The sequence below is a fragment of the Streptomyces sp. NPDC028289 genome (genome assembly GCF_055565975.1).
Map to the genome: position 1 here is coordinate 416,307 of NZ_JBVHTI010000010.1, position 108,792 is coordinate 525,098.

The 108,792-nt window shown below is 72.2% G+C and carries 95 protein-coding genes and 1 riboswitch; of the genes, 61 read left to right on the plus strand and 34 right to left on the minus strand.

The genetic code is table 11. The annotated features are described in order from the left end of the window. Positions 1–252: 252 nt before the first annotated feature. The 4 genes from fmt to ACZ4UV_RS44375 all read left to right on the plus strand — a co-directional run bounded on the left by fmt (position 253) and on the right by ACZ4UV_RS44375 (position 4,724). A complete protein-coding gene (gene fmt, locus ACZ4UV_RS44360; protein WP_467846260.1) occupies positions 253–1,185 on the plus strand; it encodes a methionyl-tRNA formyltransferase in 933 nt (310 codons plus the stop codon). An 83-nt stretch (positions 1,186–1,268) separates the two neighbouring features. Then, the gene (locus tag ACZ4UV_RS44365) at positions 1,269–2,687 is read left to right on the plus strand and encodes an RsmB/NOP family class I SAM-dependent RNA methyltransferase (protein WP_390047977.1); all 1,419 of its coding nucleotides are present in this window, start codon (positions 1,269–1,271) and stop codon (positions 2,685–2,687) included. A gap of 228 nt (positions 2,688–2,915) precedes the next feature. Continuing rightward, positions 2,916–3,602 (plus strand): ribulose-phosphate 3-epimerase, encoded by a 687-nt coding sequence (gene rpe, locus ACZ4UV_RS44370; protein WP_352364554.1) that lies wholly within the window; start codon positions 2,916–2,918, stop codon positions 3,600–3,602. A 78-nt stretch (positions 3,603–3,680) separates the two neighbouring features. Beyond that, complete coding sequence (locus ACZ4UV_RS44375) at positions 3,681–4,724, plus strand: sugar-binding transcriptional regulator (RefSeq protein WP_351487819.1); 1,044 nt, start codon at positions 3,681–3,683, stop codon at positions 4,722–4,724. Between the two features lie 69 nt (positions 4,725–4,793). Here ACZ4UV_RS44375 and ACZ4UV_RS44380 read toward each other — a convergent pair whose 3' ends face one another. From ACZ4UV_RS44380 to ACZ4UV_RS44390, 3 genes are all read right to left on the minus strand, one after another. Continuing rightward, the gene (locus ACZ4UV_RS44380) at positions 4,794–5,381 is read right to left on the minus strand and encodes a TetR/AcrR family transcriptional regulator (protein ID WP_467846275.1); all 588 of its coding nucleotides are present in this window, start codon (positions 5,379–5,381) and stop codon (positions 4,794–4,796) included. 70 nt (positions 5,382–5,451) lie between these two features. Further along, positions 5,452–6,753 (minus strand): MFS transporter, encoded by a 1,302-nt coding sequence (locus tag ACZ4UV_RS44385; protein WP_451022459.1) that lies wholly within the window; start codon positions 6,751–6,753, stop codon positions 5,452–5,454. A gap of 173 nt (positions 6,754–6,926) precedes the next feature. Continuing rightward, the gene (locus ACZ4UV_RS44390; protein WP_451022460.1) at positions 6,927–7,151 is read right to left on the minus strand and encodes a helix-turn-helix domain-containing protein; all 225 of its coding nucleotides are present in this window, start codon (positions 7,149–7,151) and stop codon (positions 6,927–6,929) included. 306 nt (positions 7,152–7,457) lie between these two features. Between ACZ4UV_RS44390 and ACZ4UV_RS44395 the strand changes: the two genes are divergently transcribed. The 5 genes from ACZ4UV_RS44395 to ACZ4UV_RS44415 all read left to right on the plus strand — a co-directional run bounded on the left by ACZ4UV_RS44395 (position 7,458) and on the right by ACZ4UV_RS44415 (position 11,869). Further along, on the plus strand, positions 7,458–8,258 hold the full coding sequence (locus tag ACZ4UV_RS44395; RefSeq protein ID WP_467846283.1) for an alpha/beta fold hydrolase: 801 nt from the start codon (positions 7,458–7,460) through the stop codon (positions 8,256–8,258). 124 nt (positions 8,259–8,382) lie between these two features. Further along, positions 8,383–9,348 carry a Dyp-type peroxidase gene (locus ACZ4UV_RS44400; protein WP_451022462.1) on the plus strand — a complete coding sequence of 322 codons (966 nt, stop codon included), beginning with the start codon at positions 8,383–8,385 and terminating at the stop codon, positions 9,346–9,348. A gap of 61 nt (positions 9,349–9,409) precedes the next feature. Beyond that, positions 9,410–9,721, plus strand: a complete 312-nt coding sequence (locus tag ACZ4UV_RS44405) for a barstar family protein (RefSeq protein ID WP_451022463.1) — start codon at positions 9,410–9,412, stop codon at positions 9,719–9,721. A gap of 161 nt (positions 9,722–9,882) precedes the next feature. After that, positions 9,883–11,325 carry a GuaB1 family IMP dehydrogenase-related protein gene (locus ACZ4UV_RS44410; protein ID WP_451022464.1) on the plus strand — a complete coding sequence of 481 codons (1,443 nt, stop codon included), beginning with the start codon at positions 9,883–9,885 and terminating at the stop codon, positions 11,323–11,325. Positions 11,326–11,416: 91 nt separating this feature from the next. Further along, positions 11,417–11,869: an Lrp/AsnC family transcriptional regulator gene (locus ACZ4UV_RS44415; protein WP_046726552.1), complete on the plus strand. Its 453-nt coding sequence runs from the start codon at positions 11,417–11,419 to the stop codon at positions 11,867–11,869. A 168-nt stretch (positions 11,870–12,037) separates the two neighbouring features. Here the strand turns inward: ACZ4UV_RS44415 and ACZ4UV_RS44420 are convergent, their stop codons facing one another. Further along, on the minus strand, positions 12,038–12,778 hold the full coding sequence (locus ACZ4UV_RS44420) for a GntR family transcriptional regulator (RefSeq protein WP_390047963.1): 741 nt from the start codon (positions 12,776–12,778) through the stop codon (positions 12,038–12,040). Between the two features lie 239 nt (positions 12,779–13,017). Here ACZ4UV_RS44420 and ACZ4UV_RS44425 point away from each other — a divergent pair, with 239 nt between their 5' ends. From ACZ4UV_RS44425 to ACZ4UV_RS44470, 10 genes are all read left to right on the plus strand, one after another. Further along, positions 13,018–14,178 carry an ABC transporter substrate-binding protein gene (locus ACZ4UV_RS44425; protein WP_451019629.1) on the plus strand — a complete coding sequence of 387 codons (1,161 nt, stop codon included), beginning with the start codon at positions 13,018–13,020 and terminating at the stop codon, positions 14,176–14,178. After that, on the plus strand, positions 14,175–15,074 hold the full coding sequence (locus tag ACZ4UV_RS44430) for an ABC transporter permease (protein ID WP_451019630.1): 900 nt from the start codon (positions 14,175–14,177) through the stop codon (positions 15,072–15,074). The genes ACZ4UV_RS44425 and ACZ4UV_RS44430 overlap by 4 nt, the downstream gene beginning before the upstream one ends. Further along, positions 15,059–15,877 (plus strand): ABC transporter permease, encoded by an 819-nt coding sequence (locus ACZ4UV_RS44435; protein WP_451019631.1) that lies wholly within the window; start codon positions 15,059–15,061, stop codon positions 15,875–15,877. Before ACZ4UV_RS44430 ends, ACZ4UV_RS44435 begins: the two co-directional genes overlap by 16 nt. A gap of 6 nt (positions 15,878–15,883) precedes the next feature. Beyond that, complete coding sequence (locus ACZ4UV_RS44440) at positions 15,884–16,948, plus strand: ABC transporter ATP-binding protein (protein WP_467846298.1); 1,065 nt, start codon at positions 15,884–15,886, stop codon at positions 16,946–16,948. Between the two features lie 44 nt (positions 16,949–16,992). Then, a complete protein-coding gene (locus ACZ4UV_RS44445; protein ID WP_467846303.1) occupies positions 16,993–18,444 on the plus strand; it encodes an HAD-IA family hydrolase in 1,452 nt (483 codons plus the stop codon). Positions 18,445–18,541: 97 nt separating this feature from the next. Continuing rightward, a complete protein-coding gene (locus tag ACZ4UV_RS44450; protein ID WP_451019634.1) occupies positions 18,542–20,839 on the plus strand; it encodes a sensor histidine kinase in 2,298 nt (765 codons plus the stop codon). Beyond that, the gene (locus ACZ4UV_RS44455) at positions 20,829–21,320 is read left to right on the plus strand and encodes a roadblock/LC7 domain-containing protein (RefSeq protein WP_451019635.1); all 492 of its coding nucleotides are present in this window, start codon (positions 20,829–20,831) and stop codon (positions 21,318–21,320) included. Before ACZ4UV_RS44450 ends, ACZ4UV_RS44455 begins: the two co-directional genes overlap by 11 nt. A 7-nt stretch (positions 21,321–21,327) precedes the next feature. After that, positions 21,328–21,714: a DUF742 domain-containing protein gene (locus ACZ4UV_RS44460; RefSeq protein WP_451019636.1), complete on the plus strand. Its 387-nt coding sequence runs from the start codon at positions 21,328–21,330 to the stop codon at positions 21,712–21,714. A 147-nt stretch (positions 21,715–21,861) separates the two neighbouring features. Beyond that, the gene (locus ACZ4UV_RS44465; protein ID WP_451019637.1) at positions 21,862–22,650 is read left to right on the plus strand and encodes a carbon-nitrogen hydrolase family protein; all 789 of its coding nucleotides are present in this window, start codon (positions 21,862–21,864) and stop codon (positions 22,648–22,650) included. A gap of 51 nt (positions 22,651–22,701) precedes the next feature. Beyond that, positions 22,702–24,414, plus strand: a complete 1,713-nt coding sequence (locus ACZ4UV_RS44470; RefSeq protein WP_467846315.1) for a flavin monoamine oxidase family protein — start codon at positions 22,702–22,704, stop codon at positions 24,412–24,414. Positions 24,415–24,450: 36 nt separating this feature from the next. Here ACZ4UV_RS44470 and ACZ4UV_RS44475 read toward each other — a convergent pair whose 3' ends face one another. The 3 genes from ACZ4UV_RS44475 to ACZ4UV_RS44485 form a co-directional block, all read right to left on the minus strand. After that, complete coding sequence (locus ACZ4UV_RS44475) at positions 24,451–25,380, minus strand: LLM class F420-dependent oxidoreductase (protein ID WP_467846320.1); 930 nt, start codon at positions 25,378–25,380, stop codon at positions 24,451–24,453. Between the two features lie 96 nt (positions 25,381–25,476). Further along, positions 25,477–26,163, minus strand: a complete 687-nt coding sequence (locus ACZ4UV_RS44480) for a DUF5995 family protein (protein WP_451019640.1) — start codon at positions 26,161–26,163, stop codon at positions 25,477–25,479. A gap of 103 nt (positions 26,164–26,266) precedes the next feature. Beyond that, positions 26,267–27,646, minus strand: a complete 1,380-nt coding sequence (locus ACZ4UV_RS44485) for a uracil-xanthine permease family protein (RefSeq protein WP_451019641.1) — start codon at positions 27,644–27,646, stop codon at positions 26,267–26,269. Positions 27,647–27,775: 129 nt separating this feature from the next. Between ACZ4UV_RS44485 and ACZ4UV_RS44490 the strand changes: the two genes are divergently transcribed. Together ACZ4UV_RS44490 and ACZ4UV_RS44495 are read left to right on the plus strand one after the other, a co-directional pair. Next, entirely contained in the window at positions 27,776–29,035 is a 1,260-nt protein-coding gene (locus ACZ4UV_RS44490) for an alginate lyase family protein (RefSeq protein WP_451019642.1), read from the plus strand. 86 nt (positions 29,036–29,121) lie between these two features. Beyond that, positions 29,122–29,580, plus strand: coding sequence for an acyl-CoA thioesterase (locus tag ACZ4UV_RS44495; RefSeq protein ID WP_451019643.1), 459 nt, complete (start codon positions 29,122–29,124; stop codon positions 29,578–29,580). Here the strand turns inward: ACZ4UV_RS44495 and ACZ4UV_RS44500 are convergent. After that, positions 29,540–30,754 (minus strand): MFS transporter, encoded by a 1,215-nt coding sequence (locus ACZ4UV_RS44500; RefSeq protein ID WP_451019644.1) that lies wholly within the window; start codon positions 30,752–30,754, stop codon positions 29,540–29,542. The two genes, ACZ4UV_RS44495 and ACZ4UV_RS44500, sit on opposite strands and share 41 nt — an antisense overlap. Positions 30,755–30,876: 122 nt before the next feature. Between ACZ4UV_RS44500 and ACZ4UV_RS44505 the strand changes: the two genes are divergently transcribed. The 10 genes from ACZ4UV_RS44505 to ACZ4UV_RS44550 all read left to right on the plus strand — a co-directional run bounded on the left by ACZ4UV_RS44505 (position 30,877) and on the right by ACZ4UV_RS44550 (position 40,128). After that, the gene (locus ACZ4UV_RS44505) at positions 30,877–32,172 is read left to right on the plus strand and encodes an ROK family transcriptional regulator (RefSeq protein WP_451019645.1); all 1,296 of its coding nucleotides are present in this window, start codon (positions 30,877–30,879) and stop codon (positions 32,170–32,172) included. A 274-nt stretch (positions 32,173–32,446) separates the two neighbouring features. Next, positions 32,447–32,577, plus strand: a riboswitch (FMN riboswitch). A 156-nt stretch (positions 32,578–32,733) separates the two neighbouring features. After that, positions 32,734–33,339, plus strand: a complete 606-nt coding sequence (locus ACZ4UV_RS44510) for a riboflavin synthase (protein ID WP_451023039.1) — start codon at positions 32,734–32,736, stop codon at positions 33,337–33,339. Further along, entirely contained in the window at positions 33,336–33,986 is a 651-nt protein-coding gene (gene pnuC / locus ACZ4UV_RS44515) for a nicotinamide riboside transporter PnuC (RefSeq protein WP_390047925.1), read from the plus strand. The genes ACZ4UV_RS44510 and pnuC overlap by 4 nt, the downstream gene beginning before the upstream one ends. Then, a complete protein-coding gene (locus ACZ4UV_RS44520) occupies positions 33,983–35,275 on the plus strand; it encodes a bifunctional 3,4-dihydroxy-2-butanone-4-phosphate synthase/GTP cyclohydrolase II (protein WP_467846338.1) in 1,293 nt (430 codons plus the stop codon). Before pnuC ends, ACZ4UV_RS44520 begins: the two co-directional genes overlap by 4 nt. A 22-nt stretch (positions 35,276–35,297) precedes the next feature. Further along, positions 35,298–35,783: a 6,7-dimethyl-8-ribityllumazine synthase gene (gene ribH, locus ACZ4UV_RS44525; RefSeq protein ID WP_451023042.1), complete on the plus strand. Its 486-nt coding sequence runs from the start codon at positions 35,298–35,300 to the stop codon at positions 35,781–35,783. Positions 35,784–35,817: 34 nt separating this feature from the next. Continuing rightward, the gene (locus ACZ4UV_RS44530; RefSeq protein WP_030946750.1) at positions 35,818–36,090 is read left to right on the plus strand and encodes a phosphoribosyl-ATP diphosphatase; all 273 of its coding nucleotides are present in this window, start codon (positions 35,818–35,820) and stop codon (positions 36,088–36,090) included. Positions 36,091–36,137: 47 nt separating this feature from the next. Then, positions 36,138–36,986 (plus strand): ATP phosphoribosyltransferase, encoded by an 849-nt coding sequence (gene hisG / locus ACZ4UV_RS44535; protein WP_467846341.1) that lies wholly within the window; start codon positions 36,138–36,140, stop codon positions 36,984–36,986. Positions 36,987–37,003: 17 nt separating this feature from the next. Then, positions 37,004–37,459 carry a PH domain-containing protein gene (locus ACZ4UV_RS44540; protein ID WP_351500942.1) on the plus strand — a complete coding sequence of 152 codons (456 nt, stop codon included), beginning with the start codon at positions 37,004–37,006 and terminating at the stop codon, positions 37,457–37,459. Positions 37,460–37,714: 255 nt separating this feature from the next. Continuing rightward, entirely contained in the window at positions 37,715–39,043 is a 1,329-nt protein-coding gene (locus ACZ4UV_RS44545; protein WP_351500944.1) for a hemolysin family protein, read from the plus strand. Next, the gene (locus tag ACZ4UV_RS44550; RefSeq protein WP_451018451.1) at positions 39,040–40,128 is read left to right on the plus strand and encodes a hemolysin family protein; all 1,089 of its coding nucleotides are present in this window, start codon (positions 39,040–39,042) and stop codon (positions 40,126–40,128) included. Before ACZ4UV_RS44545 ends, ACZ4UV_RS44550 begins: the two co-directional genes overlap by 4 nt. Positions 40,129–40,351: 223 nt before the next feature. On the opposite strand, the gene ACZ4UV_RS44555 is transcribed toward ACZ4UV_RS44550, so the two are convergent. After that, complete coding sequence (locus ACZ4UV_RS44555; protein WP_451018452.1) at positions 40,352–42,214, minus strand: AAA family ATPase; 1,863 nt, start codon at positions 42,212–42,214, stop codon at positions 40,352–40,354. 430 nt (positions 42,215–42,644) lie between these two features. Beyond that, positions 42,645–43,313 carry a uridine kinase family protein gene (locus ACZ4UV_RS44560; protein WP_451018453.1) on the minus strand — a complete coding sequence of 223 codons (669 nt, stop codon included), beginning with the start codon at positions 43,311–43,313 and terminating at the stop codon, positions 42,645–42,647. Positions 43,314–43,508: 195 nt separating this feature from the next. Here ACZ4UV_RS44560 and ACZ4UV_RS44565 point away from each other — a divergent pair, with 195 nt between their 5' ends. The 5 genes from ACZ4UV_RS44565 (at position 43,509) to ACZ4UV_RS44585 (ending at position 48,559) form a co-directional block, all read left to right on the plus strand. Next, complete coding sequence (locus ACZ4UV_RS44565) at positions 43,509–44,459, plus strand: hypothetical protein (protein ID WP_451018454.1); 951 nt, start codon at positions 43,509–43,511, stop codon at positions 44,457–44,459. A 79-nt stretch (positions 44,460–44,538) separates the two neighbouring features. Further along, positions 44,539–45,993, plus strand: a complete 1,455-nt coding sequence (locus tag ACZ4UV_RS44570) for an amino acid permease (protein ID WP_451018468.1) — start codon at positions 44,539–44,541, stop codon at positions 45,991–45,993. A gap of 194 nt (positions 45,994–46,187) precedes the next feature. Further along, positions 46,188–47,609, plus strand: a complete 1,422-nt coding sequence (locus tag ACZ4UV_RS44575; protein WP_451018455.1) for a C39 family peptidase — start codon at positions 46,188–46,190, stop codon at positions 47,607–47,609. A gap of 46 nt (positions 47,610–47,655) precedes the next feature. Beyond that, a complete protein-coding gene (locus ACZ4UV_RS44580) occupies positions 47,656–47,847 on the plus strand; it encodes an SCO1431 family membrane protein (RefSeq protein ID WP_390047904.1) in 192 nt (63 codons plus the stop codon). 52 nt (positions 47,848–47,899) lie between these two features. Further along, a complete protein-coding gene (locus tag ACZ4UV_RS44585) occupies positions 47,900–48,559 on the plus strand; it encodes a TetR/AcrR family transcriptional regulator (RefSeq protein WP_451018456.1) in 660 nt (219 codons plus the stop codon). Between the two features lie 92 nt (positions 48,560–48,651). On the opposite strand, the gene ACZ4UV_RS44590 is transcribed toward ACZ4UV_RS44585, so the two are convergent. Next, positions 48,652–49,893, minus strand: coding sequence for a glycoside hydrolase family 18 protein (locus ACZ4UV_RS44590; protein WP_467846355.1), 1,242 nt, complete (start codon positions 49,891–49,893; stop codon positions 48,652–48,654). Positions 49,894–50,223: 330 nt separating this feature from the next. Between ACZ4UV_RS44590 and ACZ4UV_RS44595 the strand changes: the two genes are divergently transcribed. Beyond that, the gene (locus tag ACZ4UV_RS44595) at positions 50,224–51,396 is read left to right on the plus strand and encodes an acyl-CoA dehydrogenase family protein (protein WP_451018457.1); all 1,173 of its coding nucleotides are present in this window, start codon (positions 50,224–50,226) and stop codon (positions 51,394–51,396) included. Here ACZ4UV_RS44595 and ACZ4UV_RS44600 read toward each other — a convergent pair. Further along, complete coding sequence (locus tag ACZ4UV_RS44600; RefSeq protein ID WP_351492321.1) at positions 51,359–51,610, minus strand: hypothetical protein; 252 nt, start codon at positions 51,608–51,610, stop codon at positions 51,359–51,361. The genes ACZ4UV_RS44595 and ACZ4UV_RS44600 overlap by 38 nt on opposite strands. Positions 51,611–51,757: 147 nt before the next feature. On the opposite strand from ACZ4UV_RS44600, the gene ACZ4UV_RS44605 reads away from it, so the two are divergent. Next, entirely contained in the window at positions 51,758–52,858 is a 1,101-nt protein-coding gene (locus ACZ4UV_RS44605; RefSeq protein ID WP_467846359.1) for an Rv3169 family protein, read from the plus strand. A 14-nt stretch (positions 52,859–52,872) separates the two neighbouring features. Beyond that, complete coding sequence (locus ACZ4UV_RS44610; protein ID WP_467846361.1) at positions 52,873–53,976, plus strand: phosphotransferase family protein; 1,104 nt, start codon at positions 52,873–52,875, stop codon at positions 53,974–53,976. A 1-nt stretch (position 53,977) separates the two neighbouring features. Here ACZ4UV_RS44610 and ACZ4UV_RS44615 read toward each other — a convergent pair whose 3' ends face one another. Next, positions 53,978–54,436, minus strand: a complete 459-nt coding sequence (locus tag ACZ4UV_RS44615; protein WP_467846366.1) for a hypothetical protein — start codon at positions 54,434–54,436, stop codon at positions 53,978–53,980. A gap of 267 nt (positions 54,437–54,703) precedes the next feature. Between ACZ4UV_RS44615 and ACZ4UV_RS44620 the strand changes: the two genes are divergently transcribed. From ACZ4UV_RS44620 to fxsA, 4 genes are all read left to right on the plus strand, one after another. Then, a complete protein-coding gene (locus ACZ4UV_RS44620) occupies positions 54,704–55,144 on the plus strand; it encodes an Lrp/AsnC family transcriptional regulator (RefSeq protein ID WP_066997022.1) in 441 nt (146 codons plus the stop codon). 339 nt (positions 55,145–55,483) lie between these two features. Further along, a complete protein-coding gene (locus ACZ4UV_RS44625; protein WP_467846372.1) occupies positions 55,484–57,088 on the plus strand; it encodes an amidohydrolase in 1,605 nt (534 codons plus the stop codon). 630 nt (positions 57,089–57,718) lie between these two features. Next, complete coding sequence (locus ACZ4UV_RS44630; RefSeq protein ID WP_351492311.1) at positions 57,719–58,513, plus strand: polyprenol monophosphomannose synthase; 795 nt, start codon at positions 57,719–57,721, stop codon at positions 58,511–58,513. Positions 58,514–58,591: 78 nt separating this feature from the next. After that, positions 58,592–59,155 carry an FxsA family membrane protein gene (gene fxsA, locus ACZ4UV_RS44635; RefSeq protein WP_467846378.1) on the plus strand — a complete coding sequence of 188 codons (564 nt, stop codon included), beginning with the start codon at positions 58,592–58,594 and terminating at the stop codon, positions 59,153–59,155. A 100-nt stretch (positions 59,156–59,255) separates the two neighbouring features. Here fxsA and ACZ4UV_RS44640 read toward each other — a convergent pair whose 3' ends face one another. From ACZ4UV_RS44640 to yczE, 4 genes are all read right to left on the minus strand, one after another. Then, entirely contained in the window at positions 59,256–59,630 is a 375-nt protein-coding gene (locus ACZ4UV_RS44640; protein ID WP_351492306.1) for an RNA polymerase-binding protein RbpA, read from the minus strand. 268 nt (positions 59,631–59,898) lie between these two features. After that, positions 59,899–61,245, minus strand: coding sequence for an MFS transporter (locus ACZ4UV_RS44645; RefSeq protein ID WP_467846385.1), 1,347 nt, complete (start codon positions 61,243–61,245; stop codon positions 59,899–59,901). Between the two features lie 41 nt (positions 61,246–61,286). Beyond that, entirely contained in the window at positions 61,287–62,054 is a 768-nt protein-coding gene (locus ACZ4UV_RS44650) for a glycerophosphodiester phosphodiesterase family protein (RefSeq protein ID WP_451021906.1), read from the minus strand. After that, positions 62,051–62,704, minus strand: a complete 654-nt coding sequence (yczE, locus tag ACZ4UV_RS44655) for a membrane protein YczE (RefSeq protein ID WP_451021905.1) — start codon at positions 62,702–62,704, stop codon at positions 62,051–62,053. The genes ACZ4UV_RS44650 and yczE overlap by 4 nt, the downstream gene beginning before the upstream one ends. A gap of 100 nt (positions 62,705–62,804) precedes the next feature. Here yczE and ACZ4UV_RS44660 point away from each other — a divergent pair, with 100 nt between their 5' ends. Then, on the plus strand, positions 62,805–64,307 hold the full coding sequence (locus ACZ4UV_RS44660) for an SCO1417 family PLP biosynthesis transcription factor (protein WP_390047876.1): 1,503 nt from the start codon (positions 62,805–62,807) through the stop codon (positions 64,305–64,307). A 114-nt stretch (positions 64,308–64,421) separates the two neighbouring features. Here ACZ4UV_RS44660 and ACZ4UV_RS44665 read toward each other — a convergent pair whose 3' ends face one another. Together ACZ4UV_RS44665 and ACZ4UV_RS44670 are read right to left on the minus strand one after the other, a co-directional pair. Next, positions 64,422–65,978 (minus strand): ATP-binding cassette domain-containing protein, encoded by a 1,557-nt coding sequence (locus tag ACZ4UV_RS44665; protein WP_467846394.1) that lies wholly within the window; start codon positions 65,976–65,978, stop codon positions 64,422–64,424. A gap of 37 nt (positions 65,979–66,015) precedes the next feature. Further along, complete coding sequence (locus ACZ4UV_RS44670) at positions 66,016–66,210, minus strand: hypothetical protein (RefSeq protein ID WP_189268091.1); 195 nt, start codon at positions 66,208–66,210, stop codon at positions 66,016–66,018. Positions 66,211–66,550: 340 nt separating this feature from the next. Here ACZ4UV_RS44670 and ACZ4UV_RS44675 point away from each other — a divergent pair, with 340 nt between their 5' ends. Both ACZ4UV_RS44675 and ACZ4UV_RS44680 read left to right on the plus strand, forming a co-directional pair. Beyond that, positions 66,551–66,943: an ankyrin repeat domain-containing protein gene (locus ACZ4UV_RS44675; protein WP_351492292.1), complete on the plus strand. Its 393-nt coding sequence runs from the start codon at positions 66,551–66,553 to the stop codon at positions 66,941–66,943. A 301-nt stretch (positions 66,944–67,244) separates the two neighbouring features. Continuing rightward, positions 67,245–68,663 carry a HEAT repeat domain-containing protein gene (locus ACZ4UV_RS44680; protein WP_451016570.1) on the plus strand — a complete coding sequence of 473 codons (1,419 nt, stop codon included), beginning with the start codon at positions 67,245–67,247 and terminating at the stop codon, positions 68,661–68,663. A gap of 108 nt (positions 68,664–68,771) precedes the next feature. Here ACZ4UV_RS44680 and ACZ4UV_RS44685 read toward each other — a convergent pair whose 3' ends face one another. Then, complete coding sequence (locus ACZ4UV_RS44685; protein ID WP_403476407.1) at positions 68,772–68,990, minus strand: hypothetical protein; 219 nt, start codon at positions 68,988–68,990, stop codon at positions 68,772–68,774. Between ACZ4UV_RS44685 and ACZ4UV_RS44690 the strand changes: the two genes are divergently transcribed. Genes ACZ4UV_RS44690 through ACZ4UV_RS44700 form a run of 3 tightly spaced genes read left to right on the plus strand, consistent with a single transcriptional unit; the run spans position 68,892 to position 72,072 of the window. Beyond that, positions 68,892–70,022, plus strand: coding sequence for a glycosyltransferase family 4 protein (locus tag ACZ4UV_RS44690; RefSeq protein ID WP_390047869.1), 1,131 nt, complete (start codon positions 68,892–68,894; stop codon positions 70,020–70,022). The genes ACZ4UV_RS44685 and ACZ4UV_RS44690 overlap by 99 nt on opposite strands. Beyond that, positions 70,019–71,224, plus strand: a complete 1,206-nt coding sequence (locus tag ACZ4UV_RS44695; protein ID WP_390047867.1) for a glycosyltransferase — start codon at positions 70,019–70,021, stop codon at positions 71,222–71,224. Before ACZ4UV_RS44690 ends, ACZ4UV_RS44695 begins: the two co-directional genes overlap by 4 nt. Further along, positions 71,221–72,072, plus strand: a complete 852-nt coding sequence (locus ACZ4UV_RS44700) for an SGNH/GDSL hydrolase family protein (RefSeq protein ID WP_351492284.1) — start codon at positions 71,221–71,223, stop codon at positions 72,070–72,072. The genes ACZ4UV_RS44695 and ACZ4UV_RS44700 overlap by 4 nt, the downstream gene beginning before the upstream one ends. 51 nt (positions 72,073–72,123) lie before the next feature. Here the strand turns inward: ACZ4UV_RS44700 and ACZ4UV_RS44705 are convergent, their stop codons facing one another. From ACZ4UV_RS44705 to ACZ4UV_RS44725, 5 genes are all read right to left on the minus strand, one after another. Beyond that, entirely contained in the window at positions 72,124–72,993 is an 870-nt protein-coding gene (locus tag ACZ4UV_RS44705) for a 5-oxoprolinase subunit C family protein (protein WP_467846413.1), read from the minus strand. After that, positions 72,990–73,607 (minus strand): 5-oxoprolinase subunit B family protein, encoded by a 618-nt coding sequence (locus ACZ4UV_RS44710; RefSeq protein WP_451016574.1) that lies wholly within the window; start codon positions 73,605–73,607, stop codon positions 72,990–72,992. Before ACZ4UV_RS44710 ends, ACZ4UV_RS44705 begins: the two co-directional genes overlap by 4 nt. A 104-nt stretch (positions 73,608–73,711) precedes the next feature. Continuing rightward, positions 73,712–74,470, minus strand: coding sequence for a LamB/YcsF family protein (locus ACZ4UV_RS44715; RefSeq protein ID WP_467846416.1), 759 nt, complete (start codon positions 74,468–74,470; stop codon positions 73,712–73,714). Between the two features lie 19 nt (positions 74,471–74,489). After that, positions 74,490–75,338, minus strand: coding sequence for a putative hydro-lyase (locus ACZ4UV_RS44720; protein ID WP_467846421.1), 849 nt, complete (start codon positions 75,336–75,338; stop codon positions 74,490–74,492). Beyond that, complete coding sequence (locus tag ACZ4UV_RS44725) at positions 75,335–76,654, minus strand: MFS transporter (RefSeq protein ID WP_467846425.1); 1,320 nt, start codon at positions 76,652–76,654, stop codon at positions 75,335–75,337. The genes ACZ4UV_RS44720 and ACZ4UV_RS44725 overlap by 4 nt, the downstream gene beginning before the upstream one ends. A 174-nt stretch (positions 76,655–76,828) precedes the next feature. Between ACZ4UV_RS44725 and ACZ4UV_RS44730 the strand changes: the two genes are divergently transcribed. The 4 genes from ACZ4UV_RS44730 to ACZ4UV_RS44745 all read left to right on the plus strand — a co-directional run bounded on the left by ACZ4UV_RS44730 (position 76,829) and on the right by ACZ4UV_RS44745 (position 84,905). Continuing rightward, complete coding sequence (locus ACZ4UV_RS44730) at positions 76,829–77,524, plus strand: GntR family transcriptional regulator (protein WP_451016564.1); 696 nt, start codon at positions 76,829–76,831, stop codon at positions 77,522–77,524. A 175-nt stretch (positions 77,525–77,699) separates the two neighbouring features. Next, the gene (locus tag ACZ4UV_RS44735; RefSeq protein WP_451016563.1) at positions 77,700–79,229 is read left to right on the plus strand and encodes a hypothetical protein; all 1,530 of its coding nucleotides are present in this window, start codon (positions 77,700–77,702) and stop codon (positions 79,227–79,229) included. 133 nt (positions 79,230–79,362) lie between these two features. Further along, entirely contained in the window at positions 79,363–80,232 is an 870-nt protein-coding gene (locus ACZ4UV_RS44740) for a hypothetical protein (RefSeq protein WP_467846436.1), read from the plus strand. Positions 80,233–80,294: 62 nt separating this feature from the next. Then, on the plus strand, positions 80,295–84,905 hold the full coding sequence (locus tag ACZ4UV_RS44745; protein ID WP_451016561.1) for a hypothetical protein: 4,611 nt from the start codon (positions 80,295–80,297) through the stop codon (positions 84,903–84,905). A gap of 33 nt (positions 84,906–84,938) precedes the next feature. On the opposite strand, the gene ACZ4UV_RS44750 is transcribed toward ACZ4UV_RS44745, so the two are convergent. After that, entirely contained in the window at positions 84,939–85,409 is a 471-nt protein-coding gene (locus tag ACZ4UV_RS44750) for a hypothetical protein (protein ID WP_390047853.1), read from the minus strand. A 443-nt stretch (positions 85,410–85,852) separates the two neighbouring features. Here ACZ4UV_RS44750 and ACZ4UV_RS44755 point away from each other — a divergent pair, with 443 nt between their 5' ends. The 5 genes from ACZ4UV_RS44755 to ACZ4UV_RS44775 are packed head-to-tail and all read left to right on the plus strand — an operon-like array spanning position 85,853 to position 93,769. Continuing rightward, positions 85,853–88,687, plus strand: coding sequence for a sensor histidine kinase (locus tag ACZ4UV_RS44755; RefSeq protein ID WP_467846447.1), 2,835 nt, complete (start codon positions 85,853–85,855; stop codon positions 88,685–88,687). Next, positions 88,684–89,118 carry a roadblock/LC7 domain-containing protein gene (locus ACZ4UV_RS44760; RefSeq protein ID WP_293993347.1) on the plus strand — a complete coding sequence of 145 codons (435 nt, stop codon included), beginning with the start codon at positions 88,684–88,686 and terminating at the stop codon, positions 89,116–89,118. The genes ACZ4UV_RS44755 and ACZ4UV_RS44760 overlap by 4 nt, the downstream gene beginning before the upstream one ends. 9 nt (positions 89,119–89,127) lie before the next feature. Next, entirely contained in the window at positions 89,128–89,523 is a 396-nt protein-coding gene (locus ACZ4UV_RS44765) for a DUF742 domain-containing protein (RefSeq protein WP_467846451.1), read from the plus strand. A gap of 24 nt (positions 89,524–89,547) precedes the next feature. Continuing rightward, positions 89,548–93,183: a hydantoinase B/oxoprolinase family protein gene (locus ACZ4UV_RS44770; RefSeq protein ID WP_467846457.1), complete on the plus strand. Its 3,636-nt coding sequence runs from the start codon at positions 89,548–89,550 to the stop codon at positions 93,181–93,183. Beyond that, positions 93,164–93,769: a GTP-binding protein gene (locus ACZ4UV_RS44775; RefSeq protein WP_390047846.1), complete on the plus strand. Its 606-nt coding sequence runs from the start codon at positions 93,164–93,166 to the stop codon at positions 93,767–93,769. Before ACZ4UV_RS44770 ends, ACZ4UV_RS44775 begins: the two co-directional genes overlap by 20 nt. A 60-nt stretch (positions 93,770–93,829) precedes the next feature. Here the strand turns inward: ACZ4UV_RS44775 and glpK are convergent, their stop codons facing one another. The 5 genes from glpK to ACZ4UV_RS44800 form a co-directional block, all read right to left on the minus strand. Continuing rightward, on the minus strand, positions 93,830–95,347 hold the full coding sequence (glpK, locus tag ACZ4UV_RS44780; RefSeq protein WP_451016558.1) for a glycerol kinase GlpK: 1,518 nt from the start codon (positions 95,345–95,347) through the stop codon (positions 93,830–93,832). Positions 95,348–95,403: 56 nt separating this feature from the next. Continuing rightward, complete coding sequence (locus ACZ4UV_RS44785) at positions 95,404–96,141, minus strand: MIP/aquaporin family protein (protein WP_467846464.1); 738 nt, start codon at positions 96,139–96,141, stop codon at positions 95,404–95,406. Positions 96,142–96,446: 305 nt separating this feature from the next. Further along, on the minus strand, positions 96,447–98,087 hold the full coding sequence (locus ACZ4UV_RS44790; RefSeq protein WP_451016557.1) for a GGDEF domain-containing protein: 1,641 nt from the start codon (positions 98,085–98,087) through the stop codon (positions 96,447–96,449). Between the two features lie 112 nt (positions 98,088–98,199). Then, complete coding sequence (locus tag ACZ4UV_RS44795; protein WP_467846470.1) at positions 98,200–99,390, minus strand: lipid-transfer protein; 1,191 nt, start codon at positions 99,388–99,390, stop codon at positions 98,200–98,202. Beyond that, entirely contained in the window at positions 99,387–99,833 is a 447-nt protein-coding gene (locus ACZ4UV_RS44800) for a Zn-ribbon domain-containing OB-fold protein (RefSeq protein ID WP_451016555.1), read from the minus strand. Before ACZ4UV_RS44800 ends, ACZ4UV_RS44795 begins: the two co-directional genes overlap by 4 nt. Positions 99,834–100,027: 194 nt before the next feature. On the opposite strand from ACZ4UV_RS44800, the gene ACZ4UV_RS44805 reads away from it, so the two are divergent. Then, a complete protein-coding gene (locus ACZ4UV_RS44805) occupies positions 100,028–100,561 on the plus strand; it encodes an NUDIX domain-containing protein (RefSeq protein ID WP_362585090.1) in 534 nt (177 codons plus the stop codon). Between the two features lie 10 nt (positions 100,562–100,571). On the opposite strand, the gene ACZ4UV_RS44810 is transcribed toward ACZ4UV_RS44805, so the two are convergent. After that, complete coding sequence (locus ACZ4UV_RS44810) at positions 100,572–102,932, minus strand: glycoside hydrolase family 31 protein (RefSeq protein ID WP_451016554.1); 2,361 nt, start codon at positions 102,930–102,932, stop codon at positions 100,572–100,574. A 216-nt stretch (positions 102,933–103,148) separates the two neighbouring features. On the opposite strand from ACZ4UV_RS44810, the gene ACZ4UV_RS44815 reads away from it, so the two are divergent. Both ACZ4UV_RS44815 and ACZ4UV_RS44820 read left to right on the plus strand, forming a co-directional pair. Then, positions 103,149–105,125, plus strand: a complete 1,977-nt coding sequence (locus ACZ4UV_RS44815; RefSeq protein ID WP_451016553.1) for an acetoacetate--CoA ligase — start codon at positions 103,149–103,151, stop codon at positions 105,123–105,125. Between the two features lie 70 nt (positions 105,126–105,195). Next, positions 105,196–106,092, plus strand: a complete 897-nt coding sequence (locus ACZ4UV_RS44820) for a hypothetical protein (RefSeq protein WP_451016552.1) — start codon at positions 105,196–105,198, stop codon at positions 106,090–106,092. A gap of 70 nt (positions 106,093–106,162) precedes the next feature. Here the strand turns inward: ACZ4UV_RS44820 and ptsP are convergent, their stop codons facing one another. Together ptsP and ACZ4UV_RS44830 are read right to left on the minus strand one after the other, a co-directional pair. Continuing rightward, complete coding sequence (ptsP, locus tag ACZ4UV_RS44825; protein WP_451016551.1) at positions 106,163–107,833, minus strand: phosphoenolpyruvate--protein phosphotransferase; 1,671 nt, start codon at positions 107,831–107,833, stop codon at positions 106,163–106,165. 100 nt (positions 107,834–107,933) lie between these two features. After that, positions 107,934–108,383: a PTS sugar transporter subunit IIA gene (locus ACZ4UV_RS44830; protein ID WP_390047826.1), complete on the minus strand. Its 450-nt coding sequence runs from the start codon at positions 108,381–108,383 to the stop codon at positions 107,934–107,936. Positions 108,384–108,792: the final 409 nt, after the last annotated feature.

Consider the following 108,792-nt stretch of genomic DNA (forward strand, 5'->3'; position numbering starts at 1 on the left):
TGAAGAGGTTGACCGACCTGTGGGGGTGTTCGCCGTCGGCGGCTTGCGGTTCGTCGGCTGTCGCCTGTTGCCCACCCGCGCGCCGCCCGTTGCGGTTGGTGGAGAGGTTGACCGACCTGTGGGGGTGTTCGCCGTCGGCGGCTTGCGGCTTTGTCGTGCGGGGGCTTCGGGGCTGTGGGCGGTGGTTGGTTGTTGCGGCATAGACTTGCTTGTTGCCCGTGTTGATGCCGTTCGAGAGGGTCTCAGTCGCCCATGAAGCTTGTCTTCGCCGGTACCCCCGAAGTCGCCGTTCCCGCTCTGGACGCTCTCATCTCCTCCGGGCGGCACGAGGTGGCCGCCGTGGTCACGCGGCCCGACGCGCCGGCCGGGCGGGGACGCAGGCTGGTCGCTTCGCCGGTGGCCGAGCGGGCGATGGAGGCCGGGATCGAGGTGCTGCGGCCGCTCAAGCCGCGCGAGCCGGAGTTCCTGGAGCGGCTGAAGGAGATCGGGCCGGACTGCTGTCCGGTGGTGGCCTACGGTGCGCTGCTGCCCCGGGTCGCACTCGACGTGCCGGTCCACGGGTGGGTCAATCTGCACTTCTCGCTGCTTCCCGCCTGGCGTGGGGCGGCTCCGGTGCAGCACTCCCTCATGGCGGGCGACGAGATCACCGGCGCCTCCACCTTCCTCATCGAGGAGGGGCTGGACTCCGGGCCCGTCTACGGGACCGTCACCGAGGAGATCCGGCCCACCGACACCAGCGGTGACCTGCTGACCCGGCTCGCCTTCGCCGGGGCCGGGCTGCTCGCCGCGACCATGGACGGTATCGAGGACGGCACGCTCAAGGCCGTACCGCAGCCGGGGGAGGGCATCACCCTCGCGCCGAAGATCACCGTCGAGGACGCGAAGGTGGCGTGGTCGGCGCCGGCGCTGCGGGTCGACCGGGTGGTGCGGGGGTGCACCCCGGCCCCCGGTGCCTGGACCACCTTCCGCGGTGAGCGGCTCAAGCTCATCCAGGTCACGCCGGTGCCCGAGCGGACCGATCTCGCCCCCGCCGAGATCGCTGTCGGGAAGAACAGCGTGCACGTGGGGACGGGGTCGTACGCCGTGGAACTGCTCTGGGTACAGGCCCAGGGCAAGAAGCCGATGCGGGCCGCCGACTGGGCGCGTGGCGTGCGCATCGGCGCCGGGGAGACCCTCGGCGCCTGAGCCCCTTTCCCCACCAGCGGCTTTCCCGCGTACGCGGCGTACGCTGGGAGTCGCCTCATTCCCATACCCGGAGCACCTTTTTCGTGAGCGAGCAGTCCCGGCGGCCGCGCAGGCCCGCCAAGCCCTACCGCCGTCCCCAGAAGGACCCCGTCCGCATCCTCGCCTTCGAGGCGCTGCGCGCCGTGGACGAGCGGGACGCGTACGCCAACCTCGTGCTGCCGCCGCTGCTGCGCAAGGCCCGGGAGAAGGGCGACTTCGACGGGCGGGACGCCGCGCTCGCCACCGAGCTGGTGTACGGGACGCTGCGCCGGCAGGGGACGTACGACGCGATCATCGCCGAATGCGTCGACCGGCCGCTGCGCGAGGTGGACCCGCCGGTGCTTGACGTGCTCAGTCTGGGTGTGCACCAGCTGCTCGGGACGCGGATTCCCAGCCACGCCGCCGTCTCCGCCTCCGTCGAGCTGGCCCGGGTGGTGCTGGGCGACGGGCGGGCCAAGTTCGTCAACGCCGTGCTCCGCAAGGTCGCGCAGGACGATCTGGACGGCTGGCTCGCCAAGGTCGCGCCGCCCTACGACCAGGACCCCGAGGACCATCTGGCCGTGGTGCACTCGCATCCGCGGTGGGTCGTCTCCGCCCTCTGGGATTCGCTGGGGGGCGGGCGCGCGGGGATCGAGGAGCTGCTGGCCGCCGACAACGAGCGGCCTGAGGTGACGCTGGTCGCCCGGCCGGGGCGGGCCACCACCGAGGAACTCCTCGGCGAGGAGGCCGCCGTACCGGGGCGCTGGTCGCCGTACGCCGTGCGGCTCGCCGAGGGCGGGGAGCCCGGCGCCATCACGGCCGTGCAGGAGGGCCGGGCCGGTGTGCAGGACGAGGGCAGCCAGCTGGTCGCCCTCGCGCTCGCCAACGCGCCGGTCGAGGGGCCGGACGCGAGGTGGCTGGACGGCTGCGCCGGACCCGGCGGCAAGGCCGCGCTGCTCGCCGCGCTCGCCGCCGAGCGGGGGGCCGTGCTGCTCGCCTCCGAGAAGCAGCCGCACCGGGCCGGGCTGGTCGAGAAGGCGCTGCGCGGCAACCCGGGGCCGTACCAGGTCATCGCCGCCGACGGCACCCGGCCGCCGTGGCGCGCCGGCACCTTCGACCGGGTCCTGATGGACGTTCCCTGCACGGGCCTGGGCGCGCTGCGCCGCCGCCCGGAGGCACGGTGGCGGCGCCGCCCCGAGGACCTCGACAACTTCGGTCCGCTGCAGCGTGCGCTGTTGCGTACTGCGATCGACTCGGTGCGGGTGGGCGGAGTGGTCGGGTACGCGACGTGTTCTCCGCATCTGGCGGAGACGCGGGCGGTGGTGCAGGACGTGCTGAAGCAGTGCCCGGACACGGAGCTGGTGGACGCGCGTCCGTTGCTGCCGGGGGTGCCGGAGCTGGGGGAGGGACCGGATGTGCAGCTTTGGCCGCACGTGCACGGCACCGACGCGATGTATCTGGCACTGATCCGCCGGACCGGCTGAGGCCGGGGGGACCCCCAGCGCCCACCCGTGCCGCCCTGCGGCACGCCTGCCCGCAGCTAGGTGGCTGACGCGACTGCAGCGCCCCGTAAGGGGCGCTGGGGGTACCCCCGGCCGAAGGCTGGGGGAGGAACTGCGCGGCCAGCCCTCACCCGACCGCGCGCGACCCACAACCGCGACCACTCCGAACCCCACTCGGCCCACCCCGTCAGGGCATGGCACGCTTGGGGCATGGCCGTGCAGATCAACCCCAGCATCCTGTCCGCCGACTTCGCCCGCCTCGCGGACGAGGCGAAGGCGGTCGAAGGCGCCGACTGGCTCCACGTCGACGTCATGGACAACCACTTCGTCCCGAACCTCACGCTCGGTGTGCCGGTCGTAGAGTCCCTGGCCCGTGCTACGGACACCCCGCTGGACTGCCACCTGATGATCGAGGCCCCTGATCGATGGGCGCCGCAGTACGTCGAAGCGGGGGCCTCCTCCGTCACCTTCCACGTGGAGGCGGCGGCCGCCCCGGTGCGGCTCGCGCGGGAGATCCGGGCGAAGGGCGCCCGCGCGTCCATGGCGCTCAAGCCCGCGACGCCCATCGAGCCGTACGAGGACCTGCTCCCCGAGCTGGACATGCTGCTCATCATGACGGTGGAGCCGGGCTTCGGCGGCCAGGCCTTCCTCGACATCATGCTGCCGAAGATCCGCCGCACCCGGGAGTTGATCAGCAAGCACGGACTGGAGCTGTGGCTCCAGGTCGACGGTGGGGTTTCTGCGTCGACGATCGAACGGTGCGCGGACGCCGGAGCCGACGTTTTTGTGGCAGGTTCGGCGGTGTACGGGGCAAACGACCCGGCAGAGGCGGTACGTGCACTGCGCACCCAGGCGGCGGCGGCCACCGCCCAGGCGTCGTGGGCGTGCGACCACTGAGGTACGGGAACGTGAACGGCTCCGATCAGGGCTGATCAAGTGCGCCGGATCTGCAAGGATGAACGGCGTATCCAGAGTGTGAACAGCAGTGAGGAGATGGCCGTGTCGGGTATGTCGGCGGGCCGGTCAGCCATGCGGATGGGACCCGCAGAGCTGGTGCAGGCGGCGGCCATGGCCCGCCGCTTCTACCTCGAAGGCAAGTCCAAGATCCAGATCGCCGAGGAGTTCGGCGTCAGCCGCTTCAAGGTGGCCCGGGTACTGGAGACTGCCCTCGAAAGGGATCTCGTACGCATCGAGATCCGCGTACCGGCCGAACTGGACGCCGAGCGCTCGGACGCGCTCCGCGCCCGGTACGGCCTGCGGCATGCCGTCGTGGTCGAGTCCCCGGCCGAGGCGGAAGAGACCCCCGACCCCGAGAACCTCGGCGAGGTCGCCGCGGACCTGCTCGGCGAGCTCGTCAACGAGGGAGACGTGCTCGGCCTCGCCTGGGGCCGGTCCACCATCCACATGGCGGCCGCCCTCGACCGGCTGCCGCCGTGCACGGTGGTGCAGTTGACCGGCGTGTACGACGCGGGGACCTCCGAGCGCGGCTCGGTCGAGGCCGTCCGGCGCGCCGCGCAGGTCTCGGGCGGCGACGCGCACCCCATCTACGCGCCGATGCTGCTGCCGGACGCGGCCACCGCGGCGGCGCTGCGCAACCAGACCGGGATCGCCCGGGCCTTCGAGTACTTCGACAAGGTCACGGTCGCCTGTGTCTCCATCGGCTCCTGGGAGCCCGGTATCTCCACGGTGCACGACATGCTCAGCGACGAGGAGCGCGCGCACTACGCCACGCTGGGCGTCGCCGCCGAGATGGCCGCGCACCTCTTCGACGCCGAAGGCCGCCGGGTCGGACGCGACCTGGGGGAACGCTGCATCACGGTCAAGGCCGACCAGTTGCGGCGTATCCCGGAGGTCGTCGCCATCGCGGGCGGGCAGCGCAAGGCGGCCGCGATCGACGCGGTGCTGCGGTCGGGGTTGGTCACCAGCCTCGTCACCGACACCTCGGCCGCCGACTTCCTGATGACGGCGGGCACCACGCCCAAGCCCGCGCTGAACCGCGCGGACCCGGACGGTCCCTGACCGGGAGCACGGCAGTGCCGCGGCAGCGGGGGTGACAACGCTGCCGCGGCGCCTGTGTCCGACAGGTCCTCAGGACCGCTTCGGAAGTGCCGCGTCGATCAGCACGCCGGCGGCCTCCCGGGCGACCGCCCCCGCCGACGGGTCGCGGTCCATCCTGGCGGACACCCCGCCGCCGTCGTACAGCAGGTGGAGCTGATGGGCGAGCGCCTCGGGATCCGGGGCGCCGGCGTCCCGGGCGAGGTCGGTGAAGAGCGCGCGGATCCAGGCACGGGCGACGTCGGAGGCCTCCTCGATGGCGCTGCCGTGCTTGGCCTCCGCGCTCGCCGCCACGAAGGCGCAGCCGTGGTAGTTCTGCTGGGCGAGCAGCTCGGCCTGCGTGTCGAAGACCGCCAGCAGCCGGTCGCGCGGGGTGCCGGCGGCGTCGACGGCGTGCAGCAGCCGCTCGGTCAGCCTGGTGTGCCGGGCGTCTAGGTAGGCGCGGATGAGCTGTTCCTTGCCGCCGAAGGTGTTGTACAGCGAGGCCTTGGCGACCCCGGCGTGCTCGATGATCCGGTCGATCCCGACCGTCTGCACGCCCTCCGCGTAGAACAGCTCGTTCGCAGCGGACAGGAGCCGCTCCCGGGCCGTGGGAGCCTTGGCACTCAACGTCTTCGTCATGCCACTCACCTTCTCGACTCTTCGATTCTACGGCTGACCAGACCGGTCTACTCAGTGGTCGGGACGCCGGTCACCGGGACGCGTCCGCGTGCTCGGCGTGGACGGCCGGGGTGCCGCCGGAGGCCACCAGCACACCCGGCGCGCTCTGCGGCTTGCCGCGCAGCAGCAGTGCGGCCAGGGCCAGCAGCGCCAGCGCGATGACCACCGCGCCGTACTCCTCGGAGGTCGGGACCAGCCCGCCGCCGTGCACCACCAGCACACCGGCGAGCACGGAGGGGACCCCCATGCCGAGGTAGGAGACGACGAAGAGCAGGGACAGCACGCCCGAGCTCTCGTGCGGCCTGGTCAGCGGCATCACGGTGCGGATGCCGCCCTGGAAGCCGCTGCCGAACCCGAGGCCGGACACGGCCGTACCGGCGAAGAACAGCGCCGGCACGCCTCGGTCGACGGCCACCAAGGTGAGCGCCACCCCGGCGACCAGCGCGACGATGCCGGTGTACGTCACGGTGGTCGCCGAGGCGCTGCGCAGGGCGAGGACCGAGCTTGCCGCCACGAACGCCAGGACGAAGAGGCCGAGGCCGCCCCAGACGGCGGAGGTGGAGCCGACCAGGGTACGGACCAGGGCCGGGCCGAGAGAGCCGTAGAACCCGGCCAGCGCCCAGACGGCGAACATGACCGGGGCCGTCGCCAGGACGGCGCCGCGGACGGTGCGCGGGAGCCTGATCTCGGGCACCAGACTGGACAGCGCGCCGGGCGCACGGGTGACGGTCTCGTCGATCAGGGCGATGGCGACGGCCTGGGCGGCGAACACGGCGAGCAGGCCGAGGTAGATCGTGTGGGTCGGGGCGGGCAGGTACTGCACGACGAATCCGCTGACCAGGGCGCCCGTCGCGGTGCCCAGACCGGGGGCGAAGGCGTTCGCGAGCGTGCCGCGGGAGCGGTTGATGTCCATCATCCCGGCACCGATCGCACCGAGCGCGGCGCCGGTGGACAGGCCCTGCACGACGCGGGCGACGAGCAGTTCACCGATGCCTCCGGCGGTGGAGAACAGCAGCATCGCGGTGGCCTGGGCGGCGATCGCGGTGATCAGGACCGGGCGGCGGCCGACGTGGTCGGACAGCTTGCCGAGGACCAGCAGGCCGGAGAGGACGGCGATCGCGTAGACGCCGAAGACGACCGTGGTGGTGATCGGGGTGAATCCCCATTCGGCTTGGTAGGTCGCGTAGAGCGGCGTGGGCGCGCTGGAGGCGGCGAGGAAGGAGACGACGACGGAGGCGAGCACGTAGAACGCCGCGCGCGGGGGGATCGGCCTGCGCGCTGCCGTCACGCGCTCGGTGCGCTCGGTTCGCTCGTGCGGTGCGAGGTGGTTCATCGGAGATCCTTCGCGGGGACGGTGCCGAAGAGCGTCGGTTCGGAGATGCTCGGTGGGTAGACCTGTCTGTCTACCTGGCCTGCTCAACCGCATAGACAGGTCTGTCTATTCCGTCGGAGGAGGTTTCTTCGCACATTTCCCGGCACGAAGACGTCCGGGCGCGAACCGCGCGGTCAGGCGGCGGCGCGGGGCTCGCGGAACGCGCGGCGGTACGCGGTGGGTGTGGTGCCGACGGCGTCCCGGAAGCGGGCGCGGAGGTTGGTGCCGCTGCCCAGGCCGCTCCGGGCGGCGATCTGCTCGATGCTCAGGGTGGTGACCTCCAGGAGTTCGCGAGCGTGGTTGACGCGGGCGGTGAGCAGCCACTGGTGCGGGGAGACGCCGGTCTCCTGCCGCCACATGCGGACGAGGGTGCGCGGGGAGACCCGGGCGTGCCGGGCGAGCGCGTCGAGCGGGAGCGCCTCGTCGAGGTGGCGCAGGGCCCAGTCGCGGGTGCCCGCGAGGGTGTGGGCGGTGGGGGAGGGCAGTGACCGGTCGATGTACTGGGCCTGGCCGCCGTCCCGGGTGCGGTGCGGCGACCAGCTCCCGGGCGATCTCGTTGGCGACGGCTGCGCCGAGGTCCTTGCGTATCAGGTAGTGGCACAGGTCGATGCCGGCGGTCACTCCGGCGGAGGTGAGCAGGGGAGCGCCCGACGACGATCGGATCCATGAACGCACACACCCCGATCGGCCGGTACTTCGACGTCCGGGGCGGGCAGGTCTACGGCCACGTCCGCGAGGGCGACGGACCGGCCCTCGTCTTCCTCCACTACTGGGGCGGCTCCCATCGCACCTGGCGGCCGCTCCTCGAACTCCTCGACCCCGCCCGGGCGTTCGTCTCGTACGACCAGCGAGGCTGGGGCGCGTCCGCCGCCACGCCCGGTCCGTACGGCATCGAACGGTTCGCCGACGACGCCCAGCAGGTCGTCGAGCAGCTCGGCCACGACGAGTTCGTGGTCGTCGGCCACTCCATGGGCGGAAAGGTCGCCCAGGTTCTCGGCTCACGGCGCCCGGCGGGGCTCCGGGGCCTGGTGCTCGTCGCGCCCGCGCCCCCCGCCCCGGTCGGGGTGACGCCCGAGTTCCAGGAGGCTCTCTCGCACGCCTACGACGACGCGGAGGCCGTCGGCCGGAGCATCGACCAGGTGCTGACCGGCCGGCCCCTCGGTGACGCCCTGCGCGGCCAGGTCCTGGAGGACAGCTCCCGCGCGGCGGAGGCGGCCCGCTCGGCCTGGCCGAGGCAGGGGATGGTCGAGGACTTCTCCGGCAGCGTCGGGAAGATCGACGTTCCCGTGCTGGTGCTCGCCGGCGGCGCGGACCGGGTCGACCCGCCGCAGGTGCTGCGCGAGCACCTGCTCCCCCTCGTCCCCACCGCGACCCTCGTCGAACTGGACGGGGTGGGCCACCTGTCCCCGCTGGAGGCACCGGACCTGGTCGCCCGCCACCTCGGGGACTTCCTGCGCGCCCTGTGAGCCGCGACGGGCATGTCTTCCGACAATCTCAACGCCGTTGTATGGAGCGTCTTCGCCGACTCGACGCCGTCAACCCCGAGTATGTGTACGACAGACCGCGTACCGAACGCATCGGGAGGACGAGTTGACCATTGAGCCCCAATCCGTGCCGGGAGCCGAACCACAGCCGGTGCTCGGTCCGTTGACCACCGCCGCGATCTTCCTGGTGCTCACCGTGCGCCCCGGCGGCGAGGAGACGGCACGGGAGGTGCTGGGCGATCTCCGCGCGCTGCAGCGCAGCTTCGGGTTCGGGTCGCCGGACGCCGCGCTGAGCTGTGTGGCGGGGGTCGGCTCCGCCGCCTGGGACCGCCTGTTCGACCACCCCCGCCCGGCGAACCTGCACGCCTTCCGGCCTCTGGAAGGACCCCGGCACACCGCGGTCGCCACCCCGGGCGACCTCCTCCTGCACATCCGGGCCACCCGGTTCGACCTGTGCTTCGGGCTCGCCGCCGAGATCATGCACCGGCTGCGCGACGCGGTGACCGTCGAGGACGAGGTGCCGGGCTTCAAGTACCTGGACGCGCGCGACCTGCTGGGCTTCGTCGACGGCACCGAGAACCCGGTCGGCGCCGCCGCCCGCAGTGCCGTCCTGATCGGGGCGGAGGACCCCGGCCATGCCGGCGGCAGCTACGTGGTCGTACAGAAGTACCTGCACGACCTCGACGCCTGGAACGCGCTGCCCGTCGAGACGCAGGAGCGGATCATCGGCCGTACGAAGGCCACCAACCTCGAACTGGAGGGGCCGGCCTCCCACGTGGACCTGAACACGATCACCGGCCCGGACGGCGAGGAACGGCAGATCCTGCGGGACAACATGCCCTTCGGCAGCCCCGGCGGCGGCGAGTTCGGGACCTACTTCATCGGCTACGCCCGGACGCCGGACGTCATCGAGCAGATGCTGCACAACATGTTCCTCGGTACCGAGGACGCCACCCACGACCGGATCCTCGACTTCTCCACCGCGGTCACCGGCACACTCTTCTTCGTGCCGTCCGACGACTTCCTGGACGACCTGCCCGCGCTCCCCGGAGCCGACGGGAGCGGACGGTGAGACCGACGCCCGCGCACATGGTCGTGGACCGGCCCCGCAACCTCACTCGAACGGTGCTGAGATGACGACGAGCCCGCACCTGGTCACGCTCGACCTCGACGGGGTCGCCGACAAGGCCGGCCTCATGGACCGGATCGCCGCCACCCTGGACCTGCCCGGCTGGTTCGGGCGCAACTGGGACGCCCTCACCGACAGCCTCCGCGACCCCTCGGTGTGGCCGCCGGAGGCCGTCGACCGCGGGCTCCTGATCGTCGTCACCGGCTGGCGGGGATACGCGCGGACCAGACCGGACGAGTGGGAGACCACCCGGCGGGTGTTCACCGACGCGTCCGCCGACGAACCCGCGCTGACCGTCGCCCTCGCCCTCCAGTGACCCCGCCGTAGCCCCTGTAGGTTCGTCCAAGCGGGCTCTGACCTGCCTGGATGTTCGTCCCGGGCATGACGTCCCGGTCGGCATGGGAGAATGAAGTACGTGCTTTTCCCTCTGGCCGGCCGGTCCGGGGGTCACCTCTGATCGACTGGGATGTGCGGCACGTGCGTTTCCTCAATGACATCCAGCCCGCGTACGACCTGACGTACGACGACGTCTTCATGGTGCCGAGCCGCTCCGCGGTCGGCTCGCGTCAGGGCGTGGACCTCGGCTCGCCGGACGGCACGGGCACCACCATCCCGCTGGTCGTCGCCAACATGACCGCGATCGCGGGCCGGCGGATGGCCGAGACGGTGGCCCGGCGGGGTGGACTCGTCGTCATCCCGCAGGACATCCCGATCGACGTGGTCACCGATGTCATCACCTGGGTCAAGAGCCGCCACCTGGTCCTGGACACCCCGATCGTGCTGGCCCCGCACCAGACCGTCGCCGACGCGCTGGCCCTGCTGCCGAAGCGGGCGCACAACGCCGGCGTCGTCGTCGACGAGGACGGCCGCCCCGTCGGCGTCGTCACCGACCGGGACCTCACCGGCGTCGACCGGTTCACCCAGCTCGCCGAGGTCATGTCCCGCGACCTGCTGCTCCTGGACGCGGACATCGACCCCCGCGAGGCCTTCAACAAGCTCGACGGCGCCAACCGCCGCTACGCCCCGGCGGTCGACCGGGACGGCAAGCTGGCCGGCATCCTCACCCGCAAGGGCGCCCTGCGCGCCACGCTGTACACCCCGGCGACCGACGCGCACGGCAGGCTGCGCATCGCCGCCGCCGTCGGCATCAACGGGGACTTCGCGGACAAGGCCAAGCAGCTGCTCGACGCGGGCGTCGACACGCTCGTCATCGACACCGCGCACGGCCACCAGGAGTCGATGATCAACGCGATCAAGCTGGTCCGAGGCCTGGACCCGCGGGTCCCGATCGCGGCCGGCAACATCGTCTCCGCGGAGGGGGTCAAGGACCTCGTCGACGCGGGCGCGGACATCATCAAGGTCGGCGTGGGCCCCGGCGCCATGTGCACCACCCGCATGATGACCGGCGTCGGCCGGCCGCAGTTCTCGGCGGTCCTGGAGTGCGCCGCCGAGGCGCGGAAGTACGGCAAGCACGTGTGGGCCGACGGCGGTGTCCGGCACCCGCGTGACGTCGCCATGGCGCTGGCCGCCGGGGCGTCCAACGTGATGATCGGCTCCTGGTTCGCGGGCACCTACGAGTCCCCCGGCGACCTCCAGCAGGACGCCGACGGGCGGCTGTACAAGGAGTCGTTCGGCATGGCCTCCGCGCGGGCGGTACGCAACCGCACGTCGGAGGAGTCGGCCTACGACCGGGCCCGCAAGGCGCTCTTCGAGGAGGGCATCTCCACGTCCCGGATGTTCCTCGACCCGGCCCGGCCGGGCGTGGAGGACCTGATCGACTCGATCATCGCGGGTGTGCGGTCGTCGTGCACGTACGCCGGTGCCGGGTCGCTGGAGGAGTTCGCCGAGAAGGCGATCGTGGGGATCCAGAGCGCGGCGGGTTACGCGGAGGGCAAGCCGCTGCACGCCAGCTGGAGCTAGCCGCTTCACGGTTCGCCGCCGGGCTCGTGTTCTACTTCGGGTACGGCTGCCGCCGGTCCCGTCCTGCACCATCCGAAGGCTGAACGACCCCTTGCTGAACGATCTCGACGAACGCATCGTGCACGCCCTCGCCGAGGACGCCCGCCGTTCCTACGCGGACATCGGGCAACTGGTCGGCCTGTCCGCGCCTGCCGTCAAACGGCGGGTGGACCGGCTGCGCGCCACCGGGGCGATCACCGGATTCACCGTACGGGTCGACCCGGCGGCCCTCGGCTGGGAGACCGAGGGGTTCGTCGAGATCTACTGCCGGCGCAACACGTCCCCGGAGACCATCCAGCGGGGCCTGGAGCGCTACCAGGAGGTGGTGGCCGCGTCGACGGTCACCGGTGAGGCCGACGCGGTCGTGCAGGTCTTCGCCTCCGACATGCGGCACTTCGAGAGGGTGCTGGAGCGGATCGCGGGGGAGCCGTTCGTGGAGCGCACCAAGTCGGTGCTGGTGCTGTCGCCGCTGCTGCGCCGCTTCTCGTCGGGTGCGCCCGGGTGAGAGTGACGGGGGGTGCGGTCGTGCGCCGGGTGCGGGCCGGTGGGGGTTGTTCGCGCAGTTCCCCGCGCCCCTGGGGCGGCGGCGGAACCGCGCCCTGAAGGGGCGCGGGGAACTGCGCGACCAGCCACGAATCACCCGCACCCGGCGCACGACCGCACCGCCCGCCTCCTACTCCGCGGTCTTCCTCGCCAACGCGTTGTTCCCGATGGAGTTGTGCACACTGAAGCTCACCGCGTCCGACCGGTAGCGGTCGTCGGACCACTCCACCGGCCGCCCCTCCCGCGTCGTCGTCACCCGCCGCACCCGCAGCAGCGGGCTCGTCCGGCGGATGCCGAGCAGCTCGGCATCCTGCGCACCCGCCGCCACCGCGTCTATGACGTGCTCGCCGTAGGCGAAGACCAACCCCTTGTCCTCGTACAGGCGTTGCGTGACCGAAGGGCAGTCCGGCTCTATCGCCTCGACCGCCGGAGAGATCCAGTCCGCGTAGACCGTGCGCTCCAGCAACACCGGCTCGCCGTCCAGCCCACGTACCCGCAGCACATGCAACACGGGTGTACCCAAGGCCAGTTGGAGGCGTACGGCGTCCTCCTGCGTGGCCGGCCGGTACTCCTGGGACACCACGTGTCCGGTCGCCTCGCGGCCCATCGCCTTCGCCCACTGCGCGAAGCTGCGCAGCTCCGCGAAGCTCTGGCTGCGGCGGCTGGCGAGGACCACCCGGCGGGCGCCCTGACGGGAGCCGATCAGCCCCTCGGCGGTGAGCGCGGCGACCGCCTGGCGCACGGTGCCGCGGGAGACGCCGTACTCCGCGGCGAGCTCCGTCTCCGAGGGCAGCCGGCTGCCGACGGTGTACTCCTCGCGGTCGATGGCGCGCCGCAGCTCGTCGGCGATCTCCTCGTGTCGCGCCGTCATGCTTCCCCTCTGGGTAGACCGCTGTGCACAGCGTGACCAGCCTAATCGACGTTCCCAGGTGAGTCGTGTCAGCCCGCACCCGGCCTGGATTGTGCAGGGAATCAGGGGCTGGAGTTTCGTCGGCGTTCATGAAGGGGAAACCCACGGCGGGCGTACTAGGGCCAACTTGTTCAGACAAGTTCGCTCGGCGCCACCACCACTAGCGCCACCCACCCTCGTGCGTACTCCCTGGAGAGACCGTGACCGTGTCCCTGCCGAGAACCGCCCTCCTCGGCGGCTCCCTCGCCGCCGTAGCCGCGCTTGCCCTCAGCGCCTGCGGCGCCGCCCCCGACAACGCGTCGTCCACCACCTCCGACGGCAAGAACGCCGCCACCGCCACCTCCGCCGCCGACCTCGGCGGCATGGACAAGCTGGTCGCCGCCGCCAAGAAGGAGGGCACGCTGCACATCATCGCCGTGCCCCGCGACTGGGCGAACTACGGCGCCATCATCGACGGCTTCCAGAAGAAGTACGGCATCAAGATCGAGGACGAGAGCCCCGACGGCTCCAGCCAGGACGAGATCAACGCCGTGACCTCGCGCAAGGGCCAGGACCGGGCGCCCGACGTCCTCGACCTCGGCTCGTCGTTCGCGCTCAGCGCCGCCCAGCAGGGGCTGCTCGCGCCGTACAAGGTCACCTCGTACGACGACATCCCCACCGGGCAGAAGGACCCGCAGGCCCGCTGGTACAACGACTACGGCGGCTACATCTCCATCGGCTGCGACGCGAAGCGGGTCAAGACCTGCCCGACCACCTTCGCCGACCTGCTCAAGCCGCAGTACAAGGGCCAGGTCGCCCTCAACGGCAACCCGACCAAGTCCGGTTCGGCCTTCGGCGGCGTGTACGCGGCCGCGCTCGCCGACAAGGGCTCCTTCGACGACATCCAGCCCGGCCTCGACTTCTTCGCCAAGCTGAAGAAGAACGGCAACTACACGCCCGTCGAGTCCACCCCGGCCACCGTCGAGAAGGGCGAGACGCCCATCTCCATCGACTGGGACTACCTGAACGCCGGTTACGCCGACGAGTTCAAGTCCAAGGGCGTGGACTGGAAGGTGTCGATCCCGAGCGACGGCCAGTACGCCCAGTACTACTCCCAGGCCATCAACAAGGACGCCCCGCACCCGGCGGCCGCCCGCCTGTGGCAGGAGTACCTGTACAGCACCGAGGGCCAGAACCTGTGGCTCAAGGGCTACGCCCGCCCGGTCCTGATGTCCGCCATGGAGAAGGCCGGCACGCTGGACAAGACCGCCGCCGCCAAGCTCCCCGCGGTCACCGGCACGCCCACCTTCCCGACCGAGGCCCAGCAGGACAAGGCCAAGACGGTCCTCTCCACGGGCTGGTCGAAGGCCGTCTCCGGATGACGGCCACGCTCACGCGGGCCGACGTGGCGTCCGCCGCTTCCCAGAAGCGGCGGCGCCGTGCCCCCGGCTGGCTCGCCGTCGTCCCGCTCCTCGCCGTCACGGCCGTCGCCTTCGGACTGCCGGCCGTCGCCATGCTGAACGGCGCCTTCACGGTCAAGGACCCGGCCAGCGGGGTGAGTTCCTACACCGCGCGGAACCTCGGCGATTCGCTGCAGGGGCCGTACCTCACCGCCCTCGTCGGCAGCGTCAAGCTGTCCGCGCTCTCCGCCCTCATCGCCGCCGTCCTCGGGCTGCCGCTCGCGCAGGCCGTCGTCAGCTCGCGCTCCCGGGCGCTGCGCGAGGCCGTGCTCACCGCCTCCGGTGTGCTCGCCAACTTCGGTGGCGTGCCGCTGGCGTTCGCGTTCGTCGCGACCCTCGGCAACGCCGGTGTGCTCACCGTGCACCTGCACCTCGCGGACCACGGCTGGGACCTGTACAGCTTCTGGGGGCTCGTACTGGTCTACCTGTACTTCCTGATCCCGCTGATGGTCCTCACCATCACCCCGGCCCTCGACGGACTGCGCACCCAGTGGCGGGAGGCCGCGCTCAACAACGGTGCCACCGGCGTGCAGTACTGGCGGTTCGTGGCCCTGCCCGTGCTCGCGCCCTCGCTGCTCGGCGGGCTCGTGCTGCTCTTCGGCAGCGCCTTCGCCGCCTACGCCACCGCCGCCGCCATGGTCGGCAGCGCGGTCCCGTTGGTCACCCTCCAGATCGCCGACGCCCTCTCCGGCAACGTCCTGGTCGGCCAGGAGAACGTGGCCCTCGCCCTGAGCCTGGACATGGTGCTGGTGGCGGGCGTGGTGATGGCCGTGTACCTGCCCCTGCAACGACGGAGCGCCCGATGGCTCGACGCCTGACCCCCTGGCGCTGGGCCGTCCTAGGCCTTGCCGCCCTCTACTTCCTGGTCCCGCTGGGCGCCTCCGTCGTCTTCACGGTCGACGTGCCCGGCCACGGCGTCACCTTCGACGCCTACACACAGATCCTGTCCGCCGACGGGTTCACCTCCAGCCTGCTGCTCTCGCTGGAGCTGGCCGTCGCCACCATCGCCGTCGTACTGCTGCTGATGGTGCCCGCCGTGGTCGCCCTGCGGCTCAGCGCGCCCAAGCTGCGGCCCGTCGTCGAGATCGTCTGCTCGCTGCCGCTGGTGGTGCCGCCGATCGCGTTCGTCGCCGGCATCGCGAGCGTGCTCAAGTGGGGACCGGACCACCTCTCCCGGACCCCGCTGTTCGAGACGTTCGTCGCCATCCAGAACCCGAGCTTCCCGGTCGTCCTGGTCCTCGCCTACGTCGTGATGGCGCTGCCCTTCGTCTACCGGGCACTGGACGCCGGGCTGCGCGCGATCGACGTGCGCACCCTCGTCGAGGCCGCCCGCAGCTGCGGTGCCAACTGGCCGCAGGCGCTCGTGCGGGCCGTGCTGCCCAACCTGCGCGGGGCGCTGCTGAACGCCTCTTTCCTCACCCTGGCCCTTGTGCTCGGCGAGTTCACCGTGGCCCGGCTGCTCGGCTTCGAGCCGTTCGCCGTGTGGATCTACAACGTCGGCGGCTCGCAGGCCCAGATGTCCGTCGCCGTCTCCGTGCTCAGTCTCCTGGTGACCTGGGCCCTGCTCCTCGCGCTCGCCGGTGCCGGCGGCCGTGACCGAACCGCTTCCTCCCGGGGATGACACACCATGACCACCGCCACCCTTGAGAAGGCCGCGACCGTCGAATTCCGGTCGCTGCGGCGCGAGTTCGGCGCCACCGTCGCCCTTGACGGACTCGACCTGACCGTGCAGCCGGGAGAGTTCCTGGCCCTGCTCGGCCCGTCCGGCTGCGGCAAGACCACCGCGCTGCGCATGCTCGCCGGCTTCGAACACCCCGACTCCGGCGCCGTGCTCGTGGACGGTGAGGACGTCACCCAGGTTCCGGCCCACCGTCGGGACGCCGGGATGGTCTTCCAGTCGTACAGCCTCTTCCCGCACCTGAACGCCGTCGACAACGTGGCCTTCGGGCTGCGGATGCGCAAGGTGCGTACGAGTGAACGGCGGGCGCGGGCCGCCGAGTTGCTGGAGCTCGTCGGGCTCGGCGACAAGGGGGAGCGGTTCCCGCACCAGCTCTCCGGCGGCCAGCAGCAGCGCATCGCCCTGGCCCGCGCCCTCGCCCTGCGGCCCCGGGTGCTCCTCCTCGACGAGCCGCTGTCGGCGCTGGACGCCAAGGTCCGGCTGTCGCTCCGCGAGGAGATCCGCCGGCTCCAGCAGGAACTCGGCATCACCACCCTGTTCGTGACGCACGACCAGGAGGAGGCGCTGTCCGTAGCCGACCGGGTCGCCGTGATGCGCGCCGGGCGGCTCGAACAGTGCGCCGAGCCCGCCGAGTTGTACGGCCGTCCGGCCACCGCCTTCGTCGCCGAGTTCGTCGGCACGATGAGCCGGATCCCGGGGACGGTCAAGGACGGCACCGTCGAGGTGCTCGGGCAGCGGCTGCCGGTCGACGGGCAGGCACCGGGCGCGGGCGAGGTCGACGTGCTCGTGCGGCCCGAGGCGGTCCGGGTGCGCGCGGACGGCGCCGGTACGGCCACCGTCGTCGCCACCGCCTTCCTGGGCGCGGTCGTCCGGGTCACCGTACGGCTCGCCGACGGCACCGAGGCCAAGGCCGACCTGCCCGCCCACGAGGCCGCCGAGCTGGGGGCCGGATCCGCCGTGAGCGTGTCGCTGCCCGAGCGGCCGGTGCTCGTGGCGCCACGCGTTCAGAAGTAACGCTTCCCGAAGTCCCGCCCCCCCACGTGAGGAATGACGACAACGTGACCCCCCGCCCACGACTCCCGCTCCAGGCCGCCCTGTTCGACATGGACGGCACGCTCGTCGACACCGAGCGACTGTGGTGGGAGGCGGTGGAACAGGTCGCCGGGCGGCCGCTCACCGAGGCCGACGAGCCGGAGGTGCTCGGCCGGCCGGTGGAGCACACCGCCGGCTGGCTCGCCGCCGCCACGGGCCGGCCGGCCGCGGAGCTCGCGGCCGGGCTGCACCGGGAGTTCGCGGACCGCGTCCGCACCGGCATCGTGCCCCGCCCCGGCGCCCTCGACCTGCTGGACGCGCTGGCAGCGGCCGGCGTCCCCACCGCCCTGGTCACCGCGTCCCCACGCGCGGTCGCCGACCTCGTGCTCGACGCCCTCGGCCCCCGGCGGTTCGCCGTCTCCGTCACCGCCGACGACACCGGCCGCACCAAGCCCGCCCCCGACCCGTACCTCGCCGCCTGTCGCGCCCTCGGCGTCGACCCGGCCGCCTGCGTGGCCGTCGAGGACACCGAGACCGGGGTCGCCTCCGCCGAGGCCGCCGGATGCGCCGTGCTGGCCGTGCCCTCGCTCGCCCCGATCGGCGGCGCGCCCGGCCGGACCGTGCGTGACACGCTGGTCGGGATCACCCCGAAGGAGCTGAGCGACATGGCCGTACCGGAACTCCGGGTGATGTCCTGGAACCTGTGGCTCGGCGGCAGCCGGATCGACGACCACCGGGCCAAGCAGCTCAAGGCCGTCATGGACGCGGGCGCGGACGTCGTCGGCCTCCAGGAGACCGGCGGGACCAGCGCCCGCGAACTCGCCGAGGCCCTCGGCTGGCACCACCACACGGCGGGCGAGAACCTCGGGATCATCAGCCGCTTCCCGGTCACCGCCCGCCTCGGTGACCCGGACGTCGGCTTCTACGGCGCCGCCGGGGTGCGGATCGCCGTCCGCCCCGGCCGCGAGGTCGAGATCTGGACCGCGCACCTGCACTACACGCCGTACGGGCCCTACGAGTTCCACTTCGACGGGCTCGGCGCCGACCAGCTGATCGCCCACGAGGAGGTCCGGCTCGGGCAGATGCGGGAGACCCTGCGGCGGATCGGGGACACAGACGTACCCGTGGTGCTCGTCGGGGACTTCAACTGCCCGTCCCACCTGGACTGGCCGGCGGTCCAGTGGCCGGTGACCAAGGCCGCGGAGGAGGCCGGGTTCCGCGACTCCTACCGCGAGGCGCACCCGGACCCGGCAGCGGCCCCCGGCCACACCTGGTCGCCGATCCACCCCGTCCACGAGGACGGCAGCGGGCGGCCCGAACCGCAGGACCGGATCGACTACGTGCTGCACAGGGGGCTGCGCGTGCTCGACTCCCGGACCTGGGTCACCGGCACCCCGGCGCCCTGGCCCGACGTGGCGGCCAACGACTGGCCCTCCGACCACGCGGCCGTCGTCACCGCGTTCGCCGTCGAGCCGTAACCAGGGGTTACCCGGGGCAACCATTGCGGTCGGAGTGACGATCCCGTAAGTTGTGCGGGCCTCCCCCCTACTCACTGGTAACACCGGTAGGTAACCCATGCGCTGGCCCGGCCGCCCCACCACCGTCCGCACGCGGATCGTGGCGCTCGCGCTCGCCCCGGTCGTCGCGCTGACGGCCCTGTGGAGCTTCGCCATGGTGTCCGTCACCGGCGAACTGCGCGCGCTGATCCGGGTCCAGGGGGTGTACGACGACTTCGGCACCCCCGTCGACACCGCCGTCGGGCAGATCCAGATCGAACGGCGGCTGTCGGCGGCCTACCTGGGCGCCCCCCTGGACACGGCGACCGCCGCCGACCTGCTCGCCCAGCAGCGGCGCACCGACCGGGCGGTGGGCGCCATGCGCGACGCGATCCGGGACGGCGACCGCGGGCGCCTCAGCGACCGGCAGCGCGAGGCGCTCGACTCGATGGTCACCGCCACCGGCGGGCTGGAGAGGCTGCGCGGGCAGGTGCTGTCCCGGAAGATCTCCTGGGACAGCGCCGTCACCGGGTACAGCGCCCTCGTGGATCCCGGCTTCGACGTCGAGTCCGCCCTCACCGCGCTCCAGGCCGGACAGCTGGCCCGGGAGTCCCAGGTCGTCGTCGAGCTGGTGCGGGTACGCGAGTTCGTCTCGCGCGAGGACGCCCTGGTCGCCGGGGCGCGGGCCGCCGGACGGCTCACCGACGCGCAGTACGACGACCTCACCGCGACCATCGAGGACCGGCGGGTCTTCCAGCGGACCTACGTCCCCGACCTGCCGTCGGACTCGCGGGAACTGTTTGAGACGTTCCAGCGCGGCCAGCTGTACCGCTCGCTGGTGCGCGGCGAGGACGCGCTGCTGAGGGCGGGTGCGGACCGGGCCGGTGCGGCCGTCGCCGCGGACACCTGGCGGTCGACCACCGACCGGGCCGTCAAGCAGTACATGCTGCTGTGCACGCACTCCGCCGAGAACTCCGCCGCCCGCGGACGCGCCTTCGCCTACCGGGAGTTGGTCAAGGCGGCCGTCGTCGGCGCGGCCGGGCTCGCGGCGGTGGTCCTGTCGCTGTGGTTCGCGGTGCGCGGGGCGCGCCGCATCTCGCGCCGCCTGGAGATCCTGCGGGACGCGGCCGACCTGCTGACCGCACGCCAACTGCCCGCCCTCATGAAGCGGTTGAGCGCCGGTGAGGACGTGGACGCGGTCACCGAGGCGCCGCCGCTGGCCGCCGGGGAGGCCGGGGACGACGAGATCGGGGACGTCGGCCGGTCGTTCAACCGGGCGCGGCTGGCCGCCGTAGAGGCCGCGATCAGGCAGGCCACGCTGCGGCGGGGCCTGTTCGCGGTCCTCCTCAACATCGCCCGCCGCAACCAGGCGCTCGTCCACCGCCAGCTGAAACTCGTCGACACGCTGGAACGGCGCACCGACGACCCGGCCGTCCTGGGCGAGCTGTTCCGCATCGACCACCTCACCACCCGGATGCGCCGGCACGCGGAGAGCCTGATCATCCTCTCCGGCGCGACCCCCGGGCGGCGCTGGCGGCGGCCCGTGCCGATCGCCGACGTGGTGTCCTCGGCGGTCGGCGAGATCGAGGACTACCCGCGGGTCGTGGTGCCGCCGATGCCCGAGGTGGGCGTGGCCGCGGACGCCGTCGCCGATGTCGTGCACCTGCTCGCCGAGCTCCTGGAGAACGCCACGGTGTTCTCGCCGCCGCACACCCAGGTGACCCTGCGCACCGGCCGGGTCGGCCACGGCTTCACCCTGGAGATCGACGACCGGGGCCTCGGCCTCGACGCGGACCAGCTCTCCGGGGCCCGCCGTACCCTCACCGACCCCGACGCCTTCGACCCGACCCGCCACGACCGCCTCGGCCTCTACGTCGTGGGCCGCCTGGCCGCCCGGCACGGCATCGAGGTGACCCTCCGGGAGTCGCCGTACGGGGGGACGACGGCGGTGGTGCTGCTGCCGGGGACGGTGCTGGCCGAAGTGGAGCCGGAGGGCGGCCGACGGGACGGGGAGCGAGCAGGACGGCCGGCGCCGGGGGAGGAGCGCGGACGGCCGGCGCCGGGGGAGGAGCGCGGACGCCGGCCCACGTCGGAGGTCGGTGTGCTCCCGCCGTCCGGGCCGGGACGGTCCGGGACCCCGGCTCCCGGCACGGACCCGCCCCCGGCCCTGCCCACCCGCACCCGCCAGGCCTCCCTCGCCCCCGAGCTGCGCGCGGAGCGGGCTCCCGGCGCGGCGCGTGACCTGGACGCCGACGAGATGCGGGCGGTCTTCGGAGCCTTCCAGCGCGGCCTGGACCGGGGGCGCAGAGGACTGCCGACCGGCCCCGAGGAGCCGGACCACACCGAGGAAGGGACCCGAGCCGACGATGACCAGTGACGACCAGCCCCAGCCGCCCGGCCCGGCCATCGCCCCGGACCCGGCCGCCGTCCCCGGCTCACAGCCCCCGGCAGGCCAGGAGCCCGCCGCCCGGCCCGGCAGCGACCTCGGCTGGCTGCTCGACGATCTCGTCGCCCGGACCGATCACGTCCGGCAGGCCGTGCTGCTCACCGCGGACGGGCTGCCGCTCAGCCACTCCGAGGGGATGCGGCGGCGGGACATCGAACACCTCGCGGCCGTCTGCTCCGGGTTCCACAGCCTGGCCCGCTCGGCGGGGGACCGGTTCGGCACCGGCGAGGTGCGGCAGACCATGGTGATGCTCGACGACGCCTACCTCTTCGTCACCCCGGCCGGGCACGGCAGCCGGCTCGCCGTCCTCAGCGACGTCCGCACCGACGTCGGCCAGCTGGCCCACGAGATGGCACTGCTCGTCCGCCGCCTCGGCCGGCACCTCGACGCCGCCGCACGCTCCACCCCCTGATCCTCCGGTGAGCGACGAGCACTGGTACGAGGACGAGACCGGCTCCCTGGTCCGCCCCTACACCGTGACCCGGGGGCGTACCGAGCCCTCCGGCAAGCACACCATCGATCTGATGTCCCAGGTCACGGCCGTGGACAGGGGTGCGGACGCGGACCGGCCGGAGGTCGACCATGCCCGCGCCGCGCTGCTCGCCCTGGTGCGCCGCGGGGGCCGCCCCGTCGTCGAGCTCGCCGCGGACGCCGACCTGCCGCTCACGGTCGTACGCGTGCTGCTCGCCGATCTCGCCGAGGCGGGCCTGGTCCGCATCCGGGAGCCGCGCCGGGTGGAACCGACGGGTCCCGCCGCCGACCCCGAGCTGCTCAAGGTGATCGTGGAGCGGCTGCGGGAGCTGTGACCCCGCGCAACGAATCGCCGCCGGACCCCCGTCCCACGCAACGAACCGCGCCGCAACGCGCAACAGCTCCGCCTTGTCCGGTCCGGCCCGCCGACCGTACGGTCTAAGTGACCCCCAGACCTCCTTCCGTACCCGGTGAGGACCCGCATGCGCACCGCCCTGCTCCAGAGCTCCGGCCGCCCCGGCTCGACCGTCGAGAACCTCAAGGTGCTCGACGAGGCCGCCGGCCGGGCCGCCGCCGCGGGCGCCGCGCTGCTCGTCGCCCCGGAGATGTTCCTCACCGGCTACGCGATCGGCGACGACATCGCCCGCCTCGCCGAGCCGGCCGACGGCGACAGCGCGGACGCGGTCGCCGAGCTGGCCCACCGGCACGGCCTGGCGATCACCTACGGCTACCCGGAGCGCGACGGCGACCGCGTCCACAACTCCGCCCAGCTGATCTCCGCCGACGGCACCCGGCTCGCGAACTACCGCAAGTCCCACCTCTTCGGCGGCTTCGAGCGGGACCACTTCACCGCGGGCGAGCAGCCGGTCGTCCAGGCACAGCTGAACGGCCTCACCGTCGGGATCATGATCTGCTACGACGTGGAGTTCCCGGAGCTGGTCCGTGCCCACGCCCTGGCCGGCACCGACCTGCTGCTGGTCCCGACGGCGAACATGCACCCCTTCGAGATCGTCGCCGAGTCCATGGTCCCGGTGCGGGCCTGGGAGAACCAGATGTACGTGGCCTATGCCAACCGGGTCGGCCAGGAAGGCGAGTTCGAGTTCTTCGGGCTCTCCGCGCTGGCCGGACCCGACGGGGTCGCCCGCGCCCGCGCCGGCCGCGCCGAGGAACTCGTCCTCGCCGACCTCGACCCCGCTCTCCTCGCCGCCTCCCGCGAGGCGAACCCGTACCTGGAGGACCGCCGCCCCGGCCTCTACGGGTCCCTGGCCTGACCTCCCCGCTCTTCTTCACACGTTCCGCGTTTCGCAAGGAGTCCGTACCCCATGACGTCCACGGTGCCCAACGCCGTCGAGCACGCCGACGAGCAGCAGCCGCCGATCACCATGTTCGGCCCGGACTTCCCGTATGCCTACGACGACTTCCTCGCCCACCCGGCGGGCCTCGGTCAGATCCCGGCGACCGAGCACGGCACGGAGGTCGCGGTCATCGGCGGCGGGCTGTCCGGCATCGTGGCCGCCTACGAGCTGATGAAGATGGGCCTGAAGCCGGTCGTCTACGAGGCCGACAAGATCGGCGGCCGGCTGCGGACCGTCGGCTTCGAGGGCTGCGACCCCTCGCTGACCGCCGAGATGGGCGCGATGCGCTTCCCGCCCTCCTCCACCGCCCTCCAGCACTACATCGACCTGGTGGGGCTCGAGACCAGCCCGTTCCCCAACCCCCTGGCGGAGGCGACCCCTTCGACCGTCGTCGACCTCAAGGGCGAGTCCCACTACGCCGAGACGATCGACGACCTGCCGCAGGTCTACCGGGACGTCGCCGACGCCTGGAACAAGTGCCTGGACGAGGGCGCCGACTTCTCCGACATGAACCGCGCGATGCGCGAGCGGGACGTGCCGCGCATCCGTGAGATCTGGTCCCGGCTCGTCGAGAAGCTCGACAACCAGACGTTCTACGGCTTTCTCTGCGACTCCGAGGCCTTCAAGTCCTTCCGGCACCGCGAGATCTTCGGCCAGGTCGGCTTCGGCACCGGCGGCTGGGACACCGACTTCCCCAACTCCATCCTGGAGATCCTGCGGGTCGTCTACACCGAGGCCGACGACCACCACCGCGGCATCGTCGGCGGCTCCCAGCAGCTGCCGCTGCGGCTCTGGGAGCGCGAGCCGGAGAAGATCGTGCACTGGGCCTACGGGACCTCGCTCGCGAAGCTGCACGAGAACGGCGAGCCCCGTCCGGCCGTGACCCGGCTGCACCGCACCACCGGCAACCGGATCACGGTGACGGACGCGAACGGCGACATCCGCACCTACCAGGCGGCGATCTTCACCGCCCAGTCCTGGATGCTGCTCTCCAAGATCGCCTGCGACGACTCGCTCTTCCCGATCGACCACTGGACCGCGATCGAGCGCACCCACTACATGGAGAGCTCCAAGCTGTTCGTCCCGGTCGACCGGCCGTTCTGGCTGGACAAGGCCGTCGACGACAGGGGAAATCCGACCGGCCGGGACGTCATGTCGATGACGCTCACCGACCGGATGACGCGCGGCACCTACCTCCTGGACGACGGCCCGGACAAGCCCGCCGTGGTCTGCCTCTCCTACACCTGGTGCGACGACAGCCTGAAGTGGCTGCCGCTGTCCGCGCACGAGCGGATGGAGGTCATGCTGAAGTCGCTCGGCGAGATCTACCCGAACGTCGACATCAGGAAGCACATCATCGGCAACCCGGTGACCGTGTCCTGGGAGAACGAGCCGTACTTCATGGGCGCGTTCAAGGCCAACCTGCCCGGCCACTACCGCTACCAGCGGCGCCTGTTCACGCACTTCATGCAGGACTCGCTGCCCGCGGACAAGCGGGGCATCTTCCTCGCCGGTGACGACATCTCCTGGACGGCGGGCTGGGCCGAGGGCGCCGTCCAGACCGCGCTGAACGCGGTCTGGGGCGTCATGCACCACTTCGGCGGAGCGACCGACGCGACCAACCCCGGCCCCGGCGACGTCTACGACGAGATCGCGCCGGTCGAACTCCCCGAGGACTGAACCCAGGACTGACCCGAGGGCCGGCCGGAGGGCGGACTAGACCCCGGCCGCCCGCGCCTTCTCGTACACCTCGGCCGCGACGTCCTTGAGCTCCCGGGCGTCGCGCGCGGTGATCTGGAGGTCGATCAGGATCTCCTCCAGGCCGACCGCCGCGTGGGCCACCAGGTCCTCGACGATCTGGTCGACGCTGCCCTGGAAGGGGCGGCGATCGGCGCCGTCGTAGGCCTTGGGCGTGTAGGCGGTGTTGACCCGCAGGACTGTCCGGATCGGTTCCGTCCGGCCGCGCTCGGCCGCCAGCTCCTGCAACTCCTGCCACTGCGCGGCCAGTTGTTCGACGCCCATGCCCACGGGCAGCCAGCCGTCCGCGCGGTCCACCAGCCGGCGCAGAGCCTTCCTGCCGTGCGCGCCCAGCATGATGGGGATCGGCCGGGCGGGCTTGGGACCGACCAGGGCGGAGGCGATCTTCGTGACCTCGCCGTCGTGACGCACGGGGTCGGGGCCCCACACCGCCCGGCACACGTCGATGAACTCGTCGAGCACCTTGCCGCGGTCCTCGAACGGCCGGACCCCGGCGGCCGCGTACTCGTCGAGGGACCAGCCGGTGCCCAGGCCCGCCACCACCCGGCCGCCGCTCGCCGCGTCCAGCGAGGCCAGGGACTTGGCCAGTTGGAAGGGGATGTGCAGGGGTGCCACCAGCACGCTGCTGCCCAGCCGGGCCCGCTCGGTGGCCGCGGCGGCGAGGGTGAGGGTGACCAGGGGATCCGCCACGTGCCGGTACTCGTCGGGCCAGGGGAGGCCCGGGACGTTGTAGAGCCCCTGGGTGGCGGGCTCCGGGAACAGGGCTCGCTCGAAGACCCACAGGCTGTCGTAGCCGATCTGCTCGGCGGTGCGTGCCACGTCGGGGACGTCGGTGCCGAGGGAGTACTGCCGCATCTGGGGAAGACCAAGACCGAGCCTGGTGGTCATGCCGGTGCTCCTTTGCAGTCGGGTGCCAGCCGTCAACGTACGGTGCGCGTCCGAAGATTCCGGAGGCGGCGCGCACACCGATCGGATCGCGCCACGTCAGTCGCGCAACGGCGTGAGCAGCATCCGGCCCGCCAGGCCCACGGCCGCGTCCAGCCGCTCGGCGAACTCCTCGGCCAGCTCCTCGAATCCGCGTAGCGCCCACAGTGCCCGCGCCGCCGCCCAGGTCGCCTCCCGGGCCCGCTCCAGGCTCCAGGAACCGAGCAGATGGGTCAGCGGATCGGCGATCTGGAGCAGGTCGGGGCCCGGCATCAGGTCCTCGCGGATGCGTTCCTCCAGCGAGACGAGCAGGTCGCCCACCCGGTCGAACTCGTCCTCCAGATCGGCCGGTTCGCAGCCGAGCGTGCGGCAGGCGTCCACCACGGCCAGCGCCAGGTCGTGACCGATGTGCGCGTTGATGCCGGACAGCGCGAACTGCAGCGGGCGGATGCCGGGGTGGCGGCGGAACCGGAACAACGGCCGCCAGCAGGCGGGGGGTCGGCGGTCCGCCGCCTCCGCGTCCACGGCGGTGAGATAGCGCTCGGCGAACCGCACGTCCAGGGTCGCCGCGGCCCCGGGGTCCGCGAACCGGCCCGCTTCCAGGCGCCGTTCGACCTCCTCCGTGACGGCGAGGTACACACGGTTGAAGACCGCGACCCCGTCCCGCTCGGGCAGGGCCGCGTCCAGGGCGCGCATCCGGGCGACGACGGTGCCGACCGGAGCGGTGAGGTGGTGCAACTGCGCCATGGGGGAAGGGTCCCAGCTCCGGCCCGGCGCGCGCGCCGACGGGCCCGGCGCTTCCCCGGAACGGGGGAACGGACCCGCTGCGCGGATGGCCGCAACCGGGCGCCTACGGCCGGGTGTCGTCGTAGGAGCTCGTGCCCTCGTCGAGGAGCGGTTCCGGTCCCTTGAGGTGGGCCGGGGCCATGGCGCGCAGGGCGTGGTAGCCGACGATGACGACCAGGGTTCCGAGGGCGATGCCGCTGAGGGAGAAGGTGTCGGAGAACTTCATGCTGACGTTGCCGACGCCGATGATGATGCCTGCGGCCGCCGGGACCAGGTTCAGCGGGTTGCGCAGGTCGACCCTGGCGTGCAGCCAGATCTGGGCGCCGAGCAGGCCGATCATGCCGTACAGGATCACCGTGATGCCGCCGAGGACCCCGCCCGGGATCGCGGCCACGATCGCGCCGAACTTGGGGCAGACGCCGAAGAGCAGCGCGAAGCCGGCGGCGGCCCAGTAGGCGGCGGTGGAGTAGACGCGGGTCGCGGCCATCACGCCGATGTTCTCGGAGTAGGTGGTGTTGGGCGGGCCGCCCACGGCGGTGGAGAGCATCGAGGCGACCCCGTCGGCCGAGATCGCGGTACCGAGCTTGTCGTCGAGCGGGTCGCCGGTCATCTCGCCGACCGCCTTGACGTGCCCGGTGTTCTCGGCGACCAGGGCGATGACGACGGGCAGGGCGACCAGGATCGCCGACCACTGGAAGGACGGGCCGTGGAAGGACGGCAGCCCGATCCAGTCGGCCTTGCCGACGCCGGAGAGGTCCAGTCGCCAGTGGTCGGTGACCTTGCCGCTCGGGCTCATGGAGTGGATCCGGCCGAAGATCCGGTCGAGGGCCCACGAGAGGGCGTACCCGAAGACCAGGCCCAGGAAGATCGCGATGCGGGACCAGAAACCACGCAGACAGACGACGGCCAGACCGGTGAACGCCATCACCAGCAGCGCCGTCCACTGGTCCTGCGGCCAGTAGGTGGAGGCGGTGACCGGCGCGAGGTTGAAGCCGATCAGCATCACGACCGCGCCGGTGACGATCGGCGGCATCGCGGCGTGGATGATCCGGGCGCCGAAGCGCTGGACGGCCAGCCCGACCAGGAACAGCGCGACGCCGACCACGAAGACCGCGCCGGTCACCGTGGCACTGGTGCCGCCCTGCGCGCGGATGACGGCGGCCACCCCGACGAAGGACAGCGAACAGCCCAGGTAGCTGGGCACCCGGCCGCGCGTGGCCAGCAGGAAGAGCACGGTCGCGACGCCGGACATCATGATCGCGAGGTTGGGGTTCAGACCCATCAGAACCGGGGCGACGAAGGACGCACCGAACATTGCGACCACATGCTGGGCGCCGAGCCCGACCGTCCGCGGCCAGGAGAGCCGCTCGTCGGGGCGTACCACCGCTCCGGGCGCGGGGGTGCGCCCGTCGCCGTGCAGTTTCCAGCGCACGCCGAGATCCATGGTGGGGCTTCGCTTTCTCTGTACGTGAAGATGGTCCGAACCATTGTCAGGGCTACCTGGCGGTTCTACGCTCGCACGGTCCTACTCATGAACTGCGTTCATAAGTCTGAATAGACGATCGGAGTGCCGATGAGTGGAAGATCCCGCGCGGCCGTTCTGCTGACGACCCTGGTGGCGTTCGGAGCCGTCCTCGTCCCCTCCGCCCATGCCGTGGCCAAGGCTCCGGACACCGCCGTCCTCGACGGCGCCCGGCTCCAGCACACCAGGGCCGAACTCCACGACGGCGATCCGCAACTGCGGCGCGCGCTGCGCGACCTGACGACCCGTGCCGACAGCTGGCTGGCCCAGGGCCCCTGGACGGTCGTCGACAAGCCCAAGCCCGCCCCGGGCGGCGACGTCCACGAGTACCTCAGCCAGGCCCCCTACTGGTGGCCCACCACCACCCCCACCGCCGACAACCCCTGGGGCTGCCCCTACGTCCAGCGCGACGGCCAGCGCAATCCCGAGGTCGACAGCGGCACCGACCGCCCGGACGTCGAGAAGGTCTTCGACTCGACGTACGACCTCTCCCTGGCCTGGTACTACACCGGTAACCGGAAGTACGCCGATAAGGCCGGGCAGATCCTGCGCACCTGGTTCCTCGACCCGGCGACCCGGATGAACCCGGACCTGAACCACGCCCAGTTCATCCCGTGCAAGTACGACGGCCGGGCCATCGGCATCATCGACTTCTCCCAGTCGTACACGAGCGTGGTCGACGCGCTGGCGATCCTCGGCACGGGGGCGCCCGGCTGGAGCGCCGCGGACCGGGCCGGGATGCGGAGCTGGAACACCGGCTTCCTCGACTGGCTGAAGAACAGCGCCTTCGGCAAGGAGGAAGGCGCCGCCGCCAACAACCACGGCACCTTCTACGACATGCAGCTCGCCGCCCTCGCCTACGCGACCGGCGACAAGGCGCTGGCCAGGCAGACCGTGCTGGACGCCCGGACGAAGCGGATCGACCCGCAGGTCGCGGGCGACGGCAGCCAGCCGCAGGAGCTGGCCCGCACCAGGAGCTGGCACTACTCGACCTTCGACCTGGTCGCCTACACCCGGCTCGCGGCGATCGGCCGGCATGTCGGCGTGAACCTCTGGAGCTACCGGGGGCCGGACGGGCAGAGCCTGTCCAAGGCCGTGGACTACCTGCTGCCGGCCGCGACCGGGGCGGCCGCCTGGCCGTACCCGGAGCTGGAGTTCCACCGGTACGCGGCGAGCGACGTCGTGCACGCGGCGGCCGACGCGGGCGACAAGGCGGCCCAGAAGGCGGTCGGGCGACTGGAGACCCCGCCCGGCGGCGACCTCTGGGCGCTGCGGCCGGCCGCCGAGCAGCTGGACTCGATCGCGGGCTGACCAGCCCCTTCCCGACCGGGGCTCCTGAGCGTCCGCTTAGGATGGAGTGTCCCCACCGCTTCGTCCAGCGCCCAGGAGCCCCACCCGTGACCGCCGAAGCCCCCTCCGCCCCCGCCCTCTCCTACGGCCGGCTGCTGCCGGTCAGCGTCCACTTCGACGACCTCGACGCGCTCGGGATGCTGCACAACGCCCGCTATCCGCTGCTGGTCGAGCGCGCCTGGACCGAGCTGTGGCAGGGGCACGGCATCCGCTTCGACGGCGACTGGGCCACCGCCGGGGACGCCTGCAACGTGGTCAGGGAGCTGCTGATCGGCTACGAGGAACCGGTCACCAGGTCGGGCACCTACGCCGTCCACCTCTGGCTGGAACGGCTCGGCACCACCGGGCTGACCTACGGCTTCCGCTTCTGCTCGCCGGACGGCGCGACCACCTACGCGCGGGGCACCCGGGTGCTCGTCCGGCTGGACGCGGCCACGCTGCGCCCTGCGCCCTGGAGCGAGACGTTCAGGGCCGTGGGCCGGGAACTGCTGCGGCCTCGGGGCTGACCTCCGCACGAGATCCCCGCGTCCCGGCGCGCAGCACGCCCGCGAACGCCACCAGCCCCAGCGCCAGCACCGTGACCAGGCAGAACGACACCACCAGACTGGTCGCCTGGGCGATGCCGCCGATCAGGCTGGGCGCGATCAGGCCCGAGGTGTAGGTGATCGTCGCCACGCCCGCGATGGCCTGGCTCGGGTTCGGCCCGGCGTGTCCGGCCGCCGCGAAGCACAGCGGTACGACGACCGCGATGCCGAGGCCCATCAGCGCGAACCCGGTCATCGCCACGGCCGGCTGCCCGGCGAGGACCACCAGCGTTCCGCCGATCGCGGCCAGCACACCCCCGGCGCGCACGGTACGGACCGCGCCGAAACGGTTCACCACCGCGTCCCCGCTGATCCGGGCCGCCGCCATGGCCAGCATGAACCCGGTGGTGGTGGCCGCCGCGAGCCCGGCCGAGCTGTCCATCCGGTCCCGCAGGAACACCGCCGACCAGTCCAGGCTCGCCCCCTCCGCGAACACCGCGCAGAAGCCCACCGTGCCGATGAGCAGCGCCGACCGGGGCGGCAGCGTGAACCGCGGCGGCGGCTCGTCGTCCTCGCCGGGCCTGACGTCCAGGACGAAGCCGGCCGCCAGCACGCCGAGCACGGTGAGAACGGCCGAGGCCAGGGCGAAGTGCACGCGCGCGTCCGTGCCCAGATGTGCGGCGAGGGTGCCCGCCGCCGAGCCGAGCAGGGTGCCCGCGCTCCACATGCCGTGCAGCCCCGACATGATCGACCTGTCGAGCACCCGCTCGATCTCCACGCCGAGCGCGTTCATCACCACGTCCGCCATGCCGGCGCTCGCGCCGTACACGAACATCGCCAGGCACAGCAGGTACAGGTTGGTGGCGAGCGACGGCAGGATCAGCGACAGCGTCCACATCGCGATCAGCCCGCGCAGTGCCGTACGGCTCCCGAAGCGGTGGCTGATCCGGCCGGCCAGCGGCATCGAGCACGACGCGCCGAACGCCGTGAAGGCGAGCGCGAAGCCCAACTGCCCGGCGCTCAGCGAGGCGTGGTCCTGGACCCACGGCACCCGGGTCGCGAACGAGCCGGTGACGGCACCGTGCACGGTGAACACGGCCGCGACGGCGTACCGCGCGCGCTTCACCCCGTGCTGCTCGTAACCCACGTCTTTCATGGTCCTGCCCCTCCCCGGGTGGGTGCCGCCCCGCTGTCCGCCGTAAACTATCAGGGACCCTGCCTGATAGATAGGGAGTTATGTGGCCGTCCTGGGCCATCGGATCTGGGAGGATGCCCGTCATGCCCGCATCACCGAGCACCGCCCGGGCCATCAACGACCGGCTCGCGCTGAGCCTGCTCCAGCAGGAAGGACCGCTGACGGCAGGGCAGTTGAAACAGCTGACCGGGCTGTCCCGGCCGACCGTCGCCGACCTCGTCGAACGGCTCACCGCGTCCGGTCTGATCACGGTGGTCGGCGAGTCGGGCGAGCAGCGCCGGGGGCCGAACGCCCGGCTGTACGGCATCGTCGCCGACCGTGCGTACCTGGCCGCCCTCGACGTACGCACCGAGAGTGTCTCGGTGCTGGTCTCCGACCTGGTGGGGCGGGTGCTGGCGGAAGGGTCGGTACCGGTCGTCCCGGAGGCCGGGGAGGCGGCGGCCGTCGATCAGGCGATGGGGCTCGTGGAGCGGGCGGTGAAGGAGGCGGGGGCGTCCGGGGACGAGGGGCAGCTGCACACCGTGGGCATCGGCGCGCCCGGGCTCGTCGACCCGGCCACCGGTGAGCTCCGCGACACTGCGGGCCTGCCGGTCTGGCACCGGCGGCTGGTCGCCGCCCTCCAGGAGCGGTTCCCGCAGGCCAGGGTCAGCGTCGAGAACGAGACCAACCTGGCCGCCCTCGCCGAACAGCGCGAGGGTGCCGCCCGGGACCGCGACACCTTCGTCCTGCTCTGGCTGGGGCACAGCTGTGGCGCCGCCGTCGTCCTGGACGGCGGCCTGCGCCGGGGCGCCTCCGGTGGCACGGGCGAGATCGGCTTCCTGCCGGTGCCGGGCACGGCCGCGCTGCCCACGGCGACGGACTGCTCAGGGGGTTACCACTCGCTGGTGGGAGCGTCGGCGATCGTGGAGCTGGCGGGGGAGTGCGGCGTGGGGCCGGGGGGCCTGTCCGCCGACCGTCTGGTCGAGGAGGCGGTACGCCGTGCGGCGGGCGGCGCCCCGGACGCGCCCCAAAGGGGCGCGGGCGGTATCGATGTGCGGCTCCGCCGCGTGGGCGCGACCAGCCACGACGGCGCCGATGACGACCACCGGCCGTCCCCGGCACATGCTCGCTTTCTCGACACCCTCGCCGACCGCATCGCCGTAGGCGTGGCCGCCGTCGTCGCCGTCCTGGACCCCGGCTGCGTGGTCCTCGGCGGTGAGATCGGCCCCGCCGGGGGAGCGGCGCTCGCCACGCGGGTCGAGGCGCGGCTCGGCCGGATGTCCCCCCTGGCCACCGAGGTACGGGCGAGCACGCTCGGCGGCGCGGCCGTCCTGCGCGGCGCCCTGCTCACCGCCCGCGAGCATGCCCAGGACGAACTCTTCGCGGCACCGGACCGCTGACCCCGTGCCCCGCGCCGGCGCGGGCCGCCCGGATTGGGCGGGCCCGGCGACGGGCAAGGGCCGTCGTCACCGCCACCGGGTCCGCTCGAACCCTAAAAGGACTAGACCAGTAGGGTCAATAGGTGTGAATAACAGTCAAGATTCCTGGTCCGGGCGCGAGTTGGGCACACCGCGGTCCGTCTGGGAAGTCCAGCGGCACGGGCTGTGAGGCACCCCACACGGTTCCCCTGTATGGACCACGATCGGGCGTGGCACACTGGCCGTGTACCAGAAGCAGCGCACTCCGGGGTCGGTGAAACTCCGAACCGGCGGTTATAGTCCGCGACCCGTCCGCTTCCAGCGGCCGGTTGACCAGGTGAAATTCCTGGACCGACGGTTAAAGTCCGGATGGGAGGCAGTGCGCGGCGGGCGAGTATGTACGTGTGCGCGCCGCCGTATCTGGTCTCGTCCGTCACGGACGGGACCTTTTCGGCGTCGCCCTCGGTGTGATCGTCCGTCCATTCTGTCGTCCGTCGACAGACCCCGGAGTCCGTGCCCCGTTGAGGCAGGAGGACCCGGGAAGTGTTCACCGGAATCGTCGAAGAGCTGGGTGAGGTCACCGCCGTCGAGAACCTCGGCGACGCGTCCCGTTTCCGGCTCCGTGGCCCCGTAGTGACCGAGGGCGCGCAGCACGGCGACTCCATCGCCGTGAACGGTGTCTGTCTGACCGTCGTGGAGCACGAGGGCGACGAGTTCACCGCCGACGTCATGGCGGAGACCCTCAAGCGTTCCTCCCTCGGCGCCCTGGGCGTCGGCTCCCGCGTCAACCTGGAGCGCCCCACCGCGGTCGGCTCCCGCCTCGGCGGCCACATCGTGCAGGGCCATGTCGACGGCACCGGCCAGGTCCTGGCCCGCACCCCCTCCGAGCACTGGGAGATCGTCAAGGTCTCCCTTCCGGCCGACCTCGCCCGCTACGTCGTCGAGAAGGGCTCCATCACCGTCGACGGCATCAGCCTCACGGTCGTCGAGGCGGGCCCCGACTACTTCACCGTCAGCCTGATCCCCACCACCCTCGACCTCACCACCCTCGGCCACAAGCAGCCCGGCGACCCGGTCAACCTGGAGGTCGACGTCGTCGCCAAGTACGTGGAGCGCCTGCTCGCCGGCACGCAGGGAGCAGGCCGGTGAACTGGCTGAACTCCGAGGCCTTCGCCCTCTTCGGCCAGCACATCCTGTGGTCGGACATGATCGGCAACATCCTCGGCCTGGCCGCGCTCGGCCTCGGCTGGCGCCGCAACCTGTGGAGCTGGCCGGTCCAGTTCGCCTCCGGTCTGATCCTCTTCGGCGCCTTCTTCGGCCACCTCACCGGCAGCGCGGGCAAGCAGGTCGTCGTCATGGCGGTCGCCCTGTACGGCTGGTGGCAGTGGAACCGCAACAGGGGCCGGGTCGAGGACGGCGGTGACGGCCACATCGCGCCCCGCTTCGCCACCTGGCGGGAGCGCGGCGCGATGGTCGCCGCCGCGGCCGTCGGCACGGTCGCCGTGGCGCTGCTCTTCAAGGCATACCCGTCCCTGTCCTGGGACCCCTGGCCGGACGCCTACATCTTCGTCGGCACCGTCGTCGCCATGTACGCCCAGGCGCGCGGCATGGTCGAGTTCTGGATCGCCTGGCTCCTGGTCGACGCGGTCGGCGTCCCCCTCAACTTCACCAACGGCTACGCCTTCTCCGGCTTCGTCTACGTCATCTACGGAGCGCTCGTCCTGTGGGGCCTGCGCGACTGGTGGCTGCGCTCCCGCCAGGGCACGCGGCCCGCTCTGGAAGGAGCACCCGCATGACCGCGGCACCGATCCTGTACAGCACCGAAGGCGTCGAGGACCTCACCCTCGACCCGGTCGAGCAGGCCATCGCCGACATCGCGGCCGGCCGCCCGATCGTGGTCGTCGACGACGAGGACCGCGAGAACGAGGGCGACCTCGTCATCGCCGCCGAGAAGATCACCCCCGAGATCGTCGCCTTCATGATGAGCGAGTGCCGCGGCCTGATCTGCGCCCCCATGGAGGGCGACGAGCTGGACCGGCTGCAGCTGCCGCAGATGGTCGGTGACAACACCGAGTCCATGAAGACCGCGTTCACCGTCTCCGTCGACGCCTCCGCCGCGCACGGCGTCACCACCGGCATCTCGGCCGCCGACCGCGCCACCACACTCCGGCTGCTGGCGAGCGGCGACGCCGAGCCGACGGACCTCGTCCGTCCTGGCCACGTCTTCCCGCTGCGCGCCCGCCCCGGCGGCGTCCTGGTCCGCAACGGCCACACCGAGGCCGCCGTCGACCTCGCCCGCCTCGCGGGCCTGCGCCCGGCCGGCGCCATCGTGGAGATCGCCGGCGAGGACGGCCGGATGCTCCGCCTCCCGGAGCTGATCCCGTTCGCCCGCAAGCACGGTCTGACGATCATCTCCATCGCGGACCTGATCACCTTCCGCCGGGCCGCCGAACCGACCGTCCGCCGCGAGGCCGAGGTCAACCTGCCCACCAAGCACGGCACCTTCACCGCGTACGGATACCGCTCCACCACCGACGGCGTCGAGCACGTCGCCCTCGTCCACGGCGAGATCGGCGAGGGCGAGGACGTCCTGGTCCGGGTCCACTCCGAGTGCCTCACCGGCGACGTGTTCGGCTCCGCCCGCTGCGACTGCGGACCCCAGCTCGACGCCGCCCTGGACCGCATCCAGGACGAGGGCCGGGGCGTCGTCGTCTACCTGCGCGGCCACGAGGGGCGGGGCATCGGCCTGCTGTCCAAGCTGCGCGCCTACGAACTCCAGGAGCGCGGCCGCGACACCCTCGACGCCAACCTCGAACTCGGCCTGCCCGCCGACGCCCGCGACTACGGTGCCGGCGCCCAGATCCTGGCCGACCTCAGGGTGCGCAGCGTCCGCCTGATGACCAACAACCCCGACAAGAGCGACGCGTTGCTGAGCCACGGCCTCAAGCTCAGCGGACGCGAGCCGATGCCCGTACAGGCGGGCGAGCACAACCTCCGTTACCTGCGCACCAAGCGGGACCGGATGGGCCACGACCTGCCCTGGCTGGACACGCCCCCGGCGCTGTCCACCTGCGGCAACCAGTAAAGAAACAGCACTGAGGAGAGACGTGAGCGGCAAGGGTGCACCTGAACTGTCCGTACGCAATGTCAGCGACCTGCGGGTCGCGGTCATCGCGTCCCAGTGGCACGAGAAGGTGATGGACGGTCTGGTGGACGGCGCCCTGCGCGCCCTGCGCGACCTGGGGATCGACGAGCCGACCCTGCTCCGGGTCCCGGGCAGCTGGGAGCTCCCGGTCACCGCCAAGGTCCTCGCCGGGCGGGGCTACGACGCGATCGTCGCCCTCGGCGTCGTCATCCGCGGCGGCACCCCGCACTTCGAGTACGTGTGCCAGGGCGTCACCCAGGGCCTCACCCAGGTCTCCGTGGAGACCGGTGTGCCGGTCGGCTTCGGCGTCCTCACCTGCGACGACGAGGAGCAGGCCCTGGACCGGGCGGGTCTCGCGGGCTCCAACGAGGACAAGGGCCACGAGGCGGTGACGGCCGCGGTGGCGACGGCGGCCACCCTCCGCTCAGTATCTGAACCCTGGCACTGAGCGACGCGGCGATTGGCGTAGTCTGGCGCTCACCATGTCCAACAAGACTTTCGAGGAGCTCTTCACCGAGCTCCAGCACAAGGCCGCCCACGGCGACCCCGCCACCTCCCGGACCGCCGAGCTGGTCGGCAAGGGGGTCCATGCCATCGGCAAGAAGGTCGTCGAGGAGGCCGCCGAGGTCTGGATGGCCGCCGAGTACGAGGGCAAGGAAGCGGCCGCCGAGGAGATCTCGCAGCTGCTCTACCACGTCCAGGTGATGATGGTCGCCCGCGGCATCTCGCTGGACGACGTCTACGCCCACCTGTAGAACCTTTTCCGACAAACCCGCCTTTTCGAGCAAAGGAAGCCGACCTCATGCTGCGCATCGCCGTCCCCAACAAGGGTTCCCTCTCAGGCCCTGCGGCGGACATGCTGCATGAGGCCGGCTACCGGCAGCGGCGGGAGTCCAAGGAACTCCGCATCGTCGACCCGGTCAACGACGTCGAGTTCTTCTACCTCCGCCCCCGCGACATCGCCATCTACGTCTCCTCCGGTCGCCTCGACATCGGCATCACCGGACGCGACCTGCTGGTGGACTCCAGTGCCAACGCCGAGGAGATCCTGCCGCTCGGCTTCGCCCGCTCCACCTTCCGCTTCGCCGCCAAGCCCGGCGAGGCGAACGGCCTGGCGGACCTGAAGGGCAAGACGGTCGCCACCTCCTACGAGGGCATCGTCGCCAAGCACCTGGCCGACAGCGGCGTCGACGCCTCCGTCGTCCACCTGGACGGCGCCGTCGAGACCGCCATCGAGCTGGGCGTCGCCGAGGTCATCGCCGACGTCGTCGAGACCGGCACCTCGCTGCGCAACGCCGGCCTGGAGGTCTTCGGCGAGCCGATCATGAAGTCCGAGGCGATCGTGGTCCGCCGCACCGGCGCCGACGCCGAGGAGCCCAAGGTCCAGCAGTTCCTGCGCCGTCTCCAGGGCGTCCTGGTCGCCCGGACGTACGTGATGATGGACTACGACTGCCGGGTCGAGCAGCTGGAGAAGGCCGTCGCCCTCACCCCGGGCCTGGAGTCGCCGACCGTCTCCCCGCTGCACAACGAGGGCTGGGTCGCCGTCCGCGCGATGGTCCCCACCAAGGACGCCCAGCGGATCATGGACGACCTGTACGACATCGGCGCCCGCGCCATCCTGACGACGGCCATCCACGCCTGCCGCCTCTGAACCGGGGCACGCGAGAGATGTCCGAGCTCCCCGCCCTTCCCGTCACCTTCCGGCCGGGTCTCACCCGCGTGATCCTGCTCACCGCGGGTGTCGCGATCTTCGCCACCATCTCCGGGGTCGCGCTGCTCCTGGAGCAGCTCGGCCCGGGGGAGAAGCTCAGCTTCGTCGTCACCGGCGCGCTGATCTTCTGGGTGCTGGCCCAGCTGGCCCGGGTCAAGGTGGTCGCCGACGAGTCCGGGGTCACCGTCGTCAACATCGCCGGCAAGCGGCACCTGGAGTGGGCGGAGATCGTCCAGGTGAACCTCCGCCCGGGTGACCCGTGGGTGTTCCTCAACCTCAGCGACGGCACCAGCCTGCCCGCTCTCGGCATCCAGCCGGGCATCGCCAAGCAGCGGGCCATCGCCGACGCCACGGCCCTGCGCGCCCTCGCCGAGGCCCACGCGATCCGCGACCCCGAACAGCATCAGGGCTGAAATCACGCAACTTCGGGGCGTCTCCGGGCCGTCGCCCCTGCCGCACCGGCCCCTGTCTTGATTAATCTGTTGGCGGAGGCTTTTCACGTCCCGCCTCCACCCCTGTCGCGCGCCCCGCGCACAGGGGTTCCTGCTACCCGAGGAGTGACCCTCTCCGGCGATGGACGGATCGTCCTGTAGTACCTGCGCCGCCCCCTCCCGACATACCGCGGACCGCCTTCTCGCAGTCCACGAGGCTTCGGAGGCGGCGGCATCATGACCACCCCCCTGCTGCTCCTGGCAGCCGCGTTCCTGCTCATCCTCGCCAACGGCTTCTTCGTGGCCGCCGAGTTCGGCCTGGTGACCGTGGAGCGGCCCGAGGCCGAGAAGGCCGCCGCCGACGGCGACAAGCGCGCCCGTACGGTCGTCGAATCGCTGAAGGAGCTGTCCTTCCAGCTCTCCGGCACCCAGCTCGGCATCACCATCACCTCCCTCGTTGTCGGCATGCTCGCCGAACCGGCACTGGCCGCGCTGCTGCGTGGCCCGCTCACCGCCATCGGCCTGCCCGACGGCGCGGTCTCCGGTATCGCCGTCGTGGTGGGCATGCTGCTCGCCTCGGCGATCCAGATGGTGATCGGCGAACTCGTGCCCAAGAACTGGGCGGTCTCCAAGCCCCTCCAGGTCGCGCGGTTCGTCGCCGGCCCGCAGGCCCGCTTCTCCCGCCTGTTCCGCCCGGTCATCGCCGCGCTGAACACGGTCGCCAACCGGCTCGTCCGGGCCCTCGGCGTGGAGCCCGCCGAGGAGCTGGCCTCCGCCCGCACCCCCGGCGAACTGGTCTCCCTGGCCCGGCACTCCGCGCAGGCCGGTGCGCTGGAGCAGGACACCGCCGACCTGTTCGTCCGGACCCTGTCCCTGGGCGAGCTGACCGCCCAGCACGTCATGACCCCCCGGGTGAAGGTCAGCGCGCTCCAGGACACGGCGACCGCCGAGGACGTCGTCAACCTCACCCGGGCCACCGGCCTGTCCCGCTTCCCCGTGTACCGGGAGAAGATCGACGAGATCGTCGGCATGGCCCATCTCAAGGACGCCCTGGCCGTCTCGGTCCACGACCGGCTGCGCACCCCGGTCGGCCGCATCGCCCGCAAGGCCCTGCTGGTCCCCGAGACGCTCCCGGTCCAGCCCCTCCTCGCCCGGCTCCGCTCCGAGCAGCCCATCGCGGTCGTCGTCGACGAGTACGGCGGTACGGCGGGCGTGGTCACCCTGGAGGACATCGTCGAGGAGCTCGTCGGCGAGGTCCGCGACGAGCACGACAGCCCGGACGCACCGGAACTCGCGTCCGCCCCGGCCCAGGACGGCAGGCCCGCCTGGGACGTCGACGGCAGCGTCCGCGTCGACATCCTCCAGCGGATAGGCCTCGACGTGCCCGAGGGCCCCTACGAGACGGTCGCCGGCCTGGTCGCCGACCTCCTCGGCCGGATCCCGGCGCCCGGCGACCGCGCCGAGCTGCCCGGCTGGCGGCTGTCCGTCCGCCGGGTCGGCCACTACCGTGCGGAACGGGTCCGCCTGGTCCGCACCGCCCCCGCCGTCGCGGAGGCCGCCCGATGAGCGTCCTGCAACTGGTCTTCGCCGGCCTGCTGGTGCTGGCCAACGGCTTCTTCGTCGGCGCCGAGTTCGCCCTCGTCTCCGTCCGCCGCAGCCAGATCGAGCCCCTGGGCACCGCCCGGGCCCGCCAGGTCCTCTACGGCCTGGAACGCCTCCCGCAGATGATGGCCGCCGCCCAGTTCGGCATCACCGTCTGCTCCCTGACGCTGGGTGCGGTGGCCGAACCGACGGTGGCCCACCTGCTGGAGCCGCTCTTCGAAGCGGTGCATCTGCCGGAAGGCGTGATCCACCCCCTGGGCTATGTGATCGCGCTGGCCGGGGTGGTCTTCTTCCACCTGGTCATCGGCGAGATGGTGCCCAAGAACCTGGCGATGGCGGCGCCGGAGAAGGCCGCGGTGTGGCTGAGCCCCGGCCTGGTCGCCTTCGCCCGCGTGTGCCGGCCGATCACGGTCGCGCTCGGCGCCTGCGCCCAGGGCATCCTCAAGCTCTTCCGGGTCGAGCCGAAGGACGAGGTCGAGGCCGTCGTCACCAGCGAGCAGCTCAACCGGCTCCTGGAGGACTCCGGCCAGGCGGGCCTCCTCGACCCCGAGGAACAGGAACGCCTGGAGGACGCGCTGGAACTGGGCTCCCGCCCGGTGACGGACGTGCTGCTGCGACGCGAGTCCCTGATCACGGTCCCGCCGTCGGTCACCCCGGGCCAGATCGTCGAGCTCACCGCCCGCACCGGCTACTCCCGCTTCCCGGTGGCGGCCGAGTCCGGGGCCTTCATGGGGTACGTGCACGTGAAGGACGTACTCGACCTGGAGGACTCGGACCGGGCGGTTCCGCAGCAGATATGGCGCCCGATGACGACACTGCGGGCCGAGCTGCCGCTCGACGACGCGCTGACCGTGATGCGCCGGGCGGCGACCCACCTGGCCCAGGTCGCCGACGCGAACGGCCGGGTCCTGGGGCTGGCGGCCCTGGAGGACGTCCTTGAGCTACTGGTCGGCGAGGTGACGGACCCGGCCCACCGGGACCAGGCGGCAACGCCGAGGACGCCGGAGCCGAGGGTGAGCGGGGAGCCGGAGGAGGCCATGGCGGGGTGAGGCCGTAGTTCGGCTGCGGGTGCGTGGGGGCTGCTCGCGCAGTTCCTCCCCCAGCCTTCGGCTGGGGGTACCCCCAGCGCCCCTTACGGGCGCTTCCCAGCCGTGTCTCACATAACCGCGGGCAGTCGTGCCGCTGGGGGTCCCCCGGCCGAAGGCTGGGGGAGGCACCCCGCAAGCGCCGGTGAGCGTCCCCACCCCGACCCCAGCCCCCACGTACCCGCACCTACATCCCGGCCGCCGGATCCTGCGGCCCCCGCCCCGACAGCACCTCTCCGTACGCCTGCATCAGGTCCGGCAACCGCAGCGTCGCCAGGTCGTCCCGGGACAGCACCCCCGGATACGCCGACAACCGCAGATCCCGGTACGCACAGCTCTTCTCGTACAGCGTCCGCAGGAACCGCCCGTTGCCCAGCTCGTCGATCCACCCCTGGTCCACCACGTGCCCGGCGATCGACCGCAGCTCCTCCAGCGCCTCCTCGTCCCACGCGTCCCCGTTCTCGGCGGCCAGGACCTCGCCGATCGACGTCAGTTCGAGGGGGCGGTAGGAGGGAAAGTCGACACGCGTGGTGAAGCGCGAGGAGAGCCCCGGGTTCGCGGCCAGCAGGCGGTCCATGCCCTCCGGGTAGCCGGCCAGGATCACCACCAGGTGGTCCCGGTTGTCCTCGGCCCGCTTCAGCAGCACCTGCAGCGCCTCGTCGCCGTACGCGTCCCCCTTGCCGTAACCGGAGTTGGAGAGTGAGTAGGCCTCGTCGACGAAGAGCACACCGCCGATCGCGGAGTCGATCAGTTCGTTCGCCTTCACGGCGGTCTGGCCCAGGTACTCGCCGACCAGGTCGGCCCGCTGCGCCTCCACGAGATGGTCCCCGCCGAGCAGGCCGAGCGCGTAGAAGACCCGACCGAGGATGCGGGCGACGGTCGTCTTCCCGGTACCGGACGGCCCGGAGAAGACGAAGTGGCGTTTCGGCGGCTGCACCGGCAGCCCCTGCCCGGCCCGCAACCGAGCCATGTTCAACTGCGCGGACAGCGCCTTGACCTGCCGTTTCACGGGTTCGAGCCCGACCATGCGCTCCAACTCGGCGAGCGCCTCCTCAAGTAACGCGGGGTCGGTCGGCCCGGCCGGCAGCGCAGGCGAGGGCACGACCTTCTCACGCACCGCCGGGTCGATCACCGACGGCATCGCCCCGGCCGGCGGCTCCGGATCGCCGAGCCGCAGCTCGCGCCCCTCGGTGCCGAAGAGCGGGTCGAGCATGTCCGGTCCGTCCACCACGTCCTGTCCGGCGCCGGTGAGGGTGATCGACGCGAAGTCGGCCGTGTCGTCGTACCCGTCGCCCTCGGCTATCGCGGCCAGCCGCGCGGAGGTGTCCATGAAGGCGGGGTCGACGCGGTGCACGGCCCGGTAGAGGGGGAGCGCGGCGGCGCTGCGGCCGGTGCCCTCGTGCGCCCGCGCCAGCCAGTAGCGCAGTTCCTTGCGCTGCGGCTGCTCGCTGCGGCAGCGCATCAGCGCGGCGGACAGCAGCGGTTCGGCCTGGCCGTACATTTCGAGGCGGACCCGGGCCATGCCGCCGAACAGGCCCGCCTCGATGCCGAGCATGGGATCGTCGAGGAGCGGGTCGGTGTGCCGTACCAGCTGCTCCCAGTCCTTGACCAGGTAGGCCCGGCAGGCGTGCAGGAAGCGGACCTGGGGATCGGCGTCCACCGGCGGCAGCCCGGCGAGGGCCCGGTCGAGCTCCGGGACGTGCCGGCCGTCCAGCCAGTGGGAAGCATGGGCCAGCAGGAGATCGCGCGGGCTCTCGAGCACCGGCTGCACCCACCAGCCCAGCCAGTACCAGGAGTTCAGGGTGCGGCGATGCCGGCCGCGCTGTTCGCCGAAGCGGTCCCGGTGCCGGAACATCCGCAGCAGCGCGGTCGTCGTGTCGACGCGCAGCGCGTGCAGTCCGAGCCAGGCGTCGGCCATCCCGGGATCCATCCGTACCGCGGCCCGGAACTCCTCCTCCGCCTGCGGATAGGCGCCCATCGTGTAGGCGTCCACCCCTCGCAGCCAGGCGAGGTCGGCCGGGGCCTCGGGGCCCTGCGTGCCGAAATCCATCACGTCCCCCACAAACCGTGCCCCCGTGGTTGGCCCCCGGGCTCCCCCCGATGGCCGCCGTTGGTCGAACCGCTGTGCCGCGGACCGGAGTTGCAGGTGCGCGAAGCAGCCGTTCGAAGGTCGCACCGAGGGCATCGTACCTGCGGTTCCGCCGCCCGCCGAAGGGTGCCGCACAGGCCGTTCGGCGAGGTGGGGGCAGACGGGGCGCACGCGGGTCGGTGACCGAGGGTGAGCGAGGGGGTGCGCGCCGCGCACACAAAAGGGGTAAAGGGCAGAACGAAGCCCCCGATCACGGGGGAACAACCGGGGGCTTCGCGTTTGCAGGGCGGCCTCGAACGGCCGCTCATTCAGAACGTAAGTCCTGTACGGCCCCCCGGTCAAGCCGAGTTGAGGTACTCGGGCAACTTCCTGGAAGCGCGTCTTCACGAGTTCAGCACACAGCGGACGGTCCGTCACGGTGGGTGATGGCCTGGTCCGGTCCAACTGTCTTCGCAGGTCCCGGCAGCACCTCATATCCCTCCTGTGACTGTGTCACCAGAAGGTCGGCGTACGGCCTTGACGGGTCTTCGCTGAAGTGTTCGTGTTCCGCCCTGACCCACTCGGCCCAGAAATCCCGTTGTTCCGCGCCGTCCCGCGCCCTGCCCCGCGTCCATGCCTGCTCGTGCGGCAGCTCCATCCACAGCAGTCGCGCCAGGAAGGGACGCAGCGCCCGGCGGCCGGCGCCGACGCCCTCGACGAGGACGACCGGGGCCGGCGGCAGCGGGCGGGGCGGGCCGAAGCGGCGGGTGTGCCAGTCGTAGGGGGAGTAGTGCGCCGTCCCGCCGTGCCCGAGCGGCTCGATCACCTGGGCCAGCAGCCGGCCGGTCCAGGCGAACAGCTCCTCGTGGCTGGCGATGTCGTCGAGGTGCAGCACCGGTGCCCCGCCCAGGGCGGTGGCCAGTCGGCCGGCGAACGTGGTCTTCCCGGACCCGGCGTGCCCGTCGACGCCGACGAGGCGGACCGGGCCGCAGGAGGGCGGCAGGGCCCGGAGTGCGGAGGCGAGCTGACGAATGACCGTTCCCGAGGTGTGCTGCGATGTGGGGGTGTTTTCCGGAAACATTCTAGTAGTGCGGCGCATAGCGGGTGTTTACGGCCCCGAGAAAGTATCGGCTTGAACCAATTTCGAGCCGTTCTCCACCGCGTCCACCAATATTTCCGACCGGCTGACCGATATGTCGACCTCGTGCGTTTCCGGTGCGCCCGGCCCTGAGTAGGGTGCCTGGTGCACGCGTCGGACGGGGACGGACAGGGGAAGATGGCCGCGGAGTTATTCGAGGGGCACTACGTATGGCATCCGGCGGCCGACGACCGCTTGCTCGCGAGCGTATGCGTGGACGTGCGCGCCGGAAGATATCTGAGTGCCCGTGAGGCGCTGGCCGAAACGCGTGCCGACTTCGCCCTGCGCGCCCACCGCTCCCTGGTCCTCGCCTCCGAGGCGGCAGGCACCGATCTGGTGGAACGGTGGCTGGCCGAGGAGCCGGGCCCCGAGTCGGCGCTGATGTGGGCCCGGGTGGCCGTCCAGCGGGCGATCCGGGCGGCCGACGCCCGGGACGAGCGGGCCGAGGCGCTGGAGCGGATCGCCCTCGCCGCCTGCGACCGGGCCAGCGCCATGAACCCCGCCGACCCCACGCCCTGGGCCGCCAAACTGGCCATGGCCCGGCTGCACCGCCCGCACGACCCCGCCCCGGGCGGCCTGCTGACCTCACCGTCCGGCCCCTGGCGGCTGTTCGCGCACACCCTCGCCCTCGACCCCTGGAACCGAGAGGCCCACCACCGCTTCCTGTCCTTCTTCTTCACCCGGTACGGCGGCTCGGTCAACGCGGCCTGGGACGTCGCCGCCTTCCTCGCCCAGCGGGCCCCCGCCGACTCCGCCCTGCGGCTGCTGCCGCTGGTCGCGCTGGTGGAGAGCCACAACCCCACCCAGCTGCTCGCCGAGCGGGTCTGGGAACAGCCCCAGTGGCGCAGCACCGCGCTGTCGGTCTACCACAACTGGCTGCCCGTGGCCGCCGGATACCGCTTCACCCCGGTGCTCGACCTGGCCTACCTTGCGCACGCGCTGGTCATGGCCCGGTGCGAGTTCGAGGCCCGGGCGGTCTTCACGGTCATGGGGCCGTACGCCTCACGCATGCCCTGGAGCGTCTTCGGCGAACCGGCCGACCAGCTCTCCCGGGCCCGCCGCGCCTGCGGCCTGCCCATCCCCTCCTAGAGCCCCAGAGAAAGGCCGGCACGTGTCAGAACGCACAGCGGACCCCGTCACGCTCGACGACGACGCGACCCTGCACGCGATGGGTTATCCGCGGAAACTCACCCGCCGATTCCAGGCCTTCGACAATTTCGCCATCTCCTTCACCATCATCAATATTCTCTCCGGGATCTTCTCGTCCTTCGGATTCGGTATGAACGCGGGTGGCCCCCGCATTCTCGTGTTCGGCTGGATCGGCGTCTGTGTGATGGTGCTCTGCATCGGGGCCGCCATGGCGGAAGTCGCCTCCGCCTATCCGACGAGCGGCGCCCTGTATTTCTCCGCCGGTAAACTCGCCAAACGGCACAAGGGCGCCTGGTCCTGGTACACGGGCTGGCTGAACTTCGTGGGCCAGATCGGCGGCACCGCGGCCACCGGATACGCGGCCGCCACCTTCATCCAGGCGTTCGTCGCCCTGCAGTGGCCCTCGTACACGCCGACCGCCCACCAGACGGTCCTGATCACGGCCCTGATCATCGTGGTCCAGGGGCTCGCCAACACCTACACCGTCCAGCTCGTCGCCGTACTGAACCGCATTTCCGTCTGGTGGCTGCTGATCGGACTCGTGGTGATCGTGAGCACACTGATCGTGATGCCGGACCACCACCAGTCGGCGTCCTTCGTGACGCATTTCGTGAACAACACCGGCTTCACCAACGGCCTTTACGGCGGCCTGCTCGGGCTGCTGGTCACCAGCTGGACCTTCACCGGCTTCGACGGCAGCTTCCACATGTCCGAGGAGACCGTCCAGGCGACCGTCAACGCACCCAGGGGGATCATCCGGTCCATCGGGTATTCGGCGATCACCGGCCTCATCCTGATGCTCGCGCTGGTGTACAGCATCGGCAACTACGACAAGGTGGCGAGCTCCTCAGCGCCGCCCGTCCAGATTCTCATCGACGGCCTCGGCATGGGCTGGGCCAAGGCGATGCTGCTCGTCGTCATCGGCGCCATGCTCTTCTGCGGCCTCGCCAACCTCACCAGCAACACCCGGCAGATCTTCGCCTTCTCCCGGGACGGCGCGATGCCCGGCTCCCGCCTGTGGCACTCGGTCTCGCCCCGCACCCGGACCCCCGTCAAGGCCGTCTGGCTCGCGGTGGCCTGCTCGCTCGCCCTGGTGGTGCCGGGCTGGTGGTCGCACACGGCGTTCACCGCGATCGTCAGCGTCAACGTCGTCGGCCTATTCCTCGCCTACGCCGTGCCGGTGTTCCTGCGGCTGCGCCTGGGCGACGACTTCCGGCCGGGGCCGTGGAACCTGGGCCGCTGGAGCAGGCCGGTCGGCTGGCTGGCGGTGGTCTGGATCCTGCTCAGCAGCATCCTGTTCATGCTGCCGCAGGCCTCGCCGATCACCGTCGACTCCTTCAACTACGCGCCGATCGCACTGGCCGTCGTCCTGGCCGTGGCCACGGTCTGGTGGTTCGCCACCGCCCGCCGCCGCTTCCAGGGCCCGGTCAGCTACGGCCGCCCCGACGAGGTCGCCGCGATGGACCTCATCTGACCGACCAGGACCCGTTTGCCCATATGAAGGAGGCCCGGGCGACCGCGCCGGGGCCTCCTTCAGTGGACGAGACCAATATTGATGGGCGTGGCACGGGCCGAAGTGCTGGCAGGGGCATGGCGCCTGCTCCATAGTTGGCGCACAGCCCTTGCTCCGGATCAGCCGTGACGCGCACACCTGGGGGTCCTCCACCCATGAGCAGAGCCGAAAAGCCGTCCCGCAGAACCGTTCTGGCAGCCGCCGCCTCCGTCGCGGCGGCCGTGGCCCAGAGCGTGGTCCCCGTGGCGCCGGCGGTCGCCGCGCCGGAGACCGACGCCGACGACACCGCCCGGACCGAGACCCGCCGGGCCGGGAACGGCCGTGCCGGCCACGGCCGGGACGGGACCCGCCCGATCGACTACCGCTCCTGGACGACCTACAGCGACTGGAAGACCGGCACCGCCAAGGGCGTCGGCGCCGTCGCCGGGAACCGCCCCGGCGTGGTGATCGGCACCCCGGCCGGCACCACCTCCTACACCGACCCCCACACCGGCACCACCGCCGCCTGGGAGTACGCCACCTGGACCGGCCCGGTGCACCGGCTCGCCGTCCCCGCCACCGAGACCATCGCCTCCTGGAACGCGGACACCCCGGCCGGCACCTGGATCCAGGTCGAACTGCACGGCACCTACTCCGACGGCACCGCGACCCCCTGGTACGTCATGGGCCGCTGGGCGGCCGGCGACCAGGACATCAAGCGGACGTCGGTGGACGGCCAGACCGACGGCAAGAGCACCATCTGGACCGACACCTTCGCCGTCGACGACGCCACCACGGGTCTGCGCCTCACCTCGTACCAACTGCGTCTGACCCTCTACCGCAAGCCGGGCACCAAGCTCACCCCGACGGTCTGGCGGCTCGGCGCCATGGGCTCCGACATCCCGGACCGCTTCACCGTCCCGGCCTCCACCCCGGGCCTGGCCCAGGAACTCAAGGTCCCCCGCTACTCCCAGGAGATCCACAAGGGCCAGTACCCCGAGTACGACAACGGCGGCGAGGCCTGGTGCAGCCCCACCTCCTCGCAGATGATCGTCGAGTACTGGGGCGGCCGGCCCACCGCGGCGCAGCTGGCCTGGGTGGACCCGTCCTACACCGACCCGCAGGTCTGCTACGCGGCCCGCTACACGTACGACTACCAGTACGGGGGCTGCGGCAACTGGCCGTTCAACGCCGCCTACGCGTCGACGTACCAGGACCTCCAGGGCGTGATAACGCGACTGGCCTCGCTCACCGACCTGGAGACCCTGATCGCGGCCGGCATCCCGGCCATAACGTCACAGTCGTTCCTCGCGTCGGAGCTGACGGGTGCCGGTTACGGCACCTCCGGGCACCTGATGACCGTGATCGGCTTCACCGCGGACGGCGACGTGATCGCCAACGACCCGTTCTCGGCCGACGACGACGCGGTGCGGCGGGTCTACCTGCGCCGGGAGTTCGAGAACATCTGGCTGCGGACCAAGCGGTACAACGCCAGCGGCAAGGTCGTCTCCGGCACCGGAGGCGTCTGCTACCTGTACTTCCCGGCCTGTCCGAGCCCGGCCCAGCTCAAGGCGCTCGCAGCGGTCGGCGTGCGCTGACCTGGCACGACGGCGGCCCCCGGGTGTCCCGGGGGCCGACTCTCCTGTGACCAAGCTCTCCGCCGCAAAAGCCGCAATCAATGGCATGGTGGACTTCATGACCACACACTCCGCCACTGCCGCCCGCGCCCGTACCGGCGGCCCCAAGGACGACGGCCCGAAGGTTCTGGAACATGTCATGGGCTGGACTCTTGTGGTGGTCATCGCCATGTTGGTGACTCAACTCGGCCTGCTGTGACCTGAACTGACATACTGCGGATGTCCCGCAGCCGTTGAGACCAGGGTCGATATTGAATATCAGTCAACAGCGTGCCGCCGCCCGTCCCAGGGCGCGCGGCACCGAGCGTTCCGTGGCTCGTCGCGCCGAACTCATCGCCATTGGGCGGAAGTTGTTCGCCGATACCTCGTACGACGCGCTCTCCATGGACGACATCGCCAAGCAGGCGCATGTCGCCAAAGGGCTGATCTACTACTACTTCCAGTCGAAGCGCGGCTACTATCTGGCGATCATCCAGGACTCCGTCGCCGACCTGGTCACCTATGCCGCGAGCGGCCTGGAGCTGCCCCAGGTGGACCGCGTCCACCGGACCATCGACAGCTACCTGCGCTACGCCGAGCACCACCAGGCCGCGTACCGCACGATCGTCAGCGGCGGTGTCGGCTTCGACACCGAGGTGCACGCCATCCGGGACGGGGTGCGCGAGGCGATCGTCGCGACCATCGCCGAGGGCGCCTACGGCCGCACCGACATCGCCCCGCTCGCCAGGGTCGGACTGCTCGCCTGGCTGTGCAGCGTGGAGGGCGCGACCCTCGACTGGATCGACCGGCCCGAACTCTCCCGCGAGACCCTGTGCGAGCTGCTGGTCAAGACGCTCGGCGGCACCCTGCGCGCCATCGAGGAACTCGACCCGTCCTACCGTGCCCCGGCCCCGGCCCGCCGGGACACCTGACGCGCCGGGCCTGTCCGTCCACGGCACCCGCCGGACAGGCCCCTGGGGCGGAGGGCTCGTGGTTCCCCCGCCCCAGGCCCCCGGGACCGGGGTCAGTTGATGGCCTTGATCAGCTCACCGTTCGCGGTGTCGCCGCTCAGCTCCCAGAAGAAGGTGCCGCCCAGACCCTGCTGGTTCTTGTAGGTCATCTTGGTCGCGATGGTCGCCGGGGTGTCGTAGCTCCACCAGTCGCTGCCGCACTTCGCGTACGCCGTGCCGCCCACCGTGCCGGTCGCCGGGCACTTGGTCCTGAGCACCTTGTAGTCGTCGATGCCCTGCTCGTACGTCCCCGACGCCGGACCGGTCGCCGAGCCGCCGGGCGCCGCCTGGGTGACGCCGGTCCAGCCGCGGCCGTAGAAGCCGATGCCGAGCAGCAGCTTGGCGGCCGGTATGCCGAGGCCCCTGAGCTTGGCGATGGTCGCCGAGGTGTAGAAGCTCGCCGTCGGGATGCCCGAGTAGGAGTTCAGCGGTGAGTGCGGGGCCGTCGGACCGGTCGAGGCCCAGGCGCCGAAGTAGTCGTACGTCATCGGGTTGTACCAGTCGACGTACTGCGCCGCGCCCGCGTAGTCGGCCGCGTCGATCTTGCCGCCGCCGGTGGCGTCGGCGGTGATCGCCGCCGTCACGAGCGAGCCGCTGCCGAACTTCGCGCGCAGCGCCGCCATCACCTTCCGGAACGCGTCCCGGCCGCTGGTGTCGCAGGTGTTGCCGCAGGCGTTCGGGTACTCCCAGTCGATGTCGATGCCGTCGAAGACGCCGGCCCACTTGGAGTTCTTGACCAGGTCGTAGCAGGACTGCGCGAAGGCGGTGGGGTTCCTGGCGGCCTCGCCGAAGCCGCTCGACCAGGTCCAGCCGCCGAAGGACCAGAGGATCTTGAGGTTCGGGTGCTTCTTCTTCAGCTTCAGCAGCTGGTTGAAGTTGCCGCGCAGCGGCTGGTCCCAGGTGTCCGCGACGCCGTCCACGGACTCGGCGGCGGTGTAGGCCCGGTCGGTCGCCGCGTACGAGTCGCCCATCGCGCACTTGCCGCCGGTGACGTTGCCGAAGGCGTAGTTGATGTGGGTCAGCTTCGCGGCCGAGCCGGAGGTCTCGACGTTCTTGACCAGGTACTTGCGGTCGTAGGTGCCCCATTCCGTGAAGTAGCCGACGACCTTGGAGCCGGCCTGCACCTGGGGGGCGGACGGGGCGGACGGGGCGGCCGCGGACGCGGTGCCCGCGCCGGCCAGCAGCCCGGCGCCGAGGACGGCGCAACAGGCCGCGGAGAGCAGCGCCCGGAAGCGGGAGCGGTGGGAGGTGTGCATCGGGTGTCTCCTCCTGGGGGAGAGGGGAACGCGCGCCGATTGGCATGAACGCGGTAAAGCGTTGGTCATGAACCTTAGGAGGACTAGACCAGTAGGGTCAATGGTTCGGACCAATTTCGCGGGTTTCGAATGTTGGCCTGGAATTCCTGAAGTAAGCGGTCGTTAACTGGTGACGGGAGGTCCCCGATCGGGCATACTCACTGCGCAGCCGCAGGTCAGCAGCTTCCGAGACCCGGAACGCCGACCTCGGCCGCACCCGCACGACAGGCGGAGCCGCCCCTATCCCACGGGCCGTGACCGCCGTTGCCCGACAGGGAGGAGACCGACGCCATGTCCGACCGCGACCCGCAGCCGGTGGAGCGTCAACTGCCCACGGACGAGGCGAGGGACCTGCTCGCGCTGGTCCGCGAGATCGCCCGGCGTGAGATCGCGCCGCAGGCGGCCGAGGAGGAGGACGCCGGGCACTTCCCGCGCGAGGTCTTCACCCTGCTCTCCGAGTCAGGCCTGCTCGGCCTGCCCTACGACGCCGAGTACGGCGGCGGCGACCAGCCCTACGAGGTCTACCTCCAGGTCCTGGAGGAACTGGCCGCGGCCCGGCTCACCGTCGGCCTCGGCGTCAGCGTGCACACGCTCGCGAGCTACGCGCTCGCCGCTTACGGCACCAAGCAGCAGCAGGTCGAGCACCTGTCCGCGATACTCGGCGGCGGCCTGCTCGGCGCCTACTGCCTCTCCGAGCCGGCCTCCGGTTCGGACGCCGCCTCCCTGCGCACCAGGGCCGTCCGGGACGGCGACTCCTGGGTGATCAACGGCACCAAGGCCTGGATCACGCACGGCGGCATCGCCGACTTCTACACGGTCATGGCCCGCACCGGCGCCGAGGGCTCGCACGGGATCACCGCCTTCCTGGTCCCCGGTGACACCGAGGGCCTCAGCGGTGCGGTGCCCGAGAAGAAGATGGGCATGAAGGGCTCGCCCACCGCCCAGGTCCACTTCGACGACGTCCGTGTCCCCGACGAGCGCCGCCTCGGCGAGGAGGGCCAGGGCTTCGCCATCGCCCTCTCCGCGCTGGACTCCGGGCGGCTCGGCATCGCGGCCTGCGCGATCGGCCTGGCCCAGGCCGCCCTGGACGAGGCGGTCGGCTACGCCACCGGGCGACGGCAGTTCGGCCACCCCATCGCCGACTTCCAGGGCCTGCGCTTCATGATCGCCGACATGGCCACCCAGATCGAGGCCGGCCGGGCCCTCTACCTCGCGGCGGCCCGGCTGCGCGACGCTGGCCGGCCGTTCGCCAAGCAGGCCGCCATGGCCAAGCTGCACTGCACCGACACCGCGATGAAGGTCACCACCGACGCCGTCCAGATACTCGGCGGGTACGGCTACACCGCGGACTTCCCGGTCGAGCGCTACATGCGCGAGGCCAAGGTCCTGCAGATCGTCGAGGGCACCAACCAGATCCAGCGGATGGTCATCGCCCGTCACGTGGCGGGGCCGGAAAGTCGCTGAGCTCGCTGAACTGCCCGCGGGTGACCGTCGGCGCCGCCAGCCTGACCCACTCCGGGTCGTGGCGGCCCGGCAGGGCGCGGCCCCGGTCGGCCCAGGTCCGCATCAGGTCGCGGTAGATGGGTGGATCCTGCGGCGGGGGCGGCGGCAGCGATGCCGCGGGCGGGGGTACGAAGATCCGGCGCTGACGGCCGAGGGCGGTGTAGGTGGTCGTCACGTCCGGCCAAACGCGGGGGCGGCCGCCCTGGTCACCGATCTCCCGAATCGTGCGTGAGTTCGTGGACGTCCGTTCCCGGATCTGGCCTCGGTCCGTTTTCTGACGTACCGTCAGCCGGACCGTCTCCAGCCTCCGGGGAGGCCTGCCATGGCCGACGACCGTCCCGCACCGCTCGACGAGTACCCCGTGCACCAGGTCCCGCTCTCCATGAAGCACGTCGCCACCGGGGACCGGAACGCCTACGACCGCTGCATCTTCCACGTCCTCGACCACGACGGCCGCGCCCTGCTCATCCTCGGTCTCGGCGTCTACCCGAACGTCGGGGTGATCGACGCCTACGCCACCCTGCGCACCGGGGACACCCTGCACGCGGTCCGCGCCTCGGACGCCCTGGGCGACGACCGGATGCGGCTCGCGGTCGGCCCGCTGCGCATCGAGGTCGAGGAACCGCTCCGGCGCTTCCGCCTGACCTGTGACGACGACGCGCTCTCCTGCGACCTCGTCTGGACGGCCGGCTTCCCGGCCCTGTGGGAGCCGCACCACCTCCAGCGCCGGGGCGACCGGCTCACCCTGGAGGGCCGCAGGTTCGTGCAGGCCGGGGGAGTGTCCGGGGTGATCCGGGCCGGCGGCGAGGAGTTCCGGGTCGACCCGGCGGGCTGGACCGGCACCCGGGACCGCAGCTGGGGCGTCCGCCCGATCCCGGGGGAGGAGGCCGGGCGGCTCACCGAGGAGAATCCGACCGAGGGCTTCCACTGGATCTGGTGCCCGGTCCGCTTCGAGGACCGCTTCCTGATGGTCATCACCCAGGAGGACGCCGACGGCCACCGCACCCTGAACGAGGCCACCCTGGTCCGCCCCGGCGACCGCGACCGCCAACTCGGCTGGCCGCACACCGAGATCGCCTACCGCTCCGGCACCCGGCACCCCGAGCGGGCCGTCGTCCACCTCGGCGACCCGCGCAAACCCCGGGAACTGGAGGTGGAGATCCTCACCTCCTCGCCGCTCGCGGTGGGCGCCGGCTACCCGCCGGCGGACGACTGGCAGCACGGCACCTGGCAGGGCCGGGGATGGGTGGACCGCCGTACCTACGACCTGACCACGCCGCACCCCCGCGCGGCCTACGGCGTCACCGACCACTCCGCCCGCTTCCGCCTGGACGGGCGGACCGGCCACGGCATCTTCGAGCACGGCTCGTTCGGCAGACACGATCCCAGCGGCTTCACCGGCTTCGACTCGGTGGCGCCCTGAAGGAGGAGGCCGGGATGACGACGAAACCGCGCCCACGCACCACGACCCGCGACCCGGAGGACCTCACGCGCCGGCTGACCGCCTGGCTGGACACCCGGCTCCCCGGGGCCAAGGCCGTCGGCGTCACGGTCCCCGCCACCAACGGAATGTCCAGCGAGACCCTGCTCTTCGAGATCGAGCACCCCGAACCACCGCTGAGGGCCTGCGCGTTGAGACTGGCGGCGGATCCGTCCGCGTACACGGTCTTCCCGTCGTACGACCTCACCCGCCAGTACCGCACCATGCGGCTGGTCGCCGACCACACGGACCTGCCCGTCCCCCGGGTCCTGTGGCTGGAGGAGGACCCCGGACCGCTCGGCGCGCCCTTCTTCGTGATGGAGCGCGTCGCGGGGCGCGTTCCGCCCGACGTCATGCCCTACACGTACGAGGGGAACTGGCTGCACGCGGCGACCGACGCGGAACGCGAACATCTCGAAGCCGTCTCCGTCGGCCTGCTGGCCCGGCTGCACGACCAAGTGCCTCTGCCCGAGGCCGAGTTCCTCGCCCTTCCCGGGGGCGGCGACGCCCTGCACCGGCATGTCGAGTCCCAACGGCGCTACTACGACTGGGTGGTGGTCGGTCTCGCCCGCTCACCCCTGATCGAGGCAGCCTTCGACCGGCTGGCCGACCTGTGGCCGCGCGAGCCCGGTACGCCCGTCCTCAACTGGGGCGACGCCCGGATCGGGAACGTCGTCTACGACGGCTTCGACCCCGTCGCCGTCCTCGACTGGGAGATGGCGGCACCGGCTCCGCGTGAGGTGGACCTCGGCTGGACCGTCTACCTGCACCGCTTCTTCCAGGACCTCACGGCCGCCTCCGGACAGCGGGGACTGCCCGCGTTCCTGCGCCGCGACCGCGTCGAGGCCCGCTACGCCCGCCTGACCGGCCACACCCCGCGGGACATGGACTTCTACACCCTGTACGCCGCCCTGCGGCACGCGATCGTCATGCTGCGCATCGCCTATCGGCAGGTGTACTTCGGTGAGGCCGCCGTCCCGGCGGATCCGGACACACTGATCCTGCACCACGGCAGTCTGCGCGCCATGGTGCAGGGCAGTTACTGGGACGCGGTGCGGTGACTCAGGCAGCCTGACGGACGGCGGTGTAGCCGCCGGGGCGCATCGCCCGTACGCGCATCGGGCGCGAGCCCGGGCCGCCGACGTGCGAGAAGGGCTGCGTCCGCCAGTTCAGACCCTGCGGGAGGGTGAGCAGGAGGGCGGTGTCCTGCTCCTGCGGCTCGGCCGACTCGTCCGCGGACGGGGCCTCGTCCGCCGCGCGGCCCGTGCCGGCACAGACCGTGAGGCCGAACGGGTTCCACGGCGAGGCGCACAGCGCGTGCTCCGGCAGGAACTCCTCGTCCGCCAGCAGCGCGATGGACTGCGCGCAGTCCGGGCAGATCACCCGGAACATCTCGAAGGTGTCGTAGGCGTCCAGTTCCTCGGCCTCGTAGAGGTCGGGTTCGACGCCCTCCGGCTCGGGCTCGACAACCAACTGCGGGCGCTTGGGCGTGGTACGACCAGGGCGCTTAAGACTCTGCATGGGTAACTCCCCCTCGGGCTGGGCCGTTACGGCACTGCGGCCTCGACCACAGCAAGCACTTCCCGTCCGCTCTCGGCGGTAATCACGAGAACATCACGGAGCCCGTTCGAGGGCTGTGGCGTTCGTCACATGCCGCGCGCAGGTGCCCGCTGCGGCGGTTTTTTCCGCGGGTCGGCTCGCGGCCGACGCCCCGTGGCATCACAAACCGGCCATGACCTGGGCCGCTGACCTATCCGTGGAGATCAGGCGCACTGTAGTTTTTGCGCCATGGAGGAGCTGGACCGTCAAATCGTGCAGCTGCTCGTCAAGGACGGGCGGATGAGCTACACGGACCTGGGCAAGGCCACGGGTCTGTCCACGTCGGCCGTGCACCAGCGGGTGCGCCGCCTGGAGCAGCGTGGCGTCATCCGCGGCTATGCCGCGGTCGTCGACCCGGAGGCCGTCGGGCTGCCGATGACGGCGTTCATCTCGGTGAAACCCTTCGACCCCAGCGCCCCCGACGACATCGCGGACCGCCTGGCCGGCGTCCCCGAGATCGAGGCGTGCCACAGCGTGGCGGGCGACGAGAACTACATCCTCAAGGTACGGGTGGCGACCCCGCACGAACTGGAGGAGCTGCTGGCCAGGCTGCGCAGCCTGGCCGGGGTGTCGACGCGGACGACGGTGGTGCTGTCGACGCCGTACGAGGCGCGTCCGCCGAAGATCTGAGCGGGCCGCCACCGCTGCCGCCACCCGCGCGTGCTGCGGTTGCTGCCGTTGTCGTCGCCACCGCTACGGCCGCCGCCATCGCGATCGCTGAGGCTGCCGCCCCCCGCCACCGCCGTGGGCAGTCGTTCGGCAGGGCGGAACGGCTGGGCGCGGCCGACGGCTCCGGGGGCCTTGGAACGTGCTCCGAGTGCAGCCGAGTGTCGACTGCGGGTGGTCGGGGGCTGGTCGCGCAGTTCCTCCTCCAGCCTTCGGCCGGGGGTACCCCAGCGCCCCTGATGGGGCGCGTTTCGGGCGCCCCCCTGTCCAGAGGCGCCGGTGGCAGGGGCGAAACTGTTCCCCATGAGTGAGCGCAGCCCCGAGCCCAAGACCGTCCTTCTCCGCCGCGGCGAGGTCCACAGTCCCGCCGATCCGTTCGCGACCGCGATGGTCGTGGAGCGGGGGCAGGTCGCCTGGGTCGGCTCCGAAGGCGCCGCCGACGCGTTCGCGGACGGGGTCGACGAGGTCGTCGACCTCGACGGGGCCCTGGTCACCCCCGCCTTCACGGACGCCCATGTCCACACCACGTCCACCGGGCTCGCCCTGACCGGCCTGGACCTGTCCGGGGCCGGTTCCCTGGCCTCGGCCCTGGCGCTGGTCAGGGACTTCGCCGCCGCCCGCCCGGACGACCGGGTCCTGCTCGGGCACGGCTGGGACGCCGCCCGCTGGGCCGACGACCGCCCGCCGACCCGCGCCGAGCTGGACGCGGCCACCGGCGGACGCCCGCTCTATCTCTCCCGTATCGACGTCCACTCGGCGGCCGTCACCACGGCCCTGCTGGACCTGGTGCCGGGCGCGGTCCCGCGCCAGGACGCTCCGCTCACCGGCGACGCCCACCACGCCGTACGCGCCGCCGCGTTCGCGGCCGTGACGCCCGCCCAGCGTGCGGCGGCCCAGCGCACCGCCCTCGCGCACGCCGCCTCGCTCGGCATCGGCACCGTGCACGAGTGCGGCGGGCCGAAGATCTCCTCCGAGGACGACTTCACCGGCCTGCTGCGGCTCGCCGCCGAGCTGCCCGGACCGCGCGTCGTCGGCTACTGGGCCGAGGAGGACACCGAGAAGGCCCGCCGACTCGGCGCGCTCGGCGCCGCCGGCGACCTGTTCGTCGACGGCGCCCTCGGCTCCCACACCGCCTGCCTGCACGAGCCCTACGCCGACGCGGGGCACACCGGCGCCACCTACCTGGACGCGGACGCCGTCGCCGCTCATGTCACCGCCTGCACCGAGGCCGGTCTGCAGGCCGGTTTCCACGCCATCGGCGACGCCGCCGTGACCGCCGTCGTGGAGGGCGTCCGGGCCGCCGCCGAGAAGGTCGGCCTGGCCCGCGTCCGCGCCGCCCGGCACCGCGTCGAGCACGCCGAGATGCTCACACCCGAGCACATCGCCGGCTTCGCCGAACTCGGCCTGATCGCCTCGGTGCAGCCCGCCTTCGACGCGCTGTGGGGTGGCGCGGACGGCATGTACGCCCAGCGGCTCGGCGCCGAGCGGGCCGGCACCCTCAACCCGTTCGCCGCCCTCCTCAAGGCCGGGGTCCCGCTCTCCTTCGGCTCCGACAGCCCCGTCACCCCGCTCGACCCCTGGGGGACCGTCCGGGCCGCCGCCTTCCACCACACACCCGAACACCGGGTCTCCGTCCGCGCCGCGTTCACCGCGCACACCCGCGGCGGCTGGCGCGCGATCGGCAGGGACGACGCTGGCGTCCTGGTGCCGGGCGCGCCCGCCGACTACGCGGTCTGGCGCACCGACGAACTGGTGGTGCAGGCTCCGGACGACCGGGTCGCCCGCTGGTCCACCGACCCGCGCTCCGGCACCCCCGGCCTGCCGGACCTGACCCCCGGCCGCGAGCTGCCGGTCTGTCTGCGCACCGTGGTGGGCGGCCGGACCGTGTTCGTACGACCGGGCGAGTGACCCGCCGCATTCGTACGGCCGGGCGAGTGATCTCCCGGGGTGGCGCGGCCGTGATCGATGGCCGCCGCTCCGTCGCGCGACCTGCGCATCCTCTGCGCTGACCAGGGGTTTGGGGCTGTTTCCGCAGGTCAGACGGCTGTTGACAGCCAGCGGCAGCGGGCCGGTAGGTTCGGCGGAGTCCACCACCGGACGCCCGACCATGGAGCAGTTCGCGCACTCGTCGCAGCGCCGCTGGGTCAGGGACGGTGTGCCGCACCGGGGCACCGTCACTGGGAGCCAGGCTCAGCGCCCGCGCCGACGAGGGAACGTTCCGGCCGGTCGGGAGGTGTGACCCGGGTGGGGCCCGGACGCTCAGTAGACAACGGCTTTCGGTCGACCCGCAGCCAGCGGGTCCCAGGTCGGCCCGAAGGGCGCCGGGCCCCCATCCGCAGGAGAGGCAGCCCTGCCCCGCAGGGGAACAAAGTGGCGCCGCGGGGGAACACGGTGGCGAAAGTACGGATGGCGGGCACCCGAAACGGGCATCCTTACCCCGTTCTTGCGGAATCGACACCACCATACGAATGAGCTGTCGCGTCAGTGCAGGCCGCGGCCACTATGGTGGTCCCCTGCGTACGACATGAAGGGGCAGCAGTGAACGACGGCGACGGGACCCTCGCGGCCAAGGCGCAGGGGCGGCGGTTCGGCCCGCTCGGCACGGCCTTGGTGATCATTCCCACGTACAACGAGGCGGAGAACATCAAGTCCATCGTCGGCCGGGTGCGCCAGGCCGTCCCCGACGCGCACGTGCTGGTGGCGGACGACAACAGCCCCGACGGCACGGGCAAGCTCGCCGACGAACTGGCCGCCGAGGACGACCACGTCCAGGTGCTCCACCGCAAGGGCAAGGAAGGCCTCGGCGCCGCCTACCTCGCGGGCTTCCGCTGGGGCATGGACAACGGCTACGGCGTGCTCGTCGAGATGGACGCCGACGGCTCCCACCAGCCGGAGGAACTGCCCCGGCTGCTGACCGCGCTGAAGGGCGCCGACCTGGTGCTCGGCTCCCGCTGGGTGCCCGGCGGCCGGGTGGTCAACTGGCCGAAGTCCCGTGAGTTCATCTCCCGGGGCGGCTCCCTGTACTCCCGGCTCGCCCTCGACCTTCCCCTGCGGGACATCACCGGCGGCTTCCGCGCCTTCCGCCGCGAGACCCTGGAGGGCCTGGGGCTCGACGAGGTCGCCTCCCAGGGCTACTGCTTCCAGGTCGACCTGGCCCGCCGCGCGGTCAAGGCCGGCTTCCAGGTCGTCGAGGTGCCCATCACCTTCGTCGAGCGGGAGTTCGGCGACTCCAAGATGAGCCGCGACATCCTGGTCGAGGCGCTGTGGCGGGTCACCTCGTGGGGCGTCACCGAGCGGGTGGGCAGGATGACCGGCAAGGGCAGGCCTTCCTAGCGGACGCCCGGGAAGCTCACAGTTCCGGTTGATCATCCCCTTATGCCGCACTGAGCCGGGCCCAGGCACACTGGGTGCATGACGACTGGCGCGCAGACCCCTCCGCACACCACCCGGCCCCGCCGCTCCCGGCTCGGCAGATACCTGCCGCTGGGTCTCGCGGTGTGGCTGGTGCTGGAGATCTGGCTGCTGACGGTGGTCGCGGGCGCGGCGGGCGGCATGACCGTGTTCCTGCTGCTGGTGGCGGGTTTCGTCGCCGGTTCCGTGGTCATCAAGCGGGCCGGCCGGCGGGCCTTCCGGAGCCTCAACGAGGCGATCCAGCGCGGCGGCTCCCCGGAGCGCGGCGGTGACAACGGCCTGATGATGCTGGGCGGCCTGCTCCTCATGATCCCCGGCCTGGTCTCCGACGCCCTCGGCCTGCTGCTCCTGCTCCCCCCGGTGCAGAAGGCGGCCTCGCGTATCGCGGAACGCACCCTCGACAGCAAACTCCGCGCCGCCGCCCCCGGCACCCTCGGCAACGCCTTCCAGCAGGCCCGCATGCACCGCCCGGACGGAAAGGTCGTGCAGGGCGAGGTGATCCGCAACGACGTCCCCCGGCCGGGTGACGAGCCGGCGGGGGAGCGGCCGCCGCTGACACGGTGAGTGCGCCCGCACCCGGAACAACCGAGGGCGCCGCACGTTCTGTGAACGTGCGGCGCCCTCGGTCGTTGTGTCGGCTTCCGTTGGACGGAACTGCAAGGACCTATGCGGACTTGCGGCTGTCCCTGGGGTGAATCGCGATGTTCATCGCCCCGGAACGCAGAACCGCGAGACGCTCCTCAAGGACCTCTTCGAGCTCCTCACGGGTGCGCCGCTCCATCAGCATGTCCCAGTGGGTACGCGCGGGCTTGGCCTTCTTCTCTTCAGGGCCGTCGCCGTCCACGAGGAGTGCTGGGGCCCCGCAGACCTTGCACTCCCACTCCGGCGGGATCTCCGCCTCGACCGAGAAGGGCATCTCGAACCGGTGCCCCTTCTCGCATGCGTACTCCACGGCCTGGCGCGGGGCCAGGTCGATACCGCGGTCCGTCTCGTAGCTGGTCACCACGAGGCGCGTACCGCGAAGAGCTCGCTCACTCATGAATCGTGCCTCCCGGGCTTGTCGCCCACAGGACAGGTGTCGCTGTCGTCGTCATCCGGTCAACGTCCGGTCGGCGGTAAAGATTCCCGTTCCGGGTCATGCGTCGCCGTCGTAGCCGCCCCTTGTTGTACCCACCAGCGCCCGGTTTGTCACATCTGCTAGCAGATGTCACCCAGCGTTTCGGTATCTTTGACGCGCAGTAACGGTACGCCTGGCAGGCCAAACGCGTACACTACCGCCCTTCCGCGTTGAACGCTAAATCTTCCCGCTAGATCTTCTGCGGAACCGGATTGCCGGCCTCGCCGATCGCCCGACGCACCGGCACCCGCGCGAGCAGCGCGAACCCGATGACGAAGAACGCCACCAGCGAGATGATCGCCGAGCGGTAGCTCCCGGTCAGCTGGTAGGTGATCCCGAACAACAGTGGTCCCAGCCAGCTCATCCCCCGATCGCTCATCTCGTACGCCGCGAAGTACTCGGCTTCTTTCCCGAGCGGTACGAGATGGGAGAACAGGGAGCGGGACAGGGCCTGGCTGCCGCCGAGGACGAGACCGATGCCGGCCGCGAGGGCGAAGAACCACACGGGTGCCTCGGCCGGCAGGAAGTACCCGGCCGCCAGCGTCACCGTCCATGCCACCAGCGATCCCAGGATGGTGCGTTTCGCCCCGTACGTCCTGGCCAGCCGTCCCATCGTCAGCGCGCCCGCCACGGCCAGCACCTGCACCATCAGGACGGCGCCGATGAGCGTCGACTGGCCGAGCCCGAGCTCCTCCGAGCCGTAGACGGACGCCTGGGAGATCACGGTCTGGATGCCGTCGTTGTAGATGAGGTAGGCCAGCAGGAAGGAGAGCGTCAACGGATGGCGGCGCATGTCCCGGGCCGTCGCCGCGAGTTGACGCAGCCCCGGCGTCGCCGCCTCGGCCGCCCGGCCGCCCCGGTCGCGCAGCCGTCGCAGCGGTACGAGGGTGAAGGCGCCCCACCACAGGCCCGCCGCGGCCAGGCAGACGCGGACCGCCTCGGTCTCGGAGAGGCCGAAGGAGTCGTGCGCGGAGTAGAGGACCAGGTTGACGATCAGTACCAGTGAGCCCGACGCGTAGCCGAAGGCCCAGCCCCGGGAGGAGATGGTGTCGCGCTCCTCGGGCGGGGCGATCTGGGGGAGGTAGGAGTTGTAGACCATCAGGGCGACGGACTGGGCGGCGTTCGCGACGATCAGCAGCAGCCCGCCGAGCAGGTAGCGGTCGCCGTCCAGGAAGAACATGCCCGTCGTCGCCGCGGCCCCGGTGTACGCGGCCACGCCGAGCAGCTGCTTCTTGCGGCCGGTACGGTCGGCCGCGCTGCCCACCAGGGGCATGAGCACGACCGCCAGGATCACCGACAGGGAGACCGAGTAGGCGAAGAAGGAGCCCGCCCGGACCGGGATGCCGAGCGGGTGCACATAGCCGTTGGCGTCCGCCGCGTGGTCGGCGACCGACGTGAGGTACGGGCCGAGGAACACGGTGAGGACGCTCGTCGAGTAGACCGAGCACGCCCAGTCGTAGAAGTACCAGCCGCGCTGTTCGCGCCGCAGCTCGGTGGCCTCGTCGTAGACCCCCGTCCGCACGGTTTCGGTGCCCACCCGTGCCCTCGCCTTTCCCGCAGCAGTACCGCCCGCGCGCCTCAGAACCAGACGCCGCGCTTCTGCATGACCTCACGCAACGTGTCGATGTGATCGGTCATGATGCCATCGACGCCCAGGTCCAGGAGCCGGTGCATCCGCTCGGGTTCGTTGATGGTCCACACGTGGACGTGCAGCCCGAGGGCGTGGGCGGCGCGCACGAAGCGCCGGTCGACCACCGGGACCCCCGACTGCGACTCGGGCACCTGGGCGGCCACCGCTGACCGGCGCACCGCGGCGGGCAGTCCCCAGGAGCGCAGCCGCAGCCCGACCACGCCCCGGGTGCCGAACGAGGTGGCCAGGCGCGGCCCGGCCAGCCGCTGCGCCCGCAGCACCCGCGCCTCCGAGAACGAGCCGACGCAGACCCGGTCGTAGGAGTCCGTCTTCTCGATCAGGTCGAGGAGCGGCCGCAGGGCCGGCTCCGCCTTGGCGTCCACGTTCCAGCGGACGTCCGGGAACTCCTCGAGCAGCTCCTCGAAGAGGGGGAGCGGCTCGCGGCCGGCCACGCGCGCGTGCCGTACGTCCTCCCAGGGCAGGTCGGCGATCCGGCCGACCCCGTCGGTGACCCGGTCCAGGGTGTCGTCGTGGAAGGCGACCAGCTTGCCGTCGGCCGTGGCGTGCACATCGGTCTCGATGTACCGGTAGCCGAGTTCGACCGCGCGCCGGAACTGCGCCACGGTGTTCTCCAGGCCGTCCGCGGCCCCGCCCCGATGGGCGAAGGCGATGGGGCCGGGGTGGTCCAGGTACGGGTGGCGTGTCAGCGTGCTCACCTGCGCAGTATCGCGCGCCCGGGTGACCCCGTGGCAACGACCGTGCTGCGACCGGATGCCGCCGGGACGGCGAACACCTTCAGGAACAGCTGCGCGAGGGGGCCGATGGACACGGCGTAGAGCAGGGTGCCGACGCCGACGGTCCCGCCGAGCGCGAATCCGCTGACGACCACCGCGACCTCGATCGCCGTCCGGATGAGCCGGATCGAACGGCCGGTACGCCGGTGCAGCCCCGTCATCAGACCGTCCCGGGGGCCCGGCCCGAAGCTCGCCGCGATGTACAGCCCGGTCGCCGCCCCGTTGAGCACGATGCCGGCCGCCATCAGCGGGATCCGTACGGCGAACGCGTGCGCCTCGGGCAGGACGGCGAGGGCGGCGTTCATGGCGAGGCCGATGACGAAGACGTTGGAGACCGTGCCGAGGCCCGGCCGCTGGCGCAGCGGGACCCACAGGAGCAGTACGACCGCCCCCACGACGATCGACACCGTGCCGATGCTCAGCCCGGTGTGCCCCGCGAGCCCCTGGTGCAGCACGCCCCAGGGCTCCAGCCCGAGGCCGGCCTCCACGAGCAGCGCGGAACTCACGCCGTACAGCGTGAGTCCCACGTAGAGCTGGATCAACCGCCGCCCGAGACGGCCTTGCGTGGACAAGAGATACCCCCTGGTGGTGAAGGTGGCCTGACCCGTGTCACTCTGTGGCTCGGGGGAGGAAGCCATCCATGGCCAATTCGGGGAAGGTGGACTGATTCTCATGGCGCAGTGGACCTCGGCGGTGGGTGCCGCGCAGCTCGCCCGGCTGCTCAGCTCGCAGCAGGAGCGCCCTGCCGGTCCCGGCACCCGGCGTCCGCCCGCCTATCGCGCGCTCGCCGACGGGGTCCGGCTGCTGGTGCTCGAAGGGCGCGTCCCGGTCGCCGCCCGGCTGCCCGCCGAACGCGAACTGGCGCTCTCCCTGTCCGTGAGCCGTACGACCGTGGCGGCGGCGTACGAGGCGCTGCGCGCGGAGGGGTTCCTGGAGTCCCGGCGGGGCGCCGGCAGCTGGACCGCCGTCCCGGCGGGCAACCCGCTCCCCGCCCGCGGCCTCGAACCACTGCCCCCCGAGGCCCTCGGCTCGCTGATCGACCTCGGCACCGCCGCCCTGCCCGCGCCCGAGCCCTGGCTGACCCGTGCGGTTCAGGGCGCCCTGGAGGAGCTCACGCCGTACGCCCACACCCACGGCGACTATCCGGCAGGCCTCCCGGTCCTGCGCTCGATGATCGCGGAGCGCTACACCGCGCGCGGGATCCCGACCATGCCCGAGCAGATCATGGTCACGACGGGTGCGATGGGCGCGATCGACGCGATCTGCCATCTCTTCGGCGGGCGCGGTGAACGCATCGCCGTCGAGTCGCCGTCGTACGCCAACATCCTCCAGTTGATGCGGGAGGCGGGCGCCCGCCTCGTCCCCGTCGCGATGGCCGAGGGGCTGTCGGGCTGGGACATGGACCGCTGGCGCCAGGTCCTGCGGGAGGCGGCGCCCCGGATCGCGTACGTCGTCGCCGACTTCCACAACCCCACGGGGGCGCTCGCCGACGAGGACCAGCGTCGTCGGCTGGTGGACGCGGCCCGCTCGGCGGGCACGGTGCTCGTCGCCGACGAGACGATGAGCGAGCTGTGGCTGGACGACGACGTGGAGATGCCCCGCCCGGTCTGCGGCTTCGACCCGGCGGGCTCGACCGTCATCACGGTCGGCTCCGCGAGCAAGGCCTTCTGGGCGGGCATGCGCATCGGCTGGGTACGGGCGGCTCCCGACGTGATCCGCAGCCTGGTCGCCGCGCGGGCCTATGCCGACCTGGGGACGCCGGTGCTGGAGCAACTGGCGGTGAACTGGCTGTTCAGCACGGGCGGTTGGGAGCAGGCTGTCGACCTGCGCCGGGCGCAGGCGCGGGAGAACCGGGACGCCCTGCTGAGAGCGATCCGGCGGGAGCTGCCGGCCTGGGAGTTCGAGGTGCCGAAGGGCGGTCTGACCTTGTGGGTCCGGGCGGGGGGACTGTCCGGCTCCCGGCTGGCGGAGGCGGGGGAGCGGGTGGGAGTGCGGGTGCCCTCGGGGCCGCGGTTCGGGGTCGACGGGGCTTTCGAGGGCTATGTACGCCTTCCGTTCACCGTGGGGGGAGCGGTGGCGGACGAAGCGGCGGCGCGGCTGGCGGCGGCGGCGCGGTTGGTGGAGTCGGGGGCGAGTGGGGGGAACGGCGAGGCGCCGCGGACTTTTGTGGCGTAGCGGCGGGGTGGTTCTTGGGCCGCGGGTCGGCGGGGGCTGGTCGCGCAGTTCCTTCCCCGGCCGAAGGCTGGGGGAGGCACCCGGCAAGCGCCGGTGAGCGTCCCCACCCCCACCTCAGCCCTCGGCGATCGCGGCTTCCAGCTGTGCCGCCTGCTCCACCACCCCGCTCCGCGGCGGCAGCAACGCCAGCACCGCCTCGCGGTCGACCTCGCTCGTCGCGTCGTCGTACGGATCCGGAGTCGCCGGCACCTGAAGCCGCAGCACCGGCCCGTGCCCCAGCCGCGCGTACCCCCGCCCCGGCGGCACCTGGGCCAGCGGTGTCGTGTGCGGCGGGGCCCCCAGCGCAGCCGCCAGCTCGTCCGGCAGCGCCGGTCCCAGGACGACACGCGCGCGTGCGTGCTGTCGCACCGCCTCGCTCAACACGTCCGCGCTGTCGAGCTGTTCGGCGACCACCACGGTGACGTTGGCCGCGCGGCCGTGCCGGAGGGGGGCCTGGAGGAGGGCCTGCGGGTCCTTGTGGCCGTCCGCCGAGGCCAGGTGGACGAAGGCGCTCGGGCGGTCGAGGAGGATCCACAGCGGCCGCCGGCAGTCGTCCGGCGGCGGATGGCCCGCCTGGCGCGCGCGGCTGAGGGCGATGAGCCGCCGCTCCGTCTCGTTCGCGGCCCACTCCAGGCTGGCCAGTGCCCCGCCGAGCCCGCACTCCACGGCCAGGACCCCGTCGCGCCCGGCGAGGCACATGTACTCGCCGGTGCCGCCGCCCTCGACGATGAGGACGTCGCCGTACTGGAGGGCCTGCAGGGCGATGGAGCGCAGCAGGGTCGAGGTACCGCTGCCGGGGCGGCCCATGACCAGCAGGTGCGGTTCGGTGGAGCGGACGCCGGTGCGCCAGACGACCGGCGGTACGTCACGCTGCTCGTCGCCGTACCCGAGCGGGAGCGTGCGCTGGACCTCGCTGGGGTCGGTGAACCCCAGGACCGTCTCGCCCGGCGCGGTGACGAAGCGCTGGGCGGCGATGTCGGTGGGCAGCGGGGCGAGGACGGTCACCGTGAGCCGGTTGCCCTCTTCGTCCCACGCGAAGTGGTACTCGCGGCCTCGCCCGGACTTCGCGGTGAGCAGGTTCTCGATCCGCGCGCGGGCCTGGGGCTCGCCGTCCGGGAAGTACGCGGGGTAGCGGAGCAGCAGCTGGCCGAGGCGGCCCGCGTCGTCGAACTCGTGGGCGAGGAAGGCCTTGTCCCACTCCCCGCCGTGTGCGTACAGCGGCGCCGGGTCCTCGGCGGCCGAGAAGTACGGCACCAGGGCCTCGTACAGGGACTGGAGCCGCTGGGTCTGCGACTCGTCGGGGCCCTCCGGCGCGGACGGGGCGCGGTCACGGCCCTGCCAGGCGCTCGCCGCCATCAGGGTGATGACGGCGAGCAGCGGCCCGTACGGCACCAGCGCCACGACCAGGACGACGGAGGCCGCCAGGAACAGCAGCGGCCCACGCTTGTCCTTGGGTGTCTCCGCCCATCTGCGCCGCCCGGCCGAGGCCAGCCGGCTCAGCCCGCGGGTCACGGTGATGAGCGGGTGGAGGACGTCGGTGGCGCTGTCGGCGGCCGTCCGGGCCAGCTCCCGGCTCCGGGCGAGCTGCGCGCCGCCGTTGCTCAGAATGCGGGGGAGAGGGCGCCGGGCCACTGCTGTCTCCTCACGGTGCGTACGGGCGGGTGCGGCATCAGAACTTGATGCCGCCGAGCAGGCTCGCCAGGCTCTCGCCGCCTGCCTTGATGCTCGGTGCGATGGCCGTGCTGGCGAGATAGAAGCCGAAGAGCGCCGAGACCGTGGCGTGCGACGGCTTCAGTCCGTCCTTGCGGAAGAAGAGGAAGACGACGATGCCGAGCACGATGACGCCTGAGATGGAGAGGATCATGTGAGATCTCCTGGTGTCGAAGGGGGACAGTCACCATGAGTTCTTCCAGGATCACAGCAGGTATCCATATTATTAAAGGTGTAAATGGGTGAAACCGGGCTTATTTCACTCATTTGGTGGATCGCCCCTGTTCCGCATCGGCCGGGCTGACCGCCTTCCGGCGCGGGAATGTGATCGTCCGGCGGGGTTGCGGTGATCTTTACCTCGGGCAGATCCGGTCATGTGCCCCCTGAGCCAGTACGCTGGCGATTCACTCGTACGGCTCTGCGGCCCGCCCGTTGCCGTACGCTCCCCCAGTCCGCGATAGTCCCCGCAGCGCACAGGAGAGGCGGTCCGGCCGATGAGCGAAGCCCCCGACCCCGAGGTCGTGGAGCTGGCGACCAAGATCTTCGATCTGGCCCGGCAGGGGCGGACCGAGGAGCTCGTGGCGTACGTCGACGCGGGCGTTCCGGCCAACCTCACCAATGACCGCGGCGACTCCCTCGTGATGCTCGCCGCCTACCACGGCCACGCCGAGGCGGTGCGTGAGCTGCTCGCCCGGGGCGCCGAGGCGGACCGGGTCAACGACCGAGGTCAGACGCCACTCGCCGGAGCGGTCTTCAAGGGCGAGACGGATGTGGTCAAGGTGCTGGTGGAGGCCGGCGCGGACCCGGCGGCGGGCACTCCGTCAGCCGTCGACACCGCACGGATGTTCGGCAAGGTGGAGGTTCTGGAACTGTTCGGCACCTCCTGACCCATCTGTTCTGACCAGCTAAAACACACAAAACGGGGGAGGCGGTACAGGGCCGCCGAAATTTCGGTCGCGGCAGGTCGAAGTGCCGAGTCATCATGACGTCGTGATTCACGGACGCGATGGCTGGGCAGGTGTTGCCGCACCGCGCGGGCCGTGATGCGGCCCGCATGGGCCACTGACGAGAGGCAGAGAGAGATGGTCTACAGCAAGCAAGAGACGGCGGGCGCTCCGACGTTGTGTCACGCGGCCAGGTAGTGCGTGTTCTCCGGTTGCGTCGACGCTTGATGTGAGGCTGTTTCCCATGTTCGATCCGGTCATAGCGCCCAGCGGCACGCTGCTCGGCCTGCTTCAGCGGGGCCGTGGCGACGGCACGCTGCACGCGCTCACCGCCCCGCGCGCCGAAGCGCTCGCGGCGCTGAACCACTGTGTGCTCCACGACCCCCGCCACGACTGGCAGGTGGAGAACCGCTCCCTGTACTACGCCCGGCTCTACCTCGACCTGCACGGCGAGCTGGACGCCATCGAGGCGCACCTCTTCGACCCCGAGGACGTCCTCGACACCGAGGAGTCCCGCACGGGCCTCGCGCTGGCCGTGCTCGGGCACCTCGCCTCCTACGGCAGGCGGGACGCGCTCGAACTGCTGCGCAGGTACGCCGCGACCGGCGCCAACTGGGCCTGGGCCCTGGACGAGCTGGCGCTGCGCGATGACGACGCGGGCCTGCGCGCCCTCGCCGCCCCGGTGCTGGCGCGTTTCACCACGGACGCCGAGGGCGAGGCCGAACTGGCCGCCGCCGTACGGGACGCGTTCGAACCACGGCCCTGGCGGCTGTGGGCCGAGGATCCCCGCGAACCGATCGCCACGCGCGTGCGTGCCGCGCAGGAGACCGGCTGTTTCGACCGCTGGCAGCGCCAGATGCGACCTGCCGGGCCCCGTCCGGGGTGGAGCGTGCGGGCCGTCTTCGAATGGGCCCAGCAGGGCGTCGAGCGGGGCGCGGCGCTCCATGTGCCGGCCGCCCGCTGCCTGGTCGCCGTCGCCGGCCCCGAGGACCGGCCGGAGATCGTCCAGGCCGCCAAGGACGGCACCGACGGAGCCCGCTGCACCGCCCTGCGCTACCTCGCCGACAGCAACGACCCCGACGCGCTGAACCTGATCGAGGTCGCCGTGGCCGACGGCACGGCCACCGTGGTGGAGGCCGCCGTCGACGCCTTCGAACGCATGCGCAGTATCGCCGCCGTCGAACGCGCCCGCGGCTGGGCCCGCCGGCCCGACGCCCTCGGCGCCGCCGCCGGCCGGATGCTGGCCTGCCGGGGCGGAACCAAGGACAGCGAACTGGTCCTCGCCGCGCTGAGGGAGGCCGTACGCGGCGAAGGCCCGGACGCGCCGACGCTCTGGACCCTCGTGGACGGCACCGGACGCCTCGGCATCGTCTGCGCCGCCCCCGTCCTGCGCCACGTGTACCGCGAGACCGCCTCGTCCCACCTCCGTGGCCGCGCCGCCCGCGCCCTGGCCGCCACCGACCCCTCCTTCGCCACCGGCTTCGCCGTCGAATGCCTGTGGGACTGCGAGGAGACCACCCGCGAACTCGCCGCCCGGCACGCCGAGACCGGTGACGCCCGGGTCGTCGAACAGCTCCGCCGGCTCGCCGCCGACCCCGCCGAGGAGGCGGAGGTGCAGACGGCCGTACGCAGCCGTATCGGACCGGACGCGGCCGCCATGTGACATATCACTGCAACCGGCAACTGTTTCACCACGGGAACCACGGGGGATCCCGTACACGTTCCATACGCGGACGACCGCCCGCCGGGTGAACAACCGGTGACCGTCCGGTCAGCCGGGCATGGACGCCGGTTGGCCCGCTCGGGTGTGCAGGGCAACGCTCATGGGACGTTTAACAATCGGAAAGATCCACTTTGACGCGGCCACGTCCAGCGCGGCGACAACACCGGTATGCGTGTCGTCATCGTGACCGAATCCTTTCCCCCCGATGTGAACGGCGTGGCCCACTGCGCGCTCCAGACCGCCCGACACCTCGTCGATCGCGGTCACGCTCCCCTCGTCGTCGCTCCGGCTCCCGCCCCCGGAAACAGGCTCGCCGCGGCCGCCGCGCCCTGCCCTGTCGTCCACGTCCCCTCCCTTCCGCTCCCGGGCTATCCCCAGGTCCGCGTGGCTCTCCCCAGCCGCAAGCTCGCCGCCGCCCTGATCGAGCACCGCCCCGACGTGGTGCACCTGGCCAGCCCCTTCATCCTCGGCGTCCGCGGCATGGCCGCCGCCGCCCGGCTCGGCATCCCGGCCGTCGCCGTCTACCAGACCGACCTGGCCGGATACGCCCGCACCTACGTGGGCGCCGGCGAGGCCGCCGCTTGGCGGCGGATCCGGTCCGTGCACGGCGCCGCCGACCGCACCCTCGCCCCGTCCACCGCCTCGATCAGCGACCTGGAGGCGCACGGCGTGCCCCGGATCCAGTTGTGGCAGCGCGGCGTGGACACCGTCCGCTTCCGTCCCGAGTTCCGCGACGAGGCCCTGCGCCGCGAGATCGCCCCGAACGGCGAGGTCATCGTCGGCTACGTCGGCCGTCTCGCCCCCGAGAAGCAGGTCGAACTCCTCGCCGGGGTCTGCGGCCTGGAGGGAGTGAAGGTCGTGATCGTGGGCGACGGACCCGCCCAGGCCCACCTCACCGAGGCGCTGCCCGGCGCGGTCTTCCTCGGCCGCCGCACCGGCGACGACCTCGCCCGGATCTTCGCCTCGTTCGACGTCTTCGCGCACACCGGCCCCTTCGAGACGTTCTGCCAGACCGTCCAGGAGGCCATGGCCAGCGGCGTCCCGGTCGTCGCACCCGCCGTCGGCGGCCCGATCGACCTGGTCGACCACGGCCGCACCGGGTTCCTGGTCCCGCCGCGCGACGCCGGTGCCGTCCGGGAGGCGGTGGCCTCGCTCGTCGCCGACCCCGGGATGCGGGCCGCGTTCGGCCACGCGGCGCGTACCACGGTCGAGGGCCGCACCTGGGCCGCCGTCGGCGACCAGCTGATCGGCCACTACGAGGACGTGCTCGCGGCGCGCCGACCGGTGGTGGCGGCATGAGCGTCACCTCGCCCGGCCCGCTGCGCATCGTCCGGCTGGCCAACTTCGTCGCCCCCGCCTCCGGCGGTCTGCGCACCGCCCTGCGCGAACTCGGCAAGGGCTTCGTGGCGGCCGGGCACGAGTCGGTCCTGATCGTGCCGGGGGAGCGCTATTCGGACCGGGACGAGGAGCAGGGCCGCGTCATCACGCTGCCCGGCCCGCTGCTGCCCGGCACCGGCGGCTACCGCGTCCTCGTCGACAAGAAGCGGGTGCAGACCCTCCTGGAGCACCTCGCCCCGGACCGCCTGGAGGTGTCCGACCGCACCACCCTGCGCTGGACCGGCCGCTGGGCCCGGCGCGCCCGGGTCCCCGCCGTGATGGTCTCCCACGAGACCGCCGACGGGGTCCTGCGCACCTGGGGCATGTCCGAGAACATGTCCCGGCGCACCGCGGACGCGCTCAACATCCGTACGGCGCACACCTACGCGCGCGTGGTGTGCACCACCGAGTTCGCCGAGCGCGAGTTCATCCGCATCGGCGCCCGCAACGTCGTACGTGCCCCCCTGGGCGTCGACCTGGTGGGCCGCCACCCCTCGCTGCGCGACCTCGACCTGCGGGCCCGGTACGCGCGCGAGGACGAGGCACTGCTCGTCATGTGCTCGCGGCTGTCCGTGGAGAAGCGGCCCGGCACCGCCATCGACGCAGTGGAGGCGCTGGTACGGCGCGGCCGCCGGGTGATCCTGGTCGTGGCCGGCGACGGGCCGCTGCGGGAGCGGCTGGAGCAGCGGGTGCGGGAGCGCAGGCTGCCGGTCACCTTCCTGGGGCACGTCTCCGACCGGGACAGCCTGGGCGCGCTGCAGGCGTCCGCCGACGTCGCCCTGGCGCCGGGACCCGCGGAGACGTTCGGGCTCGCCGCCCTGGAGGCCATGGCCTGCGGGACGCCCGTGGTCGCCAGCGCCTCCTCCGCGCTCCCCGAGGTGATCGGAGCCGCCGGGGCCACCGCGGCCGACCGCGGCGAGGCGTTCGCCGACGCCGTGGAGATGCTCCTGGAGCGGCCCGCCGCCGCACGCCGGGAAACCGCACGCGCGCGTGCGGAGTGCTTCGGCTGGGGAACGGCGGTGGAGGCGTTCCTCGCCGCGCACGACGCGCCGGTGCTGTTCCGTCGTGACGAGAGCGGAACGACGGCACCGGTCCGTCGTGTCGTGCCGGAGGGCGTGGCATGAGAGCGGTTCGTTTCGTGGCGCTCGGGGACTCGCTGACCGAGGGCGTGGGCGACCCCGCCGGCGACGGGTGGCGCGGCTGGGCCGCGCTGCTGGCCGGCGGACTCGCCGCGAAGGAGGTGGAGTTCACCAACCTCGCGGTCAGCGGGGCGCAGACCCGGGACGTGCTGGAACGCCAGACCCCGGCCGCGCTGGAACTGCGTCCCGACATCGTCGCCGTCGTCATAGGCGTCAACGACACCCTGCGCTGCACGTTCGACATCCACGCGGTGGCCGAACGGCTCGACAAGGTCTACGCGGCCCTGACCGAGCAGGGCGCGACCCTGCTCACGGCGTGCCTGCCCGACCCCGGTGCGATGTGGGGACTCCCGGGCGCCCTGGCCCGCCCGCTGGCCCGCCGGGGGCGTGCGGTCAACGCGGTGGTGCACGCCCTGTCCGAGCGGTACGGGGCCGTCCACCTGCACGCGTCGGAGGGCGCCTGGCTCACCGACCGCGAGATGTGGAGCGCGGACCGGCTGCACCCGTGCGAGCGCGGGCACCGGCAGCTCGCCGTCCGCTTCCACGCCCTGCTCGCCCCGCTGGGCATGGCGACGGGGACGGCGCCGTCCCCCGAGCCCGAGTACCCGCCGCCGACGAAGAAGGCGAGTCTCCTCTGGCTGGCCACGGCCGGCACCGCCTGGGTGATCAGGCGCTGCCGCGACCTGCTGCCCCAGCTGCTGCGGCTGGCCGTCGACGAGATGCGGCACCGCCGCAGGGGCACCAGCGCCCGCCTGGACCTGAGCGCGTCCGCCGCGGTCTCCGCCGCGCTGGCCGCCCTCCAGCCGCCGGAGCGGCCCGCCGACGCCGCGTGAGGACGACGAGGTCATACGGACGACGGCACCGGGCGAGGCCGCCCCGGCGGGTCAGCGACGGCGCACGGCCACGAAGCGGACCGGGATGCCCGGGACCGCCTGGCCCGCCGCCGGGAGGTCGGCGGCGCGGACCACCGCGATCACCGGATATCCGCCGGTGGTCGGATGGTCGGCCAGGAACACCACGGGACGGCCGTCCGGCGGTACCTGCACGGCACCGAGGACCATGCCCTCGCTGGGGAGTTCACCGGTACGGGCCCGTTCCAGGGCGGGCCCTTCCGTGCGCAGCCCGATGCGGTTGCTCGCCGACGACACGCGGTACGCGCGCGAGGTGAACGCCCGGACGGCCTCCGGCGTGAACCAGCCGGCCCGCGGGCCCAGCGTCACCGGCAGCACGAGCTCCGCCGGCGGGGACGGCTGCGGTACGACGTCCACGCGCGCGTGCGGTCCCACGGGTGCGCCCACCGGCAGCACCGTGCCGTCCGCCAGCGGCGCGGGACCGAGCCCGGAGAGCAGGTCGGTGGACCGGCTGCCGAGCACCGGCTCCACGGCGATCCCACCGGAGACGGCCACGTAACTCCGTACGCCGGAGCGGGCCGTGCCCACGTCCAGCAGTTCCCCGGCCGGAACCACGACGGGCGCGCCCCAGGCCGCCGGACGCCCGCCCACCGTGACGGAGCACGGCGCGCCGCCGACCGCCACCACGACCGTCGAACGCGGCCGCACGGCACACCCGTTGAGCGTCGTCTCCAGCACGGCCGCGTCCGGTGCGTTCCCGGTCAGCCGGTTGACGAGCGCCGCGGCGGGTGCGTCGAGTGCCCCGGAGCGGGGCACCCCCAGGTGCGCGTGTCCGGGCCGCCCCCGGTCCTGCACGGTGGTCAGCGCACCGGCCCGTACGACGACGAGCGCACGGTCGGTCATACGTCCCCCACCGGCACGAACCGCACGCGCGTCCCCGGCGTCAGCAGCGCGGCCGGTACGCGCGCGTGGTCCCACAGCACCGCCTCCGTCGTCCCGATCAACTGCCAGCCTCCCGGCGAGGAACGCGGGTACACACCGGTGTACGGCCCGGCCAGCGCCACCGCGCCCGCGGGCACGGCGGTGCGCGGGGTGGCCCGGCGCGGCACGTCGTAGCGGGCGGGCAGCCCGGTGAGGTAGCCGAAGCCGGGCGCGAAGCCGCAGAAGGCGACCGTGAACTCGGCGCCCGAGTGGATGCGGGCCACCTCCCGCTCGGGAACCCGCCAGTGGGCGGCGACCTCGGCGAGGTCCGGGCCGTCGTAGCGCACGGGCAGCTCGATCGCCGCACGCGTGCGTGGGGGAGCGGGCGGGACCACGGCGGTGGCCAGTTCGGCGGCCAGGCCGGCCGGGTCGTCGAGGCCGTCGAGCAGGACCGTGCGGGCCGCGGGCACAATCTCGCGGACCCTCAGCGAGCCGTCCGCGCGGCGGCGCAGCAACTCGGTGTGCAGGGCCTGGGCCTGTGCGCCGGAGCCGACCTCGACGAGGAGGGCGTCGTCGCCGACCGGGTGGACCGTCAGGGGCGTGGCTTCGGGCGTGGCCTCCCGCGGGCTCGTGCTCACGTTCACGCTTGCGCCCACGTTCGTGCCCGTGCTCACGCCCACGTTCGTGCTTGTGCTCGTGCTCATGCGAAGGCCGCCACGGTCACGCCCGCCGCCGTGAGCCGCGCACGCACCCTGCGCGCCAGTTCCACGGCGCCCGGGGTGTCGCCGTGCAGACAGAGCGAGCGGGCGCGCACCGCGATGCGCGTGCCGGAGTGCGAGGTGACCGCGCCGGAGCGCGCCAGTTCCACCGAGCGCTCCATGACCGCCTCCGGGTCGCTCACCACCGCGCCCTCCCGCCCGCGCGGGACAAGCGTTCCTTCGTCGGTGTACGCGCGGTCCGCGAAGGCCTCCGTGACCGTCGGCAGCCCCGCCTTTCCCGCCAGCGCGAGCAGTCGAGAACCGGGCAGTCCCAGGACGGGCAGCGACGCGTCCGCGAGAAGCACGCCGTCGACCACCGCGGCGGCCTGCTCCTCGTCGTGCACGACCCGGTTGTAGAGCGCGCCGTGCGGCTTCACGTACGCCACACGTGCGCCGGCGGCCCGGGCGAAGACCTCCAGGGCGCCGATCTGGTAGGCCACCTCGGCCGCCAGCTCGGCGGGCGGCACGTCCATCGCGCGCCGCCCGAACCCCGCCAGGTCCCGGTAGGACACCTGGGCGCCGATCGTCACCCCGCGCCCGGCCGCCAGCTCGCACACCCGCCGCATGGTCGCCGCGTCCCCGGCGTGGAAGCCGCAGGCCACATTGGCGCTGGTCACGACGGACAGCAGCTGCTCGTCGTCGGTGAGCCGCCAGCGGCCGAAGCCCTCGCCCAGGTCGGCGTTCAGGTCGATCGAGGTCATGGATGCGCTGTCTCTCCTGTCAGGCCACGCGGTACTGCTCGTCGCGGGCGTCGCTGATGAACATCTGACCCGGCGCGTGTGTGATGGCGAACGGCGGCCGGGAGGCCATGACCGCCGCCTGCGGAGTCACCCCGCAGGCCCAGAAGACCGGGATGTCGTCCGGGGCGGCGTCCACCGGGTCGCCGAAGTCGGGCCGGCCGAGATCGGCGATGCCGAGCGCGGAGGGATCGCCGCAGTGTACGGGCCCGCCGTGCACCGCCGGGAGCAGACTGCTCTCCCGGATCGCGGTCGACAGATGCTGCGGCGGGACCGGGCGCATGGACACCACCATCGGCCCGCGCAGCCGTCCCGCCGGGCGGCACGGCCGGGTGGTCACGTACATGGGCACGTTCCGGCCCTGCTCGACATGGCGTATCGGCACCCCGGCACCGGCCAGCGCCCACTCGAACGTGAAGCTGCACCCGAGCAGGAACGACACCAGGTCGTCCCGCCAGTACGCGCGCACGTCCGTCGGCTCGTCCACCAACTCCCCGTCCCGCCACACCCGGTAGCGCGGCAGGTCGGTGCGCAGGTCCGCGCCCTCCGCCAGTTCGGTGCCGGTCGCACCGGCGTCGGTGACGTCGAGCACCGGACAGGGCTTCGGATTGCGCTGGCAGAACAGCAGCATGTCGTACGCCCAGTCGGCGGGCACCGAGATCAGGTTTGCCTGCGTGTGGCCGGCCGATACCCCGGCCGTGGGGCCGGTGAGGCCCTCCCGGAAACGGGCCCGGGCGCTTCTCGGGCTCCACGCGTGCGCGTGCTCGTCGACGAGGACGACCGGGCGGTCCTCCGTGGCCAGAGCGAGAACGTGGTCTTCCGCAGTGTTCACGCCAGTTCCTTTCCGCGCGTCTCCGGCAGTCCGAACAGGGCCAGGGCCGCGAGCGCGTAACCGGCCGCGCCGAAGACCAGCGCGCCACCCACGCCCCAGCTGTCGGCCAGGAAGCCCACCAGGGTCGGGAAGACCGCGCCCACCGCGCGGCCCGCGTTGTACGTGAAGCCCTGGCCGGTGCCGCGCACCGCCGTCGGGTACAGCTCGCTCAGGTACGAACCGAAGCCGCTGAAGATCGCCGACATGCAGAAGCCGAGCGGGAAACCGAGCACCAGGAGCAACGTGTCGGCGCCGCCGGGGATGTTCGCGTACGCCAGCACGCAGACCGCCGACAGCACCGCGAACAGCCAGATGTTGCGGCGCCTGCCCAGCCGGTCGGTGAGGTAGCCGCCGGTGAGGTAGCCGAGGAACGCTCCCGAGATCAGGAAGGTCAGGTAGCCGCCGGTACCGACGACCGACAGGCCGCGCTCGGTCTTCAGGTACGTCGGGATCCAGGTGGCCAGCGTGTAGTAGCCGCCCTGGACACCCGTGGACAGCAGGCCCGCGAAGACCGTGGTGCGCAGCAGACCGGGGGCGTCGGCCGTGCCCGGCCGGAAGATGGCGGCGAACGAGCCGCGCTGCGGGCTCTGTTCGCGTTCCGCGACCGCCTGCGGGGCGTCGTGCACCCGGCGGCGCAGCCACACCACGAGGAGCGCGGGCAGCGCGCCGGTCCAGAACATCACCCGCCAGGCCAGGTCGTCGCCGACGAACGAGAAGACCAGCGTGTACACGATCGCGGCGAGCGCCCAGCCGACGGCCCAGGAGCTCTGGACGGCGCCCAGCGTGCGGCCGCGGTGGCGGGCGCTCGCGTACTCGGCGACCAGGATCGCGCCGACCGCCCACTCGCCGCCGAAGCCGAGGCCCTGGAGCGCGCGGAACACCAGCAGGGTCTCGTAGTTGGGTGCGAAGCCGCAGGCCACGGTGAAGACCGCGTAGGTGATCACCGTGATCATCAGCGCGCGGACCCGGCCGACCCGGTCCGCGAACACGCCCGCCGCGGCGCCGCCGACCGCGGAGACCACCAGGGTGACGGTGGTGAACAGGCCGGTCTGGCCGCTGTCCAGGCCGAAGTACGCCGCGAGCGCGACCATGCTCAGCGGCAGGGTGAAGTAGTCGTACGAATCCAGGGCATATCCGCCGAAAGCTCCGGCGAACGCACGCCGGCCGTGCGGACCTAGGGCGCGCAGCCAGCCGAACGCGCCGTCCTCGGCGGTGCGTTCACCCCTGCCCGGATGCGTGTCGGACGGCAGGGCCTGCGGTGGAGGAGTCGTGCTCATGGGCACCTCGCAGATGAGGGACGGAGGGTGCGGGGACTGAGCAGTGCGGGGCCGTACCAACGGCCGCTTCGACGGCCGTACGAAGGTGAGCGTGATGAGCACCGTAGAGGATCGTTCAACGATCCTTCAATACCCACGTTGTTTCGTTCCTGTGTCTGCGGTTGAATTCCGGGCATGGCAGAGCAGCTGACGGGACTGGCCGACGACCGCGCCCTCCTCGGGCGGACCAGCACCGCGGAACGGGTCTCCGACATCCTCAGGAGCCGCATCGCCGACGGTTACTTCCCGCCAGGCACCCGCCTGTCGGAGGACGGCATCGGCGGTGCACTCGGTGTCTCGCGCAACACCCTGCGCGAGGCGTTCCGGCTGCTCACCCACGAGCGCCTGCTGGTCCACGAACTCAACCGGGGCGTCTTCGTCCGGGTCCTGACCGTGGAGGACGTCGAGGACATCTACCGCACCCGCGCCCTCGTCGAGTGCGCCGTCGTGCGCGGCCTCGGCGACCCGCCGTACGCCCTGGAGAGCCTGTCGGCGGCGGTCACCGCGGGACGGTCGGCGGCCGCAGCGGATGACTGGAAAGCAGTGGGTACGGCCAACATCCACTTCCACCGGGAACTGGTCGCCCTGGCCGCCAGCGAACGCACCGACGAACTGATGCGCAGCGTCTTCGCGGAACTCCGCCTCGCCTTCCACGTGGTCGACGACCCCCGCGCCCTGCACGAGCCGTACCTGGCCCGCAACCGGGAGATCCTCGAGTCGCTCCAGGACGGTGACAGGCGCGGGGCGGAACGCCTGCTTGAGACCTACCTCACGGACTCCCTGGAACGAGTGGTGGAGGTCTACCGACGCCGAGTGGACAGCGCCCCGTAAGTCTGGGCGCCCCGCAAGGTTCTGCGCCCCGTCAGGGGCGCTGGGGGTAGGAACCGCGCGACCAGCCACAGACGACCCGCACTCTGACACACCACCTGCAGTTACCCGGCGCTCCCGGCGGAGCCGCTCCGCGTCGTTTGGGCCGATGTCAGACCCAGGACCTAGTCTGTGCACCGTGACTTCGCCTGCATCGACGGACAACGTGCCGCCCCAGCTCAGCGCGGGGCCGCGCCCCGCACCGGGCCCGGCCGCCGACGAGGGGCTGGCGCGCCGGCTGCGCGCGCTCGCCTGCACGGCGCCGCTGCACGACCTCGACGCACGCAAGGCGAACCTGGCCGGCGAGTACTCGGTGTACGGCATGGCCGAGGTGGCCCTCTCCGCCATCGACCTGGTCACCCTGAACATGGACTTCGACACCGGTGCCGACCACGAGCAGATCGTCGCCCGGCTGATCCCGCGCATCTCCGCCCAGACCCCGCACCGCCCCGTCGCCGAGCACGAGCGCGTGGCCCGCTGGGTCCTGGAGAACCTGATCAACGTCGGCAGCGTCGACCGCGGTTTCCGCGCGGTGTACGGCACCTTCGCGCCGGACGGCTCGTACGTCCGCCGGGACTACGACTTCAAGCTCATCGAGGAGGTGCCCGGCCCGGGGGGCACGGTGTACCTCCGGACCACCGACGAGGCGGTCAACGTCCTCGTCGGCGCCCTCGACACGGACGTCACCAGCGCCCAGATCGCCGCCGAGGTCAAGCTGGAGGTGCTGATCAACCGCGGCCGGCTCGCCGACGCCCAGCTCGCCGCGGAGCAGGCCCGCTACCGGACCGTGCAGTACTCGGAGAGCCTGCGCCGGGCCCTGGAGGCCACCCGGCGCAACGTCCGCGCGGTGGACTGGCTCAGCGCCGTCCCCGACATGATCGCCGAGGCCCTCGACCACGTCGCCGACCGGTACCGGCACGAGAACGCGATCCTCACCAACATCCGCAAGGCCCGCGACGAGACCGAGGAGCCCGAGAACAAGCGGCGCGCCGCCGAGCTCGTCGACATCGTCAAGGACTGCATCCGCCGGCACACCCAGTTGCAGTCACGGCTGCTGGAGGCGGGGCCGCTGTTCCGCGCCGAGCAGGACCGGCAGGCGTTCGCGACGCCCATGACGACGTCGGGGACGGACCTGTACGGGCACCTCCTCGCGCCGCTGCTCCCGCTGCCGCTGGAGCAGGCGAGCCGGGTCACGGGGGCGTTCTTCGCGCGCGGGACCGGGCTGCGGACGCCGGTGTCGGTGCGGGTCGGCGACCTCGTCGACATATTGCTGACGCCGCCGGTGGAGCGGGAGCACCTGGGTGCGGAGATGCCGGAGCCGGACCTCATCGCCACGCCGGACGACAGCCGGTTCAGCGAGGAGCAGCTGGCGGACGCCATGCGGCTGCTGGACCTTCCGGCCGACGCGCCGCGGCGGTTGTCGGGGCTGCTGGCGGAGGCGCGGCGCGTGGGGGGCGAGGATCTGGCGTACCTCGTTGCTCTCCTGGCGGTGCACGCTGCCAGCCCGGCTGTCGGTACCGCCTATCGGCAGGGCGAGGAGAAGCTGTTGTTCGCGGTGGACGACGGTACGGAGTTGGACGACCCCGGCTTCGGCGGTGCCGATCTCATCGTCGGGACGGCTCTGCTGGACGCGGTGGGGATGGCTGCGGATCGGACCGAGGCCGCGTGATGTCGTGTGCCGGGTGCGGGTCCGTTGTGGCTGGTCGCGCCCACGCGGCGGCAGTCGCAGATTCAGCACAGCCCCGCGCCCCTGAAGGGGCGCACCAGTGCGTCCCTGTTTTCAAGATCGAGGAGTTGTCGTTGTGAGCGAGTACGTCGAGGCTGAAGCGGCTGTCGCGTCGGCGAGTGCTGCCGTCACGCCCGCCGACGCCGCCGACGCGGCTCGGCTCGTCGCCTTCGGGCTGCAGCCCAAGCTGCAGCCCGCGCGTGATCAGGAGTACGCCGAGCTGCTGCGGCGCTATCGGCAGGACCCGCCGTTCGCGCGGCTCGCCGATGCCGTGGCCGCCGGTCTGGGGCTGGTGGTCCTCGAGGTGTCGCCCCGCGCGGGCATGGCCGTGACCGCCGCCGAGGACTCGGTGTTCGCCGTGCGCATGGGCGACTACGCGCGTCGTACGTCCGCGGACGGCAGCGACCGGTTCCTGCACGGCCTCGCCCACCTCGCCGTCGCCGCGCTGGCGTTTCCGCGCCCCGAGGACCTGGCCGACGACGGCTACATCGGGCGGATCACCGTCAACGGCGTCGACGCCTTCGTCCGGCAGGCCTGCCGGCGGCTGGAGGAGCGGGCCGAGGAGGCGGGAGAGAACACCGACCCGGCCACCGACGCGCCCGGGCTGGAGGCCGCCTGGCGGATCTGGGCCAGACGCAGCGCGACCGGCGCCACCAAGGACGCCCGCCGGCTGGCCGGTTCCACCACCGGCATCATCGGCAAGGCGGTCGTCTTCCTCACCGACTCCGGGTTCCTCCAGCGCACCGGCGACGACCAGGGCGGCACGTACCGCACGACGGCCCGCTACCAGCTCCAGGTACGGGACCTGGCCGGCAGCGCCGCCATGGCCGAGCTGCTGCAGCTCGGCGTCGTCCCGGTCACGGACGGCACGGCCAGCCTGCTGCCCGCGGACGCCACCGAGGATCTGGACCTGGTCGCCGACGCCGGTCTGCCGTTCCACTCCTGAGCCGTTCCCGAAGCCTTTCCGAGCCGTCACCACCCTCTTCCCACGTCTTACGAGAGTCCGCCATGTACGAGCTGTCCCGGGTCCGCCTCTACTCCATCGGGCCCGCCGGTGCGCGCTACGCCGACACCGTGCTGGACCTGCGCGGTGTGGGCGAGCCGGTGCCCGACCCCGCCCCCACCCAGGCGGAGTTCTTCGAGGAGGAGCCGGTCGGCCCGCCGCGCCGGCCCGCGCCCGCAGGCGTGCTCTTCCTGGAGAACGGCGGTGGCAAGTCGGTGCTGCTCAAGCTGATCTTCTCGGTGATGCTGCCGGGGCACCGGAACACCCTCGGTGGCGCGAGCTCGGGTGTGCTGCGCAAGTTCCTGCTCGCCGACGACTGCGGCCATGTCGCCCTGGAGTGGCAGCACACGCTCACCGGCGAGTGCGTGGTCGTCGGCAAGGCGAGCGAGTGGCGGGGGCGGCAGGTCTCCAACGACCCGCGGAAGTTCGCCGAGGCCTGGTACTCGTTCCGGCCCGGCCCCGGGCTCTCGCTGGACAATCTGCCGGTCGCCGAGTCCACCGCCGTACGGCAGCCCGTGGAGGGCACCTCCGGGGCCCAGGGGCGGCGGCGCACCATGAAGGGCTTCCGGGACGCCATCACCGAGGCGGGCAAGGCGTACCCGCACCTGGACGTGTACTGGGAGGAGATCCACGACCGCTGGATCGAGCACCTCGGCGACCTGGGCCTCGACCCCGAACTCTTCCGCTACCAGCGCGAGATGAACGCCGACGAGGGCGAGGCCGCCGGCCTGTTCGCGGTGAAGAAGGACTCGGACTTCACCGACCTGCTGCTGCGGGCCGTGACCGACACCCGGGACACCGACGGACTCGCCGACCTGGTCGGCGGCTTCGGCAACAAGCTCGGGCGGCGCGCCGAGCTGATCGCCGAACGGGACTTCACCGCCGGGTCGGTGGACCTGCTGGGGCGGATCGTGGAAGCCGCGGAGGCACGGTCACGCGCGCGTGACATCCACGCGGGCGCCGAACGCCGTACGCGTAACCTGGCGCGCCGGCTGTCCGCGCGAGGCGTGCAGGAGCGGGTGCGCGCCGCCGACCTCGCCCAGCGGGTCACGGCCGCCGCCTACGCCGTCACGCACACCGACGGCGCCCGCCAACGCAGCTCGCTGATCGCCGCCGAACTCGCCTACCGGCACGCCTCCCTGGCGCTCGCCGTCGGCGAGAAGTCCGCCGCCGCGCAGAAGCGCGAGCTGGCCGACGCACGCACCCTGCACTCGGCCTGGCAGGCCGCCGAGGCAGTGCTCCGCCACCGCGCGGCCGCCGACCGCGTCGCGCGGGTGGCCGCCGCCATCCAGGAGGCCGAGCGGGACGCGGCGCCGGCCCTCGCCGCCCGCGCCAAGGCCGCCGTCGCACTGGTCCGGGCCCTGCACGGGGCCGCCGAGAGCGCGGAGGCTCTCGCCAACGAGGAGGAGGAGCGGTCCGCCGCGCTCCAGGAGGCCAGCGACTGCGCGTACCGGGACTCGACCTCCGCCGCCACCGAGGCCCAGCGCGCCCGCAGCGAGTCCGGGCACCTCAGGCAGCGGCTCGGCGAGGTCGAGCAGGAGACCGCCGAGGCGGTCCGCGCGGGCTGGCTCGACGACAGCGCCCCGGACGCCGACCCGGCCAGGGCCGCCCTCGCGGCGAGCGACGCCGAGAAGACGGCCGTGGCCGCCTGGGACACCGCCCGTGAGGCCTCCCGCCGAGCGAGCGAGAACGCGCGAGAGGCGGCCTCCGCCGAGTCCCGCGCCGAACTCACCGCCGCCCGTGCGGCGGACGCCGCGACCGCGGCCGAGCGGACGTACGACGCCGAGAAGCGGCTGGCCGAGAGCCTCGCCGCGGAGGAGCGGCTCACCGAACTACTGGGCCTCACCGGCTCCCGCACCGCCATTCCGCGACCCCGCCACGAGGGCGGCGACGACCACCTCACGACCCTCGTGCCCGAGGAACTCGACCGGTTCGCGGACGAGTTGCGGGAGCTGCTCGACGACGCCGTCGGGTCCGCCGAGCGGCACCTGTTCGAGCTGCGCACCGCCGCCGCCGACGACTCCCGGATCCTCGGCGCCCTCGGCGACGGCGGACTGCTGCCGCCCGGCCCCGACGTGCTGGCCACCGTCGAGTTCCTCGGCGAGCACGGCATCCCCGCACTGCCGGGCTGGCGCTACCTCGCCCAGGCCGTCGACCCCGCCGACCACGCGCGCGTGCTGGCGGCCCGCCCCGAACTCGTCGACGGCGTCGTGATCACCGACCCCGACACGCACGCCCGTGCCCGCGAGGCGCTCAGCGAGGCGGCCCTGCTGCCCCGCTCGGCCGTGGCCGTCGGCACCGCCGCCGCCCTGCTCGCGCCCACCCCGGCCGCCGACGCCACCCCGGGCGACGTGTTCCTGGTACCGCCGAACCCGGCCATGCACGACGAGCACGCCGCCGACGAGGAGCGGCAGGCGCTGCGCGCGCGGGCCACCGAGCGGGACGAGGAGATCCGCATCCTCGCCGCACGGCTCGGCAAGGACCGCGAGCTGGCCGCACGGCTCGCCTCCTGGCGCACCGGCTGCCCGGCCGGGCGGCTCGTGGAGCTCGCGCAGGAGGCCCGGGACGCGCGGGTGTTCGCGGAGGAGTCCGAGGCCGAGCTGGCCGAGGCCCGGACCGGGCGGGCGGAGGCCGAGGAGGCCGCCGCCGAGGCCGCGCAGGTGCGCGACGAACGACAGGAGGCCGCCCAGCGGGCCCGGCGCGCGGCCGACGCCCTCGCCGGCCTCGCGTTCCGGCTGCGCGAGCGGGCCGGCTGGCAGGTCAGGTTGCGCGAACTCGCCGACGAGGCCACCGAGTCGGAGGCGCGCGCCCAGTCCTGCCTGGAGCGCGCCCGCGTCGCCGACGAGGACCGGCGCGCCGCCCAGCGCGCCGCCGACGACGCCCGCCGCACCGCCCGTGCGCTGCGCGCCGAGCGCTCCGAGATCGCCGGCGCCCCCGACGACATGCCCGAGACCGACGAGGACGCCCCGGGGTCCTCGTCCCCGCTGCCCGCCCTGCGCGAGGCCTACCGGGCCGCCTCGCAGGTGTACGAGAAGGTCGGTGTCGGCGCCGATCTGCGCGCCGAGCAGGCCCGTGCGGAGAGCGACGAGAGCGCCGCGCTCGCGGAGCTGGAGCGGCTGAGCAATAAGGTCCGCACCCGTGCGGAGCAGCTGCTGCAGTCGCCCGACGGCTCCGACGGGCCCTCCCGGCAGGCCGCCGCCGCCCGTGCCGAGGAACTGGTGCAGCTCCTGGAGACCCGCATGTCCACCGCGAGCGAGCAGCTCGGGCGGCTCCGCGGCGAGGCCGAGCGGCACGCTCCCGAGGACGGCGAGGCGCACACCGAGCTGCCCGAGGAGCTTCGGCCGCGCGACGCCGAGCACGCACAGGCACTGCTGCGCACGGCGACGGCCGAACTCGCCGCACGCACCGAGGCGCTGGCCCAGGCCAGGGAGGCGCACGCCGAGCTGCTGGACACGCACCGCGCGGCCGAGGACGCGGCGGGCGGCTTCGAGGAGATCGCCGCCATGCTCCGCGACCTGCTGCGCGAGCACACCGCCGACGAGGAGCAGGAGGAGCCCGAGCCGTACCCCGGCAGCCTGGAGGAGGCCCGGCAGTCCGCCGCCGAGGCCCGCAGGTCGCTGCGCGGCTGCGCCGGCGACCTGTCCGCCGCCGAGTCCGCCGTCCGTGAGGCGAGCGACGTCCTCGTACGGCACGCCAACGCCACCCGTTACGAGGCGGTGCGGACCCCCGCGCGCCAGCAGATCCGGGAACTGCCCGCCTCCGCGCTGCCCGAGCACGCCCAGAAGTGGGCGGACGCCTTCGCACCCCGGCTGCGGGTGCTGACCGACGAACTGTCCCAGCTGGAGCGGAACCGGGACTCGATCGTGGACCGGCTGCGGGGGCTCGTCGAGTCCGCGCTGGCGACCCTGCGCTCCGCCCAGCGACTCTCCCGGCTGCCCGAGGGGCTCGGCGAGTGGTCCGGGCAGGAGTTCCTCCGCATCCGCTTCGAGGAGCCCGACCAGGCCACGCTCACCGAGCGGCTCGGCGAGGTCGTCGACGAGGCGACCCGGGCCGCCGTGAAGAAGAACTCCGATCTGCGGCGGGACGGAATGTCCCTGCTGCTGCGGGGAGTCGCGGCCGCCCTTCAGCCGAAGGGCGTCGCCGTGGAGATCCTCAAGCCGGACGCGGTACTGCGCGCCGAGCGGGTGCCGGTGGGGCAGATGGGGGACGTGTTCTCCGGCGGGCAGCTGCTGACCGCCGCCATCGCCCTGTACTGCACGATGGCCGCACTGCGCTCCAACGACCGGGGACGGGACAAGCATCGGCACGCGGGGACGCTGTTCCTCGACAACCCCATCGGGCGCGCCAACGCGACGTACCTGCTGGAGCTCCAGCGGGCCGTGTCGGACGCGCTGGGCGTGCAACTGCTGTACACGACCGGGCTGTTCGACACGACGGCACTGGCCGAGTTCCCGCTGGTCATCCGGTTGCGGAACGACGCGGACCTGCGGGCCGGCCTCAAGTACATCAGCGTGGAGGAACATCTCCGGCCCGGGCTGCCGCAGCAGCCGCAGGCCGGAGAGGCCGTGCACAGCGAGATCACCGCCACGCGGATGTTCAAGAAGCCGTCAGCCTGACGGTCGGTCCCCTCAGGCACCGGGTGCGCGGCCTCAGGGGTGCGTCAGCTGCCCCGCCTGGCCGCCCCGCCGCCGTATCCGCTCCTGCTCGCGCTCGGCGGCCCGCTGCTGCCGCCGGGCCGCGCGCCGCTCGCGGCGGAGCGTGCGGGCGGTGCTGCTCGGCTCCGAGACCACGCCGTAGCGCTGGTTCCACACCTGACGGGTCACCAGGACGTCGACCGCGCTCCAGGTGGCCACCACCGTGCTCACCACGCTGCTGATCACCATCGGGAACGCCAGCCAGGACTCCGCCATCGTGCAGAAGAACGCCACCATGGCCAGTATCAGCGTGACAGCGATGATGATCACCGACCGCACCGCCGAAGTCCGCACCGGATCCGGCATCCGGTACCGCTTGGCAGGCTCCTCGATCCACAACGTCCGGTACTGCGCCTGCTGTTGCCGCACCGTCGAGTGCGTCGCCGCGCCGTCCTCGGACGCCGCCAGCCGCTCAGCCGTCCCCATCAACGTGTCACTCCCCACCGCCGACAAGCCCTCGCACCGGTGTCCGACGACCCCGGCTCCCCAGTGGCTGCCCGGCTTGCGCTGTTTTACGCCGCCCGGATGCGAGATGCGGCTCCTGTGGCCGAATCCGCACGCATCACCTGTCTACAAGGACGAACGAACTCGCCCGATGATTCCCAACCAGGGAAAAATTCCGGCCAACTGATCCTTCGTGCCGTTCCCGCCCCACTCGCGTGAAGTCGACTGAAGTCGGCGCGATCGCGGTGGCAATCTCCCGCAATGACCGGACAACTCGTCCTGTGTGTCCGCCATGTCTGCGCACCGAGGCGGAAGTTCACCGTCCGGACAGTTCTTCGAGTTATCCCTGTGACGGTAGTAGGCTCGCGCCGTTTGTTGACGTACATGTGTACCCCCGGCCGGTGGGGGTCGAGCTGGGGGAGGCCATGCGCTTTCGCGGGAAGTCCATCCGCCGGAAGATCGTGGCGCTGCTTCTCGTGCCGCTGGTGTCCCTGACGGCCGTCTGGGGATTCGCGGCCGTGGTCACGGGACGCGAGGTCACCCACCTGTTCCAGGTGTCGGCGATCGTCGAGGATCTCGGCTACCCCACCGAGGACGCGGTCCGCGCCCTCCAGCAGGAGCGCCGGCAGACCCTGGTCTATCTCGCCGACCCACGCGCCTCCGACGCGCTCACCGCCCTGGACCGCACACGCGCCGCCACCGACGAGACCGTGGCCAGGCTCCGCAAGAACGCCGGGGAACAGCACGTACGCGACGGCCTGGACGCGGACGACAGCGACCGCCTCACCGCCGAACTCGACGGCCTCGACGGCATCGCCCCCCTGCGCCGCAGCGTTGAGCAGGGCACCGTGGACCGCGCCCAGGCCCTGAGTCTCTACAACGCCGTCGTCGAGCCCTGCTACGCGCTGCTCGGCTCCCTCGACGGGATCGACGACGTCGAGATGGACAAGCAGGCCCGCGCCCTCGTCAACATCACCCGCGCCCGTGAGCTCGTCTCCCGCGAGGACGCCCTGCTCGGCTCCGCCCTGGTGGTCGGGAAGGTCTCCCCGGAGGAGACCCGCGAGGTCTCCGACCTCATCGCCCAGCGCACCCTCCTCTACGACATCAGCCTCCCGCTGCTGCCGGCCGGCGAACGCGACCGCTTCGACCGCTTCTGGCGGGGCGCCACCACCGCCCCGCTGCTGGCCGCCGAGAAGTCCGTCCTCGCCGCCGGGTCCGGCACACCGAACGACGTCAGCGCCAAGAGCTGGGACGCCACCGCGGGCACGGTGCTCGGCGAACTGCGCACCCTCGACGACCAGGTCGGCGACCGCTTCCAGGACCGCGTCCAGCCCGTCTCGGTCACCGTGATCGCCCAGGCGGCCGTCGTCGGCGTCCTCGGTCTGGTCGCCGTGCTGTTCTCGCTGATCGTGTCGGTCCGCGTGGGCCGCGGCCTCATCCGCGACCTGCGGTCGCTCGGCCAGGAGGCGCACGAGGCGTCCGGGGTCCGGCTGCCGAGCGTGATGCGCCGGCTGTCCGCGGGCGAACAGGTCGACGTGGAGACCGAGGTCCCGCGCCTGGAGTACGACAAGAACGAGATCGGTGAGGTCGGCCAGGCACTCAACACCCTGCAGCGCGCCGCCGTCGAGGCCGCCGTCAAGCAGGCCGAGCTGCGCGCCGGTGTCTCCGAGGTCTTCGTCAACCTCGCCCGCCGCAGTCAGGTCCTGCTGCACAAGCAGCTCACCCTGCTCGACACCATGGAGCGCAGGACCGAGGACACCGACGAACTCGCCGACCTCTTCCGCCTCGACCACCTCACCACCCGTATGCGCCGGCATGCCGAGGGCCTGGTCATCCTCTCCGGCGCCGCGCCCTCGCGGCAGTGGCGCCGGCCCGTCCAGCTGATGGACGTGGTGCGCGCGGCCGTGGCCGAGGTCGAGGACTACGAGCGCATCGAGGTCCGCCGGCTGCCCCGCGTCGCCGTCACCGGCCCCGCCGTCGCCGACCTCACCCACCTCGTGGCCGAGCTCCTGGAGAACGCCACGGTGTTCTCGCCGCCGCACACCGCCGTGCAGGTTCTCGGCGAACGCGTCGCCAACGGCTTCACCCTGGAGATCCACGACCGGGGTCTCGGCATGGCGGCCGAGGCGCTCCTCGACGCCAACCTGCGGCTCGCCGAGACGCCCGAGTTCGAGCTCTCCGACACCGACCGGCTAGGCCTGTTCGTGGTCAGCCGCCTCGCCCAGCGTCAGAACGTCCGTGTCTCGCTCCAGCCGTCCCCCTACGGCGGCACCACCGCCGTCGTCTTCATCCCCGACGTACTGCTGACCGACGACGTCCCGGACACCAACGGCGTCGGCTTCCGCCTCGACCGCAGCCGCCAGACCAGGGAGGCCGAACCAGAGGAGAGCCGCGCCGCCTCCCTGGCCCAGGTGCCGGGGCAGCGCCCCGGACTGCCGGCCGCACTGCTGGACGGCCCGGTCGAGCTGGAGGCACCCGTCGACCTGGACGCGCTGGGCGACTTCCCGGGCGCCCTCACCGACGACGACAGCGAGCGCGGCGGCCTGTTCCGCCCCCGCCGCTCGCTCGCCGACGCCGACGACGCCCCCACGCCATCCGTGACCGACCTCCACCACCCGGCCAGCGAGACCGCCGACCGCTTCGGCGACGAGCACCCCGGCGGCCCCGTGCCACTGCCCGCACGGCGTACGCCCAAGCTGGTCAGCTCGCACGGCAAGCCGGTCACCGAGCAGCGCTCCCGCCGCGTCGACCCGGACGAGCGCGACCCGGCCGACCAGGGCCGCCCCGAACCGGGCGGACTCGCCCCGCTGCCCTCCCGCCGCCGCACCGACCCGTCCGCCCGCCGCGCCATCGGCCCGGCCGACCACGTCGAGGAAGGCACCGCGCCCCGGGCCGGAGGCCCGGACGAACCCTCGGGCCCCCCTGCCCTGCCCCAGCGCACCCGCCGCTCCGCGACCGCCTCCGGCAGCGGCACCGAAGACTCCGTCCCGCCCCTCGGCAGCACACCCCCGGAGGCCGCGTCCGGCACCCGGCCGCTGCCCAAGCGGGTACGGCAGGCCAACCTGGCCCCACAGCTGCGACAGGAACCCGCACCATCCGCCACGCGCGAGCCGGAACTCGTCGAGCGTGATGCCGACGAGGTCCGCAGCCGCATGGGCTCGCTCCAGCGCGGCTGGCAGCGCGGCCGTGCGGAGAACGCCGAGGGCGACGGCTCCCGGGACAGCACAGCACAAGGAACGACTAAGGGGGACGGTCGATGACCGATCCGAAGGCGACCGGCCACACGGCGACGAACAAGGGCGAGCTGAACTGGCTGCTGGACGACCTCGTGGACCGGGTCGCCAGCATCCGCAAGGCCGTCGTGCTCTCCGGCGACGGCCTGCCCACCGGCGTCTCCAAGGACCTCACCAGAGAGGACAGCGAGCACCTGGCCGCCGTGGCCTCCGGCTTCCACAGCCTCGCCAAGGGCGTGGGCCGGCACTTCGAGGCGGGCAGCGTCCGGCAGACCGTCGTCGAGCTCGACGACGCCTTCCTGTTCGTCACGGCCGCCGGCGACGGCAGCTGCCTCGCCGTCCTCTCCGACGCCGACTCCGACGTCGGCCAGGTCGCATACGAGATGACGCTCCTGGTCAAGAGGGTCGGCGTACATCTGGGGTCCGCTCCGCGCACCGATCTGCCCTCGGGCGGGTAGTGGGATGACATGAGCGGAGACGGTCAGGGAAGAAGCCACTGGTTCGACGACGAGGCCGGACCGGTCGTCCGTCCGTACGCCATGACACGCGGCCGCACCACCAGTGCGGCCCAGCACCGGCTCGACCTGATCGCGGTGGTCGTCACGGAGCCGCACGCGGACGACCCGGACGACGACCGGACGCTGTCCCCGGAGCACGTGGACATCGTCGAGCTCTGCCGCAACGCCCCGCAGTCGGTCGCCGAGCTGGCCTCGGAACTCGATCTGCCCATCGGCGTGGTCCGGGTCCTCATCGGCGACCTGGTCGACGGGGAACTCGTCCACGTCAACCGGCCGGTACCCCCGGCCGAGCTGGTGGACGAGAGTATTCTGCGCGACGTGATCAACGGCCTCCGGGCGCTGTGACCGGCGCGGAAGCGGAGTAGTGACGTGACAGGCTGGCAGTTCTGGGTCGACCGCGGCGGTACGTTCACCGACGTCGTCGCACGGCGCCCGGACGGCCGCCTGCTCACCCACAAACTGCTCTCCGACAACCCCGCGCGATACTCCGACGCTGCCGTGGCCGCCGTGCACGAGCTCCTCGACGGCTCCGGCGCCCCCGTCGAAGCCGTCCGGATGGGCACCACGGTCGCAACCAACGCGCTTCTCGAACGCAAGGGCGAGCGCACCCTCCTCGTCATCACCCGCGGCTTCCGCGACGCCCTGCGCATCGCCTACCAGAACCGCCCCCACATCTTCGCCCGCCGCATCGACCTGCCCGAGCTGCTGTACGAACGGGTCGTCGAGGCCGACGAGCGGATCGCCGCCGACGGCACCGTGCTGCGCGCACCGGACCTGGACGCCCTGGCGGGCCCGCTCCAGGAGGCGTACGACGACGGGATCCGCGCGGTCGCCGTCGTCTGCATGCACAGCCACCTGCACCCCGCCCACGAACAGGCGATCGGTGAGCTGGCCGCCTCGACCGGCTTCCCGCAGATCTCGCTGTCCAGCGAGGTCAGCCCCCTGATGAAGCTCGTCCCACGCGGTGACACCGCCGTCGTCGACGCCTACCTGTCGCCCGTGCTGCGCCGCTACGTCCGCCATGTCGCCGACGAACTCGAAGGCGTACGGCTGATGTTCATGCAGTCCAACGGCGGGCTCGCCGAGGCCGGGCAGTTCCGCGGCAAGGACGCCGTCCTCTCCGGCCCGGCCGGCGGGATCGTCGGCATGGCCCGGATGTCGCAGCTCGCCGGCTTCGACCGGGTCATCGGCTTCGACATGGGCGGCACCTCCACCGACGTCTCCCACTTCGCGGGCGGCTACGAACGGGTCTTCACCACCCAGATCGCGGGCGTCCGGCTGCGCGCCCCCATGCTGGACATCCACACCGTCGCCGCGGGCGGCGGCTCGGTACTGCACTTCGACGGCTCCCGCTACCGCGTCGGTCCGGACTCGGCCGGCGCCGACCCCGGACCGGCCTGCTACCGGGGCGGCGGCCCACTGGCCGTCACCGACGCCAACGTCATGCTCGGCCGGATCCAGCCGGCCCACTTCCCCCAGGTCTTCGGCCCTGGCGGGGACCAGCCGCTGGACGCCGGCCTCGTGCGCGACCGCTTCACCGAGCTCGCCCGGGAGATCCGCGAGCAGACCGGCGACGACCGCACCCCCGAACAGGTCGCCGAGGGCTACCTGAGCATCGCGGTGGCCAACATCGCCAACGCCGTGAAGCGGATCTCCGTCCAGAAGGGCCACGACGTCACCCGCTACGCCCTCACCACCTTCGGCGGGGCCGGCGGTCAGCACGCGTGCATGGTCGCCGACTCGCTCGGCATTCGCACCGTCCTGGTGCCGCCCATGGCGGGGGTCCTGTCCGCGCTCGGCATCGGGCTCGCCGACACCACCGCCATGCGCGAGCAGTCCGTCGAGGCGCCCCTGGAGCCCGCCGCCATGGCCGGCATCCGCAAGACCGCCGACGACCTGGAGGCCGGGGCCCGCGCCGAACTCCTCGCCGAGGACGTCCAGGAGGACCGCGTCGAAGTCACCCGCCGCGCCCAGCTCCGCTACGACGGCACCGACACCACCCTCACCGTCGAGCTCACGGAGCCCGATGCGATGAAACAGGCCTTCGAAGAACGTCATCGCGCCACGTACTCCTTCACGCTCGACCGCCCGGTCGTCGTCGAAGCGCTCTCCGTGGAAGCCACCGGCATCACCCAACCCCCCGATCTCTCCGCCCTCGCCCCTTACGAGGGCACTCCCGCCGCCCCGGAGACCGTCCGTCTCCACACCGGCGGCGCCTGGCGCGACGTACCCCTCCACCGTCGCGAGGACCTGCCCTCCGGCGAATCCGTCACCGGCCCGGCGATCATCACCGAGTCCAGTGCCACGACCGTCGTCGACGACGGCTGGCGGGCCGCGGCGACCGACGACGGGCATCTGGTCATGGAACGCGCGACGGTCACGCAGAGTTCCGATCTCGACACGGAAGCCGACCCGGTCCTGCTCGAGGTCTTCAACAACCTCTTCATGTCGATCGCCGAACAGATGGGCGCCCGCCTGGAGTCGACGGCCCAGTCCGTCAACATCAAGGAACGTCTCGACTTCTCCTGCGCCCTGTTCGACCCGGACGGGAACCTGGTGGCCAACGCCCCGCACATCCCCGTCCACCTGGGCTCCATGGGCACCAGCGTCAAAGAGGTCATCCGCCGCCGCGGCACCTCGATGAGCCCCGGCGACACCTACGCCGTCAACGACCCGTACCACGGCGGCACCCACCTGCCCGACGTCACCGTGATCACACCCGTCTTCGCCACGGAGGGTGACCGGATCCTCTTCTACGTCGCCTCCCGCGGCCACCACGCCGAGATCGGCGGCATCGCACCGGGCTCGATGCCGGCGAACAGCCGCACCATCGACGAGGAGGGCGTCCTCTTCGACAACTGGCTGCTCGCCGAGAACGGCCGGTTCCGGGAGACCGAGACGCACCGGCTGCTGGCCGGGGCCCGCTATCCCTCCCGCAACATCCCTACCAACCTCGCCGACCTGCGCGCCCAGATCGCCGCCAACCACAAAGGCGTCGACGAAGTCGGCAAGATGATCGAGGAGTTCGGCCTGGACGTCGTCCAGGCCTACATGCGGCACGTCCAGGACAACGCCGAGGAAGCGGTCCGCCGGGTGATCGACGCCCTTGACGACGGCGCGTACGCCTACGAGACCGACTCCGGCGCGGTCATCCGGGTACGCGTGCGCGTGGACCGCGACAACCGGCGCGCCACCATCGACTTCAGCGGCACCTCGGCCCAGCTGGCCACCAACTTCAACGCCCCGTTCGCCGTCGTCAACGCGGCCGTACTGTACGTCTTCCGCACCCTCGTCGCCGACGACATCCCGCTCAACGACGGCTGCCTGCGCCCGCTCGACATCGTTGTGCCGCCCGGTTCGATGCTCGCCCCCGAACCGCCGGCCGCCGTGGTCGCGGGCAACGTCGAGACCTCGCAGGCCATCACCGGTGCCCTCTACGCGGCGCTCGGCGTCCAGGCCGAGGGCTCCGGGACCATGAACAACGTCACCTTCGGCAACGAACGCCACCAGTACTACGAGACCGTCGCCTCCGGTTCCGGAGCCGGTGACGGATTCCGCGGCGCGAGCGTCGTACAGACCCACATGACCAACTCCCGGCTCACCGACCCGGAGATCCTGGAGTGGCGGCTGCCCGTCCGCCTCGACGAGTTCGCCGTACGGGCGGGCAGTGGCGGCGCGGGCCGCTGGCCCGGCGGGGACGGCGCGGTCCGCCGCGTCCGCTTCCTCGAACCCATGACCGTCTCGACCCTCTCCCAGCACCGCCGCGTGCCGCCGTACGGCATGGCCGGGGGCGAACCCGGCGCACTCGGCGCCAACCGGGTGGAGCGGGCCGACGGCACGGTCACCGAACTCGGCGGCAGCGATGCCGCGGACGTCGGCCCCGACGACGTACTCGTCGTCGAAACCCCGGGTGGCGGCGGATACGGACGCCCGGCACCCGGCACCCGAACCCTCCATCGACCCCAGCAAGCAGGAGAAGAAAACGATGATCTTCGGGCGATCTGAGCGCGGCAAGCCCCCGGTCGAGCCCGTCACGCTCAAGATCCTCGTGGCCGGAGGCTTCGGCGTGGGCAAGACGACCCTGGTCGGCGCGGTCAGCGAGATCCGGCCGCTGCGTACCGAGGAGCTGCTCACCGAGGCGGGGCGGCCGGTCGACGACACCTCCGGCGTCGAGGGCAAGCACACCACCACCGTCGCCATGGACTTCGGCCGCATCACCCTGCGCGAGGACCTGGTGCTCTACCTGTTCGGCACGCCCGGGCAGGAGCGGTTCTGGTTCATGTGGGACGAGCTGGCCGAGGGCGCGCTGGGAGCCGTCGTGCTCGCCGACACGCGCCGGCTGGAGGACTGCTTCGCCGCCGTCGACTATTTCGAGCGGCGTTCCATACCCTTCCTCGTCGGCGTCAACTGCTTCGAGGACGCGGCCCGCTATCCGGTGGAGTCCGTCCGCAAGGCCCTCGACCTCGATCCGGACGTACCGGTCGTGCTCTGCGACGCCCGGGACCGCGAGTCGGTCAAGGAGGTGCTCATCGGCGTGGTCCGGCACGCGATGGCGTACGCGGCGGCCCACCGGCAGGCCGTCACCACCTGAACGGCGGCGGCACGGCCCGTACCCCCGCCGACCGGGGTACGGGCCGTGGTCCCAGGGGGGTTACTCGCCGTCCTCCAGCCAGCCGAAGCTCTTCTCCACCGCCTTGCGCCAGTTCGCGTACTCGCGGTCGCGCACCGACGCCGCCATGGCGGGCGTCCACTCCGCGTCCTTCTGCCAGTGCGACCTGAGCTCGTCCAGGTCGTTCCACACCCCGGTGGCCAGGCCGGCCGCGTAGGCGGCGCCCAGGCAGGTCGTCTCGGAGACCCGGGGCCGGATCACCGGTACCCCGAGGACGTCGGCCTGGTGCTGCATCAGGAGGTTGTTCCCGGTCATGCCGCCGTCCACCTTCAGGGTGGTGATCGGCACCCCGGAGTCCTGGTACATCGCGTCCACGACCTCCCGCGTCTGCCAGCTGGTCGCCTCCAGGACCGCGCGGGCGAGGTGCGCCTTGGTGACGTAGCGGGTCAGCCCGGTGACGACCCCGCGCGCGTCGGAGCGCCAGTAGGGCGCGAACAGGCCGGAGAAGGCGGGCACGATGTAGGCGCCGCCGTTGTCGTCGACGCTCGCCGCCAGCGTCTCGATCTCGTCGGCGGTGCGGATGATGCCGAGCTGGTCGCGGAACCACTGGACGAGCGCGCCCGTGATGGCGATCGAACCCTCCAGGCAGTACACCGGCGCCTCGGTACCGATCCGGTATCCCAGCGTCGTCAGCAGCCCGCTCTTGGACGGCACCGGCCGGTTGCCGGTGTTGAGGAGCAGGAAGCTGCCCGTCCCGTAGGTGTTCTTCGCCGTGCCGACGTCGTAGCAGGCCTGCCCGAAGACCGCCGCCTGCTGGTCGCCCAGCGCGGACGCCACCGGCACCCCGGCGAGCTGGCCGACCGCCGTGCCGTACACCTCGGCGGACGACCTGATCTCGGGCAGCACCGCCTCGGGCACGTTCATCGCGGCGAGGATGGCGGGGTCCCATTGGAGCGTCTCCAGGTTCATCAGCATGGTGCGCCCGGCGTTGGTGACGTCCGTGACGTGCCGGCCGCCGTCGGTGCCGCCGGTGAGGTTCCAGATGAGCCAGGAGTCGATGGTGCCGAAGGCGATCTCGCCGCGCTCGGCCCGGTCCCGCAGCCCGGGCACGTTGTCCAGCAGCCAGGCCGCCTTGGGCCCGGAGAAGTAGCTGGCCAGGGGCAGTCCGGTCGGCTCGCGGAAGCGGTCCTGCCCGTCGCTGCCGCCGAGTTCGTGGCACAGGGCCGCGGTGCGGGTGTCCTGCCAGACGATCGCGTTGTGCACGGGCTTGCCGGTGGCGCGGTCCCACAGGACGGTCGTCTCGCGCTGGTTGGTGATGCCCAGCGCGCTCAGCTGGTCGGGGCGCAGCCCCGCGTTGGCGAGCGCACCGGCCACCACGGCCTGCACCTTGGACCAGATCTCGGTGGCGTCGTGCTCCACCCAGCCCGGCTTGGGGAAGATCTGGCGGTGCTCGCGTTGGTCGACGGCGACGATCGCGCCGGAGTGGTCGAAGATGATGCAGCGGCTCGACGTGGTGCCCTGGTCGATTGCGGCGACGTACTTCTCGGCGGTGTCCGTCATGGCTACCCCTTGGTCGCTGGGTCGGAAGGCTGCGTTGGTGTCAGGTCCGCGTCGAGTCAGAAGGCCACGTTGTAGATGAGGCCCGCGAGCGCCCCGCCGATCAGAGGTCCGGCGACCGGGATCCAGGCGTAACCCCAGTCCGAGGTGCCCTTGTTGGGGATCGGCAGGAAGGTGTGCACGATCCGCGGGCCGAGGTCGCGCGTCGGGTTGATGGCGTAGCCGGTGGGGCCGCCGAGCGACAGCCCGATGCCGACGACGAGCAGCGAGACGATCAGCACGGTGGTGCCGGACTCGCCGAGCCCCTTGGTCAGTCCGAAGGCGAGGATCGGCAGGACCAGCGCGATGGTGGCGATGATCTCGGTGATCAGGTTGGCGACCGGGTTCCGGATCTCCGGGATGGTGGAGAAGATGCCGAGCGTCGGCGTCGGCTCCTCCCCGGACTCCTCGTCGCGCACGTTGGCCTGGAACTGGGCCAGGTAGACCAGGTAGGCCAGCACGGCCCCGAGCATCGCGCCGACGAACTGCCCGAGCAGGTACACCCAGACCTTGCCCCACGCGCCGGTGTCGACGGCGATGCCGATGGTGACCGCGGGGTTCAGCTGCCCGCCGGAGAGGGGAGCGGCGGTGTAGGCGCCGGCGAGGACGCCGAATCCCCAGCCGAACGCGATCACCACCCACCCCGCGGCCCGGGCCTTGGAGTGTCTCAGGGTGACCGCGGCGCAGACACCGGCGCCGAACAGGATCAGGATGGCCGTGCCGATGACTTCGCCGACGAAGATGTCTCCGTTGCTCATGGCGGCTCCTAGGGCGCTGGCCGGGGATCGACCCCGGTGCATTGAGCAGGAACGGTTCCCTTGGCGACGTCAGCCGAAGGCAGGGAAGGTCCCGCGCCCCGCCCGGCGTCCATGACGAGCGTGCCGTAGCGGCCGAATCGCCCATGGGGAAAGAGCCTGGAGACAGGAGCGGCCCATGGCGCAGTGCCTGAATACGCCGAGAATGTACGGCGATGTCGACCGACACCGGAAGTTTTCACCGGCGCTCAAGGGGCGTCAAGGTCGGCGACGGCAACGATGACAGGCAACTCGTCCCGGAGCAGCTGTCACGGCTCCACCGCCGCGTATCCCGCCTGGGCGGGATACGCGTCCGAACCGCGCCGGATCTCGTGCCCGGGCAGTCCCGCCCGCCCCAGTACCCAACTCGCCCCGTACAGTGCCTTGGCGGCCTTCTTGAGCGGTGCAAGACAGCCGGCCGCCTGCCGGTGGTCGGCCACACTGCCCGGACCGCAGACGACGGTGGCCAGGGACAGCGTGACGGGACGCCCGCCCGCGGACCAGGGCGCGTCGAGCAGCGCGGCGACCCGGTCCAGCCCCGCCTCGTCGGCGAGCACCAGGAAGTCGTCCCCGCCGATGTGCCCCACGCGCGCGTGCCCGACGGCGGCCTCCTGCAGCGCCCACCCCACCGAACGGATCAGCTCGTCGCCCGCGGCGAACCCGGCACCGTCGTTCACCTGCTTGAAGTGGTCGATGTCCAGCCAACTCAGCGCGAAGACGCGGCCGTCCGCGATCCACCGGTCCACCTCGCCCGTGATCGCGTCCGAACCGGGCAGCCGGGTCAGCGGGTTGAGCCCTGCCGCCTCCTCGACGCGGGTCTCGGCGAGCGCCCGTACCAGGTCGGCGAGGCGTACGACGCCCACGCAGCGCCCGAACCGGTCGACGACCGTGACATCGTCCGAGGTGCGGTCCGGGCCGCCGACGGCAACCACGTCCAGCACCTCCCAGGCGGTCGCGTCGACGCCGACCGTGCGCGGGGCGTCGCCCAGCTTGAAGGCCGGGCGGTCCGCGTACAGGGCGTGCCCGTAGCGGCCCGACATGGACAGCAGGAAGCGGGAGCGGTGCACCGACCGGACGGGGGCGCCGGCCTGGTCGACCAGGAGCACGCCGGAGACGTCCGGGGAGCCGGTGAGCAGCGCCCGCACCTGCAACGCGGACGCGGTGACCGGCAGGAGTGCGGCGGGCCGGACGAACTCGCGTACGGACGGCCCGGAGCGCGGTGGCGGTACGGCGGCGGGGGAGGGCGGCGGAACGTATACCTCCGCGACCGGGATCCGGGCCGGGGGCGCGAACAGCTCGCCCTGGGCCAGTTGCGCCCCGGCGGACAGCGCGGCCGCGTGCTGGAGTTCGGTCTCCACGCCCTCGACGGCCACCAGGGCGCCGAGTTCCTCGCACAGGGTCCGCATCGCCCGCACCGCGGCCGGCCGGGCGAGCAGCGAGGCGTCGAGCTTGACCAGGTCGGGCGAGAGGTCGGTGAGCAGCCGCAGCGGCACGTCCCCGTCCCCGATGCCGTCCGCGCTGATCCGGAAGCCCTGGCCGCGCAGCACCGCCACGGCCTCCAGCAGGGCCCGCTGCGGAACGTGCGTGTACGGCGGGACGATGTCCAGGGTGACTTCCCAGGGCATCCGTCCGGCCTCGCGGACGGCCTCGGACAGCGGTGCGATGCCGCCCAGGTCGGCGAGGGTGGCCGCGAAGACGTTGATGTGCAGCGGCAGCAGCGTCTCCTTGCGGGCCGCCGCGCGGAGGGCCAACACCACCAGTCTGCCGTCGAGTTCGGGATTCCGGCGGGCTTCGGCGAGGATGTCCCCGGTCTCGGGGCGGGCGAGGATCTCCAGTGCGGTGATCCCGCCGGTCGTCAGATTGACCACCGGCTGGAAGGCGAAACGGAGAGCATCCGTCCAGGTGCGCACGGGAGCATGATGACGCCACCGGCGCACGCCCATGGGCAGTTCATGAGACGTTCACGCACCATTTCGGGGTGGTCACGCAGGGTATGCACCCTCCGCTGGCACACCCGTCCCGTCAGCGCACCACTATCACGGACGAGCCGTGCCCGAACAGCCCCTGATTGGCCGTGATCCCCACGCGCGCGTGGGCCACCTGGCGGTCGCCCGCCGCATCCCGCAACTGCCAGGCCAGCTCGCAGACCTGGGCGATCGCCTGGGCCGGCACCGCCTCCCCGAACGAGGCGAGCCCCCCGCTGGCGTTGACCGGTATACGGCCGCCCGGGGCCGTCGCGCCCTCGCGCAGCAGCTTCGCCGCCTCGCCCTCGGCGCACAGCCCCAGATCCTCGTACCACTGCAACTCCAGCGCGGTGGAGAGGTCGTACACCTCGGCGAGCGACAGCTCCTCGGGGCCGATGCCCGCCTCCTCGTAGGCGGCCCGCGCGATCGAGGCGCGGAAGGACTCCGTCGGCGGATCCACCGCCGCCGCGGAGTCCGTGGCGATGTCCGGGAGGTCCAGCACCGTGCTCGGGTAGCGGGGCGTGACCGTGGACACCGCGCGGATCCGCACCGGCCGCGCCGCTCCGTGCCGGCGTGCGAACTCCAGGCTGGACAGGACCAGCGCGGCCCCGCCGTCGGAGGTGGCGCAGATGTCCAGCAGCCGTAGCGGATCGGCGACCACCTGGGAGGCGGCGACCTCCTCGGCGGTGACCCGCTTGCGGTAGCGGGCGTAGGGGTTGAGCGCTCCCAGGGCCGCGTTCTTCACCTTGACCAGGGCGAAGTCCTCGGGGGTGTCCCCGAACACCGCCATCCGACGGCGCGCGTACAGCCCGAAGTACGTCGGGTTCGTCGCCCCCAGCAGCCGGAAGCGCAGCCAGTCGGGATCGTCGGGCCGCTCTCCTCCGGCGGGCCGGAAGAAGCCCTTGGGCGCCGCGTCCGCACCCACCACGAGCACCACGTCCGCGAGGCCCGCCAGGATCTGCGCCCGCGCCGCGGCGACCGCCTGGGCCCCGGACGCGCACGCCGCGTACACGCTCGCGACCCGCGCCCCCTGCCAGCCCAGCGCCTTCGCGAAGGTCGCGCCCGCCACATAGCCGGGATATCCGCCCCGCACCGTGTTTGCGCCCACGACCGAGCCGATGTCCCGCCACTCGAGTCCGGCGTCCGCGAGCGCCGCGCGGGCCGCCGCCGTCCCGTACTCGACGAAGCTCCGGCCCCACTTGCCCCAGGGGTGCATGCCCACGCCGAGCACCGCCACGTCCGCCGTCACGCCGTCACCCCCGTCGGCCGCCAGTGCCAGGTCGTCCAGGTCGTCTCAGCGTCCTCGCCCAGGACTCCGGGGACGACCTCGACCTCCATGCCCACCGCCAGATCGGCGACGGTGATGCCGGGAACCGCCTGCCCCAGCACCACGATCCGCTCGGAGGGCAGCTCTACAGCGATCAACGCGTACGGCTCCCAGGGAAGTTCCGGGTCGCTCACATAGGGTGACGGGGGCCGGTATCTGCTGTCGGTGTACGACCAGATCCGTCCGCGCCGGGAGAGCGGGACCTCCTCCAGGTCGCCGCCCGCGCAGCCGGGGTTGCGGCAGTGGACGTCCTCGCGAGGGAAGAAGACCGAGCCGCAGGCCGCGCAGCGGGTTCCCAGAAGCCGGAATCCGTCCCCCTCGCCCGTGAACCAGCCGTCGACCGCAGGCGTGCGTGTGCGCGACAAAGCTCCTCCAGGACACCAGATCTGACGGAACGTCAGAAGTGTGCCACGTGCCGCCCGGATTGGGCAGGCCGCGGGGGCGGATCCCGCAGCGCCGGCCGCTCCCGGCTCCGGGCCGGAGCGTGTCCGTTCACTTCCGGAAGGAGGCGTTCCCCTGACCGTGAGACGTCGTTCTCCTGATCGGATAAAGTCCGCGCGTGTCCGAAAATCAGCACCCAATTGCCAACTCCGCTCCGGGCTCGCACTGTTCGAGCTGTGGAGCGGCCTACGGAGAGGGAATCTCCGGCTGGCCCCGCACCTGCCCGGCCTGCGGCCACGTCGCCTACCGCAACCCGCTGCCGGTGGCGATCGCCCTTCAGCCCGTCTACGACACGAAGGGCACCGCCCTGGTCGTCATCACCCGCACGGTGGCCCCCGCGCGCGGCGGCACCGCGCTGCCCGGGGGCTACGTCGACGACCGCGAGGACTGGCGGCACGCCGTCGTCCGCGAACTCAAGGAGGAGACGGGCATCGACGCGGCCGCCCGCGACGTACGGCTCGTCGACGCCATGAGCTCACCCGACGGGCACCTGTTGCTGTTCGGCCTCCTGCCGGAACGCCCGGCCGAAGGTCTCCCGCCGTCGGGAGCGACCGACGAGACGGAGGGCTGGCACCTGCTGCGCCGCCCCGAGGAACTCGCCTTCCCGCTGCACAGCGTGGCCGTACGCGCGTGGTTCGAGGGCCGCTACTGAGCCCTCCGGCTCATCCCAGCCCCCGGACCCGGACGGGCCGGGACGGCTCGCTCACGCCCGTCTCGTCCTCGCGTGCGACCACCACTCGCCGGCCCTCCCAGCGGGCGACATAACGCTCGATCTCCGGCTCCTCCCAGCCGTCGCCCGCGTCCGGCACGACCAGCCCGCCGCCCGTCCGACCCCGGGCGGGCGCCCACACCTCCAGCCGCGTCCCGCCGTCCTCGTCCCGCACGGGCAGGACGGCACCCGCGCGCACCAGCACCGGGATCCGCGACAGCGGGGCATCCACGAGCACCTGCCCGGGACCCTCGTACGCCTGCTCGGTCACCGTGTCGTACCAGCGTCCCCGGGGCAGCTGCACCGCACGCCGGTCGGCACCCGGATCCAGCACCGGAGCCACCAGCAGGGCGTCACCCAGCAGGAACGCGTCCTCGCAGTCGCGCAGCGCCCGGTCTTCCGGCGCACTCCACCACACCGGCCGCACGTACGGTGCACCGGTCCGCCGGGCCAGCTGCGCCAGCGTCATGAAGTACGGCAGCAGACGCCGCCGTTCGACAAGCGCCACGCGCGCGTGCTCCAGCACCTCGGCCCCGAACTCCCACGGCTCCCGGCGCCCCGCCCGCATGCTCGCGTGCGTGCGGAACAGCGGCAGGTACGCGCCCAGCTGGAACCAGCGCAGAAACAGCTCCGGCGACGGACTCCCGTCGTAGCCGCCCACGTCCGGCCCCGAGTACGGCACCCCGCACAGCCCGAGCCCCAGCACCAGCGACAGGGAGGCGCGCAGCCCCGGCCAGCCGGTGGCGACGTCACCGGACCACGTGCCACCGTACCGCTGCATACCGGCCCAGCCCGCGCGGGAGAACAGGAACGGCCGCTCCTCGGGCGCGAGCCGGCGCAGGCCCTCGTAGGCCGCACGCGCCATGCAGAGCGCGTAGACGTTGTGTGCCTCCCGGTGGTCGCCGCCGCGCCCCTCCAGGGCGTGCCGCGCCGAGCGCGGCAGCGTCGACTCGCCGAACGCGTTGAAGGACGTGGGCTCGTTCATGTCGTGCCAGAACCCGGCGAAGCCCAGCGCCAACCGCTCCTCGTACAGCCCGCCCCACCACGAACGCACGCGCGCGTCCGTGAAGTCGGGGAAGACCGCCTCCCCGGGCCACACCACCCCCTCCACCGTCCGCCCCGACGGATCACGGACGAAGGCGTCGACCGCCGTCCCGCTGTCATGGACCGCGTTGCCCCGCTCGGCCTTCACCGCCGGGTCGACGATCGACACCAGCCGGATCCCGTCCCGCCGCAACTCCTCCGCCAGCGTCGGCAGCTTCGGGAAGCGCTCGTGATCGACCGTGAACACCTGGTGGGCGTCGTAGTGGTCGATGTCCAGATGGACGGCGTCCAGCGGCAGACCGCGCTCCTGGTAACCGGCGACGATCCGCCGCACCTCCTGCTCGCTGCCGAAACCCCAGCGCGCATGGTGATGACCCAGCGCCCACGACGGCGGCAGCGCGGGCGCGCCCGTGAGCGAGGCCCACGTGTGCAGCACGCGCGCGGGGGTGCCCACCATCACCCAGCAGCGCAGCGGACCGCCGTCCATCCGCAGCTCGCAGCGCCCGGCCCGGTCGTGCCCCGAACCGGCGCCCTCCTCGCCCTCCCTGAGCGTCACCGTCCCGTCCCAGGAACTGTCGTGGAACACCAGATGCGCTGCCGCGTCCGCCACCACCAGCTGCACCGGCATGGTGATGTACAGCGGATCGTCACCGGGCCCGAAGGCACGGCCGGGATCGGTGTTCCACAACCGGTACGTGCCGTCCCGCAGCCGCGGCCCCGAGGGACGCCCGCCCAGCCCGAAGAACCGCGCGTCCGCGGCCACCTCCGACCGCTGCACCCAGCGCGCCGCACCCCCGCCCACCGGCTCCCACCAGCGCGGCGGCAGATCCCGCCGCAACATCACGCCACCGGGCGTGCACACCTCCACCGCGCCGTGCCGCGAGACACTGACCGTCACCCGCTCCGCCACGACCCGCCAGCCGCCGTTCGTGTCCGGTTCGAGAACCGCCCGCGGATCCGGCTCCGGACAGCGCCCCGCGAGCGCGTACGACGGCTCGGGACCGGCCCCGTCCCAGCCCCAGAAGACGGCTCCGTTCACGGCGACCGTGATCCGCAGCTCGGACCGGCTGAACCGGATCACTCCGCCGCCCGGCCCCGGCTCCGCGTCCTGCACCGGTCCCGGCACCCGGGCCCGCTCCGCACCCCGCGCGGGCAGCCCGGCGGCATCGATCCGCCTTCTGCGCCACGCGGCCCGTACGGTACGCAACCCCTGAGCCGCCTTGCTCGAACCGACCACTCTTACCGAACGCACCAGGTCACGACCGTCCATGCTGCTCACCCTGCCACTCAGCGCTCCACACGCGCGTGCCGTTCAACTGGCGTTCACCCGTGCCGCGGCCACATCTTTACGACACGGACTATGTGGAGCGCACCCTGGTGCAGAAGTCGATCACATGGCATCGTCCCTGTCAGCCGCGTCACGCGCACACCCCAGCCCGTGCGCGCGTCCCACGCACACAAAGCGCAGAAGCCCGGGAGCCGCCCCATGTCGACCGCGAACCCCCAGCCGCTCTGGCAGCCCGATCCGCACCGGACCGCCCAGGCACGCATCACCAGGTTCCAGTCCTGGGCGGCGGAACACCACCAAGCCCCCGCCGACGGCGGGTACCCGGCCCTGCACCGCTGGTCCGTCGACCACCTGGACACCTTCTGGAAAGCCGTCACGGAATACTTCGACGTGCGGTTCTCGACGCCCTACGCGCGCGTGCTCGGCGACCGCGCCATGCCCGGCGCCGAATGGTTCCCCGGCGCGAAGCTGAACTACGCCGAGCACGCCCTGCGCGCCGCCGCCACCCGCGCGGACGAACCCGCCCTCCTGTACGTCGACGAGACCCACGAACCCCGCCCCGTCACCTGGGCGGAGCTGCGCCGGCAGGTGGGCTCCCTGGCCGCCGAACTCCGCGCCCTCGGCGTCCGCCCCGGCGACCGGGTCAGCGGCTACCTCCCCAACATCCCGCAGGCCGTTGTCGCCGTGCTCGCCACCGCCGCCGTGGGCGCCGTCTGGACCTCATGCGCCCCCGACTTCGGCGCCCGCAGCGTCCTGGACCGCTTCCAGCAGGTCGAACCCGTCGTCCTGTTCACCGTCGACGGCTACCGCTACGGCGGCAAGGAACACGACCGGCGCGAGACCGTCGCCGAACTCCGCCGCGAACTGCCCACACTGCGCGCCGTCGTGCACATCCCGCTGCTCGGCACCCCGGCCCCCGAAAACGCCCTGGAATGGTCGGCCCTGACCGCCGCCGACACGGAACCAGCATTCGAACAGGTCCCGTTCGACCACCCCTTGTGGGTGCTCTACTCCTCCGGCACCACCGGCCTGCCCAAGGCCATCGTCCAGTCCCAGGGCGGCATCCTGGTCGAACACCTCAAACAGCTCGGCCTGCACTGCGACCTGGGCCCCGAGGACCGCTTCTTCTGGTACACCTCCACCGGCTGGATGATGTGGAACTTCCTCGTCTCCGGCCTCCTCACCGGCACCACGATCGTCCTGTACGACGGCAGCCCCGGCCACCCCGACACCGGCGCCCAGTGGCGCGTCGCCGAACGCACCGGAGCCACCCTCTACGGCACCTCCGCCGCCTACGTGATGGCCTGCCGCAAGGCCGGCGTGCACCCCTCCCGCGACCACGACCTCTCCCGGGTGAAGTGCGTCGCCACCACCGGCTCCCCACTGCCCCCCGACGGCTTCCGCTGGCTGCACGACGAGTTCGCAGCGAGCGGGGCCGACCTCTGGATCGCCTCCGTCAGCGGTGGCACCGACGTGTGCTCGTGCTTCGCGGGCGCCGTGCCCACCCTCCCCGTCTACACCGGCGAACTGCAGGCACCCGGTCTCGGCACCGACCTCCAGGCCTGGGACCCGGCCGGCCGCCCCGTCATCGACGAAGTGGGCGAACTGGTCGTCACCAACCCCATGCCCTCCATGCCGATCCGCTTCTGGAACGACCCCGACGGCAGCCGCTACCACGAGAGCTACTTCGACACCTACCCCGGCGTCTGGCGCCACGGCGACTGGATCACCGTCACCTCACGCGGCACGGTGATCATCCACGGCCGCTCCGACTCCACGCTCAACCGCCAGGGCGTACGGATGGGCTCGGCCGACATCTACGAGGTCGTCGAGCGCCTCCCCGAGATCAAGGAGTCCCTCGTCATCGGCGTCGAACAGCCCGACGGCGGCTACTGGATGCCCCTCTTCGTCCACCTGGCACCGGGCGCGGTCCTGGACGAGGCCCTGCTGACCCGCATCAAGCAGGCCATCCGCGAACAGCTCTCGCCCCGCCACGTCCCGGACGAGGTCATCGAAGTCCCCGGCGTCCCGCACACCCTCACCGGAAAGCGCATCGAGGTCCCCGTCAAGCGCCTCCTCCAGGGCGCGCCCCTGGAAAAGGCCGTCAACCCCGGCTCCATCGACAACCTCGACCTGCTGACCTACTTCGAGGACCTCGCCCGCAAGCGCGCCTGACGTCCGCCCCCGTTGTCAGTGGCGCCGGTTACTGTGAGTGAGCATTGATCGACCGCTCACAGGGGGAACCATGGCGCACACCGACCACCGGACCATGCGACGCGTCCTGCGCCGCGAGATCGCCGGCACCATCGGCCTGCTGACCGACGAACACGACTTCCGCGCCATGCGGCGCTACCGCACCTTCACCTTCGACGACCACCTCACCTACCTCCGCCAGATCGAAGCCCTCCTCAGGACCCGCGCCGCCGAGGGCACCCACACCACACTCGCCCTGTTCGACCCGGAGGAATACGCCGAGTTCTGCACAGCCACCGGCCTCGACCCGGACGCCCCGGCCAGCCGCAGCCGCTTCACCGCCGAACTCGCGGCCACCGGCGCCACCGTCCCGTACGACGGTCGACCCCTCACCGACCTCGTCCCCGCCCTCGTCGACGAGGCCGTACGACAGGCCACCTGGGAGTACGCCAGCACCCTCCTCGCCCGGCTCGGACCCTGCCCCACCTGCGGTGAAGACATCGGACGAGCAGCCTTCACCCGCGCCTCCCACCTCCTGACCCGCATCCTCGACACCGCCCCGGCAGGCAACCGGCACCTCGTGTGCAGCGTCTCCGGACCACCCGAAACCCTCGTCACCGTCCTGCACGCCGACCGTAACGGCGACGGCACCACCCTCCTCGACGAGGCAGAAGCCCTCGAATTCACCAGCGTCCTCGCCCTCGGCCTCGCCACCAACAGCCCCGGCGGACTCGTCATGCGCACCAGCGCCGCCGGCACCCCCGACCGTGTCTACGGCTGGCGACTGCGAGGCAACAACCTCGGGCCCCTCACCGCCGGCGAGGTCTTCGACGCCTACTGCACCGACGTCGAATCCGGAGACCTCATCTCACCAGAATCGGACGTCGACTACTGCGCGCCGCCCGACCTGGGCGACCAGCAGACGATCCCCGGCCACCACCACCACTAGAAACCGCCAGGGGCGCCCCACCAACAGGTGGAGCGCCCCTGGAAAGACAGCCGATCACGGCCGTAGCCGACTACTCGCCGGACAGCACCGCCTGAGCCGCCACACGGGCCTCGTCCGCGCTGTCCGTGGCGCGCGCGGCAGCCGCGGCCCGCTCGCACTGGGCCAGCGTGTACTTGGCCAGCATCGCCCGGACATAGGGAATCGACGCCGCGCCCATGGAGAGGGAGGTGACACCCAGACCCGTCAGCACACAGGCCAGCAGCGGATCCGACGCGGCCTCACCGCACACGCCACAGCTCTTGCCCTCGGCGCGCGCCGCCTCCGCCGACAGCGCGACCAGGTCGAGCAGCGCGGGCTGCCACGGATCCTGCAACCGGGACACCGCACCGACCTGACGGTCAGCGGCGAACGTGTACTGGGCAAGGTCGTTCGTGCCCAGCGAAAGGAACTCGACCTCCTGAAGGACCGAGCGCGCCCGCAGCGCGGCCGACGGAATCTCCACCATCGCGCCGAACTTGGCCCGCAGCCCCGCCTCCCGGCAGGCGTTCGCGAACGCCTTCGCATCGGCACGGTCCGCCACCATCGGTGCCATGACCTCAAGGTGGACGGGCAGCCCTTCGGCCGCCTTCGCCAACGCCGTCAGCTGGGTGCGCAGCACCTCGGGGTGGTCGAGCAGCGTCCGCAGACCACGCACGCCCAGCGCCGGGTTCGGCTCGTCCGCCGGCGTCAGGAAGTCCAGCGGTTTGTCCGCGCCCGCGTCCAGCACCCGTACCACGACCCGGCCCTCGGGGAATGCCTCCAGCACCTGACGGTAGGCCTCGACCTGCTTCTCCTCGGAAGGAGCGCTCTTGCTGTCGTCAAGGAACAGGAATTCGGTACGGAACAGACCGACGCCCTCGGCACCGGCCTCCACCGCGGCGGGCACGTCCGCCGGACCGCCCACGTTGGCCAGCAGCGGCACCTTGTGCCCGTCCGCGGTCGCGCCAGGGCCGGTCGAGGCGGACAGCGCCGCCTTCCGCTCGGCGGCCGCCGCCGTCAGCGCGGCCTTCTTCTCCGCACTCGGGTTCACGAAGATGTCGCCGGTGCTGCCGTCCACGGCGACCACGGTGCCCTCGGCGAGCTCACCGGCACCCGGCAGCGCCACCACGGCCGGCACCCCGAGTGCCCGCGCCAGGATCGCGCTGTGGCTCGTCGGCCCGCCCTCCTCGGTTACGAAACCGAGCACCAGCGTCGGGTCGAGGAGCGCCGTGTCCGCGGGCGCCAGATCCCGCGCCACCAGCACGTACGGCTCGTCACTGTCCGGGACACCCGGCATCGGAACACCCAGCAGCCGGGCGACGATACGATTCCGCACATCGTCCAGGTCGGCCACCCGGCCGGCGAGGTACTCGCCCGCTCCGGCCAGCAGCTCGCGGTACGCGGCGAACGCGTCGTACACGGCACGCTCGGCAGTGCTGCCGACGGCGATCCGCCGGTCCACGTCGGACATCAGCTCGGGGTCCTGCGCCATCATGGCCTGCGCCTCGAGCACCGCCTGGGCCTCGCCGCCCGCCAGATTGCCGCGCGCCATCAGGTCGGCCGCCACGGCATCCACGGCCTGACGGGCACGCCCCTGCTCCCGCTCCGCCTCTTCCGCGGGGATCTGCTTGGCAGGCGGCTCCAGCACCGCCGTTCCCATGTGCCGAACCTCGCCGATCGCCACACCGTGGCTCACGCCGACGCCTCGCAGCGTTGTCTCCATCTCACCGTCTCCGATAGTGCGGCGGGTCCCGCCGCCGCGGTGGTTGTCGTGGTCGTCAGCTACGTAGCCATATACAGAGCAGTCAGTAGCTATAGAGGAGTCAGTTCCAGGCGAAGAGGCTGTCGCCGGCCTTCACGTCACCGTCCTCGCGGAGGGCGGAGAGGGCGTCGGCCGTCGCCTCCAGGGCCACGACAGGGCAGACCGGGGACTTGCCGGCGGCCTCGACCGCGGCCGGGTTCCAGCGCACGACGCCCTGGCCGCGGGTGACGGTGTCACCCTTGTTGACGAGCAGTTCGAAGCCCTGCCCGTTGAGCTGCACGGTGTCGATACCGAGGTGGGTGAGCACACCGTGGCCGCTCTCGTCCACGACGACGAACGCGTGCGGGTGCAGAGAGACGATGACGCCGTCCACGGGTGCCACGACCTCGGAAGGCTCACGCACGGGGTCGATCGCCGTGCCCGGGCCGACCATGGCCCCGGCGAAGACCGGATCCGGCACGGCGGCCAGTCCGATGGCGCGTCCTGCGAGCGGGGACGTCACGGTGGTCATGGGAAGCCTCCCGGAAGTGGAGCTGCTTACGGGCCGTCACTGGCTGTTCCGGACGGCACTGAGCAGCAGCGTATGTCATATGAAGTGGCGGTTCCGCATGGAAGCTACCAGGTAGTGGTCTAGACCACCAGCCTATTCGATTTGCGCGGCCTTCGAGGCTCCGTGTACAGTCGTACTCCTGCTTGGGGCCAAGCGGTGCGGTAAAGCGCCGTAACTCAGCAGCACCCAAACTTGTCAGATCCTAACTCGGGATCATCTTCCGCATGCCTGCGGGAGGGTGGTCAGGGAGACGGAAAAACACTGATAGAGTTTGGAACACCGAAGGGAAGCCCGGAGGAAAGCCCGAGAGGGTGAGTACAAAGGAAGCGACCGTTCCTTGAGAACTCAACAGCGTGCCAAAAGTCAACGC

Excerpts from the sequence above, each read along its gene's own strand:
- ACZ4UV_RS44570 (WP_451018468.1), top strand. The coding sequence starts at position 44,539 with ATGGGTTATCCGCGGAAACTCACCCGCCGATTCCAGGCCTTCGACAAT.
- ACZ4UV_RS44695 (WP_390047867.1), top strand. The coding sequence starts at position 70,019 with ATGAGCGTCACCTCGCCCGGCCCGCTGCGCATCGTCCGGCTGGCCAAC.
- ACZ4UV_RS44690 (WP_390047869.1), top strand. The coding sequence starts at position 68,892 with ATGCGTGTCGTCATCGTGACCGAATCCTTTCCCCCCGATGTGAACGGC.
- ACZ4UV_RS44815 (WP_451016553.1), top strand. The coding sequence starts at position 103,149 with ATGTCGACCGCGAACCCCCAGCCGCTCTGGCAGCCCGATCCGCACCGG.
- ACZ4UV_RS44670 (WP_189268091.1), bottom strand. The coding sequence starts at position 66,210 with ATGATCCTCTCCATCTCAGGCGTCATCGTGCTCGGCATCGTCGTCTTC.
- ptsP (WP_451016551.1), bottom strand. The coding sequence starts at position 107,833 with ATGGAGACAACGCTGCGAGGCGTCGGCGTGAGCCACGGTGTGGCGATC.
- ACZ4UV_RS44745 (WP_451016561.1), top strand. The coding sequence starts at position 80,295 with ATGTACGAGCTGTCCCGGGTCCGCCTCTACTCCATCGGGCCCGCCGGT.
- ACZ4UV_RS44590 (WP_467846355.1), bottom strand. The coding sequence starts at position 49,893 with ATGCACACCTCCCACCGCTCCCGCTTCCGGGCGCTGCTCTCCGCGGCC.
- ACZ4UV_RS44830 (WP_390047826.1), bottom strand. The coding sequence starts at position 108,383 with ATGACCACCGTGACGTCCCCGCTCGCAGGACGCGCCATCGGACTGGCC.
- ACZ4UV_RS44680 (WP_451016570.1), top strand. The coding sequence starts at position 67,245 with ATGTTCGATCCGGTCATAGCGCCCAGCGGCACGCTGCTCGGCCTGCTT.
- ACZ4UV_RS44560 (WP_451018453.1), bottom strand. The coding sequence starts at position 43,313 with ATGTTTCCGGAAAACACCCCCACATCGCAGCACACCTCGGGAACGGTC.
- ACZ4UV_RS44640 (WP_351492306.1), bottom strand. The coding sequence starts at position 59,630 with ATGAGTGAGCGAGCTCTTCGCGGTACGCGCCTCGTGGTGACCAGCTAC.
- ACZ4UV_RS44575 (WP_451018455.1), top strand. The coding sequence starts at position 46,188 with ATGAGCAGAGCCGAAAAGCCGTCCCGCAGAACCGTTCTGGCAGCCGCC.
- ACZ4UV_RS44615 (WP_467846366.1), bottom strand. The coding sequence starts at position 54,436 with ATGCAGAGTCTTAAGCGCCCTGGTCGTACCACGCCCAAGCGCCCGCAG.
- ACZ4UV_RS44775 (WP_390047846.1), top strand. The coding sequence starts at position 93,164 with ATGATCTTCGGGCGATCTGAGCGCGGCAAGCCCCCGGTCGAGCCCGTC.
- ACZ4UV_RS44760 (WP_293993347.1), top strand. The coding sequence starts at position 88,684 with ATGACCGATCCGAAGGCGACCGGCCACACGGCGACGAACAAGGGCGAG.
- ACZ4UV_RS44430 (WP_451019630.1), top strand. The coding sequence starts at position 14,175 with ATGACGGCCACGCTCACGCGGGCCGACGTGGCGTCCGCCGCTTCCCAG.
- ACZ4UV_RS44730 (WP_451016564.1), top strand. The coding sequence starts at position 76,829 with ATGGCAGAGCAGCTGACGGGACTGGCCGACGACCGCGCCCTCCTCGGG.
- ACZ4UV_RS44435 (WP_451019631.1), top strand. The coding sequence starts at position 15,059 with ATGGCTCGACGCCTGACCCCCTGGCGCTGGGCCGTCCTAGGCCTTGCC.
- ACZ4UV_RS44450 (WP_451019634.1), top strand. The coding sequence starts at position 18,542 with ATGCGCTGGCCCGGCCGCCCCACCACCGTCCGCACGCGGATCGTGGCG.
- ACZ4UV_RS44705 (WP_467846413.1), bottom strand. The coding sequence starts at position 72,993 with ATGACCGACCGTGCGCTCGTCGTCGTACGGGCCGGTGCGCTGACCACC.
- hisG (WP_467846341.1), top strand. The coding sequence starts at position 36,138 with ATGCTGCGCATCGCCGTCCCCAACAAGGGTTCCCTCTCAGGCCCTGCG.
- ACZ4UV_RS44750 (WP_390047853.1), bottom strand. The coding sequence starts at position 85,409 with ATGGGGACGGCTGAGCGGCTGGCGGCGTCCGAGGACGGCGCGGCGACG.
- fxsA (WP_467846378.1), top strand. The coding sequence starts at position 58,592 with ATGACGACTGGCGCGCAGACCCCTCCGCACACCACCCGGCCCCGCCGC.
- ACZ4UV_RS44405 (WP_451022463.1), top strand. The coding sequence starts at position 9,410 with ATGACGACGAGCCCGCACCTGGTCACGCTCGACCTCGACGGGGTCGCC.
- ACZ4UV_RS44810 (WP_451016554.1), bottom strand. The coding sequence starts at position 102,932 with ATGGACGGTCGTGACCTGGTGCGTTCGGTAAGAGTGGTCGGTTCGAGC.
- ACZ4UV_RS44465 (WP_451019637.1), top strand. The coding sequence starts at position 21,862 with ATGCGCACCGCCCTGCTCCAGAGCTCCGGCCGCCCCGGCTCGACCGTC.
- ACZ4UV_RS44530 (WP_030946750.1), top strand. The coding sequence starts at position 35,818 with ATGTCCAACAAGACTTTCGAGGAGCTCTTCACCGAGCTCCAGCACAAG.
- fmt (WP_467846260.1), top strand. The coding sequence starts at position 253 with ATGAAGCTTGTCTTCGCCGGTACCCCCGAAGTCGCCGTTCCCGCTCTG.
- ACZ4UV_RS44480 (WP_451019640.1), bottom strand. The coding sequence starts at position 26,163 with ATGGCGCAGTTGCACCACCTCACCGCTCCGGTCGGCACCGTCGTCGCC.
- ACZ4UV_RS44755 (WP_467846447.1), top strand. The coding sequence starts at position 85,853 with ATGCGCTTTCGCGGGAAGTCCATCCGCCGGAAGATCGTGGCGCTGCTT.
- ACZ4UV_RS44715 (WP_467846416.1), bottom strand. The coding sequence starts at position 74,470 with ATGACCTCGATCGACCTGAACGCCGACCTGGGCGAGGGCTTCGGCCGC.
- ACZ4UV_RS44420 (WP_390047963.1), bottom strand. The coding sequence starts at position 12,778 with ATGACGGCGCGACACGAGGAGATCGCCGACGAGCTGCGGCGCGCCATC.
- ACZ4UV_RS44385 (WP_451022459.1), bottom strand. The coding sequence starts at position 6,753 with ATGAACCACCTCGCACCGCACGAGCGAACCGAGCGCACCGAGCGCGTG.
- ACZ4UV_RS44455 (WP_451019635.1), top strand. The coding sequence starts at position 20,829 with ATGACCAGTGACGACCAGCCCCAGCCGCCCGGCCCGGCCATCGCCCCG.
- ACZ4UV_RS44595 (WP_451018457.1), top strand. The coding sequence starts at position 50,224 with ATGTCCGACCGCGACCCGCAGCCGGTGGAGCGTCAACTGCCCACGGAC.
- ACZ4UV_RS44500 (WP_451019644.1), bottom strand. The coding sequence starts at position 30,754 with ATGAAAGACGTGGGTTACGAGCAGCACGGGGTGAAGCGCGCGCGGTAC.
- ACZ4UV_RS44610 (WP_467846361.1), top strand. The coding sequence starts at position 52,873 with ATGACGACGAAACCGCGCCCACGCACCACGACCCGCGACCCGGAGGAC.
- ACZ4UV_RS44540 (WP_351500942.1), top strand. The coding sequence starts at position 37,004 with ATGTCCGAGCTCCCCGCCCTTCCCGTCACCTTCCGGCCGGGTCTCACC.
- ACZ4UV_RS44380 (WP_467846275.1), bottom strand. The coding sequence starts at position 5,381 with ATGACGAAGACGTTGAGTGCCAAGGCTCCCACGGCCCGGGAGCGGCTC.
- ACZ4UV_RS44490 (WP_451019642.1), top strand. The coding sequence starts at position 27,776 with ATGAGTGGAAGATCCCGCGCGGCCGTTCTGCTGACGACCCTGGTGGCG.
- ACZ4UV_RS44520 (WP_467846338.1), top strand. The coding sequence starts at position 33,983 with ATGACCGCGGCACCGATCCTGTACAGCACCGAAGGCGTCGAGGACCTC.
- ACZ4UV_RS44550 (WP_451018451.1), top strand. The coding sequence starts at position 39,040 with ATGAGCGTCCTGCAACTGGTCTTCGCCGGCCTGCTGGTGCTGGCCAAC.
- ACZ4UV_RS44675 (WP_351492292.1), top strand. The coding sequence starts at position 66,551 with ATGAGCGAAGCCCCCGACCCCGAGGTCGTGGAGCTGGCGACCAAGATC.
- ACZ4UV_RS44505 (WP_451019645.1), top strand. The coding sequence starts at position 30,877 with ATGCCCGCATCACCGAGCACCGCCCGGGCCATCAACGACCGGCTCGCG.
- glpK (WP_451016558.1), bottom strand. The coding sequence starts at position 95,347 with ATGACGGACACCGCCGAGAAGTACGTCGCCGCAATCGACCAGGGCACC.
- ACZ4UV_RS44820 (WP_451016552.1), top strand. The coding sequence starts at position 105,196 with ATGGCGCACACCGACCACCGGACCATGCGACGCGTCCTGCGCCGCGAG.
- ACZ4UV_RS44475 (WP_467846320.1), bottom strand. The coding sequence starts at position 25,380 with ATGACCACCAGGCTCGGTCTTGGTCTTCCCCAGATGCGGCAGTACTCC.
- rpe (WP_352364554.1), top strand. The coding sequence starts at position 2,916 with ATGGCCGTGCAGATCAACCCCAGCATCCTGTCCGCCGACTTCGCCCGC.
- ACZ4UV_RS44390 (WP_451022460.1), bottom strand. The coding sequence starts at position 7,151 with ATGTGGCGGCAGGAGACCGGCGTCTCCCCGCACCAGTGGCTGCTCACC.
- ACZ4UV_RS44605 (WP_467846359.1), top strand. The coding sequence starts at position 51,758 with ATGGCCGACGACCGTCCCGCACCGCTCGACGAGTACCCCGTGCACCAG.
- ACZ4UV_RS44660 (WP_390047876.1), top strand. The coding sequence starts at position 62,805 with ATGGCGCAGTGGACCTCGGCGGTGGGTGCCGCGCAGCTCGCCCGGCTG.
- ACZ4UV_RS44470 (WP_467846315.1), top strand. The coding sequence starts at position 22,702 with ATGACGTCCACGGTGCCCAACGCCGTCGAGCACGCCGACGAGCAGCAG.
- ACZ4UV_RS44565 (WP_451018454.1), top strand. The coding sequence starts at position 43,509 with ATGGCCGCGGAGTTATTCGAGGGGCACTACGTATGGCATCCGGCGGCC.
- ACZ4UV_RS44725 (WP_467846425.1), bottom strand. The coding sequence starts at position 76,654 with ATGAGCACGACTCCTCCACCGCAGGCCCTGCCGTCCGACACGCATCCG.
- ACZ4UV_RS44555 (WP_451018452.1), bottom strand. The coding sequence starts at position 42,214 with ATGGATTTCGGCACGCAGGGCCCCGAGGCCCCGGCCGACCTCGCCTGG.
- ACZ4UV_RS44625 (WP_467846372.1), top strand. The coding sequence starts at position 55,484 with ATGAGTGAGCGCAGCCCCGAGCCCAAGACCGTCCTTCTCCGCCGCGGC.
- ACZ4UV_RS44700 (WP_351492284.1), top strand. The coding sequence starts at position 71,221 with ATGAGAGCGGTTCGTTTCGTGGCGCTCGGGGACTCGCTGACCGAGGGC.
- ACZ4UV_RS44785 (WP_467846464.1), bottom strand. The coding sequence starts at position 96,141 with ATGAGCAACGGAGACATCTTCGTCGGCGAAGTCATCGGCACGGCCATC.
- ACZ4UV_RS44620 (WP_066997022.1), top strand. The coding sequence starts at position 54,704 with ATGGAGGAGCTGGACCGTCAAATCGTGCAGCTGCTCGTCAAGGACGGG.
- ACZ4UV_RS44485 (WP_451019641.1), bottom strand. The coding sequence starts at position 27,646 with ATGGATCTCGGCGTGCGCTGGAAACTGCACGGCGACGGGCGCACCCCC.
- ACZ4UV_RS44545 (WP_351500944.1), top strand. The coding sequence starts at position 37,715 with ATGACCACCCCCCTGCTGCTCCTGGCAGCCGCGTTCCTGCTCATCCTC.
- ACZ4UV_RS44395 (WP_467846283.1), top strand. The coding sequence starts at position 7,458 with ATGAACGCACACACCCCGATCGGCCGGTACTTCGACGTCCGGGGCGGG.
- ACZ4UV_RS44765 (WP_467846451.1), top strand. The coding sequence starts at position 89,128 with ATGAGCGGAGACGGTCAGGGAAGAAGCCACTGGTTCGACGACGAGGCC.
- ACZ4UV_RS44440 (WP_467846298.1), top strand. The coding sequence starts at position 15,884 with ATGACCACCGCCACCCTTGAGAAGGCCGCGACCGTCGAATTCCGGTCG.